General features: G+C 64.4%; 109 protein-coding genes and 2 pseudogenes. 45 read left to right on the forward strand and 66 right to left on the reverse strand.

Features of this window, described 5'->3' with window-relative positions:
- A pseudogene (locus AB0323_RS09925) lies at positions 1 to 330 on the forward strand (hypothetical protein); the annotation flags it as partial.
- Between the two features lie 5 nt (positions 331 to 335).
- On the opposite strand, the gene AB0323_RS09930 reads toward AB0323_RS09925, so the two are convergent.
- Genes AB0323_RS09930 through AB0323_RS09945 form a run of 4 tightly spaced genes read right to left on the reverse strand, consistent with a single transcriptional unit; the run spans position 336 to position 3,555 of the window.
- A complete protein-coding gene (locus AB0323_RS09930) occupies positions 336 to 1,337 on the reverse strand; it encodes a HAMP domain-containing sensor histidine kinase (RefSeq protein WP_366177161.1) in 1,002 nt (333 codons plus the stop codon).
- Positions 1,338 to 1,348: 11 nt separating this feature from the next.
- Complete coding sequence (locus AB0323_RS09935; RefSeq protein WP_366177162.1) at positions 1,349 to 2,023, reverse strand: response regulator transcription factor; 675 nt, start codon at positions 2,021 to 2,023, stop codon at positions 1,349 to 1,351.
- A gap of 27 nt (positions 2,024 to 2,050) precedes the next feature.
- The gene (locus tag AB0323_RS09940) at positions 2,051 to 2,698 is read right to left on the reverse strand and encodes a VTT domain-containing protein (RefSeq protein ID WP_366177163.1); all 648 of its coding nucleotides are present in this window, start codon (positions 2,696 to 2,698) and stop codon (positions 2,051 to 2,053) included.
- A gap of 11 nt (positions 2,699 to 2,709) precedes the next feature.
- Positions 2,710 to 3,555, reverse strand: coding sequence for a phosphatase PAP2 family protein (locus tag AB0323_RS09945; RefSeq protein WP_366177164.1), 846 nt, complete (start codon positions 3,553 to 3,555; stop codon positions 2,710 to 2,712).
- A gap of 108 nt (positions 3,556 to 3,663) precedes the next feature.
- Here AB0323_RS09945 and AB0323_RS09950 point away from each other — a divergent pair, with 108 nt between their 5' ends.
- The 3 genes from AB0323_RS09950 (at position 3,664) to AB0323_RS09960 (ending at position 6,274) form a co-directional block, all read left to right on the forward strand.
- Complete coding sequence (locus AB0323_RS09950; protein WP_366177165.1) at positions 3,664 to 4,449, forward strand: alpha/beta hydrolase; 786 nt, start codon at positions 3,664 to 3,666, stop codon at positions 4,447 to 4,449.
- Between the two features lie 19 nt (positions 4,450 to 4,468).
- Complete coding sequence (locus tag AB0323_RS09955) at positions 4,469 to 5,365, forward strand: hypothetical protein (RefSeq protein WP_366177166.1); 897 nt, start codon at positions 4,469 to 4,471, stop codon at positions 5,363 to 5,365.
- Positions 5,366 to 5,431: 66 nt separating this feature from the next.
- On the forward strand, positions 5,432 to 6,274 hold the full coding sequence (locus AB0323_RS09960) for an IclR family transcriptional regulator (protein WP_366177167.1): 843 nt from the start codon (positions 5,432 to 5,434) through the stop codon (positions 6,272 to 6,274).
- 177 nt (positions 6,275 to 6,451) lie between these two features.
- On the opposite strand, the gene AB0323_RS09965 is transcribed toward AB0323_RS09960, so the two are convergent.
- The gene (locus tag AB0323_RS09965; protein WP_366177168.1) at positions 6,452 to 7,933 is read right to left on the reverse strand and encodes a cytosine permease; all 1,482 of its coding nucleotides are present in this window, start codon (positions 7,931 to 7,933) and stop codon (positions 6,452 to 6,454) included.
- 131 nt (positions 7,934 to 8,064) lie between these two features.
- On the reverse strand, positions 8,065 to 8,829 hold the full coding sequence (locus AB0323_RS09970) for an FCD domain-containing protein (RefSeq protein WP_366177169.1): 765 nt from the start codon (positions 8,827 to 8,829) through the stop codon (positions 8,065 to 8,067).
- Positions 8,830 to 8,922: 93 nt separating this feature from the next.
- Between AB0323_RS09970 and AB0323_RS09975 the strand changes: the two genes are divergently transcribed.
- The 4 genes from AB0323_RS09975 to AB0323_RS09990 all read left to right on the forward strand — a co-directional run bounded on the left by AB0323_RS09975 (position 8,923) and on the right by AB0323_RS09990 (position 13,542).
- Positions 8,923 to 9,801 carry a carbon-nitrogen hydrolase family protein gene (locus AB0323_RS09975; protein ID WP_366177170.1) on the forward strand — a complete coding sequence of 293 codons (879 nt, stop codon included), beginning with the start codon at positions 8,923 to 8,925 and terminating at the stop codon, positions 9,799 to 9,801.
- A gap of 10 nt (positions 9,802 to 9,811) precedes the next feature.
- Positions 9,812 to 11,161, forward strand: coding sequence for an APC family permease (locus AB0323_RS09980; RefSeq protein ID WP_366177171.1), 1,350 nt, complete (start codon positions 9,812 to 9,814; stop codon positions 11,159 to 11,161).
- Positions 11,162 to 11,207: 46 nt separating this feature from the next.
- Entirely contained in the window at positions 11,208 to 12,008 is an 801-nt protein-coding gene (locus tag AB0323_RS09985) for a carbon-nitrogen hydrolase family protein (protein WP_366177172.1), read from the forward strand.
- An 82-nt stretch (positions 12,009 to 12,090) separates the two neighbouring features.
- Positions 12,091 to 13,542 (forward strand): cytosine permease, encoded by a 1,452-nt coding sequence (locus tag AB0323_RS09990; protein ID WP_366177173.1) that lies wholly within the window; start codon positions 12,091 to 12,093, stop codon positions 13,540 to 13,542.
- Between the two features lie 82 nt (positions 13,543 to 13,624).
- On the opposite strand, the gene AB0323_RS09995 is transcribed toward AB0323_RS09990, so the two are convergent.
- Both AB0323_RS09995 and AB0323_RS10000 read right to left on the reverse strand, forming a co-directional pair.
- On the reverse strand, positions 13,625 to 15,211 hold the full coding sequence (locus tag AB0323_RS09995; protein ID WP_366177174.1) for an arylsulfotransferase family protein: 1,587 nt from the start codon (positions 15,209 to 15,211) through the stop codon (positions 13,625 to 13,627).
- 241 nt (positions 15,212 to 15,452) lie between these two features.
- Positions 15,453 to 16,517: an NAD(P)-dependent alcohol dehydrogenase gene (locus AB0323_RS10000; RefSeq protein WP_366177175.1), complete on the reverse strand. Its 1,065-nt coding sequence runs from the start codon at positions 16,515 to 16,517 to the stop codon at positions 15,453 to 15,455.
- Between the two features lie 101 nt (positions 16,518 to 16,618).
- Between AB0323_RS10000 and AB0323_RS10005 the strand changes: the two genes are divergently transcribed.
- From AB0323_RS10005 to AB0323_RS10020, 4 genes are all read left to right on the forward strand, one after another.
- The gene (locus AB0323_RS10005) at positions 16,619 to 17,287 is read left to right on the forward strand and encodes a TetR/AcrR family transcriptional regulator C-terminal domain-containing protein (RefSeq protein WP_366177176.1); all 669 of its coding nucleotides are present in this window, start codon (positions 16,619 to 16,621) and stop codon (positions 17,285 to 17,287) included.
- Positions 17,288 to 17,381: 94 nt separating this feature from the next.
- Positions 17,382 to 18,197 carry an FAD-dependent monooxygenase gene (locus AB0323_RS10010; RefSeq protein ID WP_366177177.1) on the forward strand — a complete coding sequence of 272 codons (816 nt, stop codon included), beginning with the start codon at positions 17,382 to 17,384 and terminating at the stop codon, positions 18,195 to 18,197.
- Positions 18,142 to 18,543, forward strand: a complete 402-nt coding sequence (locus AB0323_RS10015) for an FAD-dependent monooxygenase (RefSeq protein ID WP_366177178.1) — start codon at positions 18,142 to 18,144, stop codon at positions 18,541 to 18,543. Before AB0323_RS10010 ends, AB0323_RS10015 begins: the two co-directional genes overlap by 56 nt.
- A gap of 144 nt (positions 18,544 to 18,687) precedes the next feature.
- Positions 18,688 to 19,917, forward strand: a complete 1,230-nt coding sequence (locus AB0323_RS10020) for a hypothetical protein (RefSeq protein WP_366177179.1) — start codon at positions 18,688 to 18,690, stop codon at positions 19,915 to 19,917.
- Between the two features lie 183 nt (positions 19,918 to 20,100).
- On the opposite strand, the gene AB0323_RS10025 is transcribed toward AB0323_RS10020, so the two are convergent.
- From AB0323_RS10025 to AB0323_RS10100, 16 genes are all read right to left on the reverse strand, one after another.
- On the reverse strand, positions 20,101 to 21,273 hold the full coding sequence (locus AB0323_RS10025) for a flagellar hook protein FlgE (protein ID WP_366177180.1): 1,173 nt from the start codon (positions 21,271 to 21,273) through the stop codon (positions 20,101 to 20,103).
- Positions 21,274 to 21,310: 37 nt separating this feature from the next.
- The gene (locus tag AB0323_RS10030; RefSeq protein ID WP_366177181.1) at positions 21,311 to 21,763 is read right to left on the reverse strand and encodes a flagellar hook capping FlgD N-terminal domain-containing protein; all 453 of its coding nucleotides are present in this window, start codon (positions 21,761 to 21,763) and stop codon (positions 21,311 to 21,313) included.
- Between the two features lie 16 nt (positions 21,764 to 21,779).
- Entirely contained in the window at positions 21,780 to 23,285 is a 1,506-nt protein-coding gene (locus AB0323_RS10035; RefSeq protein WP_366177182.1) for a flagellar hook-length control protein FliK, read from the reverse strand.
- Positions 23,285 to 23,980: a C40 family peptidase gene (locus AB0323_RS10040; RefSeq protein WP_366177183.1), complete on the reverse strand. Its 696-nt coding sequence runs from the start codon at positions 23,978 to 23,980 to the stop codon at positions 23,285 to 23,287. Before AB0323_RS10040 ends, AB0323_RS10035 begins: the two co-directional genes overlap by 1 nt.
- Positions 23,977 to 24,402, reverse strand: a complete 426-nt coding sequence (fliJ, locus tag AB0323_RS10045) for a flagellar export protein FliJ (RefSeq protein ID WP_366177184.1) — start codon at positions 24,400 to 24,402, stop codon at positions 23,977 to 23,979. Before fliJ ends, AB0323_RS10040 begins: the two co-directional genes overlap by 4 nt.
- Positions 24,399 to 25,730 (reverse strand): FliI/YscN family ATPase, encoded by a 1,332-nt coding sequence (locus tag AB0323_RS10050; RefSeq protein ID WP_366177185.1) that lies wholly within the window; start codon positions 25,728 to 25,730, stop codon positions 24,399 to 24,401. The genes fliJ and AB0323_RS10050 overlap by 4 nt, the downstream gene beginning before the upstream one ends.
- Positions 25,727 to 26,341, reverse strand: coding sequence for a FliH/SctL family protein (locus tag AB0323_RS10055; RefSeq protein WP_366177186.1), 615 nt, complete (start codon positions 26,339 to 26,341; stop codon positions 25,727 to 25,729). The genes AB0323_RS10050 and AB0323_RS10055 overlap by 4 nt, the downstream gene beginning before the upstream one ends.
- A complete protein-coding gene (gene fliG, locus AB0323_RS10060; protein ID WP_364540763.1) occupies positions 26,331 to 27,359 on the reverse strand; it encodes a flagellar motor switch protein FliG in 1,029 nt (342 codons plus the stop codon). The genes AB0323_RS10055 and fliG overlap by 11 nt, the downstream gene beginning before the upstream one ends.
- Positions 27,356 to 28,990 (reverse strand): flagellar basal-body MS-ring/collar protein FliF, encoded by a 1,635-nt coding sequence (gene fliF, locus AB0323_RS10065; RefSeq protein WP_366177187.1) that lies wholly within the window; start codon positions 28,988 to 28,990, stop codon positions 27,356 to 27,358. Before fliF ends, fliG begins: the two co-directional genes overlap by 4 nt.
- A complete protein-coding gene (fliE, locus tag AB0323_RS10070) occupies positions 28,990 to 29,331 on the reverse strand; it encodes a flagellar hook-basal body complex protein FliE (RefSeq protein ID WP_366177188.1) in 342 nt (113 codons plus the stop codon). The genes fliF and fliE overlap by 1 nt, the downstream gene beginning before the upstream one ends.
- On the reverse strand, positions 29,331 to 29,723 hold the full coding sequence (locus tag AB0323_RS10075) for a flagellar basal body rod C-terminal domain-containing protein (RefSeq protein ID WP_366177189.1): 393 nt from the start codon (positions 29,721 to 29,723) through the stop codon (positions 29,331 to 29,333). Before AB0323_RS10075 ends, fliE begins: the two co-directional genes overlap by 1 nt.
- On the reverse strand, positions 29,723 to 30,064 hold the full coding sequence (locus tag AB0323_RS10080) for a flagellar basal body protein (protein ID WP_366177190.1): 342 nt from the start codon (positions 30,062 to 30,064) through the stop codon (positions 29,723 to 29,725). Before AB0323_RS10080 ends, AB0323_RS10075 begins: the two co-directional genes overlap by 1 nt.
- Positions 30,065 to 30,198: 134 nt before the next feature.
- A complete protein-coding gene (locus AB0323_RS10085; RefSeq protein WP_366177191.1) occupies positions 30,199 to 30,489 on the reverse strand; it encodes a hypothetical protein in 291 nt (96 codons plus the stop codon).
- The gene (fliS, locus tag AB0323_RS10090) at positions 30,479 to 30,919 is read right to left on the reverse strand and encodes a flagellar export chaperone FliS (RefSeq protein ID WP_366177192.1); all 441 of its coding nucleotides are present in this window, start codon (positions 30,917 to 30,919) and stop codon (positions 30,479 to 30,481) included. Before fliS ends, AB0323_RS10085 begins: the two co-directional genes overlap by 11 nt.
- Positions 30,920 to 30,931: 12 nt before the next feature.
- Entirely contained in the window at positions 30,932 to 32,311 is a 1,380-nt protein-coding gene (fliD, locus tag AB0323_RS10095; RefSeq protein WP_366177193.1) for a flagellar filament capping protein FliD, read from the reverse strand.
- Positions 32,312 to 32,428: 117 nt separating this feature from the next.
- Positions 32,429 to 33,295: a flagellin gene (locus AB0323_RS10100; RefSeq protein ID WP_366177194.1), complete on the reverse strand. Its 867-nt coding sequence runs from the start codon at positions 33,293 to 33,295 to the stop codon at positions 32,429 to 32,431.
- A 300-nt stretch (positions 33,296 to 33,595) separates the two neighbouring features.
- Here AB0323_RS10100 and AB0323_RS10105 point away from each other — a divergent pair, with 300 nt between their 5' ends.
- From AB0323_RS10105 to AB0323_RS10125, 5 genes are all read left to right on the forward strand, one after another.
- Positions 33,596 to 34,096, forward strand: coding sequence for a flagellar protein FlgN (locus tag AB0323_RS10105; protein ID WP_366177195.1), 501 nt, complete (start codon positions 33,596 to 33,598; stop codon positions 34,094 to 34,096).
- Positions 34,097 to 34,168: 72 nt separating this feature from the next.
- On the forward strand, positions 34,169 to 35,590 hold the full coding sequence (flgK, locus tag AB0323_RS10110; protein WP_366177196.1) for a flagellar hook-associated protein FlgK: 1,422 nt from the start codon (positions 34,169 to 34,171) through the stop codon (positions 35,588 to 35,590).
- Positions 35,591 to 35,593: 3 nt separating this feature from the next.
- Positions 35,594 to 36,481, forward strand: a complete 888-nt coding sequence (gene flgL, locus AB0323_RS10115; RefSeq protein ID WP_366177197.1) for a flagellar hook-associated protein FlgL — start codon at positions 35,594 to 35,596, stop codon at positions 36,479 to 36,481.
- Positions 36,478 to 36,864, forward strand: a complete 387-nt coding sequence (locus AB0323_RS10120; RefSeq protein WP_366177198.1) for a flagellar assembly protein FliW — start codon at positions 36,478 to 36,480, stop codon at positions 36,862 to 36,864. The genes flgL and AB0323_RS10120 overlap by 4 nt, the downstream gene beginning before the upstream one ends.
- Before the next feature lie 545 nt (positions 36,865 to 37,409).
- Entirely contained in the window at positions 37,410 to 38,975 is a 1,566-nt protein-coding gene (locus AB0323_RS10125) for an APC family permease (protein WP_364540793.1), read from the forward strand.
- Between the two features lie 63 nt (positions 38,976 to 39,038).
- Here AB0323_RS10125 and AB0323_RS10130 read toward each other — a convergent pair whose 3' ends face one another.
- The 10 genes from AB0323_RS10130 to AB0323_RS10175 form a co-directional block, all read right to left on the reverse strand.
- Positions 39,039 to 39,584 carry a hypothetical protein gene (locus AB0323_RS10130; protein ID WP_366177199.1) on the reverse strand — a complete coding sequence of 182 codons (546 nt, stop codon included), beginning with the start codon at positions 39,582 to 39,584 and terminating at the stop codon, positions 39,039 to 39,041.
- Between the two features lie 439 nt (positions 39,585 to 40,023).
- Entirely contained in the window at positions 40,024 to 40,326 is a 303-nt protein-coding gene (locus AB0323_RS10135; RefSeq protein ID WP_059388261.1) for a DUF4193 domain-containing protein, read from the reverse strand.
- Between the two features lie 143 nt (positions 40,327 to 40,469).
- Positions 40,470 to 40,646, reverse strand: a complete 177-nt coding sequence (locus AB0323_RS10140) for a hypothetical protein (protein WP_366177200.1) — start codon at positions 40,644 to 40,646, stop codon at positions 40,470 to 40,472.
- 56 nt (positions 40,647 to 40,702) lie between these two features.
- The gene (locus AB0323_RS10145; protein WP_366177201.1) at positions 40,703 to 41,554 is read right to left on the reverse strand and encodes a DUF6454 family protein; all 852 of its coding nucleotides are present in this window, start codon (positions 41,552 to 41,554) and stop codon (positions 40,703 to 40,705) included.
- Positions 41,535 to 43,082, reverse strand: coding sequence for an inositol monophosphatase family protein (locus tag AB0323_RS10150; protein ID WP_366177202.1), 1,548 nt, complete (start codon positions 43,080 to 43,082; stop codon positions 41,535 to 41,537). Before AB0323_RS10150 ends, AB0323_RS10145 begins: the two co-directional genes overlap by 20 nt.
- Positions 43,079 to 44,140, reverse strand: coding sequence for an ABC transporter ATP-binding protein (locus tag AB0323_RS10155; protein ID WP_366177203.1), 1,062 nt, complete (start codon positions 44,138 to 44,140; stop codon positions 43,079 to 43,081). The genes AB0323_RS10150 and AB0323_RS10155 overlap by 4 nt, the downstream gene beginning before the upstream one ends.
- 49 nt (positions 44,141 to 44,189) lie before the next feature.
- Positions 44,190 to 45,041: an ABC transporter permease subunit gene (locus AB0323_RS10160; protein ID WP_366177204.1), complete on the reverse strand. Its 852-nt coding sequence runs from the start codon at positions 45,039 to 45,041 to the stop codon at positions 44,190 to 44,192.
- Positions 45,041 to 46,003 carry a sugar ABC transporter permease gene (locus AB0323_RS10165; RefSeq protein WP_366177205.1) on the reverse strand — a complete coding sequence of 321 codons (963 nt, stop codon included), beginning with the start codon at positions 46,001 to 46,003 and terminating at the stop codon, positions 45,041 to 45,043. Before AB0323_RS10165 ends, AB0323_RS10160 begins: the two co-directional genes overlap by 1 nt.
- On the reverse strand, positions 46,000 to 47,160 hold the full coding sequence (locus AB0323_RS10170; protein ID WP_366177206.1) for an extracellular solute-binding protein: 1,161 nt from the start codon (positions 47,158 to 47,160) through the stop codon (positions 46,000 to 46,002). The genes AB0323_RS10165 and AB0323_RS10170 overlap by 4 nt, the downstream gene beginning before the upstream one ends.
- A gap of 164 nt (positions 47,161 to 47,324) precedes the next feature.
- Complete coding sequence (locus tag AB0323_RS10175) at positions 47,325 to 48,143, reverse strand: hypothetical protein (protein WP_366177207.1); 819 nt, start codon at positions 48,141 to 48,143, stop codon at positions 47,325 to 47,327.
- 116 nt (positions 48,144 to 48,259) lie between these two features.
- On the opposite strand from AB0323_RS10175, the gene AB0323_RS10180 reads away from it, so the two are divergent.
- Positions 48,260 to 48,574, forward strand: a complete 315-nt coding sequence (locus AB0323_RS10180; protein ID WP_366177208.1) for a hypothetical protein — start codon at positions 48,260 to 48,262, stop codon at positions 48,572 to 48,574.
- A 26-nt stretch (positions 48,575 to 48,600) separates the two neighbouring features.
- On the opposite strand, the gene AB0323_RS10185 is transcribed toward AB0323_RS10180, so the two are convergent.
- Complete coding sequence (locus AB0323_RS10185; RefSeq protein ID WP_284982098.1) at positions 48,601 to 49,272, reverse strand: response regulator; 672 nt, start codon at positions 49,270 to 49,272, stop codon at positions 48,601 to 48,603.
- Positions 49,269 to 50,897, reverse strand: a complete 1,629-nt coding sequence (locus AB0323_RS10190) for a sensor histidine kinase (protein ID WP_366177209.1) — start codon at positions 50,895 to 50,897, stop codon at positions 49,269 to 49,271. The genes AB0323_RS10185 and AB0323_RS10190 overlap by 4 nt, the downstream gene beginning before the upstream one ends.
- Positions 50,898 to 51,118: 221 nt before the next feature.
- Between AB0323_RS10190 and AB0323_RS10195 the strand changes: the two genes are divergently transcribed.
- Positions 51,119 to 51,733, forward strand: a complete 615-nt coding sequence (locus AB0323_RS10195) for a PepSY domain-containing protein (protein WP_366177210.1) — start codon at positions 51,119 to 51,121, stop codon at positions 51,731 to 51,733.
- Between the two features lie 463 nt (positions 51,734 to 52,196).
- On the opposite strand, the gene AB0323_RS10200 is transcribed toward AB0323_RS10195, so the two are convergent.
- From AB0323_RS10200 to AB0323_RS10220, 5 genes are read right to left on the reverse strand one after another with little or no spacing between them, the layout of a single operon-like run.
- Positions 52,197 to 52,556: a glycoside hydrolase family 66 protein gene (locus AB0323_RS10200; protein ID WP_366177308.1), complete on the reverse strand. Its 360-nt coding sequence runs from the start codon at positions 52,554 to 52,556 to the stop codon at positions 52,197 to 52,199.
- Positions 52,466 to 52,681: a hypothetical protein gene (locus tag AB0323_RS10205; RefSeq protein ID WP_366177211.1), complete on the reverse strand. Its 216-nt coding sequence runs from the start codon at positions 52,679 to 52,681 to the stop codon at positions 52,466 to 52,468. The genes AB0323_RS10200 and AB0323_RS10205 overlap by 91 nt, the downstream gene beginning before the upstream one ends.
- Positions 52,671 to 52,958: a YciI family protein gene (locus AB0323_RS10210; protein WP_366177212.1), complete on the reverse strand. Its 288-nt coding sequence runs from the start codon at positions 52,956 to 52,958 to the stop codon at positions 52,671 to 52,673. Before AB0323_RS10210 ends, AB0323_RS10205 begins: the two co-directional genes overlap by 11 nt.
- 8 nt (positions 52,959 to 52,966) lie before the next feature.
- Positions 52,967 to 53,431, reverse strand: a complete 465-nt coding sequence (locus AB0323_RS10215; protein ID WP_366177213.1) for an SRPBCC domain-containing protein — start codon at positions 53,429 to 53,431, stop codon at positions 52,967 to 52,969.
- Positions 53,428 to 55,092 carry an EAL domain-containing protein gene (locus tag AB0323_RS10220; protein WP_366177214.1) on the reverse strand — a complete coding sequence of 555 codons (1,665 nt, stop codon included), beginning with the start codon at positions 55,090 to 55,092 and terminating at the stop codon, positions 53,428 to 53,430. Before AB0323_RS10220 ends, AB0323_RS10215 begins: the two co-directional genes overlap by 4 nt.
- Positions 55,093 to 55,292: 200 nt before the next feature.
- On the opposite strand from AB0323_RS10220, the gene AB0323_RS10225 reads away from it, so the two are divergent.
- Positions 55,293 to 55,898, forward strand: a complete 606-nt coding sequence (locus AB0323_RS10225; RefSeq protein WP_366177215.1) for a PadR family transcriptional regulator — start codon at positions 55,293 to 55,295, stop codon at positions 55,896 to 55,898.
- A 76-nt stretch (positions 55,899 to 55,974) separates the two neighbouring features.
- Here the strand turns inward: AB0323_RS10225 and AB0323_RS10230 are convergent, their stop codons facing one another.
- A complete protein-coding gene (locus AB0323_RS10230; protein ID WP_366177216.1) occupies positions 55,975 to 56,448 on the reverse strand; it encodes a GNAT family N-acetyltransferase in 474 nt (157 codons plus the stop codon).
- A gap of 105 nt (positions 56,449 to 56,553) precedes the next feature.
- On the opposite strand from AB0323_RS10230, the gene AB0323_RS10235 reads away from it, so the two are divergent.
- The 3 genes from AB0323_RS10235 to AB0323_RS10245 all read left to right on the forward strand — a co-directional run bounded on the left by AB0323_RS10235 (position 56,554) and on the right by AB0323_RS10245 (position 60,098).
- A complete protein-coding gene (locus AB0323_RS10235) occupies positions 56,554 to 57,795 on the forward strand; it encodes an amidohydrolase (RefSeq protein WP_366177217.1) in 1,242 nt (413 codons plus the stop codon).
- Positions 57,792 to 59,192 carry an FAD-dependent oxidoreductase gene (locus tag AB0323_RS10240; protein WP_366177218.1) on the forward strand — a complete coding sequence of 467 codons (1,401 nt, stop codon included), beginning with the start codon at positions 57,792 to 57,794 and terminating at the stop codon, positions 59,190 to 59,192. The genes AB0323_RS10235 and AB0323_RS10240 overlap by 4 nt, the downstream gene beginning before the upstream one ends.
- Positions 59,193 to 59,792: 600 nt before the next feature.
- Entirely contained in the window at positions 59,793 to 60,098 is a 306-nt protein-coding gene (locus AB0323_RS10245; RefSeq protein ID WP_366177219.1) for a hypothetical protein, read from the forward strand.
- Between the two features lie 46 nt (positions 60,099 to 60,144).
- On the opposite strand, the gene AB0323_RS10250 is transcribed toward AB0323_RS10245, so the two are convergent.
- Positions 60,145 to 61,758 (reverse strand): phospholipase D-like domain-containing protein, encoded by a 1,614-nt coding sequence (locus AB0323_RS10250; RefSeq protein WP_366177220.1) that lies wholly within the window; start codon positions 61,756 to 61,758, stop codon positions 60,145 to 60,147.
- 108 nt (positions 61,759 to 61,866) lie between these two features.
- Between AB0323_RS10250 and AB0323_RS10255 the strand changes: the two genes are divergently transcribed.
- Complete coding sequence (locus tag AB0323_RS10255; RefSeq protein WP_366177221.1) at positions 61,867 to 62,724, forward strand: phosphatase PAP2 family protein; 858 nt, start codon at positions 61,867 to 61,869, stop codon at positions 62,722 to 62,724.
- Positions 62,725 to 62,844: 120 nt separating this feature from the next.
- The gene (locus AB0323_RS10260; RefSeq protein WP_366177222.1) at positions 62,845 to 64,905 is read left to right on the forward strand and encodes a phosphocholine-specific phospholipase C; all 2,061 of its coding nucleotides are present in this window, start codon (positions 62,845 to 62,847) and stop codon (positions 64,903 to 64,905) included.
- Here AB0323_RS10260 and AB0323_RS10265 read toward each other — a convergent pair.
- Positions 64,877 to 65,416 (reverse strand): GNAT family N-acetyltransferase, encoded by a 540-nt coding sequence (locus AB0323_RS10265; protein WP_366177223.1) that lies wholly within the window; start codon positions 65,414 to 65,416, stop codon positions 64,877 to 64,879. The genes AB0323_RS10260 and AB0323_RS10265 overlap by 29 nt on opposite strands.
- A 300-nt stretch (positions 65,417 to 65,716) precedes the next feature.
- On the opposite strand from AB0323_RS10265, the gene AB0323_RS10270 reads away from it, so the two are divergent.
- Both AB0323_RS10270 and AB0323_RS10275 read left to right on the forward strand, forming a co-directional pair.
- Entirely contained in the window at positions 65,717 to 66,862 is a 1,146-nt protein-coding gene (locus tag AB0323_RS10270; protein WP_366177224.1) for a hypothetical protein, read from the forward strand.
- Positions 66,863 to 67,184: 322 nt separating this feature from the next.
- Positions 67,185 to 67,502 carry a hypothetical protein gene (locus tag AB0323_RS10275; protein WP_366177225.1) on the forward strand — a complete coding sequence of 106 codons (318 nt, stop codon included), beginning with the start codon at positions 67,185 to 67,187 and terminating at the stop codon, positions 67,500 to 67,502.
- A gap of 192 nt (positions 67,503 to 67,694) precedes the next feature.
- On the opposite strand, the gene AB0323_RS10280 is transcribed toward AB0323_RS10275, so the two are convergent.
- The 7 genes from AB0323_RS10280 to AB0323_RS10310 all read right to left on the reverse strand — a co-directional run bounded on the left by AB0323_RS10280 (position 67,695) and on the right by AB0323_RS10310 (position 74,926).
- Positions 67,695 to 68,750: an SIS domain-containing protein gene (locus tag AB0323_RS10280; RefSeq protein ID WP_366177226.1), complete on the reverse strand. Its 1,056-nt coding sequence runs from the start codon at positions 68,748 to 68,750 to the stop codon at positions 67,695 to 67,697.
- The gene (locus AB0323_RS10285; RefSeq protein WP_366177227.1) at positions 68,747 to 69,526 is read right to left on the reverse strand and encodes an ATP-binding cassette domain-containing protein; all 780 of its coding nucleotides are present in this window, start codon (positions 69,524 to 69,526) and stop codon (positions 68,747 to 68,749) included. Before AB0323_RS10285 ends, AB0323_RS10280 begins: the two co-directional genes overlap by 4 nt.
- Positions 69,523 to 70,749: an alanine racemase gene (locus tag AB0323_RS10290; protein ID WP_366177228.1), complete on the reverse strand. Its 1,227-nt coding sequence runs from the start codon at positions 70,747 to 70,749 to the stop codon at positions 69,523 to 69,525. The genes AB0323_RS10285 and AB0323_RS10290 overlap by 4 nt, the downstream gene beginning before the upstream one ends.
- Before the next feature lie 8 nt (positions 70,750 to 70,757).
- Positions 70,758 to 71,738, reverse strand: coding sequence for an ABC transporter permease (locus AB0323_RS10295; RefSeq protein WP_366177229.1), 981 nt, complete (start codon positions 71,736 to 71,738; stop codon positions 70,758 to 70,760).
- Entirely contained in the window at positions 71,735 to 72,706 is a 972-nt protein-coding gene (locus AB0323_RS10300) for an ROK family protein (RefSeq protein WP_366177230.1), read from the reverse strand. Before AB0323_RS10300 ends, AB0323_RS10295 begins: the two co-directional genes overlap by 4 nt.
- A complete protein-coding gene (locus AB0323_RS10305; RefSeq protein WP_366177231.1) occupies positions 72,703 to 73,713 on the reverse strand; it encodes a hypothetical protein in 1,011 nt (336 codons plus the stop codon). Before AB0323_RS10305 ends, AB0323_RS10300 begins: the two co-directional genes overlap by 4 nt.
- Before the next feature lie 88 nt (positions 73,714 to 73,801).
- Positions 73,802 to 74,926 (reverse strand): substrate-binding domain-containing protein, encoded by a 1,125-nt coding sequence (locus AB0323_RS10310; protein ID WP_366177232.1) that lies wholly within the window; start codon positions 74,924 to 74,926, stop codon positions 73,802 to 73,804.
- A 452-nt stretch (positions 74,927 to 75,378) separates the two neighbouring features.
- Here AB0323_RS10310 and AB0323_RS10315 point away from each other — a divergent pair, with 452 nt between their 5' ends.
- The 10 genes from AB0323_RS10315 to AB0323_RS10360 all read left to right on the forward strand — a co-directional run bounded on the left by AB0323_RS10315 (position 75,379) and on the right by AB0323_RS10360 (position 87,013).
- The gene (locus AB0323_RS10315; RefSeq protein ID WP_366177233.1) at positions 75,379 to 76,557 is read left to right on the forward strand and encodes an ROK family transcriptional regulator; all 1,179 of its coding nucleotides are present in this window, start codon (positions 75,379 to 75,381) and stop codon (positions 76,555 to 76,557) included.
- 613 nt (positions 76,558 to 77,170) lie between these two features.
- Positions 77,171 to 78,487, forward strand: a complete 1,317-nt coding sequence (locus AB0323_RS10320) for a sugar ABC transporter substrate-binding protein (protein ID WP_366177234.1) — start codon at positions 77,171 to 77,173, stop codon at positions 78,485 to 78,487.
- A gap of 38 nt (positions 78,488 to 78,525) precedes the next feature.
- Entirely contained in the window at positions 78,526 to 80,070 is a 1,545-nt protein-coding gene (locus tag AB0323_RS10325) for a sugar ABC transporter ATP-binding protein (protein ID WP_366177235.1), read from the forward strand.
- Positions 80,071 to 80,076: 6 nt separating this feature from the next.
- The gene (locus AB0323_RS10330; RefSeq protein ID WP_366177236.1) at positions 80,077 to 81,096 is read left to right on the forward strand and encodes an ABC transporter permease; all 1,020 of its coding nucleotides are present in this window, start codon (positions 80,077 to 80,079) and stop codon (positions 81,094 to 81,096) included.
- A 53-nt stretch (positions 81,097 to 81,149) separates the two neighbouring features.
- Positions 81,150 to 81,560, forward strand: coding sequence for a heme-binding protein (locus tag AB0323_RS10335; protein ID WP_366177237.1), 411 nt, complete (start codon positions 81,150 to 81,152; stop codon positions 81,558 to 81,560).
- 46 nt (positions 81,561 to 81,606) lie between these two features.
- The gene (locus tag AB0323_RS10340) at positions 81,607 to 82,698 is read left to right on the forward strand and encodes a nitrilase-related carbon-nitrogen hydrolase (RefSeq protein WP_366177238.1); all 1,092 of its coding nucleotides are present in this window, start codon (positions 81,607 to 81,609) and stop codon (positions 82,696 to 82,698) included.
- 85 nt (positions 82,699 to 82,783) lie between these two features.
- The gene (locus tag AB0323_RS10345) at positions 82,784 to 83,794 is read left to right on the forward strand and encodes a Gfo/Idh/MocA family oxidoreductase (protein WP_366177239.1); all 1,011 of its coding nucleotides are present in this window, start codon (positions 82,784 to 82,786) and stop codon (positions 83,792 to 83,794) included.
- On the forward strand, positions 83,791 to 84,843 hold the full coding sequence (locus AB0323_RS10350) for a LacI family DNA-binding transcriptional regulator (protein ID WP_366177240.1): 1,053 nt from the start codon (positions 83,791 to 83,793) through the stop codon (positions 84,841 to 84,843). The genes AB0323_RS10345 and AB0323_RS10350 overlap by 4 nt, the downstream gene beginning before the upstream one ends.
- Before the next feature lie 45 nt (positions 84,844 to 84,888).
- A complete protein-coding gene (locus AB0323_RS10355) occupies positions 84,889 to 85,830 on the forward strand; it encodes an aldo/keto reductase (RefSeq protein ID WP_366177241.1) in 942 nt (313 codons plus the stop codon).
- 193 nt (positions 85,831 to 86,023) lie between these two features.
- Positions 86,024 to 87,013, forward strand: coding sequence for a LacI family DNA-binding transcriptional regulator (locus AB0323_RS10360; RefSeq protein ID WP_366177242.1), 990 nt, complete (start codon positions 86,024 to 86,026; stop codon positions 87,011 to 87,013).
- A 60-nt stretch (positions 87,014 to 87,073) separates the two neighbouring features.
- Here AB0323_RS10360 and AB0323_RS10365 read toward each other — a convergent pair whose 3' ends face one another.
- From AB0323_RS10365 to AB0323_RS10385, 5 genes are all read right to left on the reverse strand, one after another.
- Entirely contained in the window at positions 87,074 to 88,018 is a 945-nt protein-coding gene (locus tag AB0323_RS10365) for an aldose 1-epimerase family protein (RefSeq protein WP_366177243.1), read from the reverse strand.
- Positions 88,019 to 88,037: 19 nt separating this feature from the next.
- A complete protein-coding gene (gene araA / locus AB0323_RS10370; protein ID WP_366177244.1) occupies positions 88,038 to 89,555 on the reverse strand; it encodes an L-arabinose isomerase in 1,518 nt (505 codons plus the stop codon).
- Positions 89,555 to 90,259: an L-ribulose-5-phosphate 4-epimerase gene (locus AB0323_RS10375; protein ID WP_366177245.1), complete on the reverse strand. Its 705-nt coding sequence runs from the start codon at positions 90,257 to 90,259 to the stop codon at positions 89,555 to 89,557. Before AB0323_RS10375 ends, araA begins: the two co-directional genes overlap by 1 nt.
- The gene (locus tag AB0323_RS10380) at positions 90,256 to 91,902 is read right to left on the reverse strand and encodes an FGGY-family carbohydrate kinase (RefSeq protein ID WP_366177246.1); all 1,647 of its coding nucleotides are present in this window, start codon (positions 91,900 to 91,902) and stop codon (positions 90,256 to 90,258) included. The genes AB0323_RS10375 and AB0323_RS10380 overlap by 4 nt, the downstream gene beginning before the upstream one ends.
- Before the next feature lie 78 nt (positions 91,903 to 91,980).
- On the reverse strand, positions 91,981 to 92,673 hold the full coding sequence (locus AB0323_RS10385; protein ID WP_366177309.1) for a substrate-binding domain-containing protein: 693 nt from the start codon (positions 92,671 to 92,673) through the stop codon (positions 91,981 to 91,983).
- A 1-nt stretch (position 92,674) separates the two neighbouring features.
- On the opposite strand from AB0323_RS10385, the gene AB0323_RS10390 reads away from it, so the two are divergent.
- A complete protein-coding gene (locus AB0323_RS10390; RefSeq protein WP_366177312.1) occupies positions 92,675 to 92,911 on the forward strand; it encodes a hypothetical protein in 237 nt (78 codons plus the stop codon).
- Here AB0323_RS10390 and AB0323_RS10395 read toward each other — a convergent pair.
- The 5 genes and pseudogenes from AB0323_RS10395 to AB0323_RS10415 form a co-directional block, all read right to left on the reverse strand.
- A pseudogene (locus AB0323_RS10395) lies at positions 92,872 to 93,009 on the reverse strand (LacI family DNA-binding transcriptional regulator); the annotation flags it as partial. The gene AB0323_RS10390 and the pseudogene AB0323_RS10395 overlap by 40 nt on opposite strands.
- A 207-nt stretch (positions 93,010 to 93,216) precedes the next feature.
- A complete protein-coding gene (locus tag AB0323_RS10400) occupies positions 93,217 to 94,443 on the reverse strand; it encodes a dipeptidase (protein WP_366177247.1) in 1,227 nt (408 codons plus the stop codon).
- A complete protein-coding gene (locus AB0323_RS10405; RefSeq protein WP_366177248.1) occupies positions 94,407 to 95,510 on the reverse strand; it encodes a DUF917 domain-containing protein in 1,104 nt (367 codons plus the stop codon). Before AB0323_RS10405 ends, AB0323_RS10400 begins: the two co-directional genes overlap by 37 nt.
- 44 nt (positions 95,511 to 95,554) lie before the next feature.
- On the reverse strand, positions 95,555 to 97,102 hold the full coding sequence (locus AB0323_RS10410) for a hydantoinase/oxoprolinase family protein (protein ID WP_364541356.1): 1,548 nt from the start codon (positions 97,100 to 97,102) through the stop codon (positions 95,555 to 95,557).
- Positions 97,099 to 98,454, reverse strand: coding sequence for a cytosine permease (locus AB0323_RS10415; RefSeq protein ID WP_364541353.1), 1,356 nt, complete (start codon positions 98,452 to 98,454; stop codon positions 97,099 to 97,101). Before AB0323_RS10415 ends, AB0323_RS10410 begins: the two co-directional genes overlap by 4 nt.
- Before the next feature lie 177 nt (positions 98,455 to 98,631).
- Between AB0323_RS10415 and AB0323_RS10420 the strand changes: the two genes are divergently transcribed.
- Together AB0323_RS10420 and AB0323_RS10425 are read left to right on the forward strand one after the other, a co-directional pair.
- On the forward strand, positions 98,632 to 99,723 hold the full coding sequence (locus AB0323_RS10420; RefSeq protein WP_366177249.1) for a DUF917 domain-containing protein: 1,092 nt from the start codon (positions 98,632 to 98,634) through the stop codon (positions 99,721 to 99,723).
- Positions 99,720 to 101,306, forward strand: coding sequence for a helix-turn-helix domain-containing protein (locus tag AB0323_RS10425; protein ID WP_366177250.1), 1,587 nt, complete (start codon positions 99,720 to 99,722; stop codon positions 101,304 to 101,306). Before AB0323_RS10420 ends, AB0323_RS10425 begins: the two co-directional genes overlap by 4 nt.
- A gap of 139 nt (positions 101,307 to 101,445) precedes the next feature.
- Here the strand turns inward: AB0323_RS10425 and dctA are convergent, their stop codons facing one another.
- Both dctA and AB0323_RS10435 read right to left on the reverse strand, forming a co-directional pair.
- Positions 101,446 to 102,756 carry a C4-dicarboxylate transporter DctA gene (gene dctA / locus AB0323_RS10430; RefSeq protein WP_366177251.1) on the reverse strand — a complete coding sequence of 437 codons (1,311 nt, stop codon included), beginning with the start codon at positions 102,754 to 102,756 and terminating at the stop codon, positions 101,446 to 101,448.
- 57 nt (positions 102,757 to 102,813) lie between these two features.
- Positions 102,814 to 103,953, reverse strand: a complete 1,140-nt coding sequence (locus AB0323_RS10435) for a PrpF domain-containing protein (protein ID WP_366177252.1) — start codon at positions 103,951 to 103,953, stop codon at positions 102,814 to 102,816.
- Positions 103,954 to 104,078: 125 nt separating this feature from the next.
- Between AB0323_RS10435 and AB0323_RS10440 the strand changes: the two genes are divergently transcribed.
- Positions 104,079 to 104,987: a LysR family transcriptional regulator gene (locus tag AB0323_RS10440; protein WP_366177253.1), complete on the forward strand. Its 909-nt coding sequence runs from the start codon at positions 104,079 to 104,081 to the stop codon at positions 104,985 to 104,987.
- A gap of 156 nt (positions 104,988 to 105,143) precedes the next feature.
- On the opposite strand, the gene AB0323_RS10445 is transcribed toward AB0323_RS10440, so the two are convergent.
- Together AB0323_RS10445 and AB0323_RS10450 are read right to left on the reverse strand one after the other, a co-directional pair.
- Positions 105,144 to 105,692 carry a hypothetical protein gene (locus tag AB0323_RS10445; protein ID WP_366177254.1) on the reverse strand — a complete coding sequence of 183 codons (549 nt, stop codon included), beginning with the start codon at positions 105,690 to 105,692 and terminating at the stop codon, positions 105,144 to 105,146.
- Positions 105,677 to 106,114, reverse strand: coding sequence for a hypothetical protein (locus AB0323_RS10450; protein ID WP_366177255.1), 438 nt, complete (start codon positions 106,112 to 106,114; stop codon positions 105,677 to 105,679). The genes AB0323_RS10445 and AB0323_RS10450 overlap by 16 nt, the downstream gene beginning before the upstream one ends.
- 121 nt (positions 106,115 to 106,235) lie before the next feature.
- Between AB0323_RS10450 and AB0323_RS10455 the strand changes: the two genes are divergently transcribed.
- From AB0323_RS10455 to AB0323_RS10470, 4 genes are all read left to right on the forward strand, one after another.
- Entirely contained in the window at positions 106,236 to 107,231 is a 996-nt protein-coding gene (locus AB0323_RS10455; protein ID WP_366177256.1) for a helix-turn-helix domain-containing protein, read from the forward strand.
- A gap of 128 nt (positions 107,232 to 107,359) precedes the next feature.
- Positions 107,360 to 108,040 carry a haloacid dehalogenase type II gene (locus tag AB0323_RS10460; protein WP_366177257.1) on the forward strand — a complete coding sequence of 227 codons (681 nt, stop codon included), beginning with the start codon at positions 107,360 to 107,362 and terminating at the stop codon, positions 108,038 to 108,040.
- Between the two features lie 665 nt (positions 108,041 to 108,705).
- Entirely contained in the window at positions 108,706 to 108,978 is a 273-nt protein-coding gene (locus AB0323_RS10465; RefSeq protein ID WP_366177258.1) for a four-carbon acid sugar kinase family protein, read from the forward strand.
- A complete protein-coding gene (locus tag AB0323_RS10470; protein ID WP_366177310.1) occupies positions 108,975 to 109,658 on the forward strand; it encodes a four-carbon acid sugar kinase family protein in 684 nt (227 codons plus the stop codon). Before AB0323_RS10465 ends, AB0323_RS10470 begins: the two co-directional genes overlap by 4 nt.
- A 418-nt stretch (positions 109,659 to 110,076) precedes the next feature.
- On the opposite strand, the gene AB0323_RS10475 is transcribed toward AB0323_RS10470, so the two are convergent.
- Positions 110,077 to 110,780: S-layer homology domain-containing protein (locus AB0323_RS10475; RefSeq protein WP_366177259.1), on the reverse strand; the 704-nt coding region annotated here is incomplete at its 5' end.

The raw sequence follows: 110,780 nt of genomic DNA on the forward strand, positions 1-110,780 counted from the left end.
GACGGCGGCACCACCAGCCTGGCCAACGGGGCAGGCCTGTGCGAAGCCTGCAACCACACCAAAGAACTCCCCGGCTGGACAGCACAAACCCGGACCGCACAAACCGGCACGGCACAAACAAGCCCCGGGACACGGCACGTCCTGGACATCCGCACCCCCACCGGACACCACTACCAATCAACAGCCCCACCCCTCCCCGGAACCAGGCCGACAAGAAGCACGGACCCGCCCGACATCGCGCCGCCACATTCCAAACGCCACCGGCGGCGACTGCGACACCATGCCAAGGCCCTCAAGTACGCCCACGCCACCGAACTGCAGGCCGCCTAAGAAAGCTATGCCGGGCGAGGTGCCGTGCCGGTCGGGGCGAGTGGCAGCGTGATCCTCATGACCGTTCCCCGCGGACCGCTGCGCTCAACCTCCACAGTGCCGCGGGCGCCCGTGATGATTTCACGGACCAACGCCAAGCCGATTCCGAAGCTGCGCTGGCCCGGTACACCGTCCGGAGTGTGGGTCCTCACGAAGCGGTCAAAGATCCGGGCCTGGTCAACTCCCTTGATCCCGGCCCCGGAATCCGAGACGGTGACCACCGCGCGGTTGCCGAGCACCGCCGTCGTAATCCCCACTTGGCCGCCAGCAGGGGTGTGCGCCAGCGCGTTGTCGGCCAGGGCAAGGAGTGCCCGGCGGAAGCCATTGCTGTCAATGCGCGCCAAGGGGCGGTCCTTTTCCATCAGGGTGACGCGGACGTTTTTCTCCCCCGCGAGCTGTTGCAAGCTCTCGACGACGGCGCCCGCCACCTTGGCGAGATCGCTTGGCTCTGCCGATACATCCGGAGGCGAGCCGGTGGCTGCCACAAGCAATTCGTTGACGATGCCGGTGAGGGTCGCGGTGTCGTTGCGGATGCGGGCGAGAGCTTCCCCGGTTTTTGAATCCGCGGGGGCATCGCGCTGGGCCAGCTGGACACGTGCATCCAGGATGGCCAGTGGTGTGCGCAACTCGTGGCTTGCATCCTGCACGAACCGTCGCTGTAATGCGAGCGCTTCTCCCAGGGGCCTGATGGCACTCCGTGCGCTGAGCCAGCCGATGGCCCCGGCAAGGAGTATCCCCGCAATGCCGGCAACGATCATGGCCTTCAGGAGGTCCTTTGTGTCCAGGTACGCATAGACGGAGTCGGTTTCGCCTGGTCCGGGCAGCGTTGGATGCTGTGCTTGGTTGAAGAGGTAGATCGCGGCGGCCGCCAGCAGGCAAAGAACCAAAACCGCGCATGCCGCGCTGATCCGCACTGCGATCTTCAGGGACGCTTTGCGGAGCGTCGCCTGGTCCGGATTCTCAGTCATGGGAATTGTTCTCAATCATGGGGGTCGCCGATCTGGTATCCGAGGCCGTGGACCGTCCGGATCACTGTTTTGGAGATCTTACGGCGCAAGTGGTGGACGTAGGTGTCGATCACGCCCGGCTGGTCCGTGGGATGGAACAGTGCGTTGATGAGGTCTTCACGGGTAAAGACACGTTCGGGTTCGCCAGCCAAGGTTTCGAGGAGCCCGGCTTCCTTGGCCGTCAGGGTGACCACGGAACCGTACACGGAGCGCATGGAACGGGCACCGGCGTCGAGCTCCCAATCCCCGATTCCCAGAGTCCGGGGCGGCCGGGCGTACGTCCTCGTCAAGGCTCGCAAACGGGCGGCCAGTTCCATGGCGTCGAACGGTTTGCTCATGTAGTCGTTCGCCCCCGCATCAAGGCCCTGGATCTTCTCATCGGTGGCACCGAGCGCCGTCAGGATGAGGATCGGGGTGCCAATCCCTTTGGCCCGAAGGGCTTTGATCAGTGCGATACCGTCCATGACCGGCAGCCCCCGGTCAATGACCATCGCATCCCAACTCCGGGTCAATGCGAGGTGGAGGCCCTCGCTCCCATTGACGGCCAGGTGAACGGCAAAGTCGGGCTCCAGGAGCTCGCTGATAAGCGGCCCCAGGGCGGCGTCGTCTTCGACCACGAGGAGGGACGGCCGGTCAGCTGTTGTCATGCGGTCTATTGTTCCGTGAAACGCCGGTTACTCCTCAGCACGCCCACTCGCGGCGCCCACCTTGGCCTTGCGTTTTTTGAGGAACTCGACTCCCCATGGCAAGACGGAGATCAAAACCATGATCACGGCGATGGCGTCAATGTTCTTGGCCACGAACTCATAGTGCCCCAGCCAGGAGCCCAGGAGGGTCACGGAGGTTGCCCAAATGACGGCACCGGCGACGTTCCACAGGGTGAAGGATTTGTAGTTGTAGCGGGCGATGCCTGCGCTCAGCGGGGCAAATGTCCGCACAATGGGGACAAAACGGGCCAGGACGATCGCAGGGCCGCCCCGGCGCTTGAAGAATTCCTCGGCTGTGTCCAGGTGCGCGGTCTTCAGGACCCGGGCATCATCCTTGAACCAGCGCCGTCCGAACCTGCGCCCGAGCATGTAGCCGATCTGGTCTCCGGCGATGGCGGCGGCGGATACGACCGCGATCAACACCGGCAATTCGAGCTGCAGTTGCTGGTGAAGCAGGCCGGTAGTGAACAACAAAGAGTCACCGGGCAGGAAAGGGAAAAGGAGACCGGATTCGATGAAGACGATCAACGCCACTACGCCCAGCGCCGCGGGACCCAAGCCCTGAAGGAGGGTGGTGGGATCAAGGAATGCGGGCATGGCAGAAAGTACGTGCATGGGGGTCCTCCTCAGGATCCGTGTGCTTGGGTCGTTGTTGCGCCCGACGAGGCTGCTTCTGGAGCAACACCAAAAGGCAGCCGCCCGATCACTCGCGGTGCGTACCGGTTCCAGAGCCCGGCCAAGGCGATGACTACGGCGCTGGTGGCCAGGAATGACGCCACAACGTCGCTGGGGTAGTGGACTCCGATGTAGATCCGGGACCACGCCACCACTATGGCCAGGACGGCGCCGGCCCACGCGGTGATGACGCCCCATCGGGTGCCCCGGACCAGGAAGTACAAGGCGAAGGCGAGCGCTACGGCGAAGGCGGTATGGCCGCTGGGAAAGCTGTTGGAACCCGTTTCCGGAGCCAGGGGGTCGAAAAGAAGCGCAGGGCTGGGCCGGTGACGGGCAACGATGAGTTTGAAGACCTCGCTGGCAGCCCAGCCCGAACATGCGAAGAGCACAAACATGACCGCCCGCACGAAGGACTTACGAACCAGGAAAACGAACAAGCCGATCACCAGGACAATGCACACTCCCGCTACGGGGGCGAAAAGGAAGTTCAGTGCCATGGCCACGGTGGTCAATGCGCCCACGTGATGGCGGCTGAGTTCCTGGTCAACGCCCAATTCGTTGGCGGTAAGGCCGGTTATCGACTGCACGCCGAAGCCAAGGGCAAGGACTGCCGCGGCGAGAACCATGCCCCACAGAAGCCAGTACCGGGGCTGCGGAAGCAACGGCACACCGTGAGGGCCGACGGCGGAAGCGCGGCCTTTCGTGGAATCGTTCTGCTTGGCGTCTGATGGCATGCGGCTCTCCGGTTCGGGGGTGACGGCCGTTGTGCGGCCTGCTTCCACTCTCGCGCGCGGCATTTAAGAAGCTCTTAAGAACTCCTGGCCCGCCCCCTTCTCCCCTTGACCCGTCGGTGGCCGAGCGCCAGAGTTTAGGAACCTACTGTCCGCCACATCGAAGGATCTGGGATGTCCGAATTTGCGATCTCGAAAGACGGTACCCGCATCGGGTATGACCAATACGGCGAGGGACCTGCCGTAATTCTGGTTGGCGGTGCAATGCAATTCAGGGGATTCGACGCCAACACGGTGGAAATGGCCAAGCTCCTGGCCGCCAAGGGTTTCAAGGTGCTGAACTACGACAGGCGCGGCCGTGGGGAAAGCGCCGAGGCTCCGTCATTCACCCTTAAGGACAACATCGACGATCTGGCCACGCTCATCGATATGGCGGGCGGCCAAGCTGCGCTCTTCGGAAGCTCTTCCGGTGGCTCGATTTCCCTGGCTGCGGCGGCAGCAGGCTTGCCCGTCACGAAGCTGGCCCTCTGGGAGACTCCCCTGAGCGATGAACTCGGCACCGGCGGGGCAGAATTCTTCGCCGGGCTCCAGGAACGGATCGCATCCGGCGACAAGGCGAGCACCATCGAGTACTACATGAAGGACATGCCGCCCGAGTGGCTCGCCGGGGCCAAGAACAGTCCAGGATGGCCCATCATGCTCGAGTTGGGTCCCAGCCTTTCCGCTGATGCCGAATCCCTCGCATGGACTCAGTCCGCGCCACGCGCCCAGCTGTGGTCCGGAATCACCCAGCCCACCCTTGCGATCGTCGGCGAGCAAACCATCCCGATCATGCCGAAAGCGGCCGACTCCATCGTGGCCAACATCCCGAGTGCCCGCAAAGCCACCATTCCGGGCGCCAACCACGGCTGGGAACCTGGAGTGATGGCTGACGCACTCGCCGGGTTCCTGGCCGATTAGCACAGCGCGGGCGTCCACGATGGATCTGGCCGCGATCGCCGCCGAACTCTACACACTGGTTCCCTCGGCGTTCACAGCGGCCCGCACTGCGCGGGCAACGGAAGCCAAGTCCGCAGGGGAAGCGGAACTGGCGAAACAGCTCGCACAGTTGCCCAAGCCTTCGACGGCGGCGTGGGCAGTCAACATGCTCGTCCGGCACGGCACCAAGGAATTCGCGGGTGTCCTGGAACTCGGGGCATCGCTCGGGGTAGCCCAGGAGCAGCAGGACCACGACCGTCTCCGCACGCTCGGCCAGCAGCGCCCGCGCGTCCTGGGGGCCGCCGTCGAGCAGGCCCGGGCAGTGGCGGAAGGCCTGGGCGTCAAAATCAGTGGCGCCGCCGCGATGGAGATCGAGGCGACGCTGCGGGCCGCCATGACGGATCCCGGCGCTGCCGCGGCGCTCCGCAGCGGACAGCTGGTGCGCTCGTTGTCCACGAACGGATTGGAACCCGTGGACCTCTCCGGCGCGGTGGCGGTTGCGGGCGCAATTCCCGCGGTGGATACCACCGAAAAAGGGTCCGACGACGGCGGGCGGCAGCGCGGGCGGGCAGACTCCCAGCGCGGCCGCGCTGACTCGGAGCGCGAACGCGAGAAGGCACAGGCTGCGCTCGTGGAGGCTGAGCGCAGTGCGGACAAGGCTGACCTAGAACTCGCCCAGGCCGAGCGCGAAAAGTCGGAGGGCGTGCGCCGGAGCGAGCAACTCGCCGTCGAAGTCAAAGCTGCCAAAGACAAGCTGGCTGCGCTGCAGCAGGAGCTTGCCGCCACGGAGTGGGCGATCACCCTGGCCGAGCGGAACCACAAACAGGCAGCGCGGACGGCCGCCCGGGAACGCCGGACCGCGGAATCAGCGCGGGCCCGGTTGGAGGGGTTGCCTTAGGCGGGTTCGTTAGTTCGTCCTACAAACGTCCGGTATACCGGACAATCCGGGGCGTATTCTAGGACAATGTACAGTCAATCCGTGCGGCCCAAGGCGCCGGCCGCGGCGCAGGTGCTGGCGGTTCTCAGGTTCGTCGCCGGCCAGGCTGGCCCGGTCAGCGCGTCGATCATTGCGCGCGATGTTGGCTTGCCCCGGTCAACCACGTATCAACTCATTGCCTCGCTGATCGATGACGGCTTCCTGGTTCATCTTCCCGAAGAGCGCAAGTATGCCTTGGGAGTGACCGCCCACGAGTTGGGGACAGGGTATTCGCGGCAAGCTCCAATCCAGCGGATTGCCCGGTTCCCCTTGTCCCGGCTTGTCGCCCGGACCCGCCGGACTGCCCATCTTGCCGTGATGCACGGGCGCGACGTCGTTTACGTGATCGAGGAGCGTGCGCCGCGGCAAAGCCCCTTGGTCACCGACACCGGGGTGCGGCTTCCGGCCCACCTGACAGCCAGCGGCAGGGCGATGATGGCCCAGATGGACCCCGCCCAGGTGGCTGCTCTTTTCCCGGGACCGGAGGCCTTCGCGGAACGCCACAGCAAAGGCCCGCAATCGTTGCCCGCGTTGCAGGATCTCCTGGCGCGGGCACGGTCGCTCGGATATGCGTGGGAGCAGGACGAGGTCACGGAGGGATTTTCCTCTGTGGCAGTCGCAGTCCTTGACCGGCAGCGCTACCCGGTGGCCAGTGTGACGCTGACGGTGTCGAACCGGGCGTTTCCCGGCGGAGGCACTCGGCACCGCGCCAAGGACGCCGAGACCGCCGAAGAAAGGGCGGTCCGCATCGAGGACGTCGCCCGGGAGTGGATTCCGGAAGTGTCCAGGTGTGCCCGGGAAATTTCCCGCAGGCTCGGCACCCAGGCCTGATCCCGACGTCGTTCCCGCCGTGCCGCCGCGACGCTCGCTCACAAATAAGGTCAGATGCCGCGACGCTCGCTCACCTATACGCACAAAAGCAGGAACGCTCGCTCACCTCAAGTGAGCGAGCGTCCGCCGGAAACGCCCCAAAGGTGAGCGAGCGTCTGGGGGAAACGAGGGCAGGGCCTAAACTGCCGCGGTGTTCGACACCGGGCCGGCCAGCGGAGCTGCCGCCTCCGTGCCGGGTTCCGTCGGGTAGACCATCTCAGCCGGAGCGTTCGAGTTCCTCTTTGCCAGCGGGTAGAACACGATTGCCGTGACCACGAGGCCTACGAGCCAGGAGATATCGGCCCCGCCCAGAAGATCCGTCATCGGTCCCGTGTAGAGGGTCTGCGCCAGGAACGGGATCTGTACGACGATGCCGATCGCGTAGCTGATCAGCGCAGTCTTGTTCCAACGCCCGTAGCGCCCGTTCAGGTCATACAGGGCCGGAATGTCTACCTTTTCCTTGGAAACCAGGTAGTAGTCCACCAGGTTAATGGAGCTCCAGGGGATGAATACCATCAGCAGGAGAAGGACGAAGTTCTTGAAGTTGGCGATGAAATCGGGAGAAGCGAGGACAGCGATGAGTACCGAGAGTCCGATAAAGCCGATCACATAGGCGAACCGGGTCCATGACGCTACCGCGGACTTGCGGGTGAACGCTGTGACCGAGGTAAGCATGGTCATGTAGCCGCCATAAGCGTTCAGCGTGTTGACGGTCAGTTTTCCGGTCACGATGACCAGGTAGATGACCACCGCGATCAGTCCGCCGCCGCTCAGGTTCCCGAGGAAAGCGACTTGGCCGTCCAGGAACCGTGCGCCCTTGGGCAATGCGAGGGCAGCGAAGAGTGCGCCCAGGGTCATGGACCATTGGGAACCAATCACCGTGCCGAAGTACGCCGACATGAACGTCTTTCGTGTCGGGGTGTTCGAAGGGAGGTACCGGGAGTAGTCCGCCACGTACGGACCGTACGTCAGCTGCCATCCGGCGCCAAGCGAAATGGCGAGCAGGAAGGTAGGGAACTCGAAACCGCCGCCTCCCAAGAGTGCGCCGACGTCCTGGCTGATCAGCATCCTGATGCCCAGGTACGTGAAGCCGAGGATACCGACGACGGTCGCAATGCGGCCCAGCATGTGGATGTACTTGTAACCCAGGGTCGCCACGATGATCGTCAGCATCCCGAAGACGATCATGCCCACGGCCGGGGTGCCCGTGTGGAGGATGAGGCTGATCGCCTGTCCGGAGAGGACAGTACCGGTTGCCGCGAAGCCGAGGTACATGACGACAACCAGCACCAGGGGAATCACGGCCCCGAAAATTCCGAACTGCGCCCGGCTGGAAATCATCTGCGGCAAGCCGAGCTTCGGCCCCTGGGCCGCGTGGAGCGCCATGACAGCGCCACCCAGAAGGTTTCCGACCAGGAGGCCGATGATCGCCCACAGCGCATCCGCGCCGAAGAGCACTGCCAAGGCGCCGTCGACAATGGCGGTAATCTGCATGTTCGCCCCGAACCAGAGCGTGAACTGCTGGCCGGGCGAACCATGGCGCTCATTTTCCGGGACAAAGTCGATGGAACGACGCTCTACGCGCGGCCCACCCGTTCCCGCTTTTCCTGTGGCCTGCATGCCTGATCCTCACTTTGAAAACCGAAGTCCGATGTCCCCAACTGAGAATCAATCAGAGCATGCAAAGTGACAGTGATCACGGAAAGGTGGCCATCTTTAGTCCGATATCCCGGACGAAAGCGCAGGATCTGCTAATTGCCCCTTTTAGCGCCGTCGCCGCCAGCCAGGCCCATGAACATCGTCTTATGCAACACATCCACGTGCCGCCGCGATACCTCCACCGCGCCCAGATCGTCGCCGGCCCGCAGGGCGTTCACCAGAGCGATGTGGTCCCGATTGGACTCGTGGAGAAACTCGATCGGGTACGGGATGAAGTAGGCGTAGAGTGCCGCCAACGCCTCGTTGTAGACGTCGACTGCAGCGCCCAGGCCCGAGGCCGCCGCGACGAGCCGGTGAAACCTCTCGTCGGCTTGGTGATACTCGGACCAATTGCTTGATCCGGCCATTTCCTGGGTAAGCCGCTCCAGCTCGTCAAGTTGCGCTGCCGTGGCATTGACTGCGGCGAAGTGGGTGACCGCGCATTCGAACAGGAGCCGGCGGTCCACCAGCCGGTTCACGGCAAGGGATTCTGCGGGCGACGCAGCGAGCTGCTCGAGCACGTTCCGCGGCGGCTCATCAGCGACAAAGGTTCCGCCGCCGCGTCCGCGACGCCGGACAACGACGCCCTGATCAGCCAAGCTTGCCAGGGCCCTGCGGGCCGTGATCGGGCTGACCGACAGGCCAAGCGCAACGTCTTGCTGGTCGGGCAGCCTCTCCCCCGGCTGGAGCAGCCCCAAGGATATGGCCATGCCGATCCGTAGCCGCACGGCGTCGATTGCGCTCCTGCGGTCGATTCCGAGCAAGGGGGCAGCATCGATGGGTGAGTCGCCGGTGGCATCCTCGAGCTGTCGGGTCATATCCGCTACTTTACGGGGCAAAATCCACCTTCCTTTTATTTGATCATTATGATCTAATATGAGGCGAGTCACAACGACAACGTGGAGAAACAAGTGCAACGCATCCTTCCCCTCATCGCTGCCCAAGCGGCACCCCGGCTGATCGGCGAGCCGATCCAGGCCTTCGCGGCCGAGGTCGCCGCCGCCGTCGCGATCCAACCGCAAAGCAAGCTCGTGGTCTTCCCCGAGCTGCACCTCTTTGGGGACACCTACCCGGATCAGCAGCGCACTGAAGTGTTGCAGGACTCTGCCGAACCGCTGGACGGTCCGCGGGTCGACGAGCTGCGGCAGCTCGCAGCGGACCTGGGTATCTGGCTGGTTCCGGGCAGCGTCTGCGAACGCGGCCCCGAGGGGCAATTGTTCAACACCCAGTTGGTCCTTTCGCCGGAAGGCGACCTTGCCGGCTACTACCGCAAGGTCTTCCCTTGGCGCCCCTTTGAGCCCTACGACCCTGGCGATCGCTTCACGACCGTTGACCTGGAAGGGATCGGCAGGGTGGGCCTGAACATTTGCTACGACGCCTGGTTCCCCGAGGTAACCCGCCAGCTTGCGTGGATGGGCGCCGAAGTCATCCTCAACGTCGTGAAAACCACGACGGCGGACCGCAAGCAAGAACTCGTCCTCGCCAAGGCAAACGCGATTGTGAACCAGGTCTTCATGGTCAGCGTCAATTGCGCGGGCCCCACCGGCAAAGGACTCAGCCTGATCGTCGACCCCGAGGGGAACACCATAGCCGAGGCCGACGACGACGCCCCCACCCTTCTCGCCGCGGAACTGGACCTCTCCGCCGTCGAGCACGTCCGCACGCACGGGACCGAAAACCTCAACCGTCCCTGGTCCCAATTCCGCCCCGGCGAGCCGCCCATCGAGCTGCCCATCTACCAAGGGCGGATCGACCCGACCATGTGGACCCCGCGGTCCTCCAACTCCTAAGGAACCACCGGTGACAACGCAACCGAGCCTCACGCGCGCCCTGAAACTGCCCTCCCTGGTCCTGTTCGGGCTGGCATACCTGACCCCGCTCATCGTCCTGGCGATATTCGGCGTGATCGCCGAAACCACCGGCGGCGCATCGCCGTCGGCCTATCTGGTGGCCATGGTCGCCATGCTCTTCACCGCGCAGAGCTACGGACGGATGGCGGTTGCCTATCCGGTGGCCGGCTCCGCGTACACCTATATCCGGCGCTCCATCGATTCCCGGATCGGATTCCTGGCCGGTTGGGCAGTCCTTCTCGACTACCTGTTCCTCCCGATGGTCATCTGGCTGATCGGAGGCTCCTACCTCACTGCACAATTCCCCGCCATCCCCATCGGGGTCTGGATTGTCGCGTTCATCGCCATCACCACGCTGCTCAACGTGGTCGGAGTCAAAGTGGCCGACAAGGCCAACTACCTGCTGATGGCTTTCCAGCTCCTGGTGATAGTCCTCTTCGTTGCCTTGTCCGTTGGAACCTTGCTCTCAACCGCCGGAGCGAGCGCCCTGGTCAGCACCGCTCCCTTCTTCAACGACACATCGAGCTTCGACAAGATCACCGCCGGAGCCGCCATCGCCGCGTACTCGTTCCTCGGCTTTGACGCCGTGTCCACCCTTACCGAGGAGACCATCGAGCCGAAGAAAACCGTCCCGAAGGCGATCATGCTCGTCGCACTCATCGGCGGCGCGATCTTCGTTGTCGTGTCCTACACAACCCAGCTGATCCATCCCGGCGGAGTGTTCGACGATTCTGCGTCGGCGGCGTCGGACATTGCCCTGAAGATCGGTGGGCAGCTCTTCGGCGCAGTTTTCCTGGCGGGACTCGTGGTGTCCCAGTTTGCTTCCGGGCTCGCGGCACAAGCCAGCGCCTCGCGCCTGTTGTACGCCATGGGCCGGGATTCAGTCCTGCCGAAGAAGGTCTTCGGGGCGCTGAACAAGTCCTTCCACACGCCCGTGTTCAACCTGGTCATCACAGGGGCGGTGGGACTCATCGCCATGTTCCTAGACGTTGCCACCTCGACGTCGTTCATCAACTTCGGTGCCTTTACGGCCTTCACGCTCGTCAACATCTCGGTCATTGCCTACTACTTGCGCCAACGACGCTCGGGGCACCGGCTCAGCGTATTGTTCTACGTGGCCATGCCGGCGGTGGGCGCGATCATCGACGGGTTCCTGCTCTCCCAGCTGGACTCGAATGCGATCACGCTCGGGCTGATCTGGCTCTGCGTCGGCGTCGTGGTGCTGGGCATCATCACCAAGGGGTTCCGGAAGGCACCGCCGGAGATGGTGATGGAGGAAAAGGAAGCCGCCTTGGTGTGACGGCATGTCACAGCTTGCTGCTTGAACACTGAGAAATGAGGACTGCGTGCGCATCACCCTAGCCCAGATCGATTCCGGGACGGACGTCGGCCGTAACCTCGACCTCATCGCGGACTACGGTGCCAGGGCCGCCCGCGAGGGCTCTGACCTCATTGTGTTCCCGGAGTACTCGACGTATGAGAAAAGCCGGGTGGATCAGAGCTTCGTGGACATGGCCGAACCCCTTGACGGCCCGGTGGCCGCAAGGCTCCAGGCGACGGCGGCACGTTACGGGATCGCCGTCGTCGTTGGCCTCCTGGAAAGCTCCGGGGAAGGGGACGCGTCCGGGGAAGGTGACCGGGCCTTCAACACGTTGGTGGCGATCGGTCCGGACGGTTCCCGCCTCGCCAGCTACCGGAAGATCCATCTGTTTGACTGCCAAGGATTCCGCGAATCGGATTACATCAAACCAGCGCCGGAGCCGGTGCCTGTCACCTTTTCCTGCGGCGGCATGACGTTCGGGTTGATGACCTGCTACGACCTGCGCTTCCCGGAGTTGGCGCGCGTCCTGGCCGACGCGGGGGCCGAGGTGCTCCTCGTCTGCTCCTCGTGGGTTCCCGGCACGGCCAAGACCGAGCAATGGGCCACCTTGGCCAAGGCCCGGGCAATCGAGAACGGGGTGTACGTGGCGGCGGTCTCCCAGACTCCACCGGTATCCATCGGCTACAGCATGCTCGTTGACCCCCTGGGAGCTGTCCTGCATAGCCTCGGCACTGAGCCGGCCGCCGCGACGCTTGACATGTCACCGGGTGCCGTCCAGGCAGCCCGGGACCAGTTCCCCACGTGGCGGCACCACCGGCTCGTTTAGGAATCTCGCGGCCTCTTCTAGGCCGCCCAACTCTGTGCTAAACCAAAGTCAAGATGCACCTACGCATCGAAGGAGAAACGCCATGAGCACTACCACCGACAAAGGATCGGGCCGCGGACTGGAGGTCCGGTCGATCGACTACGTTCCATTGAACGAACGGCACGGCAAAGTCTCACACATCGGGCCGTTGTGGTTCGTCAGCAATGCCCAGATCGCCACCCTGGCCGTAGGGTTGATCAGCATCACCACCGGCGGCAACCTGATCTGGTCGCTGCTCGCGATCGCCATCGGAGTGCTCGTCGGCACGCTGTTCATGGCAGCGCACTCCTCCCAGGGCCCCCAACTCGGCCTGCCGCAGATGATCCAGTCCCGGCCGCAATTCGGCTACATCGGCGCCCTGCTCGTTTGGCTGTTCGCCTATCTCCAGTACGCGGGATTCAACATCTTCAACACCATCCTGGCAGGCCAGGCCATCCAGAAATCGGTCAACGTCGGGTCCGAAAGCCTCTGGTTCTGGGTGGTCACGATTATTGCCGTGGTGATCGCCTTGTTCGGCTACGACCTCATCCACGCCTTTGAGCGCTACCTGACGTACCTGACCATCATCATGCTGGCGCTGCTCACCATCGCGGCCGTGAAGCTGACCATACCCGCGGGCGCATACAACCTGGCCGACTTCCACCTGGTGCCGTTCCTGGGCCAGCTGGGCGTCGCGGCCGGCTACCAGATCTCCTGGGCCATCTACGTCTCGGACTACTCCCGCTACCTTCCGCCGTCCAGCGGACGCGGCACCTTCCGGTGGACGTTCTGGGGCAGCGCCCTCGGCGGTATTTGGGTGATGTTCCTGGGCGCCTACATTGGCGCCGCGGCCGGCGAGAACTTCGAAACCATCGGCTCGATCAAGTCCACCGCCGATCAGCTCTTCGGCGGATTCGGTGACATCGCCTTGATTGTCGCCGCCCTGGGTTTGGTGTCCGTGACCGCCCTGAACATGTACGGCGGTTCGCTGACCCTGATATCGTCCATCGACAGCGTGCGGCAGATCAGGCCGACCCTGAGGCTCCGGATCATCACGATCTCCATCACCGCACTCATTTCCGTGGTCCTGGCGAACCTTGCCTCGGCCGATTTCCTGGCCAACTTCAACGACTTCCTGCTGCTGGTGCTGTACTTCTTCATTCCGTGGACGGCGGTCAACCTCACGGACTACTTCATCGTCCGCAAGGGCCATTACGCCATCGCGGAGATCTTCAAGCCGGACGGAATCTACGGACGCTGGGGCTGGCCTGGCATCATCTCCTACCTCGTCGGCTTTGTGGTGATGATTCCCTTCTTCTCGGCGGGTAAGCTCTTCGTCGGGTTCATAGCCCACGCGCTTGACGGCGCCGACATCTCGCTGTTTATCGGGCTCCCCGTCTCCGCTGGGCTGTATTGGCTCATGACCCGGCGCATCGACGTCGAGGCAGAGACCCGCATGGCCAAGGAAGAAGCCGAGGCCTTGGAGGCAGCCGCGCACGAACACATATTGCCGTAGCTCGGCCGGGAGGCGGCCGGGAGGCGGCCGGGAGGCGGCCGTAGCTCGGCCGGAACTCGGCCGGGAAGCGAAGAGCCCGGAATCAGGCAGTGGCGATGACCGCGGACGTCGCCAAAACGTTGCCGGACTTGTCCAAAGCCTCGACGGCGGCCCTCGGCGCGGTGGCCACCGCCATCGACGTTTCAAAGCCCCGGCGCGGAACCGTCACGGCTTCGGCCATGGACCCGGGACCGGTTCCCGTGAGGAACCTCCACTTGGCAACCTCGGTTGCGCCGTTCCAGCTCGTGTAGAGCTGCATCGTGGACCCGTTGCCGGGCACCGCCGCCAAGTCCGGGACGGTGTCCGGCCGGCCTGTCCACGGCGAGCGGTAGGTGCGGTAGGAGGCGTCGCCCAGTCCGGTCGCTTCGAACACCGCTTTCCCGTCGGGAGTGAATTCGGTGGCGGCGGGGTCCGCTCCCCAGCCCACCAGAACGTGCCCGTTATCAAGGAACTGGACGTTCCCTTCGGCATCGCCCCGGTGGCCGCCCCTGCTGAACTCCTGCTTGACGACGGCGGTGCGCGCCTTTTCGTCGACGGCGAGGAGCAGCCCGCGCGACGTCCCTGTGGTGCCTTGGTTGTAATGGTTGTCGAACATGCTGATGATGCCGTTGGGCCGGCGTCGAACGTCGTGCTGCCAAGCGAAGACAGACTCCGGCGTCATCGAGAAATCGCTGCGCTTCCCGCCCAGACGCCAACGGATCTTCCCGTCGGAACGGCCGATCAAATAGGCGGTGTGCGTGTGGCGGGACGAGACAAGGAGTGCATCCCCGCTCTCGTCCACGGAATTGAGGTGGAACGGATCGAACGCTTTCGTCGCGTCCGAGCCGTCGGCCTTGGGGTTGTCGGACGGGCGCACATAGGACTCCGTGACGTCGATGTGGTCCGAGGCCGTCCAGTCGAAGAGGACCTTGCCAGAACGGATGCCGATTTCCTGGACGTGGCAATCAAACATGTAGCCCTGCGCAGGTCCGCCCACCGACGTCAGGTCATGCCGAATGGTCGGGTAGGAGATCATCAACGCCGTCCCGGCGGGGGTGATGGTGAACTCGTGCAGGTCCGCTTGCAGTCCGTTGCCTGTGTTGACTTCGGCCACGGTGCGGTAGTGGACATCCTTGACGACGCCCTTTCCTGCACCGTGTCCCCCGGTTCCGATTCCAGTCCAATAAGTCAAAACCGTTTGGCCTTCGAAGGCTTGTACCCGAAGGTCCGTCACCCCGGAACCTGTCGGCTCCATCCATACCGGTTCACCGTGGTTGTCCATGATCAGCCCGTTGGTGCCGTGGCCCATCGGACCCACGAACAGCAGGCCTGCCCCGGTAGGACCGGTAGCCCAGCTGGCAACGCGCGCAGCGGTCAAAGCGGTGGAAACGAAGCTACGGATCGCAGGGGCGGAAGCCGTACTGCCCGCCGACGGCGAGGGTGACGCCGTCGGCGTCGGTGTAGCCGCGCTGACCGGGGCCGTGCCTCCGGGCAATACGCCTGTCCTCGCGATGCCGAGTCCCGCGAGCAATCCCGCGCCTGCCATCCCGGCCCCGCTAAGGAAGCCGCGCCGGCTCAACCTCAAGTGGGACTCACGGTCTTCCCGCGAGGCTGCCCGATCACCACTCCCGGACTCCGTATTCTGTTCCACCCCCTCAGGATAGAACCGGACACAGTGCGGAAACCGGACAGAAGCTGCAAGTTCGCTGTAAGAGGGCGGGGCGGGAACTCGGTGATTGGTGCGGGCTGTCCCGGCGTCACGCAGAGCAGGTTTTTGATGCCTTGAGCTGGCCGCTAGCCCGGGATTCCGGGGTTTGAGTGGAGTCGTTGGGCCAAGAAGTCGCCTGGCGTGACGCGGGGCCGATCACAACCAGTCCCCGCGTGGGCCTGTTTCAGCTGCCGAGGACGCCTTGGATGGTGATCGCGATTTTCCCCCGCACTTTGCCGGCGTCGAAATACCGCATGGCATCGGGAACCTGCTCCAGCGGATAGCTGCGGTCGACAGTCGGGATGAGGGTTCCGGCGCCGATGAGCCCGGCAAGGTATTCGAGGTCTGCAACGCCTTGCGTCGCCATGACCATCGTCAGCCGCTGGCTGATGAACGGGGACAGCGCACGGGCCCGGAATTGCCTGTCGATACTACCCGTCCAAGAGCCGCCTTCTTCGCCGCCGGTGATAACGGCCGTGCCGGTAGGGGTGAGTGCCCGGCGGAGGCGTGCGAGGGTGGGGTTCCCTGCGATATCCAGGATCAGATCGTAGTGTTCCGTGCCGTCGGCGAAGTCCTGCACGGTGTAGTCGAGCACGTGGTCGGCGCCGAGCGAACGCACCAGGTCCAGTTTGGCTGTACTGCAAACGCCTGTGACGTCGGCCCCGGCTGCTTTGGCGAGCTGCACCGCGTAACTGCCTACTCCTCCCGAGGCGCCAAGGATCAACACCTTGTGTCCCGGCACTATCTGGCCCCCTGCGCGCAGAGCCTGGAGCGCAGTGCAAGCGGAAACGGGGACCACCGAGGCCTGTTCGAAACTGATGTTCGCCGGTTTGAGCGCGAGCTGGCTTTCGCGGGCCGTCGCGTACTCAGCGAAAGAGCCCTTCCCGACGCCGAAGACGTGGTCCCCGACGACGAACCGGGTCGCCGCCGCTCCGACCGCCATGACCGTACCGGCCAGGTCCAGCCCGGGGACGGGGTTTTTCGGGGCTCGGATGCCAAAGGCCAGGCGCAGCGCGTAGGGCAGGCCCCGGGTTACATGCCAGGTCCCGCGGTCCAAGCCTGCCGCATGGACCCGAACCAGCACCTCGTTTTCGGCAATCTTCGGCGTGGGGATCTGCGCCATGTGCAGGACCTCGGCTGATCCGTAGGCCTCCTGCACGATGGCCCGCATCGTGACCGCCGCATGCGGCTGCGCCGCGGGCGAGCCGCCCGAATTCGGAGTCTCCGCAGCATGCTGGGCAGAGGTCATGGCCGTTCCTTTCCACACAATTGGGTGCGCAAACTTTTCGTACGCTGTACTAAAAAGATTATCGTACAATGTACCAAATAGCTAGAGCCCAAGGAGTCACAATGCCGGACACCGCACAGCCCCTCCCCGAGCGGCGCCTTCCGCTGAGCCGCGAAAGGGTGCTCGGCTGCGCTGTGGATCTCGCCGACGAGTCCGGAATCGCAGCGCTGACCATCCGCTCGCTCGCCCAGAGCATGGGAACCAAGCCCATGTCGCTCTATTACTACGTGGCCAATAAGGATGAAATTCTGGACGGCATCGTGGACATGGTCTTCAATGAAATCAAATCACCCTCTCCGGCGGGCGACTGGCGGGAGGAAATGTACCGGCGGGCACACGCAGTGCGCAGCGCGCTCAAACGCCATCCGTGGGCGGTCGGTCTGTTGGAGAGCCGTTCTTCCCCAGGCGAAGCGAACCTGCGCCATCACGAAGCGACGCTGGCGACTTTGAGGGCTGCAGGCTTTTCCGTTCAGATGACAGCCCATGCCTACGCCCTGCTCGACAGTTACATCTACGGATTCGCGCTACAGGAAGCCGCCCTGCCGTTTGACGGCCGGGATACCGCATCGGAAATTACGGCGCCCATCGTTGAACGCTTTTCGACCGGTCAATACCCCCACATGATCGAGATTGCCACCGAACACGTCCTCAAGCCCGGCTACGACTTCGGGGACGAATTCGACTTCGGGCTAAACCTCATCCTTGACGGCCTCAGCCGGTCGATGAGATGAGCTAGAGATGCCTGGCGAAACCGCCCCCGGTTCCAACCCCGGCCCACCATCTTGGGAAACCCGTTGTTGCGTGGTCGGTGGTGGGCCAGCCGGCATGATGCTCGGCTACCTGCTCGCCCGCGCCGGCGTCGAGGTGACCGTGCTGGAGAAGCACGCCGACTTCTTCCGTGACTTCCGGGGCGACACCATCCATCCGGCGACCACGGACGTACTGGCCGAACTGGGTTTGCTGGAAGAGTTCCTGCGATTGCCGCACACAGAGATACCAGAACTGCGCCTCGGCGTTGACGGACAGACCTCCGGGCTGGTGGACTTCCGGCACCTGCCCACCCGGTGCAAGTTCATGGCGTTCATGCCGCAGTGGGACTTCTTGAACTTCCTGGCCGCCCAGGCCAAGCCATACCCCGCTTTCAGACTGGAAATGAGCACCGAGGCAACCGGCCTGCTCCGACACGGCGGCCAAGTTACCGGCGTGCGGGCGCGCACGGCCCAAGGCGATGTGGAGATCCGCGCGGATCTCACCGTCGCGTGTGATGGCCGGTTCTCTGTTATCCGGGACCACGCGGACCTTCCGCTCAGGGAGTTCCCGATGCCGATCGACGCGCTGTGGTTCCGCGTGCCACGCAGCGAGGATGCGCCGCCGACGCTGGGCTACCTCGGCGGCGGACAGATCGTCCTCGCGATCGACCGCGGCGACTACTGGCAGTGCGGCACGATCATCGGGAAAAGGAACACTCCCGCAGATTCAGGCCACGGGCCTGCCCGCCTTCCGGGATCGGGTGGCACATGCCGCTCCGTTCCTGGCCGCCGGACTCTCCGAGCTGACCGACTGGGACCAAATCAAGCTGCTCTCGGTGCGCTCCAATCGGCTCCGCCGCTGGTTCCAGCCCGGCCTGTTATGTATCGGTGACGCCGCGCACGCCATGTCACCGGCCGGAGCCGCCGGGGTGAATTACGCGATCGCCGATGCCATCGCCACGGCCAATCACCTCGCAGTACCGCTGCTAAGGGGCGCCATCGCCGTCGCGGACCTCCAACGCCTGCAACGACGACGCGAACCCGCGGTACGTCTTGCACAGGCCTTGCAACGACAGCAGACCCGCCAGCTCGCACGCCTCGCCCAAACAAGTCCCCCGATCCACCTCATGCGGCTCATCAGTCACATGCCACCGGTCAAACGCCTACTGGGCCGCGTCGTCGGCCTCGGCTTCCGTCGCGAACACATCCGCAGCCCTCATCACGTCAACCGGCGGTAACCAAACGGTGGAACTCCCCGGTGGCGCATGAGACCGAGGTGGCGAATGTGACGTGGGTGACAATTGTGATGTTTGGTGCGAAGCTTGTCACGCCGAGTTGACAATCCTGTCAAGTCGGATCTTATTGATCCTCGTGGAGGTTTCGTGAAGAAGATCCTTAGCGTTTCCGCAGCGTTGTTGCTATTGGTGAGTGCGGTCTCCGCCACAGCGCCGGCGGCAGTTGCCCAACCATCTCCGTCCGCCAATTGGCATGCGGAGAAGGTCTGCGCCGATGTCCCAGCCGGCAATGCGTCGTGCTTTGCGCTTAAGTACGTCGATGATTCAACGGCCCCGGCCAAGGCCCTGCCGCAGGGAGGACAAGCCAAGCCCGCTTCGAGCACCCCGCCCGCCACCGGCAAGACCCCTGCGGACATCCAGAGCGCCTACAACATCACGGGCCTCATGTCCGGCGGCCGAACCGTCGCCGTCGTGGATGCCTATGGCTATCCGAACCTCGAACGCGATCTCGGCATTTACCGCTCACAGTTCGGTCTTCCGGCATGCACGGTCAGCAACGGCTGCCTCACCATCAAGGACCAAAACGGCGGCAACAAGCTTCCCAGGTTCAATTCCGGATGGGCCGACGAAACAGCGCTCGACGTCGACGCCGTCTCGGCAGCGTGCCCGGACTGCAAGATCCTGGTGGTACAGGCGACAACAGCCAGCCTCAGCGATCTTGGTACAGCCGTGGCAACGGCCGCCAAACAGCCCGGCGTCGCCGCGATCTCCAACAGCTATGGCGGCGGGGATTCCGCAGACTCCAGCTACGGCGCGTACTACAACCACCCGGGCATTGCCGTAACAGCATCAACCGGTGATAACGGGTATACCGGCTCGTCCTACCCGGCTTCCTCGAGTTACGTCACCGCGGTGGGAGGCACATCGTTGGTCAAGAACACCAGCACGCGCGGATGGGGCGAGTCTGCCTGGTCCGGCTCGGGATCCGGATGCTCAAGTGTCAATGCCGCATTGCCGGCAGCAGCCACATTCGGCACGGGATGCGGCAAGCGCGCCTCTGCGGACGTCGCCGCCGTCGCAGATCCGCAGACCGGATTGGCAGTCTATGCGCCGAGCAGCAGTACTGCCTCATCATGGGCCCAATATGGAGGCACGAGCTTGTCCTCACCCCTGATCGCGGCCATGTATGCGCTTTCCGGAAACTCCGGCAGCTCCACGGCGCTGGCCAACTCCATCCCGTACACAAACTCCGGGAAATTCAACGACGTCGCCTCGGGTTCGACGGGCACTTGCTCCACGAGCCAATGGTGCCTCTCCGGCACCGGATGGGACGGACCGACGGGCGTCGGCACTCCGAACGGGGTCTCCGGACTCTAAGTTATGCAGCAATGACTGAAGGGTGGCCGGCGTCGAGGACGGCCACCCTTCAACTCTGAATGGGTAGCGTCACGCCACGCACATTTTCAGCCTCCCCAACGAACCGCAAGCCCGGGATTCCGGGGTTGGGGAGGAGTCGGGGCGACAAAAAGGTGCGTGGCGTGACGCAGCCCCGCCCTAGCGTTAGTGCTTCAGGTTCGTCAGCTCCTGCAGAACCTCGTCCGACGTCGTGATGATGCGGGCGTTCGCCTGGAAGCCGCGCTGGGCCACGATGAGGTTGGTGAATTCCTGGGAGAGGTCCACGTTGGACATCTCCAGGGCCCCGGCAGTCAAGGTTCCGAGTCCCGCGTCGCCCGGTGCGCCCAACTGGGCCGCGCCCGAGTTGGCAGTGGCCACGTATGTCGAGCTACCTGCTTTCTCAAGGCCACCGGGGTTGGTGAAGCGCGCAAGGGCCACGCGCGCCAGAACCTGCTTGGCACCGTTGCTGAACGAACCGATGAGTGAGCCGTCCCCGCCGAGGGTGAAGGACTCCAGCTTGCCTGCTTCGGATCCGTTCTGGCTGCCGACCGTGAGCGTGCTCATGGCGGCGAAGCCGGTAACAGTGGACATGTCCACCGTGATGCCGCCGACGGTCATGGCTCCGCCCGAGGTCAGCGCGCCATTCGCGAAAATGAGCGTCGAGTGGCCTGTGGCGCCGTTGGCATCTGCCCCGGCCACATCCCAGCCGCCCGCAGAGCGGCTGAAGGTCAGAGTCAGGCTGCGGGAGGCGCCGTCGGCGTCGTAGACCTTGACCTGGCGCTCGACGCTTGTCCCAACGGCCGCGTCGGACGGGAGGTTCCCGTCAAGCGAGGCCTTGGTGGTGGCAACGGCGGCCGACGTCGTGTTGGGCGAGAGGGCGATCGGGCCAACGGGACCTCCCGGGTACACCGCGCCGTTGGCCGCCGACCAGCCCTGCAGGATGCCGCCGTCGGGGCTCACGAGACGGCCGGCCGCGTCCATGTCGAAGGCACCGGCGCGGGTGTAGAGCTGCTGGCCGGCCTTGCTGGTGATGAAGAACCCGTCGCCGGAGATCATCATGTCAGTAGCTCGCCCGGTGTTCTGCGATGAACCCTGGCTGAAGTTGGTGCTGACTCCCGCCACGCGCACGCCGAGGCCGATCTGGGCGGGGTTGGTGCCGCCGGTTTCGGCCTGCGGGGCGCCGGCGCCCTGGGTCATCTGCGAGAGTGTGTCCTGGAACTGGGTCGAGGAAGCCTTGAAGCCGGCTGTGTTCACGTTGGCGATGTTGTTTCCCGTGACGTCCAGCATGGCCTGGTGGGCACGGAGGCCGGAGATTCCGGAGTACAGCGAACGAAGCATGGTGTTGCCTTTCTTCGGGTGGTTCGGGAGTGGAGCGTCAGGCGGTGGGCGTAGTACTTGCGGGCGATGGCGCAGCCGTCATCCCGCTGATCGAATCGAGCGGAACGTTCACTCCGCCGACCGCCACCGTGGGGGTTCCGGCCGCAAAGGAAACCGAGCTCGCGACGCCGGAGCCCTTCGTCCCGTCCGCGAGCGCGTAGCTGACGTTGTGGCCGATGACCTGCGCCGCGGCACTGCGCATCTGGAGCGAAAAGCTCTCCTTGGCGTCGGCGGTGAGCTCCGTCATTTTCTCCATCATGGACAGCTGGACGGTCTGGCTCATCATCTGGTTGGTGTCCATCGGGGCGCTCGGGTCCTGGTTTTTCAGTTGTGTCACCAGCAAGTTCATGAACATGCTCGAATCCATGGTCTGCGCGGGCTTGGGCGCGGTGGTGCCAGCGGTGGTGCCAGGCTGGACTCCGCTGCTTGCCGCAATGGCTTGGATGGTCACTATTGGTTCTCCTTCATCAGACGAGAATGTCCAGGCTGCTGGTACTGCTTCGGGGAAGTACGACGGCGGTCCGCGGCAGGCGGACCGGCTCGCCGTCGCTGCCCCGCGGGAACGCGAGGCTTTCCGTCGGGCGCCGGTCCCGGGGGTCCGAGCCGCCCGCACCGGCATCGGCCGGAGCGTTGTGTTCGGACAGGTCGAGGCTGGCGCCGAAGCCTGATTCGCTGAGGTCCCGCCGCAGTTCCGGCAGAATGCTGCGCACTGCCTCACGGCCGGCTTCCCCGGGGGCGAACAATTCGATCCGCACCCCCGCGCCTTCAATATGCGCCCGGACAGTCAGCGGACCGAGGTCTTCCGGCGACAGCTTCAAGGTCATCACGTGCGCGCCGGGCGCCGCCGATGCAAGCGAGAACAGCGGTCCAGACACTTGGGGAAGCAGTTTCGCCGGGTCTGCCTGGAGTGTTGGTGTTGCCATGCCCGGAGGGGCCGCCGAAGGGGCTTGCTGGAGTGGCGACGCTGGCGGCACCTGCACCGGAACTCCGGCCTGAATCCCCGCGGGAAGCCCGGGTGCCGCGGCGATGGGGGCGTCCTGCCCGAGGATCCGCTGCGGGTCCTGCTGCGGGTCCTGTCGCGTCGCGGGTTTCCCGTTGGAAAGTACGACGGCGGTGCCGGACTCGCGGGACCGGGCTGCGATCGGGATGACCCCGGGTTCGAGGACGGCCGGCTGCGGGTTGGTGGTCAGAGCGGCGGCCGGCTGCGGGCCAGTGGGCTGCGGCTTGGTGGTCAGGGCGGCGGCCGGCTGGAGGCCGGTGGGCTGCGGGTTGGCGGTCAGAGCGGCGGCCAGTGGACTGGTGGGCACGGCTGCGGCCGACTGCGGGCTGCTGGGCAGTGGACTGCTGGTCAGGGCGGCGGCCGGCTGCAGGCCGGTGGGCAGAGCGGCGGCCGGCTGCGGGCTATCGGCAAGCGGGCTGCTCGGAATAGGACCAGGCTGGGATGAGCTTTGACCAGGGCTCCCGATCGGCAGCGCTTCCGGGACAGCACCGCCTACCCGCGTTCCAGCCGGCGTCGACTGAGTGCTGCCCGCAGGCATAACCGGCACAGCAACGCCGGACCCGCTTGCCTGCGGCGCGGCCGATCCCGTAGCGACTCCGGCCATCGCGAGTCCGCCCGCAACAGCAGCCACCGTACCGGCGGCGTCCACCGCTCCCATCGCACCGGGCAGACCCGTCGCCCCGGCCGCATCAGGCAGACCAGTCGCACCCGTTGCATCAACTTGGTCCTTGGCGACCTTCGATGCTTCCGGCTTGTCGCCGTGGGCGACCGCCCCGGGACCGTCGGCGGCAGGCGTTCCCTGCTCACCGCCGTCGGGCGCCTGCCGTGCGGTCCCGTGGGAGGTCTTCGAGTCGGACGCCAGCACGCCGTTCATTACGGCCTCAAAACCGGCGGCGGCGCCAGGCTGCGGCACAGGCGAGGAGCCGGGAGCGGCAGGACGGGGTGGGGCCGCACCGGCGGCGGACAACAGCATCACGAGCCTCCTGCGGGAACAATCCGGCGGATTGCCGTCAGGTTGGACTGCTGTTCCCACGCATCGCGGATCTGGATGGTCTGTCCGGGAACGGGCGCGTCGATCGCTTTGCCGTTGCCGAGGTAGATGGAGATGTGTTCGCCGCCGAAACTGACAAGCAGGTCGCCGGGCTTGGCCTGGGCCAAGGACGCCACGGGGGTGCCTTGACGCATCTGGTCGCTGACGACGCGCGGCAGCTCGACACCAAGATCCTTGAAGACGCGCTGCACGAAGCCGGAGCAATCCATGCCCACGGCCGGGTTGGTGCCTCCCCAGACGTAGGGCACGCCCACGTATTTCTTGGCGTCGGCCACCACGGCGTCGCCCGTGACAGTGCCGGTGGCTGTGCCAGTGCCGGCACCCGAAAGCGCGCCTTTGCCCGCAATACCGCTGAGGCCCGCAATGCCGGAGAGGGCGCCCGTGCCATCGAGCCCCAAAGAAGAAGCAAGTTGGCTCACGTCAGGCGTCGTCGAGCCTCCGACGGCGGTACTCAACGCTTGCGCGAAGGTCGCCGCGTCCGTGGAGGAGGCCGTGCCCGCGGAAGGCCCCGTCGTCCCGGCGGTCGCGGCCGATGCCTGCGGGCGGACGCCTTGGCTTAATTGCTGCAACATCGACTCGATGCCCTGGATGCGCCCGATGGCCTCGGTCATGCTCATGAGGTGGCCTTTCGATGCCACGCGGAGGACGCGATCTCGTCCAGGACCCCTTGCTCGGCGCGCAGCGCGAAAGCCTCGAAGGCGGCTCCATGGCGGGTTTCGAGCTTCTCGAGCCCAACGGCGCGACGCTTGGCTTCGGTGTATTCCGCGCGGGCCTCTGCGGCTTCGGCCTCCGCACTGGCAGCCAAGGCGTCAAGCTCGGCCAACATGCTTTGCGCGGAAGCGCGGGAGGCCGCGATGGCCAGGAGCGACGCGGAGCTTCCGGCAGCTCCGGCGGACTCGGCGAGTTCCTCCCGGGCCGCAGCCCGGCGCGATCGCAAGGATGCGGTCCGCGAGTTGGCGCGGGCCAGTCCGCTGGCGGCGGCGTCCTGCTGTGTCTGGCGCAGGCGCAACAGCCCGGCCAGGGAGAATTGACGGTTCACGCGGCTCCTTCGAGGCTTGCTGAAAGGCGGAAGAGTTCCGGCCAGGACTCGCTGTACGGGGTGGATTCGTCCATGCTTTGCCGCAGGAATCCGTTGATGGCGGCTTCGTGGTCCAGTGCCGCGTCGACCAGGGGATTGCTGCCGCGGTGGTAGGCGCCGACGTCGATCAGGTCCTGGGCGCTGCGCCGCGCGGCGAGGACCCTGCGCAAGGATGCCGCAAGCGCCGTGCGATCGGCGGAATTGACCTTGGAGGCCACGCGGGACACCGAGCCAAGCACGTCCACCGAGGGAAAGTGCCCCGTGACGGCGAGCTTCCGGTCCAGGACGACGTGCCCATCGAGGATCGAGCGGGCGGCGTCGGCGATCGGTTCGTTGTGGTCGTCGCCGTCCACCAGCACCGTGTAGATACCGGTCACGGATCCGGTTTCGGCGGTCCCGGCGCGTTCCAGGAGCCGGGCCAGTACGGAAAAGGTCGACGGCGGGTAGCCGCGGGTGGCGGGTGGCTCACCGGCGGACAGGCCTATTTCGCGTTGGGCCATGGCCACGCGGGTGAGCGAATCCATCATGAGCACCACGTCCTGCCCGGCTTCGCGGAACGATTCGGCAATCCGGGTGGCGGTGACGGCGGCGCGAAGACGCATGAGGGCAGGCTCATCGGACGTGGCAACAACCACCACGGAGCGGGAAAGGCCTTCGGGGCCGAGGTCGTCTTCGAGGAACTCGCGCACTTCACGCCCGCGCTCCCCCACCAAGGCGATCACGGATACTTCGGCGTCGGTGCCGCGGGCGATCATGGACAGAAGCGAGGACTTTCCGACCCCCGAGCCTGCGAACAGCCCCATGCGCTGGCCGCGGCCCAGCGTGGCCATGGTGTCCAGGACGCGGACGCCCGTCTGGAGCGGGGTGTCCACCCTGGCGCGGTGCATGGCCGACGGCGCTTCGTTGTCCAGGGGGACCATGGGGCTGGCGGGCAAGGGGCCTTTGCCGTCGATCGGACGTCCGAGCGCATCCAATACCCGTCCGAAGAGGCCGCGGCCGGTAGGGACCAGGATGGGAGCGCCCTTGGACCGTGCCGGGTCTCCCGCGGCCACTCCGGTCAACCGTCCCAGCGGCATGCATCGCACGGCGCCACTGACCGAGGCAACCACTTCGGCGTCGAGCCCGGGTGCCTCGCCTACGGTCACCAGATCCCCCACCGCGCAGTCCAACCCGGCGACCTCCAGGCCAAGGCCGAGCACGGACGTCACGGTACCCACGCGCTGCGGTGCCGCGGCTGCGAGGGCTGCGCGGAAACGGCCTGCGTGCGGCCGGTATGCGGTAGTGCTCATGCGTCGTTCCCGAGCAGGGCTGCCTTGGCCCTGTCCACAGCGGTGCTGAGCCGGGCGTCGAGCCAACCTTGCGGATATTCCGCGATCGCGTCACCGGGGTCCAATGCGGGATCGGCCTTGAGTTCGACGCCGGCCACGCTCCCGACGTCGACGGCGGCCAGCGCGGCAAGGTCCGCGGGGTGGAGGCGGACAGTGGTTACAGTTTGCCCGTCGGAGACCGTTGCCAGGGCTCGGGCCAACGCGGCGCGGGCGGTGTTCGCGCCGTCGTTGAGTTCGTAGCCCAGGATGGCTTCGGCAAGCTCCATCGCGCTGGCTGCCAACACGTCCTGTGCTTCCTCCAGCACAGCGCCGTGGCGCTGCTGGAACGCGGCAGCAGCCGCTTCGAGCACGCGGAGGGCTTGCGCCACAGCCAGGTGCCCGGCGTCGAGCATTGCGCGGTGTTCGGCGTGAAACTGTTCGCGGAGGCGCAGCTGTTCCGCGGCCGCGGCCCGGGTGCCGGCCGCGTAGCCTGCCGCGTGCCCCTGGGTGTATCCCCGGTCTTCCATGCGTGTCCTCGCGGCCGGCTGGATGTCCGGGAAGACCACCCTCTGGAGCTCAGCCTCAGTAGACATAATCGTCTTCTTCGCCGCGCCGGACCACGATGGCGCCTTCGGCTTCCAACTCACGGATGGAACGGACGATCTCTGCCCGGGCTTCTTCGACCTGGGAGGCGCGCACCGGCCCGGCAGAAGCCATTTCGGCTTCCAGGATTTCGAGGTTGCGGCCGGACACGTTGGTGCGTACGGCCTCAAGCACTGCGGCAGGGGCACCCTTCATCGCGACAGCGAGCACTTCGGCATTGACGCCGCGCAGGATCTGCTGGATGTCGCGCCGTTCCAATTTCACGATGTCCACGAAGGTCAGCATCCGGGCGCGCACTTCCGTGGCCAGCTCCGGATCGAGGGACTCCAAGCCCTCCAGCACGGAGCGTTCGGTGTTGACGTCGGAGCGGTTGATGATGTCAACGAGGGGCTGGATCCCGCCGACAATTTCGCTCGATTTCCTTTGCGACATGACGGCCCCGGCGCGAACCTTGAGGGTCTCGGCCACGATGCCCACGGCTTCCGGTGAAGCCATTCCCATTGTGGCGATGCAACGGGCCACCTCACTGCGCTGCACGTCGCCCAGGCCCGCCATGACCGCGGAAGCCTTGCCCGGCCGCAAGTGCGCCAGGATCAAGGCAATGGTCTGCGGCATCTCGCTGTCGATGAGGGCCAGGAGCTGGCCGGAATCCATCATTTCCAGGAATTCGAAGGATTTCCCGGCCATGGTGGACGCGAGACGGTCCATGAAACCGGCGGCTTTGTCCGCACCGAAGGATGCTTCCAGGAGCCCGACGGCGAATTCCTGGCCGCCGCGGGCCGTGCGGCGTCCGCTGACGGCAAGGTCGTGGAATTCGGTCATGACGTGGTCTGCCACGGATGCCGAAACGCGGCGCAAGCGCACGATCTCGGCCGCGATGTCCTCGGCCTCGGACTCGGAGAACTGGGTCATCACGGAAGCCGCGCTCCCAGGGCTCATCTGCATCAGCACCACGGCCACCTTCTGGGCACCGGTCAAGCCGCTTACGTCCAACTCCCCGGCCCTCATACCGATTGCCTTTCATCCATGAGCCCACGCAGGTAATCGGCGGTCCGGGCCGGGTTCTCGGCAACCATTGCCTCAATCTGGGCCCGCCGCCGCTCGCCGTCGAGGGCCTCGGCGCCTGCTATCGGCAAGCCGGAGATCGGCACCGCCGGAACGGGATGCGCTGGCGGCAGTTCGATCGCCGTCGTGGCGGGCGGTCCTTCGAGCGCCGGGGTGGAGACTGCTTGGGGCAGCATCTCGTAGTCAAGCCGTTCGCCAAGGTCAACCGGTTCGCGGCGCTGCCGGCGCCGCAGGAGGATCAGCACAAGCACAATCAGTGCTACCACTGCCAGCAGGATGCTGCCGGCCAGGATGAGCGTATTCATCAAGTCCGACTGTTGCTTGGCGTCGGCTTGTGCTTTGGCCGCACCCAATGCCTGGGCTGCCGCGTCTGCTGCCGAGGTACTGAAGGGCAGTACTTCGACAGTCACTACGTCGCCGCGGGTGGGATCTACGCCGGCCGCGGAAGTGACGAGTGCCTTGACCGAGTTGACGTTGAGCCCGGCCGCCGCCGACTGGTTGATGGCGACGGAGATGGTCTGGCGTTTCACGGCGCCTTGCGGAATCGTGCGGTCTTCCGTGACCTTGTTGACGGCGTTGTTCTTGGTGGTGTCGCTGGAGTCGAAGGTTCCATTGCCGTTGGTTCCGCCCGGCACGGCAATGTTGTCCGGACCAAGGACGCCGGAGGCGGCGCCGCCCGTGCCCGTGTACTTCTCGGTCTTGGTGGTCTCGCTGAGCGGAGCGGCATCTTTGGCTGTGGAGAACGTCTCGCTGCGCTGTTGCGCGGACTCGGCGGTCACGTCGGCGGCGACGGCGACCGTGGCGTTGCCCGGTCCCACTACCCTGTCCAGCACGGCCTTCACCGAATCGGACGTGCGCTGTTGGTAGTCGGCGGCTTGCTTGGACGAGGAACCGGTGGCTCCCCCTCCCACCGTGGAGAGGACGTTGCCTTGGGAATCCACCACGGTCACGTTCGTTGGCTTCAGGTTTTCGATCGCGGCGGACGTCAAGTGCACGATCGCCTGGACCTTGTCGGCGGACAGGGTGGTGCCGGGCCGCGTTTCCACGAACACGGATGCCGTGGCGTCCGGGGCCTTGTCCACGAAGACTGTCTTGGCCGGTATGGCCAACTGCACGGCGGCTGTCTTCACGCCGTCCATGGCCTGGATGGTGGTGGCGAGTTCGCCCTCGAGCGCTCGCTTGTACGTCACCGACTGCTGGAACTCGGAAGAGGTCACCCCCAGCTTGTCGAGCAGGGAATAGCCGGTGGCCGCGGCCGCCGGAAGGCCCGCGGCGGCCGCTTTCAGCCGTTCATCGTTGACCTTGTCATCGGGAACCAGGATGGTGGAGCCGCCGTTGCTGAGCTCGTACGGGACGTTGTCCTTGCGCAGCTGCTCCACGATCCCGTTGGCGTCCGTGTCCTTCAATCCGGAGAACAGCGGCGAGTAGGACGGCTTGCCCAACCATGCTGACAGGGCCACCCCGCCGAGCACCAGGACGGCGATGCCGATGATGGCGATCGTGCGCTGCCCGGCGGTGAACCCCTTGAATCCATCGCCCATCTTGCGGAAGAAGGCGGCAATCTGAGGCGGCATCAGGCCTGCATCCTCATAATCTCGTTGAACGCGTCAACGCCCTTGTTCCGTACCGTGGAGACAAACTCCATGGTGATCTGGGCGCGGGTGGCAGCGATCGTCGCCTTGTGGATGTCGTCAAGGTTGCCCGTCACGGCCGATACTGCCAGTTGGTTCGACGTCGATTGCAAGGACTGGAGGTTGTCCACGGCACCTGTCAGCGCCGTCGCAAAGCCGTTGCTTCCCGCTGCCCCGGCGGTTCCGCCTACGTTCTCAGTGCTGCCCAGGTAGCCGGTGCCGGTGACGCCCTGCACGGAAAGCCCCCCGCGGCCTTGAATTGCGCCGATCGGGTCCAAAGCCATCAGGATTTTCCTATCTCAAGCGCTGCCTGGTAAGTCTCACGGGCCCGGTCCACCACTTGAGCGTTGGCCTGGTAGCCGCGTTGCGCCACAATCAGGGCACCCATCTGTTCGGCGAGGTCGATGTCCGGGTAACGGACATAGCCTTGGGCGTCGGCAAGCGGATGGTCAGGTTGGTACACGAGCCTGCCGGTTGCGCTGCCTTGGGGGGTGCTCTTGACGTACACGCCGTTTCCGTTGCCGCCCTCGGCGGCTTCGATGTAGCGGGCTTGGAACGCCTTGCCGCTGGTGCGCGTGACGGTATTAATGTTGGCCAGGTTGTCGGAAACAGCGTCGAGCCATTTGCGGTGGACGGTCAGTGCGGAGCCGGCAATCCCGATCGCGTCGAAAGTCATCAGCTGGTCCTCATGGCCGTGCGGAGTGCCGTGAATTGCTCGCCGATGGCGCGGGAGGCGAACTGGTAGCGCAAGACGGTGTCCACATTCGAGAGGGTTTCGGTGTCCAGGTTCACGTTGTTGCCGTTGAGCTGGGTAGGTTCCTGGGAGGTAGTGACGGTAGCCGCGGCCTGCCCGTCTCCGGCGCTCACCGAGGCCGCAAGTGCGTCTTCGAACTGGACCCTTTGGGCGTGGTAGTTCGGCGTGTTGATATTGGCGATGTTGTTGGCGATGGTGCGCTGGCGCAATGAGAGCCCGTCCAAGGCGCTACCAAGGGCAACAGAAGTCACTGACTCGAACACGACGGCCTGCCTTCGCGAATAGTATGAAGAGGCCGATCCGTGGCCGTGCATCGAGCAATCCCTGCTCAACTTCCACCATCGGCACGTGTCGGTGATTCGTTAGCCGATTAGTGGAATGTTTTCAGTACTTCTCTTCAGCCTTGGACGTCGAGGAACAGCGGGCGCACTGAATTTTGGCTGACCGGGACGGCACTGAGGGCGTCCAAGTGTGCGAGCGCGTCGTTGCGTACCTTGCCGAGCATGGCCATGGACTCCAGCTGCGCGTCAAGGATGCGGCGGGCCTTTTCCACCAGTTCTTCAGGAAGTGGTCCGGCCACCGCGGGAGGACTCCATGACCCGGGCTCGCCGCCGGAGACGGCCTGGGCGAGATCTGTTTCGAGCCGGTCCAGGATCCTGGACCATTCCTGAACCGAATCAGCCGACACCGAGCGTGCCATTCGGCCGCGCAGCCGCGGATGCCGTGGCTTGGACCGGCAGCTGCGAAGCGGCGTCGTGCCAGCCTTGCCGGAGGGGTTCCAGGAGGGCGATGCATTCCTTGGTCCGGTTGACGTCACGGTAGATGTTCGCGCCGATCATGGCTTCCATGGCGTACTGGTAGATGCTCAGCAGCCCCGATGCCCCGTCCCAGACATCGGTCTTCAGGGTAGAGGACAGCTCAGTGACGATCGACTGCGCATGCAGCAGGTTCTCGCTGGCGACACCCCAGTTGGCATTCTCCTGGGCGAATTGGGCGCGGTTCAGGTCCAGGAGAAGCCGGTCATAGAGCATCGTGAGGAGCCTGGCAGGCGGGGCGGACAGGACGGCGTCGTCGTTGTACCGGGATAGCTGGCTGGCGCGCAGGGCCGTGGAGGTCATGCTTTACGCTCCTTACTTCGTCGAGCTCGGGAGGCCGGCAATCTGGCCGGTGAGCCATGTTTGCTGGGCGTTGAGTTGGCCAAGGGCGGTTTCCATGGCATTGAACGTGCTTTGCAAGGTCTGCCGTCTGGCGGCCAAGCGCTGGTCCCAGTCGGAGATCTGGCTGCCCAGGTCGGCAACTTCGGATTGTTGCCCCTTGATCAGGGCGGTTACCGAACCGCTGAACGGATCCGTAGCGCTGGTTGCCGCGTCGGACACGCGGGAGGCAATGGTCTGGAGCGCTGCCTGTGTCCCGGACGGATCCGAGGCCAAGGCCGATTGGAGCTTGGCCGCGTCAAAGGTGAAGTTTCCATCCTTCGTGACGTTGATTCCGTATTCGGCGGGAGACTTCCCGTTTACCGGCATCGACATCGCGGAGAAGACTTGGTCGTTGACCGCGAGGACACTGCTGTTGCCACTGAAGATGCCGCCTTTGGCTGCGGTGGCGCCGCTGGCGGTGGTCGTCTGGCTCACCGCACTGTATATGGACACGAAGCCGAGGACGTCATTGACCGCGTTCACCAAGTCCCCGGCCTTTTTAGTGATCCCTGCGGAGTCGCTGGCAACGTTCACCGTCACCGGTCCGGCAGTGACGGCGGAGGCCGTGACTGACACGCCGGGAAGCAAATCGGTGAAGGTGTTGGTTCCGGACGTGATTGTCTGCGCCGCCGGGGTGCCCGCATACAGAGTGGCCTTGGCGTCCTGTGCTGTCTTGACGACGGCGGCGGCGGGGTCGGCCATCAGGTCGGTCGCGGTCCCCGCGCTCACCTGCGCCGCTGTGCCCTGGTAAACGCTGAATCCTCCAGCGGCGCCTGAAGTGGACGCGGTCAGTTGAAGGCGATAGGTTCCGTTGCCTGCCGGGACCTTCACGGCCCGGGCCGGGTCGGACGCCGCGTTGATCGCCGTCACGACGTCGTCAAGGGAGGTGGATGCCGGAGTGACCTCGGTCTGTTTTCCCGTGGAGTCGACGAGCGTCAGGTGTGCGGGTGCACCCGTCCCGTCGGTGGGCCAGTTGCTCATGGCGGCGGTGACGTCCACTTGGCTCTGGGCCAGCTGGGTGACGGTGACATCGATTGAGCCCGCGGTCGCGGACGTGCTCGCCGTCGCACTGAGTGACGTCGCGCTCGTGGTGGCGCTAAACAAGTTCAAGGCGTTCACGGCCGAGTCGCCGCTCGCGAGATCCTTCAGCGATGACAATTTCGAGTTGAGCGACTGAAGGGTCGAAATCATCGTCTGGTCCGATGCAAGCTTCGTCTTCAGTTGTGTCTGCGGCTGCGCTTCCACCGCCATGAGCGAATCAATGATGGAGGTGGTGTTCAAGCCGCTGGCGAGGCCGTCGATCGAGCTTCCCACGTCTGGTCCTTCCGGATGCATTGGTTTGGTCGGTGGAGTCCGGACGCGAATGACGGCCAGGGGTGTGTTCCCGTCCTGGCCGCCGTTCGCTGGTTACCGGTCAGCTACCGGAAGGTCCTAGCGCAGGAGCGAGAGAACGCCCTGGCCCGACTGGTTGGCCTGCGCCAGCATTGCGGTGCCGGCCTGGGACATGATGTTGGCCTTGGTGTACTTGACCATTTCCTGAGCCATGTCGGTGTCCGTGATGCGGGACTGGGCTGCCTGCAGGTTCTCGCCGGAGACCTGGAGGGTCTTCGTGGCGTGCTCCAGGCGGTTCTGGGTTGCACCCAGATCGGCGCGCTGAGCGGAGACCGCCGCGATGGCCGTGTCGATCTTGCCGATCGTGAGCTGCGCGTTGGCGCTCGTGTCCACGAGGAAGCCGCCAGCGGAAGCCGGGTCGGACAGGCCAGTGGCACCCGTTCCGACTGCAGTTGCCACGTCCCCGAGCTTGATCGAGATCGTGTCATTGGCAGTGCCGCCGGTGCCGACCTGGATTTTCAGGGCTGCGCCGGAGTTACCGCCAGCACCCTTGAGCAGATCGATGCCATTGAACTGGGTGGACTGCGTGAGGCGGTCCAGTTCCTTGCCGAGTGCGTCGCCTTCGCCCTTGATCGCTGTACGCGAAGCGGTGTTGTTGGTGTCGTTCGAGCCCTGGACAGCGAGGTCACGCATGCGCTGGAGGATCGAGTGGACTTCAGTCAGTGCACCTTCAGTGGTCTGGATGACCGAGATGCCGTCCTGGGCGTTACGGGCGGCGACTGCCGAACCGCTGACCTGGGACTTCAGGCCCTCCGAAATTGCCAAGCCTGCTGCGTCGTCAGCTGCACGGTTGATGCGCAAGCCGCTGGAGAGCTTCTCCATCGACTTGGACACGTCGTTCTGCGTGCGGTTGAGGTTGCCGTAGGCGTTGTTCGCCGTCAGGTTTGTGTTGATTGCCATGCCCATGATGTATTCCTCCGTGATTGGGTCTGCTGTTACTCCCAGGCCGTCCGTGGCCTGTCACTTCTGGTTATCGGAACGACGGCCCCCTTTGGTTAGCAAAAACCCGCAGGAAAAATTGCCACGGGCCACAAGATCCACCGCGCGTCATTTGACTGGACAAAGCGCATAGATCATGCATAAACGACGCCTAACGCGTGAGCCGCGGCAGCCGATAGTTGTTTTCAACGCGGCGAAGGCACAAGGGAAGTGCTTTCCCACGGCAACGCACCCGAGAAACCAACCCGGAACTGGAGTTGACCCGACATGGCCATCCATGAACTCTCGGCCCTGCTGTGGCGAGAACGTGAGCTACTGGATCTGTTGACATTCAAGCTCGAGGAAGAGCAACTGCTCCTGACGGCGGGCAAATCCCGTTGGTTGCCGCATGGCACCCGGGAAGTGGAACAGGTCCTGGGACACCTGTCGAAGGCCGGGCTTGCAAGGGCGGTGGAAGTGGCGGCGGTGGCCGAGCAATGGGGCTTGCCTGCCGAGTCTTCACTGGGCGAGCTGGCCTCGTCCGCCCCTGAAGAAGCCTGGGCTGATGTCCTGTCCTCGCACCTGAACGCGATGCAGCAGCAGACCGCCATCATCAAGGAACTGCGTGATTCAAACGAGCAGTTCCTTCGCGCTGCCGTACGTTCCACCCAGGAAACGATGGCGGATCTGAAGCCGGCGGCCGGGACCTACGACTCCCACGGGCGAACAGGTTCCCAGGGCAGGACCGCAGACTCAACCCCGTCCCGCCTTTTCGACCAGCAATTCTGACCGAAACTCATCAAACGCAGACGGCAACCAAAGTCCGGACCACCAAGGCCCGGATTACCAAAGGACACAGCAGTGAGCACATTCGGCGGACTCAATACGGCCTACCTGGGCCTCACCGCGGCGCAGCAAGGCATCAACGTTGCCGGACAGAACATCGCCAACGCCGGCACTGACGGGTACACCAGGCAACGGATCGAACAATCGGCCGTCGGCGCACCCGCGCGCACGGGCCCCTTCGCAGCGGGCGCCCAGGCCGGCCAAGGAGTGTCGGTGGACGGGATCGCCCGCCTGGGCAACAGTTTCCTCGATGCCGGGGTGCGCTCCGGCGCGGCCCAGGCCGGTTACGCCGGGTACCGCTCCACCGAACTCCAGCAACTTGAAGGCTCCCTGAACGAACCCGGGCCCGCCGGAATATCGACGGCGCTCCAGACTTTCTGGTCCTCATGGCAGGGCGTCTCCAACAATCCGGGGGAAGCAGCCCCTGCCGGCGTGCTGCTGCAAGCCGGTACCAGCCTCGCCAATACCGTGTCCGCTGGCTATAAGGCGCTGGATTCACAGTGGACGCGGATTCGCGGAGAGGCCCAAACTACCGTCGCCACGCTGAATGATGCCGCGGCCCGGGTGGCCAGTTTCAACGCAACCATCCGTTCCGTCACGGCCTCCGGCGGCTCCGCCAATGAGATCATCGACGCCCGCAACAAGGTGAGTGAAAGCATCGCTTCCCTGGCTGGTGGAATCGTCCGGGACAACCCCGACGGCACGGTGGATGTCTTCGTCGGCGGCAACGCCATCGTCTCCGGTACCTCGCACCGCGACCTCACCTTGAGCGGCCAGGCGAGTATGGGCGGACCGGGCTACGCGGTGCAGTTGGAATGGGCCGATCGCCCTGGCGTGGCTGTCCCCCTCGACGGCGGAAAGCTCGCCGGCGCCGTATCCCTCCTTGCTCCGGCCGCGGCTGGCGGCGCGGGAGGCGCCATCTCCGAGGCCGCCGCTTCCTACAACGCCTTCGCCGCCAAACTCATGAACGACGTCAATGCCGTGCATCGCACCGGGCAGTCCGCCACAGGCGCCTCAAACCTCGAATTCTTCGCAACCACGCCCGGTGCCCCGGCAGCCCTGTCCCTCAGCGTTGTCCCGACGAGCGCTGCGGGAATCGCGACCGGCAATCCCGGCTCGGGTGCCCTCGACGGCAAAATCGCGGACGCTGTTGCCCAAATCGGCACCGGGCAAGGATCCCCTGACGCCTTGTGGTCCGGGATCGTCACAGGAATCGGCACCGCGTCCCAGTCGGCACAGCAGCACCAGCAGCTCGCCGACGCGGCGAGCGCTGCCGCCGTCGGGCAGCGTTCCTCCGGCGCGTCCGTCAGCCTCGACGAGGAGAACATCAGCCTCCTGAGCAACCAGCACGCTTACCAAGCGGCTGCCCGGGCCATGACGGCCGTGGATGAAGCCCTCGACGTCCTGATCAACCACACCGGATTGGTGGGAAGGTAAGCCATGCTGAACCGTGTCACGAACCAAACGATGGCCGCGGCCGCGCAACTGAACCTGCAGGCCGGGCAGGCGAAGCTCGCCGCACTGCAGGACAAGGCCAGCAACCTCAAGAACATCACCAGGCCCTCGGACGATCCCGCGGCCACGGCGAACCTGCTCGCCACCAAGAGCCAGCTCAGCGCCGCCGGACAGTATTCGAACAACATCAACGACGGCAATGGCTGGCTGACAACCGCGGACGCGGCCCTCGGCCAAGCCACCAACATCCTCAACCGGGTCCGAGACCTCACAGTCCAGGCCGCCAACGGTTCCCTGAACAGCACCGCCAAGGAGGCGATCGCCGTCGAAATCGAAGGCCTCAACAAAGACCTTCTCGCCCAGGCGAACACCCAGTACCTGGGCCGCAACGTCTTCGCTGGAAGTTCCGATTCCGCCGGCGCGTTCAGCAGCGCCACGCCGCCCGTGTACAACGGAGCACAGGGCGGCACCGTAGAGCGGCGGATTGACGCAACGCAGACAGTGCGGGTGGACGCGGACGGCGGTGCGATCTTCGGTGACGGCGCCGGCTCCGTTTTCGCTTTGGTGAGCAACGTCGTCGCCGATATCCGCTCCGGTGCGGATGTCAGCGGCCGTTTGGCCGCGATCGGTGACAAGATCAAGTCGGTCGTCAACGGACGCGCGGACGTCGGTGCCAGGCAGACCAAGCTCATGCGCGCCCAGGACTCGGTCGATGGACTGAAGGCATCACTCGCCGCACAGCGTTCCGGAATTGAAGACGCAGACATCGGAAAGGTCGTCATGGACTTGAAGCTGCAGGAAACCAACTACCAGGTTGCCCTCGCGGTCACCGCCAAGTCGCTCCAGCCCACGCTTATGGATTTCCTCAAATGAGCACGGCACAGGATTCGCGGGAGCTCAGCTTCACCGCGCCCATGCCGGGGCTTGAAGCCTCCGACGGCTTCGCTTTGCGGGGAATCGACGGAGCCCCCGGGCTCTACGCGATGGAGTCGGTCAGCCCGCGCATCCGGATGTTCCTGGCCGAGGCCGCAGTTTACGTTCCGGGCTACGCCCCGGCCATCCCCCGCGCAACACTGGAGGATCTGGGCCTGGACCGGGCCGAGTTCGCAACCACCCTGGTAGTGGTCAACCCGACCCCGGAGAGGACCACGGTCAATCTCGCGGCCCCCATCGTGCTGAACCCGGAAACCGGACGTTGCACGCAGCTTCTCCTCGACAGCAAGGAATACCCCCTCCGGGCCGAGCTGAGCGCCTAGGCAGCAGCCGCTCCCCTTTTGTTAAGACCCCGACTGTTAAGACCCCGACGCCCGCTCACCTTTGGGCCGTTTCCGGCAAACGCTCGCTCACTTTTGGACCGTTTCCGGCGGACGCTCGCTCAGATGATCTGAGCGAGCGTCGTCACATTTGGCCGCATATGTGAGCGAGCGTCCCTTCTCAAGGCCCGGGATCCCGGCTCTTTCGACCGGGTTGGACTTCCACGACGCCCGCTCACCTTTAGGCCCATTTCGGCGAACGCTCGCTCACTTATGGGCCGTTTCCGGCAAACGCTCGCTCAGATGATCCACCCCGAACCAAAATTGTTTGGCCAAACCACTTGCGTCAAGGCTTCTCCGCGTCCATACTAAATGAACGTCATTCATTTAGTGACTCCCGTCTCACCGGAGAACAGCCATCATGATCTACACCACCTACCCGGGCGTCCCAACCTCCCCCGCCCGCCATCAGCTTCGATGACCCCACAGACGGCTTTCACTGCATCACCCAGCAACAACCTTCGGCCCATCTAGAAAGAGCCAAGCACATGACTCAAATAACCCGCCCAAGCGCAAGGAAAACCGTGGAGGCCCACGATCCCGCCGGCACCGAACACGGCATCAGCGGCAAAGGACTCAAGACGGGGCAGCTGGGGCTCCTCGCCGTCGTCGTCCTTGGTATTTCCTCCGTGGCACCCGCGTACAGCCTGACTAGCTCACTGGGCCCGGCGGTCAACGCGGTGGGACTGCAACTGCCTGCGATCTTCATCGTCGCCTTCATCCCGATGATCCTCGTGGCATTCGCCTACCGGGAGCTCAACGCAGACTCTCCCGACAGCGGCACCACCTTCACCTGGGCCACGAAGGCCTTCGGCCCGTTCATCGGATGGATGGGCGGCTGGGGGCTGCTGGCCGCGAACATCATCGTCCTTTCCAACCTGGCAGGCGTCGCGGTGGACTTCTTCTACCTTTTCCTCGCCCAGGTTTTCGGCAATCCCGATCTTGCCGACCTCACCACCAACAAGGCCTTGAACATCGCCACATGCCTGGTCTTCGTGGCGCTGGCTGTCTGGGTCAGCTACCGGGGCCTCCACGCCACCAAGCTCGTGCAGTACGCCATGGTGGGATTCCAGGTAGTGGTCTTGGGGGTGTTTATCGTCATGGCCCTCACCCACGCTTCCTCCGGCGACACCCCCACGGCCATCGCCTTCAGCTGGGACTGGTTCGACCCGACGAAAATCAGCAGCTTCGAACAGTTCGCTGCCGGCATGTCTTTGGCGGTCTTCGTCTACTGGGGCTGGGACGTCTGCTTGACGGTCAACGAAGAGACCAAGGGCGGCAAGGGCACCGCCGGCAAGGCCGGAACCACGACGGCGATCGCCGTCCTGGGACTCTACGTCGCAGTGATCGTTGCAACGATGATGGTCGCAGGCGTTGGTGGCGACGGCATCGGCCTCAACAACCCGGACAACCAGTCCAATATCTTCGCCGCGTTGGCTTCCCCCGTGATGGGTCCCTTGGCCATCCTGATGTCTTTGGCCGTACTCGCAGGCACAGCGTCGTCCCTGCAGTCCACCATGGCCTCCCCCGCCCGAAGCCTGCTCGCCATGGGTCACTACGGCGCCCTTCCGCAGAAGTTCTCCACCGTGAGCAAGCGCTTCGGCTCCCCCGGCTATGCAACCATCATGGCCGGCGCTATCTCCGGCGGGTTCTACGCCATCATGAAGGTGGTCAGCGAGAACGTCCTCAACGACACCATCCTGGCCCTGGGCTTGATGATCTGCTTCTACTACGGAATGACCGCTTTTGCCTGCGCCTGGTACTTCCGGCACAGCGTATTCAGCAGCGTTCGAAACTTCTTCATGCGCCTGCTCTTCCCGGTGATCGGCGGCGTCGTGCTGACCCTCGTCTTCATCCAGACGGCAGTGGACAGCTGGTCTCCGGACTTCGGCAGCGGTTCCGAGATCTTCGGCGTCGGCCTCGTGTTCATCATCGGCGTGGGCATTCTGGCCCTCGGAGCAGTGGTCATGGTGATCATGGCCCGCGTCCGCCCCGGCTTCTTCCGCGGCGAGACCCTCCGCAAGGACACTCCGGCACTCGTGGTACCGGAGTAAAACTCAACATGGCAGAAGCCCTGTTCCGGAATCATCCGGGGCAGGGCTTCTGTGTTGGTTGCTTCACCACATGTGGGCGACGTCGATCACCAGCCGCGATCCCGTTCCCGGACCAGCCAACGTGAAGACCCTGAAGGGAAGCCGGGCGCGAACACCGAGGCCAAGGCTCGTGTATCCCTCGAAGCTGCCCGCGTAAGCCACCTGCCGGAAGGTCTTGTAGTCCGAGACGTTGGTCAGCTCGTTCTTGTCGGCCGGGTTGTACGTGGCATTGCCGCCGGAGTTGTAGGCGGGGGCGTTCACGGTGACTTGGAGGAATGCGTTGCCCCTCAGGTCGACTGGAAGTCCCGAGCCGTCGTGCAGCACCTGTGGAACGTAGCGGATTGAATAGCCGGCAACAGCACCGTTCAGGTCGACCACCAGGCGGTCATAGCAGCTTTGCTGGCCCGTCCTGACATTCACCACTTGCGCCTGGGTCAGCGCCGGGTTGGACTTCGCCAACGATCCCCACACGATCCCGCAATACGGCTCTGCGGACGCCTCCCCTGGAGCCACGAGGCCGAGCCCGGCAGCCACCACCAAAGCCGCCAACCACGCATGAAACTTTCTCATCTGGGCCCACTCCCCTTGAATACCTGAGCGATGCGATAACTCAAGCGTAGGAGCGTCGTGGCCCTTTCAGGACCTTCGTATCCGCTTCGGCGCCCAACTGTTAGTGAACCTCCCAGAGGGTCACGAAGACGTCATCCTGCCCCCCTGGTTTCCGCGATTTTACAGGGTTTCAGGGCCGTTTCGCGCCTCCGTTCGTTATCACGGATAACGACGCCGGAGCGGCGGCTTCTGCGGGTTGCGCGGTGCGGGTGAAGGGGCCGGTGGCCTGCGTCACGCACGGCAGCTTTTTAGGGGTCTGCAGCCTGCCAAACCCCTGGATTCCGGGACTCCCGCGGGCATGATGTGCCAAAAGTCTGCTGGGCGTGACATACAAAAGCCCCGCCCGGCTGGTTTGGTCTTGATCGATTCCAGTCGGGCGGGGCTGCTTTGCGTGCGGGTTTTAGCCTTCGCAGTCGCGGCAGTACTTGAGGCCGTTCTTTTCCAGCGCGATCTGCGACCGGTGACGGACCAGGAAGCACGATGAACACGTAAATTCATCGGACTGCTCCGGGACAACGATGACGGTCAGTTCTTCGCCGGACAGATCGGCGCCCGGAAGGTCAATGCCCTCGGCTGTGTCGTTCTCGTCGATGTCGATGACAGCAGTCTGGGCACCGGAGCCGCGCGACGCCTGAAGGGCCTCGAGCGATTCGGCGGGAGACTCTTCTTCGGTCTTGCGTGGGGCGTCGTAATCGGTAGCCATTGTTGTGGTTCACTTTCGTTGCTGCATAGCGCCATTTCAGGCACCTCAGTGAAGCAGTTTAGGGCATAGTACACGCCATCAACGAATAGTGTGTTCAACAAGACATTTGGCCACTCGAAAACCCCGGAATCCCGGGGTTTTAACTACTCCGTAGCGCGGATTTTCCGTGCCTGGGCGTCGGCAATGGCCACACCGCTGAGGGCCGGGAGCCAGCCGTACCGGGTGGCTTCTGTGGCTCCGGAAGCCCCCAGCTCGGCGGCGTCGTAGAAGTAGGCAGCTTCGATCCAGGCGCTCACCTTGGACATGATGGATACGATCATGCGGCCACGCTATCGAGGCCCCGTTCAAGACCCGTTTCCGGTCTGTCACGGCTGTGTTAAATGACCCTGTAGCTCAGTATCCGCGTGCCGCCGTCGTCGTCGCCGTCATCCGGCGCCGCGTAAATCAACAGCCCGGATTCATCGGTGGTGACGGTGACTGGGTTCCGTGTGATGACGTGGCCGGCGGCGCTGAACACGCTGATGGGCACATCCCAAGCGATCCTTTGCCGTAGCGGTTCCACCAGGGCCAGTCCCCCGAGTTCAAGGGCAGCGCCATCGGTCCGCGGCAGCAGGGAAATCCCGCTGCACAGCAGGAGGCCCGGCCCCAGGAGCTGGGCATCCTGGTAGTCGACGAAGTGGCCGGGGTTCTCCCACTGATCCATCAGGCAGCCTTCCGTATCCCAGGTGAAGAGCTGCCGGGAACCCCAGCTTCCGCCGAACACCAGGTCCAGTCCTGGGTCGCGGAGGATCCAACCGATGTGGTCGTCCACGCGGAACCGCTCTCGGACCTCGAATGTGTCCGGATCGATCGTATAGACGATGCTTCTGCTCGCGGCGCGGTACTCAGCGACGGAAACCCACACGTGGTCGCCGTCGAAATCGATACCGCCCGGGTGGTAGACGCTGCCCTCGCCCACCGGAATATCGCGAAGCAGCCCTCCATCTGGCCCGAGGACGAAGACGTGCCCGCTCCCCCGCCCGGGAGTTCGCAGCGCCGGATCCGCCGCTGGGCACGGCCCTTCGAGGATCTCAACGGACGACAAGAACGTCAGTCCCTTGGCGAAGGCCATGCCCTGCGGGTGGTGCGTCGGAAAGTCGAGGGGGATCTCCTTAACCAGTTCGAAGCGGCTCCCCCGGTCAAGGGCGGAAATAGCGTCGGCGCGGAGCTCATTTGCCGGCGTCGGCATGTGCTTTGCTCCACAGTTCGTAAAGTTCGGCGGAGTATTCCGGACGGGCCGCAAGCACCCCGCCCTGTTCCGGGAACGTGTCGATCTCGCCTTCGGAATTGAGGACGATGCCTCCGGCCTCTTGAACAACGAGCGTCGCAGCCAAGTGGTCGATCGGGCTGAAGCTGCCGATGATTGCCCCCGCACCACGTCCGGCAGCTACGCCCACCACCGTCATGGTGGCCGAACCCATGATCCGCATGATGCTGTGCCGTTCGCCGAGCGCGGCGAGCAGTTCAAGCATTCCGGGCCACGGCAAGTGCCCCGCGAGTTCGGTCGCCACCACCGTTCCGGCCAGGGCCGCCGTCGGGACTCCCGCACGGGCAAGCGAAAGCGGCTTTCCGTTCAGCCAGGCACCATGACCGGCCCACCCCTCGAAAATCTCGCCACGCCAAGGATCTGCGACGACGGCCACCGCGGGTTTGCGGTCCACCGCCAAGGCCAGCGAGAACGCCGTCCAGGGAATGTGGTTCACGTAATTGGTGGTCCCGTCGACGGGATCAAGGTACCAACACGGTGCGCCCGGCACGGCCACGCCGCCCATTTCCTCCCCTACCACCGTGTGGCCGGGAAGGCGGGCGGCAATCACTTCGCGGACGTGGCGCTCGACGGCGACATCGACTTCCGTGACCAGATCAGCAGGGTGCGCCTTGGTCGAGACCTGGCCGCGATCGGCGTCGCGCATGTACCCGACGGCCCATTCGGCCAGTTCCAACGCGACTTTCCGGGACTCAAGTACCTCATCTCCGGCCAGTCCCGCGGGAGCCTGGGCCGAAGCCCATGCCTGCGGGTCTTCGGCGATGGCGCTTTGCAACAGATCCAGTTGGTTGCTCGTGATCGAATCCACGCCAAGTCCCAAGGCCCAGCGCATGGTTTCCAAGTCGTCCACGGTCCAGCACGCAACCTTGGCTCCCGTGGCGTGGATCTGTTCGACCATCTCCTTGCTGAGAACAACGTGCTCGGAATTGACGAACTCGGGACTTAGTTCGGTTAACAGCTCCTCGGGCGGGGCGATCCTTTTGCTCCATGGCAGCCAGATCCGGGCATCCTGGTCGAGGGCGCGGATGGTCCGCATTCCGTCCAGGTTCCCGCACCAGGCCACTTCGACGCCGCTTTCGCGTACGACGGCGGCAGCCGCCTCTGCGGGGCCGTGCTCGTCCATGTCGATGAGCAAGGTTGACCGGCTGCCGCGGAATAGTTCGAGGGCTTCGGAAAGCAGCGGAATTCGTTCCTCGCCCGCGCCCAGCTGCCTGATCCGGTCATAGTCGAGGTCTGCAGCGTCGGCGTCGAGGCTCCAGATCCTGAGCAACGAGGCATCGTGGAGCACGATTACCTGCCCGTCCTTCGTTACCCGGACGTCCACTTCCACGAGGTCCGCACCCGCGTCGATGGCTGAGGCGATGGCGGGCAGGGTGTTCTCCAGGTGTTTGCTGGAGTCTCCCCGATGGGCCGTTGCGCGGGTCCTTTTGGTGTCAATGATGTTGCTCAAAGTGCGGCACCCGCCTCTGCTACGAGGCGTCCGTCCCGGAAGGTCATGGCCTTGCGGATCCCCGCATGGGTCTGCTGGCCTGGCTGCATGAACTCGCCGCTGACAAAGCTGCGGAGCCGGGCGTCGGCCCTGCGCACGTACACTTCCTGGAAATGTCCGCGCGGGACGACCCGCTCGACAGTCGCCGGGACAGCGCCTGCGAAGGGCGCGTCTGCCAGGATGACGTCCTCGGGCCGGATCCCGAGAATGTCCGGGCCCGCGGTGATGAGTCCGTTGTTGAGCGAGCCTTCCAGGCGGTTCATGCTGCCGATGAAGGTGGCCACGAACTCGGTTTCCGGGCGGGCATAGAGCGCTTCCGGAGTACTGTATTGCTCGATCTTGCCCGCATTCATGACGGCGATGCGGTCGGACATGGACATTGCCTCTTCCTGGTCATGGGTGACGATGACCGTGGTGATGCCCAGTTCCTGCTGGATCTTCCGGATGTCTTCGCGCACTTTGACCCGCAGTTTCGCGTCCAGGTTGCTCAAGGGTTCATCGAGGAGCAGGAGCTTCGGCTCCTGGACGAGTGCCCTGGCCAAAGCCACGCGTTGCTGCTCGCCGCCGGAGATGCGCGCGGGCTTGGAATCCTTGTGGTGCAAGAGGCTGACCAACTCCAGGACGGTTTCCACCCTGTCCTTGATCTCGGCCTTGGACATCTTGCGGAGCTTCAGCGGGAAGCCGACGTTCTTGGCCACGGTCATGTGGGGCCACAGTGCGTAGTTCTGGAACACCATGGCGCTGGGGCGGTTCTCCGCGCCGAGGTGGGACACTTCCTGGCCTTCCACCTCAATGGAACCGGAATCCGGTTCCAGGAAGCCGGCAATCATGCGAAGCGTCGTCGTCTTGCCGCAGCCGGAGGGCCCTAGCAGGGACACCAGTTCGCCCTCTTTTACCGAGAGATCGAGGTTGTCGATGATGGTGCGGCCGCCGAGGACCTTGTGGAGGCCGCGTACGGTCAGGCCACCGCCCGACGCCGAGGTCCCCGGCTTCGTGGTGTTGATCGGTGGTTCAGTCAATGGTTCATGGATAGTCATGGGTTCTCTGTCTGACGTTGAGCGCGGGGCGCTATTTGATCTGGAAGCCTTCGGCGAGCTGGCCGCCGAGGATGTGCTTGTGCGCCGCGAGCATGAGGGCAACGGAGGGGATGGCCAGCAGGATCGAAAAGACCGCAGCCACCTGCGTGGGGTAGTTCAGTACCAGGCTGTACATCTGGGTAGGCATCGTCATGAAGGCCGGCGCCCCCACCAAGTACGTTCCTTGCGCTTCGTCGAACGACGCCAGGAAGGACATCACGGCCGCGACGATGATGCCAGGGAGTGCCATGGGGAGGGTCACTGAAGCGAACACGCGCAGTTTGGAGGCTCCGGCGTCGCGGGCTGCTTCCTCCAGGTTCCGCGGGACCGCAGCGAACGCTGCCGCCGGAATCCACGTCATGAAGACCACTGTGCCCAGCACGTGCACCACGAGGATTCCCAAAATGGTGTTCATGAGGTTCAACGCGTAGAAGAGTGCCGCGAGGGTGACGAATAAGCCCATTTTTGGAAAGGCATTGGTCGCGAACAGGCTGATCAGGAAGAAGCGGCGCCCGGGAAAATCAAAGCGGGCGAAGGCGTAGGCTGCCGGCAAACAAATGATCGCGGATACCAGAACCGTCAGCGGAGCGAAGAACAACGAGTTCTGCACTGCGATGCCGAGCGCGCCGTCGTTGACCACCACTTGCCACCAGCGCAGCGTCCAGTCATCGGGAAGGAGATTGGGGAAGGTCCAGTTACCGGCGAACGCGCGGACGCCGAGCCAGAGCAAGGGGCCCAGGATGAAAACGACCATGAGCACGACGAACAGGCCCACCAGCACACGGCGGACAATCGAGTCCAGCGTGAGCGGTCTGCGGGAGCGGGAAGGAGCCGTGGTAGCCATCAGACCTTCCCCTGTTTCTTGGCGGAACGGAAGTTTGCCCACACGTAGAGCGCGGCGATTCCGGAGGCAATCAGGAAGACAGTGAAGGCCATGACCGCCGACTGCTGGGGTTGGTTGAAGGCGGAGAAGTAGTTGGACATGTCCACTCCGAGCATGTTCGGCGAATTGGGCCCGGTGAAGTACGGGACCGTGAACGATCCAACGATTCCAATGGCCGTAAACGTCGTCGCAATGATGATGGGAACTGCCGCCATGGGAACGATTACTGAGACGATCGTGCGCAAGGAGCCGGCACCGGCGTCGCGCGCTGCTTCGATCATGGCGTTCGGCACGGACTGCAGTCCGGAGGAGACCATGAGCACAGCGAAGGGAAGGGACGTCCAGACCGAGCCGATGATGACCGTGACCATGGTGAAGGCCCAGATGGGGAAGTCAAGGCCGAAGAGGGCAAAGACGCTCCGCAGGAAACCCGTGCCGGAGTAGAACGTCAGGGTCGCCCACGAGGCGATGACCACCGGGATGAAGAGCGGCACGATCGCCAGTCCGGAGAGGAGCCTGGCCATTCGACCACCCTTGAGCTTGAGGTAGAGCCCAATGCCCAGGGCCAGGAAGATGACCGTTGCCGTGCTCACCAGCGTCACGATGACCGTGACGAGGAGGTCCCCGAGGAAACGCTTGTTGGTGAACATCTCCTGGTACGCGGCCAGGGTTCCCCACCAGGCGTCTGCCTCGTGCACGTTCTGGCCAATGGTGGCGATGGTGTGGTTCAAGCCGCCGGTCAGGCCGATGCTGAAGCCGAAGGCGAGCACGATCGGGAAGCCGACGAAGAGTGCGATCAGCAGGATCGGCGGGAGGGCCATGAAGAAACCGACGGCCCGCTGGCCCAGGCGCTTGGGCCGCGGGACACCAGCCGGCGGAACTGTTTGTTGCAGTTCCGCCGGCTTTTGAAGCGTGGTTGTCACTGGCCGGGAACCTTCTGGTCCCAGAGGTTGTTCAGGTCCTTGCCCATCTGGTCGAAGTAGCCCTTGCGCAGGTTGTTGGTGTCTGCGTCCTTGAACTTGTCCTTCACATCAGCAGGCAATTTGTCCAGGCTGATGGCAGGGAACCCGGACATTTCCTTGATGATCATGGTTTGCGCGTCCGGCGAGAGGACGAAGTTGGCAAGCTTCAGCGCGGCTTCCTGGCGGGGTGAGGACTTGGGAATGCCGAGGTAGGCGGCGCCGCCGGTGAACGACGGGTTGCTGATTTGGGTGGCCTTTACGGTGGACGGGATCTGGCCGTTGGTCAAGCCGGTGATGAACTGGTCGGACCACACCGGGGCCATGGAGATCTGTCCCTTGGCGAGCAGGTCAAGGGTTTGCTGGTTGCCGTTGGGGTAGACGCCGTTCTGGAAGACGGACGAGTTGAGGTCCTTCAACGTCGCGAAGCCCTGGTCCCAGTACTTCTCGAGGTCCTTCTCGTAGCCCACCGCCATCTTGGCGCGGGCGTCGGCGGGAACGAACTTGTCCAATACGGTGGCAACGAATGCGCCGCCAGACCCTCCCGACTTGGGCGAGTTGTAGGTGAACTTGCCCGGGTTTGCCTTGATCCAGGCGAGCAGATCGTCAAGCGTCTTCGGCGGAGTGGCAACTGTCTTGGTGTCATATGCCAAGAGCACCGCGGAGCCACGGTACGGGATCCCACCCGTGCCGCCGGCCTTGATGACGTCCTGCGGGACATCGTTCAGTGCCGGAATCGTCTGCGAACTCACGGAGGTCAGCAGATTTGCCGCGGAAGCCTTGGAGACGAAGCCGCCATCCACGAGGTCGAAATCAGGTTCCTTGTTCTGCTCCGTGGCGCTGGTCAGTTTCGCCAGGGTCTGGGCATCGTGCTCGCCGTGCAGATCGAGGGTGACCTTCACGTTGTAGCCGGGGTTGGCCTTCTCGAAGGCGGGAACGAGACTCTTTTCCCACAGGTTCTGGACGTTCGTGTCCCCGCTGATAAAGACGGTGATCGTCTTGTCCGGGGATGCGCTGGAGCCATTGTTCTGGGCCGAAGCGGTACTGCTTTGAGCGCAGCCGGTCACAGCGGTGGCTGCAACAACGGCGACGGCGGCCGCTGCTAGGAAGCGGTTGGTCATGGTGTTCCTTCATCTTGAACCGAAAAGTCCCCCAAGGGCAGGAACTACCTTCCAAGGGCAAGGTGAAGGAGTGGGTCATGGCCCATGAATCCGTGGTTAACCGGAAACAGAATTCACGCAAATATGTCAGGACATGCGAACATCAGCAGTAGCAATGGATTGCGCTACTTGTGGGCTCGATTCCGGTTAATCGTCAGGAGCGTGACCAGGACGGCTATCGCCGCGGCCAGGGCCAGGCTGACGGGGCCGGTGCCCCAGTCGAGTCCCCCTCGATCGGGGGAAACGGCGGTCCAGTCGGAGAAGGACGCCCCCAATGGCCGGGTCACGATGTAGGCGAACCAGAAGGCCGGGATCGCCGCCAGCAGGCGACGCCAGTGGGCCAGTGCGGGGACAGCGATGACAACCGCGAACATGATGCCTGAGGCAAGGTAGCCCAGGCCCAGCGTGTAGGCGGTCAGGTCCCCGGTAGCCGTGCCAAGTGCGAAGGTTGTCAGCACCGCAGCCCAATAGAAGAACTCCCGACGCCGGGTAGTGATGCTGTGGATGGAGAGGGTCTTCTCGCTCCGGTGCCAGAGCAGGAAGACGACGGCGAGCGCCACGGTGAAGAAAAGAGACGACGCCAGGTAGGGGACGCCAAGTCCGACGTGGACGGCATCGGCGGCCATGGTCCCGAACACACTGACCATCGCAACAGCGGTCCAGTACACCCAGGGGATGTACCGGCGGACCCGGAACTGCAAGACCAAAGAGATCACCAATGCCGCGAACCCGAGGCCCAAAGCGATCTCGGGTTCGAAACGGTGTACAAGAAAATCGGACGTAGTTTCGCCCATCCCTGTTGTAAGGATCTTCACCACCCAGAACAGGACGGTCACCTCAGGTACTTTCGAGGCGGCGGCTCGGGAAACGGCATTCTGCGGTTGCTCGCCGACAACTGCGGTGTCCTTGAGCCGCGGGCTAGCGGTGAGTTCTTCGGGCATCATGGCCCCCATTGTTCAGGGCTTTCCCGAGCGTTTCCCGAATATGACACTCGCACGATGCTGCCTGACATGGCAGCCAACCCTCAAACAGCCGGCCCGATTCGCGGGATAATGGAACTATGGCCGATCAGGATCTGGATCCTTGGGATGAGTTCGACAGGCTCAAACCCGCGGGACACGATCGTGTCCAGGGCTATCCGGGCGGGGAACCCTTGGGTTTTGGCTTCCAGACGGGCGTGCGGAGCGCAAGAGTGGCCTTCGGTTTCGCCGTCTACACACTGGTCCTTGGAACCGTGCTCGTCCTTGTCGGGATCATTGACTTCATCGGCACGGGCGAGTTGCTGTGGCTGGGATTGATGGTGCTCACTGAGGCCGCTTTCATCTACGGCTTCATCCAGCTGGCGCACCAAGCGCGCAACCGCCGATCAAGCTAGGGGCCCGCCATCGAAGCGGCCGGTCCTCAGCCCTTGCGCGGCAAGTACGTGTTCACGGGGCGCCCCGTCGAACCGTAGGCCAAATGCAGGTCAACGAGTCCCTTGCGCTCGAGTTCGCTGAGATAGCGCTGGGCGGTGGGGCGGCTGATGCCGACGCTGCCCGCAATCTCCGATGCGCCCAAGGGTTCCGTGGAGTGAACCACCATATCGAGGACTTTTTGCATGGTGGGCGGCAGGCGCCGGGGTCCTTTGGCAGGCGGAGCCGTCCGGCGCAGGCTGAAGAGCTGGTCCACGGTCGCCTGGTCGGCCACGGTCCGGGACTCGGCTTCCTGCCGCCAGCGCCGATAGGCCTCGAGCTGGGTTTGCAGCTGTTCGAAGCCAAACGGTTTGACGAGGTAGTACACCGCTCCACCGCGCATGGCGGCCCGCACGGTCTCGAGGTCCCGGGCGGCGGTGATCATGACGGCGTCGAGCTTTTCGCCGGCTCCCTGAAGGGACCTCAACAGGCTGATTCCGTCTTCATCGGGAAGGTAGACATCGAGGAGAAGCAGGTCCGGTTTGAGCCGCTGCACGGCTTCCCTGGCCTCCGCCGCGGTGTGGGCCTCACCGACGCATTCGTATCCCTCGATTTTGGCCACGCGGCTGGCATGGATGCGCGCTACGCGGAAGTCGTCGTCGACCACCAAGGTCCGGATCATTCGATTGATTTTCCTGTCATGACCGGGGCGTCGGATTCCATGTGCGGTTCCGGCAACCAGATTTCAAAGCGTCCCCCGGGGCCCGGGAAAACATCCATGGTGCCCCCTGCACGGTGAACGATCCTGCTCACGAGCGCAAGGCCTATCCCCCGCCGCATTCCCGGCCGCGGTTCCTTGGTGGTGAACCCGTCAGCAGTGATCGTGCCCACCAATTCTGCAGGAACGCCGGGCCCGTTGTCGGTCACGCAGATGAAGATGCCGGAGGAATCGTCCAGCTGGATGGTCACCTCACGGGGCGCCGGTTGCTCGGCCAGGATCTCGACGGCGTTGTCCAGGAGGTTTCCGACGATCGTCAGCAGCGCTTGGGTTTCGAGGAACGGTTGGCGCAGCTGCGAGTCGTCCGTCACCGAGATTTGGACATCCTGCTCGGCAGCCACGGTGATTTTCGCGAGCAGCAGGGCCGCGAGCTCCGGCGGCTCGATCCGCGAGCGCAAGCCTTCGCCAAGCGAGCGCGAGGTGTCCGAAATCCGCGATACGAAATTCCGTGCCTGGTCCACATCTCCGAGTTCCAGTAGTCCGTCCACCACGTGGAGACGGTTCGCGTACTCATGCTCCTGCGCGCGCAAGGCCTCCATCAGGCCTTCGACGGAGCGAAGGTCGCGCACCAAGCCCTCAACCTCGGTGCGGTCGCGCAGTGTGACCACCGAACCGATGCTCCTTCCGGCCAAAGCAACGGACATCCGGTTCACCACCAGCAAGGCGTCCTCGGTGATGACGATCTGGTCGGTACCGCTGATCTGGCCGGTCAGCAGGGAACGAAGCCGCCCGGGCGGCAGGAGATCCTCGATCTTCTCTCCCAGCACGTTTTCTTCCAGATGGAGCAGGGAGCGCGCCTCGGAGTTGATGACGGTGACCCGGCCGTCGTCGTCGAAACCTATCATCGCCTCGCGGATGCCGTGCAGCAGGGCTTCGCGCTCCTGCAGGAGGGACGCAATCTCCACCGGTTCGAGATCGAAGGTGACCCGCTTGATTCTGCGCGCCAGGAGCGCCGAACCCATGGCGCTGATCACGAGCACAACAGCTGAATAGCCGGCAATCAGCAACACCTGTTTAGCGAGCTCGCTGCTTTCCGTCGTCTCCAGGATTCCCACCGAAACCTGCCCGACGACGGTCCCGTCCGCCGCGCGCACCGGCGCCTTGGCGTTGACTGAGTCACCGAGGCTGCCCTTGTCGATGCCGACATGGGTCTGCCCGTCCAGGACCGCAACGGGTTCTTCCAGGGTCTGTCCGATGAGGTTCGGATTCGGATGGGAGTACCGGACACCTTTCCGGTCGGAGACGACGACGTAGTCCGGCTGTGCCTGGGACTGGACTTTGCTCGCAATCGCCTGAATCGCGTGCGTTGGGTCTCCGTTCCCCAGCGACGTCACGATTTCCGGCATTTGCGCAACCGTCGTGGCAATACCCAGGGCCCGGAGCCGGTATTGGTCTTCAAGGGTCTGGTTGCTGATCTGGGTGTAGAGAAGCGCACCCAAAGTGACCGTCACAAAGAGGATGCAGAGCAACCACACCAGGATCTGGGAGGCAAGGGGCCGCGCCTTCCAGCGCGCGCCGAAAAATCGCAAGCCACGCAACTCTGGATGCACCGCCAACCTCTTCCTACTCCCTAAGTAGCTTATGTGACAAAGTTCACGGCCACTACGTTCCTCCGAGCTTCCGGATCCTGTGAGCCACGCAAAATATCACAGTTCAGGCACAGCATAGGTGTACAGGGGCCAAAGCCTGGGGTTCGAGGATTGGATACAGCTTCGAACCCCTCGGAGTTGAACCTCTAAGGAGCAACATCGTGAATAGAGTCCGGAAAATCGCAGTGGGCGCGGCCCTGATAGGCGCGGTCGCAGGCGGCGGAGCCCTCACTGCCATGGCCCTGCCGGCCAATGCCGCAACCAGTGACACCTCGACTGCCAGCCCATCCGCCCCTGCCACGAATGGCGGTACGCACGGAAACGAAACGGCCCTGACCGGTGACACCGCAAGCAAGGTCAAGGCCGCGGTACTGGCCGCCAACTCCGGCGCCACAGTGGAGAACATGACAACCGAGGACGACGGCAGCGCCGCCTACGAAGCCCACATCACCAAGTCGGACGGCACGCACGCCACGGTCAAACTCGACGCAGGCTTCAAGGTCACCGCAACCGAAACCGGCGGCCCGGGCGGAGGGAAGGGCGGCCACGGCAACCACGGAAACGAAACCGACCTCACCGGTGACACCGCAAGCAAGGTCAAAGCCGCCGTACTGGCCGCCAACTCCGGCGCAACGGTGGAGAACATGACCACCGAAGACGACGGCAGCGCCGCCTACGAAGCCCACATCACCAAGTCGGACGGCACGCACGCCACGGTCAAACTCGACGCAAGCTTCAAGGTCACCGCGACGGAAACCGGCGGGCCCGGTCACTAAACCCCAATCCAGTAAGCACTGTGGGCGGATACGGCACCCAGCCGCGTCCGCCCACTTGTGCGATCTCCCCCGGGCCGCGCAGCCCGGTCCGGGCCGCAGTGAGGGTAGGACCGTCAATCCTAGGAAAAGCAGGGAGCGGCGCAGCTGCTGACATCGTCTTCCGGAGCCCCTAGCGTGTTTAACAGAACCTTGAACGACGGCGGTTCCGCCTTGGGTATTCGGGTTTTTTCCAGCCGCTAACTGATTTACAGTCCAGGGCTCCACGTTTTAGATGAGAAGAAGATGACTATGGATTTTTCGTTGATGATGGCTTGTGCAGTTGTCGGCATCGTGAACAATGACAGCCGCAGTGCCTTGCCGGGGGCACCGGTTGTTCCGGCGCCCCCGGCAAGGAGCCTGCGGCTGGCTCGGCTCCGGGGTTGGCTCGCAACCGCATTGCACCGGGTAGCTTGGGGAATTGAGCCTAAGGTGCCGGCGTCGGTGGAACCTTAGCGGGTTCCTCCGTCACGTAGACGAGCTGCCAGAAGTGCGGCGCAGGAAGAATCGCCGTCGCATAGTCTCCTTCGAGTTCCACTTGAACCTCAACCAATCTCGACCTGCCATCGGGGTCGGCGTACCGAATGCGTGGCACTGTACCCCGCGTCCGCCGGACACGCAGCCGTCCGTCGCCCGTCGATTGCGGTAGAGCCCGCGGCGCATCCCATTCGGTGTCCGACTGCCCCAGCAAGTTGATCAGATGGATGGCGAAGCCGCCCGGAACCCTGGTAACCCGGCGCCAGACAGCCCCTGGCTCAGGCCGATCTCCACCAGGAAGTCGTACCAGCGGGCCAGAAGGCTCGATGTCTCCTGGTTAACGCGGTGGTTGCGGACGTTGACGACACTCACTGGGCCCGCGGAGCAGCCATCGGCGCCATGCAGCAGCCGGCCCCCGGGGAAGTCAAGCATCATCCTGCGGACTGAACATGACTGCATTCCATTCCCGGATCTCGCTGGGTACGGCCAGTCCTTCCAGAACGAAAGGATCGCCAGCGATGAACTGCTCCGCCCTTTCCTTGCTGGTGAAGATGCCCATCGAACCGTTCACGGCAGGGTTGTTGAAAGTCCCGATGCCGATGAGGCCGCCTTCGGCAGCGAACGCCTGCATATATTCAACATGCCTGGGGTAAACGGCCTGGAGCCCTGGAAGCGCCAACGGATCCGAGCTGTAGAAGACGACGAATTGCATTGTATTCCTTAGCTGTCGGGTTCGGCGCTCTCGGATTCGGCCAGGGTCTGGCCGAGCCGCGGGAGGACGTGGTTTCGCCATCCGCCGCTCATGATGCGGTGCGATGCGACGTGGGTCGGTTCGTTGGGATCGAACCCGTCGTGGACAAGGAACAGCCGCGTGCCGGTGTCCTCGGCAGTGACTGACCATGTCACGGTGCTGTTGAGGCTGTTTCCTGAGTCCGCGTCCCGCCACGAAATACGCAGGAGCTTCTCCGTTTCCACGTCAAGGACTTCGCTGGCCACCAAGCCGCTGAATCCGACCGCCGGAACGGGAATCCCGCGCATCTGGAACTGGTGCCCGACGATCGCCTGGAAGTCGTTTTCCATCAACCAGCGGGCGATCAGTGTCGGATCCGTCAGCGCTTGCCAAACCTTGGCAGGCGAATACGGCAAGAATTCTTCGACCTCGATGGTCGTAAGTCGTTCACTCATTTGCTGTCCTCAATCTCGTTCATGACCATCCTAAATTCCGAGGGAGCCATCGGCGGAGCGATCAAATACCCTTGGGCGGTGTCGCAGCCGAGGTCCCGCAGAATATTCAATTGCTCCTGGCGTTCCACTCCTTCGGCGGTAACCCGGACCCCCATGGCGTTGAGGGTTTGAATCAGCCCCTGGACAATCGTCGCAGTATGCGGCTCACTATCGATGTCCCTGATGAACGCTTTGTCGATTTTCAGCGTGGTCAGCGGAAGGACCCGAAGCATGGCCAAGGACGAATAGGCGCTCCCGTAATCGTCCAAGGCGACACCAAGGCCCATATCGATCAATTCCCGCAACTGCGATGCAACAGAGGGGACGTCTACTATCGCTGTTCCTTCCGTGATCTCAATTTCCAGCATTCGGGCAGGAATTCCATGGCGGTTCAAGGCAGCCCGGATGTCGGATGGGAGCGTGCCGCCCGCGAACTGGACCGGGGAGACGTTCAAGGCGATGGTCCGGGGCGTGCCGGCGTCAATCCAGGAGCGGGACTGGGCGCAGGCCTGATCCAGGACCCAAGCCCCGATCCTGCGGATCTCTCCGGTATGTTCCGCGACCGGGATGAACTCGTCCGGGGCCACCGGGCCGATTTCCCTATCGTTCCAGCGCAGGAGGGCTTCGACGCCGGCGTCCTCCCCGGTCGCAAGATCCAGGACTGGCTGGTAGTGGAGAGTCAGGGCCGAGTCGTCAACGGCAGAAGAGAGCCGACGCCGGATGTGCGCCTGGCGCGCGAACGGTGCCGGTTCCTGGCAGGGGCCGATACGGCCGATTCGTCGCTTGCCTTCCTGCTTGGCCCGGAGCATCGCGCCGTCGGCGTGCCGGAGCAGTACGTCGGGACCGGCGAGCATGTCCTCCGCGATGATGTCGATTCCCAGGGCCAGGCCGATGGTGGCACTGACATGCAGTTCGCACCCGTCGAGCACGAAAGCGTCTTCCAGGCTGTCCAGGATTCCGTTTGCGACCGCACAAGCGGCGTCCTCATCGACGTCGGTGAGGAGTACAGCGAACTCGTCACCACCCAAGCGAATGAGAGTGCCGCGGTTTCCGACGCTGCGGATCAGGCGCCAGGCGAACTCTGTAAGCACAGCGTCACCGGCGCGGTGGCCATAGGTGTCGTTGACGGATTTGAAGTCGTCAAGGTCGATGAACAGGATCCCGACGCTCGCGCTGATGTCAGGGCAGTGCTCTTCGAGCATCCTCCGGTTGGGCAACCCTGTGAGCGGGTCGTGAAGCGAAGCGTGGCGGAATTGCGCTGAAACGGCCGCAAAGATGTCCGATACCGTGACAATCCTTGGGCCAGTGGCGCCCAGAACCAGAAGATCCTGATACCGCTCGTATTCAGGCCTTTCCAAGACAGCTTGCGCAGCGGACTGCAGATCCAAGTCGGCAGCCATGGACGAGCCTTCGGCGGGCAAGAGCTCCGAAGCCGTCCTTCTCATATTCAGCGCCCGCCCGTAGCCGAGCCTGCCGGTCAACTTGAACTCCAGATGGTCCCGGGTCAATAGCCCGAATGACTCACCCTGTTCAACCACGACCGCCCTGAGACCGCGGTCGCTCCGGAACATGGCATCGATCTCCGTGGCCGAAACGGTACCGGGCACAACGCGGGACGCCACCCCCAGGTCCCCTAAACAAGACAGGAGTGGACGCAAGAGGGAAGGCACGGGGCTGCCGTCGTTCGAACACACGTTCTTCTTCTTACCACCCGGACATGAATTGGCCCTTGTTTAACGACAGTCAGCGATATATCGTTAACTATCGCAGAACAAGCTGCGAGCCTCAGGGCAACCCACAACATTGAAGGGACGATGCCGTTATGAAAGGCATTCACGACAACAGACACACAGATTGCGGTCCGGATATGGAACGCTTCGGACGCGGCCGGAGCCGTCGCGGACCCCACGGACACGGCGGATTCGGGCCAGGCCGCGGTTTCGGACCGGGCTTCGGGCCGGGGTTTGGCCCAGGCTTTGGTCCCGGCGGCCAGCGCCGGGCCAACAAGGGCGACGTTCGTTTCGCTATCCTCTCCCTGCTGGCCGAAGCGCCATCCAACGGATACGGACTCATCAAGACAATCGCCGAGAAGACGTCCGGATCGTGGCGCCCAAGCCCGGGTTCCGTCTATCCGACGCTGCAGCAGCTCGTTGACGAGGAGCTCATTGCACCCGTCGGCGAAGGCCGACGCACCGAATTCACACTCACCGACGCCGGGAAGGCATACGTAGCGGAGCACGCCGAGGAGCTGGAAAATGCGTGGAACATCGATCCAGAAGGATCAGGACCCGCGTTCCACCAGAGCGTGGCAAAGCTCATGGGGGTTATCCACCAATTCCGCTTCGCCGCAACCGACGAACAACGCACGGCCGCCATGGAAAAGATCGACGAAACCCGGCGAGCGCTCTACCACATCCTTGCCGACTAGTACCGCACCTTCCGAAGCCGCGAAGCGGAACAGCCCTGCTGGCGGCTTCGGAAACGTCTGCCTGGGTTCCGTTCTCTCAGAGGCGAAGTTCCATGAAAACGCTGTGTGGATCCAGGGTGTAGCCGGCAAAGGGCGGGCACTCGGCGAATCCGTTGCGGACATACAGGCGCCGTGCGGGCGCGAAATAGTCCTCGGCTCCTGTTTCCAGGAAGATGCGCTCGTAGTTTCGGCGTCGCGCTTCATCCAGGATGTGGTTGAGCACGAGTGTGGCCACGCCGCGCCCCCGCGCACTGGCCGTGGTGCGCATGGACTTGATTTCGCCCTGCTTCCCTGAGCCAGGTGGGGAATCGATGAGTTTGAGCGCGCCACACCCGAGGAGGGCACCATCTTCGCGGGCCGTCCAAAAGGTGATCGAGGGTGCGGACAGCGCCGAATGATCCAGTGCGTGGACGCTTTCGGCGGGCGAGGTGGCGAACATGTCCGCGAGGTGCTCGCTCAGGAGTCGGTGGACATCCGCACGTGCCGGATCATCGGGCTCGACGTGAATCATCGAATCAATTTACACTCCCCTGGTCCGGCTTCCGGGTCTATGCTGGGTTTCGCGGTTGCGCCGGCTCGCCCTGGCCCTCCGAACTGCTACTGAGAGCGGTGGTCCATGAGCGGTTACGAAGCAGTCTTGGCAGGCCTTGAAGCAGAGCTCGGTTGGATCCGGGATACGTACATCGATCTGCATAGGCATCCCGAACTGAGCCTCGAGGAGCACGGGACTTCGAAGCTCGTCGAGGGGAAACTCGCGGCGTTCGGCTACGCCGTAACCCGCATCGGGGGCACCGGCGTCGTCGGTATCCTCGCAAACGGGGACGGCCCGACGGTGCTTGCCCGCGCAGACACCGACGCACTTCCCGTCGTTGAGGCTACCGGACTGCCTTATGCGTCGGCCGTCGACGGGGTCATGCACGCGTGCGGGCACGACCTGCACGCCGCTGCGCTGCTCGGCGCCGCCAAGCTCATGGGCGACGGGCGAAGAGCCTGGTCCGGGACCTACATCGTGCTGTTCCAGCCCGGCGAAGAGATCGGGGCCGGAGCCCAAGCAATGGTCGACGACGGACTCGTCGCCAAAGTGCCGCCGCCCGACGTTGCCTTCGCCCAGCATGTGATGCCGTTCCCGGCGGGGAGAATCGCCACAACAGCGGGCCCGGTCCTCTCAGCCGCAGACTCGCTCAAGATCACCGTGTACGGGAAGGGCGCGCACGGCTCGATGCCGCACATGTCCGTTGACCCGGTGGTGCTGGCCTCCTCGATCGTCCTCAGACTTCAATCCGTCGTCTCGCGGGAGACCAAGCCGGGCGACTTCGCGGTTGTCACGGTGGGGGCGCTCAACGCCGGAGCGACATCGAACATCATCCCCGACCAGGCCACCCTCCTGCTCAACATCCGCACTTACGATGCCCAGGTCCGTGCGTCCGTTCTCGCGGCCATTGAGCGGATAGTCAAGGGCGAGTGCTACGCCGCCGGATCACCGCAAGACCCTGATTTCGAGTACTACGACCAATTCCCCCTCACCAGCAACGACGCGGCCGTGACGGAGAAGGTCCGGGCCGCATTCTCCGCCCACTTCGGGGCGGATTCCGTGCGCAAGGCCACGCCACAGACCGCCTCGGAGGACTTCAGTCGCATCCCGGACTCTTTCAGGGTGCCGTACACTTTCTGGTTCCTGGGCGGTGTGGATCCCGAAACCTACAGCGCCGCCGTCGAACGCGGGACAGTAGCCCAGGACATCGCGGCCAACCACTCCCCGCTCTTCGCGCCGGTGATCGACCCGGCTCTATCCATAGGTGTCCAGACCCACGTGGTCGCCGCACTGTCTTATCTGTCCACGGAAGGCGCAACACCGTGAGCCCCGAGGACGTGGACCTGCTGGTGGTCGGCGGTGGAAAGGCGGGGAAAACCCTGGCGATGGACCTGGCCCGGGCCGGCAGGCACGTTGCAATGATCGAACGTTCGATGATCGGGGGGACGTGCATCAATGTTGCCTGCATCCCCACCAAGACCCTCGTCAACAGCGGCCGGGTACTGGAAACCATCCGCCGGGCCGCCGAATTTGGCATTTCGGGGGCCGAAAACCCGCTCATGGACCTCAAACTGCTACGCGACCGGAAGGAAGACGTCGTGGAGACCATGGTCGCGGGCCAGCTGTCCTCCTTCGTGGGATCGGGAATGGACTTCATTCTCGGCGAGGCGAAGTTCGTCGCTCCCCGGACGGTCGAGGTGATCCTGAACGACGGCGGCGTGCGCACTCTGCGAGGCACCGACGTCGTACTTAATCTCGGCACCGAACCGCTCCTGCCGACCATCGTGGGCCTGCCGGAATCGAAAGTGCAGACCAGTAACACCCTGTTGAAATTGGAATCCCTGCCGGAGAGCATCATTGTCCTTGGCGGCGGATACGTCGGCTGCGAATTCGCGGACCTGCTCAACACCATCGGGGTAAAAGTCACCGTCGTCCACGGCAGCGGGCAACTGCTTCCTCGTGAGGACCCGGACATCGCCGCTGCCATCAAACAGAACTTCACTGACGCCGGTATAACCGTGCGGCTGGGGACCAGGGCACAACGGATCAGCCGCGCCGCAAACGGTACCGTTACCCTGACGCTCTCCTCCGGTGACACAGTCTCCGCCGATGACATCCTGGTGGCGGTGGGACGAAAACCAATGACCGACGGCATCAATCTCGAAGGTATCGGCGTGGAACTTGACCACCATGGATTCATCAGGGTCGATGATCAGCTGCACACCACCGCAGAAGGAGTGTGGGCAGCAGGCGACGCCGCAGGGACGCCCCAGTTCACGCATGCCTCCTATGACGACTACCGCGTGTTGAAGACGAACCTGGCGGCAAGGAACGGCGCTGGCAAGCCACGCAGCACCACCGGCCGGCTGATCCCCTACAGCGTATTCACGACCCCCGAACTTGGCCGTGTTGGACTGAGCGAGAGGCATGCCCGGGACGCAGGATACAACGTCCGCATCGCGAAAATGCCGGTTTCGGCCATTCCCCGGGCCCGGACCGTGGGGCACTTGGAGGGTATCTGGAAGGCCACCATCGATCGCGAGACCAACAGGATCCTGGGCGCCGCCCTGGTGGGCACCGAAGCCAGCGAAGTCATAGCCGTGGTGCAGATGGCAATACTTGCGGGACTGGACTACGCCGCCCTGCGCGATGCGGTCATCACCCATCCGACCATGGCAGAGGGCCTGAACCTACTGTTCACGCCGGCCTTCCTCGAAGACTGAGCAGCCGACGACGGCGGGGCCTCCCGCCGTCGTCGCATGCGTTAAGCGACGCGGTTCAGGAGTACCACTGCCACTCAGGCGGCGCCCAGCCGGAGGGAACCTGATGGTTGTCCTTGGTACCGCATCTCGCACAGCTGTAGCTTGCCGACGGCGGCCGCAACCCGCTGCCATCAGCCGCATAGACAGCAGGAACATACTCATGGAAGGTCAAAGGAAACCCGGGACCGCACTGCCCACAGGCCGGCACCCTGGGCGGCGCTGCGGGAACACAGGGACGATAAGTGGCCATTCGATGTCCAGCACGGGCAACTGTCATGTTTCTCCCTCACGTCTTCATCGGTCGGGAATCGGCGTTGGCCAGATCCCGCGTTCAAAGTTCATGCCCGAACGCCCACATCGTTCACATGAACCCAATGGGGCAGCCAGCGGGTAGTGGGTCAAACCCTATGTCAGGATTCCCCTGAGGGCCATGGGCAAGCCGGAACAGATGGTTCGCAATCAGTTAAGCCGCTAACGGAGATAACTGTTGCCTGCGTCACATCCCCCGTTTAGTGTTTGTTCCGGGCCGCAGCGTCGCGGTTCCTGATCGGAAGAGGACTCATGACCGAAAAAATCCGGCTTCTCGTAAAAATGGACATCGATGGTGCCCAGGTCCGCATCACAGCCCATGGACGGCTAACCTCCCGGAGTCTCCACGCCTTATACGCAGTCGCGAGGCGGGCCAACGCCCTCATGCATGGCCTGGCCCTTGAAATCGACGTCAGCGGGGCCAACGTCGACCCCGCCGCCATGGAAGCGCTCCGCGGCTGCGCGCAATCCCGCCGCCTTCCGGCCCTGATCGATCCTCAACAGTCTGATGTAAACATCTCCGTCCGGTCATCCGCCGACGCCATGATGGCCGCCTGAATCCGCGCCGCGATGAACGCGCTGGGACCGCTTCGACCAGGCTTGCCTAGAACCGGGCAGTGCCGCGCAGCCGGCGGGGACGGCCGTCCGGGTCCACGACGAAGCGGCTGATAGGATCCGCCCAAAGGCGTTGATGGGACGACACGGGTTCCGGGGTGTGGTGTCGCACGTTTCCGGCGGGCCGGGGCGGGCGGCGCCCGGTTTTGTGCCAGTGGTCGAGAGCGTCGGCGCTCGTGTTCCAAAGCTTGAGCCCCGCCGCCGGGTCATGGAGTTGGGGATCGTCCTGGTCCAAGCCCAGGTGCTCTGCCCAGAGTTGGAGCCGGAGCCCGCGGGCCAGCGGCCCGGAAGCGTCGTGGCCGGTGTCAATGCCGGGCAGTTCCCCGTTGTCGGCAGTTGTGTCGAGCACGGCGCAAGTGAGCTCGCTATCGGTGGTCCAGGACCGGCGGTTGAAATTATCCGAGCCGCACGTGAACCAGGTGTCGTCGATGATGCAGATCTTGGCGTGGACATAGATCGGAGTTCCGGAGCTGTTCTCCAGGTCGAACACGCCGACCCTGTCAGGTGCGACCCGCCGCAGCATCCTGAGGGCGCGAAGCTGCCCGAGCCGGCTTGCCGGCCCGACGAGAGGGCCGTCAGAGTCGGGGTAACGGGGCACGACGGCGATCACGTTCAAGTAGGGGTTCCGTTCGAGGGCCGCCGCGATACCGGCTGCGACTTCTGTCGACCAAAGGTACTGGTCCTCGATGTAGATCAGCGAGCGGGCGCGGGCGAAGGCCTTCGCGTAGCCGCGGGCAACGCTGCGTTCCCCTTCTGGAGCGAAAGGGAACGGGGGACGTTTCACCCCGTAAGTGCGCAGTAGCTGCACGGCATGGGGGCCGGCCGCGGGTGGTGGCGGTGCAGCGGCCGGGAGGGGTTCGGGGTGCCGGGGCATGCGGGCCAGGCGTTGCAGCAGCATCCGGTACGGGGTGCGTCGGTCCAGTGGATGGGGATCGTTCCACCGTTCGGCGAACACCGCCAGCACATCCGCGACCACGGGGCCACGCAGTTCGAGCGCGGCATCGTGCCACGGGGGACGTTTCCCGTACCGGGGATCCATGGCCACCGCTTGCGGGTCTCCGGCATGGTCGGCGTCGTCCCGTCGGCTGTGGGAAAGGTCGAGCCCGCCAATGAACGCGACGTCCCGCGATGGATCGTCGCGTCGGCGGATGACGAACATTTTCTGGTGATGGGAGCCGAACAGGCGGACACGCTGATCCAACAGCACCTCTCCGCCGGCGTCGTTGATCTTGCGACTGAGAAGCTCGTTGGGACGGCGGCTCATCGGGGCTGATATCCGCTCTCCATGGGATCTCCAGACGAGGCCCCGCACTTCCACCCCCGCGCGGGCCAACCCCGCGAGCAAGTCCCCGATTGTCGGCCCGTCGGCCAGTAGCCGCTCGTCGGCGTCGCCACGCCAGTCGGTGAACCACACGCGGTCTCCCGCTTGCAAAGCAGTCAATTCCTCATGCAGTCGGGCAAAGTAGCTCGATCCATGAACCAGGGGCCGCACGAGGTTGCCCTCCGACCACGCCGGAGACCCGGCACCGCCCGAGTGCACGTCTGTGGCCAGATTCCCGCGCTCAGCGCGGCTCAGGAACCACGTGCCAGCATCACTGTCCACTCAATGCTCCTTCCTGCGGGCCGAGGTCAATCGTCTGGTGTCCGGTCTTCAACAGCCTAGAAGGTAACCTTACTGATCAAATCCATTCACGACGTGAGGCGGAAGACAATGGGCGTTCACCCCCAAGGCGCGTCGGACGACGAGTCAACCGGAGGCAAAGGCGAACTCATCGACGACCGGTTCGTCGGTGACACTGACTTGGCCCGGTGGAAGACCCCCGCCGGTAGGTGGCTCGCCTCCCGCGCACAACGCCTCAGTGGCCGTCTCGGCCCGTACGGTGCGCTGATCCTGATCCTCGCTGCCGGAGCCGTAGTCGCGTCACTGTTGGCCTTCGCCACCGGCGGGGTGTACGAGGCGGTGACAGAAGCAGATGGCGTGGCCGCCCTGGACCACCCGGTGTTGGAGGCGGCGATGACGTTGCGCGACCCCACGCTGGACGCCGCCGCCACTGCCTACACCGCTCTGGGCGGAGGAATCGGGATGCCGATCCTGGCAGCGATCGCCACCGCCGTACTGGTCCTCCGTCGCCGCTCCTGGACGCCGGCGATCCTCATTGTGACCGCGGCGGCGGGCTCCCTCCTCATGACCATAGCCGGCAAGCAGCTTATAGGCCGGGCCCGGCCCCCGCTCAGTGACGCCGTTCCTCCCTACGAGTATTCCCCCTCGTTTCCCAGCGGACATTCGCTGAATTCGTTCGTGATCGCCGGAATCGTCGCCTACCTGGTCATCCTGCGTTGCCGCTCCCGCAGGGCCCGCGCCTGGACAGTGGCCGCCGCGGCCCTTTTCGCCCTGACCATCGGACTCAGCCGGGTCTTCCTTGGCCACCACTGGCTCACTGATGTCTTGGCGGCCTGGACCCTCGGCGCCGCCTGGCTGGTCCTGGTCATTACCGCCCATCGCCTGTACCTCACCGCCCGAAAGACCGAAAAGCTTGGCCACTCCCGGGGCGAGGCTCAAGGCAGATGAAAGCCGGGGCCGCCGCCCCGCATGTTGTCCAAAGTTTGCTTTTCCGGCACTTGACCTTTGCTTGGCGCTGGAAGAGTCGGGCGGGGGTTTGTCAGCAAAGCCAAGCACTGGGAGTCACTCATGTCAGGTCTCAACCGTCGACGTTTTCTTCAACTATCAGGGGCCAGCGCGGCAAGTGCCGCAATCGCGGAAATGCTCGGCGAGAGCATCGCGCGCGCCGCGACCATTCCGGCCAACCGTGCCACCGGCTCGATCAAAGACGTCGAGCACGTGATCGTCTTCATGCAGGAGAACCGCGCCTTCGATCACTACTTCGGCACGCTCAAGGGCGTACGCGGGTTCGGTGACCCGCATCCGGCCATCCTCCCGAGCGGGAAGGACGCGTTCGCGCAGAACAACGGAACACGGGACATCCTCCCCTACCACCCCACCGCGCCGAATCTCGGCATGCAGTTCATGGAAGACCTCGACCACTCGTGGAAGCTCACCCACGAGGCCTTCAACATGGGCAAATACGACAAGTGGCTTCCCGCCAAATCCGAGGCCACCATGGCGTTCTACGAGCGCGGCGACGTCCCGTTCCATTTCGCCCTCGCGGACGCATTCACGATCTGTGACCAGTACCACTGTTCGCTGCTCGGCCCCACGGATCCCAACCGCTACTACATGTTCACGGGCTGGGACGGCAACGACTACAAGGCCGGCGGCCCCGACCTGTGGAACGCCGAAGTCGGCTACTCGTGGAGCTCGTACCCCGAGGAGCTTGAAAAGGCCGGCGTGAGCTGGAAGGTGTACCAGGACGTCGGCGACGGCCTCACGGCCGCGGGCTACTGGGGCTGGACGGGCGACGCGCACATCGGCAACTACGGCGACAACTCGCTCCTGTACCTCACGCAGTACCAGAACTCGAAGCCCGGCAGCCCGCTCTACGAGAAGGCGCTGACCGGCACGAACGCGAAGGCCGGCGACGACTTGTTCCGGATCTTCCGCGAGGACGTCGCGGGCGGCAAGCTCCCGCAGGTCTCCTACGTCGTGGCCCCCGAGGCGTACACCGAGCACTCGAACTGGCCGCCGAACTTCGGCGCCTGGTACACGGCGAATATCCTCAACATCCTCACGTCCAACCCGGACGTCTGGAGCAAGACGGCCGTGTTCTTCATGTACGACGAGAACGACGGCTTCTTCGACCACGTCGTCCCGCCGCACCCCAACACCCCGCAGATCCCGGGCGCATCCACGGTGTCGACCGAGGGTGAGTGGTACGACGGCCGGATGACGTTCTCCGGCATCGCCGACGTCCCGGGCCACTACGGTCTCGGCGTGCGCGTGCCGATGCTCGTCGTCTCGCCCTGGAGCATGGGCGGGTGGGTCTGCTCGGAAACGTTCGACCACACCTCGATCGTGCGGTTCCTCGAGTCACGCTTCGGTGTGAAGTCCCCCAACATCTCGCCATGGCGCCGCGCAGTATGTGGAGACCTCACCAGCGCGTTCGACTTCTCGGCGAATGCGGGCGCGGCCCCGGCCCTGCCCGATACCTCTGCATTCAAGCCCGCGGACCACAACCGGCACCCGAGCTATGTGCCGACGCCTCCCGCAGTCAACTCGATGCCGGTCCAGGAGAAGGGCACGCGCCCGTCGCGCCCCCTCGGGTACGCACTCGACGTCGCGGTCTCGGTGGCGGGCGGCAAGCTCTCCGCCCACTGGTTGAACGCCGGGGCGCTTGGCGCACACGTGCAGGTCCGCTCAAATCTCCTTCCGGCGGACCCGTACTCGTACACGATCGGCGCGGGCGCGGCCCTCGACGCGTCGTGGGCGCTTGGCGCCGAGTACGACGTGCAGATGCACGGCCCGGCGGGCTGGTACCGCCGTTACGCGGGCACGACGGCGGCCGCGGACATCCGCGCGACCGTCACCCGAGACGGCGCGTCCGGCCACGCGCAGTTCCGGATCGAGAACGCTGGCCCGGCGGCGGCCGCCCTCACGCTCACGGACGCATACGGCGCCGGTTCGCAGGCCCTCCCGCTCAACCCGGGCCAGGCCAAGACCGTGGTGATCCCGCTGCAAGGCGGCTGGTACGACCTCAAGCTCACCGCCGCGTCGGATCCGAAGCTCGTGCGAGTCCTCGCAGGGCGCCTCGACGACGGCCGGGCGCTCACGTCCGACCCCCAGCTGGGCCGATGACGGCCTGTCGCCCGCCGTTCGTCGTCCCGTTGCATGATTCTGCTGCTTGACCCGGAATATGGCGCGCCTCGAAGAGAATGAGCTTAGACCGACCGTCGTCCGCGGTCACTCCGCGAATCTCCGAGAACCGGGCGACCGGCCGGAAGCCGAGAGCCTCGTGCATTCTGATGGATGCGGTGTTGTGTTCGTTTGCGAAGTAGTGAGCGATCGAGGCCCGAGACCAGATCCATTCCAACCTCGCCTGGGTGAGCGCAGAACCGACCCCGCGTCGTCGGAACTCCGGAGCGACCACCACTCCCCCGAGATAGTGGCCTGCGGGCGAGCTGTCTGCGGGATTCGAGTGGAAATGCGTCTTGGCTACGCCGATGACCTCACCTTGCGCGACGGCCACCAAAATGAATCGGTCGCTTCTTGGGGCGATCATGTCGCGGATCCAACGGTTTCTGCCGGCAGCATCACAGACCGCATTCACCTGTGCCAGATCATCGAGAGCACATTCACGAATCTGCATGGCGATAGCGTACTGGGCAGCCCCGCGTTGTGTAGGAGGGTGCTCGTCTCTATGCGGTGGGGTCCGGGTTCGTCCCCCATTTCGACTATCGCTTGGACGGCAGCGGACGCCAGTCCGCGGTCTGCGTAATCGCTGTCCACCCAGAGGTTCCGCGTGGTAGGCCTTCGAGGTCCCGGTTTTGCGATAGTTTGCCGTTAAGACCGGGGATGCATCGTCCGCAGCAGGGGGAAGCCACATGACTTACATCTGTGGACACACCTCCGCTCGGGCTCCAGACGATGTTCCTGCGGAAGTGCACGCATGAAGGCGGGCACTCTCCGGGAGTCGATGATCGAAGCCGCCGGTGAGCGCTGGCTCAGTGCCTCCGACTTAGTCGCCGTCGCAAGGAGAACGGGTGAGCTTTCGGATCATCGACGGGTCAGGGAACTCACCCTCGAAACGATCAAAGAGCTGGTTTCCGAAGGACTATTGGTTCCGGGAGCATTCGGAGCCGGCCGGTACATGCCCTGGACGCTGACAGGCACGGACGCGGCGCGCAAGGTCGAGAGCGAGTGGAACACGAGCGCCATGTCCCGCACATGGTTCACGGCAAAGGCCAACCTGACCTCGTCCGAGCTCGGCAACCTTCCGGGACCTTGGGTCCAGGTCACCACGGAAGCCCGCATAGAGGCCACCACACCGCCAGACCCCGCACCTCCGATGTGGAAAGGCAGCTGGCTTCGCAGGAGGCTCTGGCTCAAACGCGCCGCTGCTGTCCTCGCCATCGCATCGGTCTCAGGCTGGCTGGGATGGGCCGTCATCGCGGGGATCAACCACGCACTCGCCAGCCACACCAAGACCGACGGAACGGTCACGGCACAAACTGATACCTCGGCACGCCGCGATTCCTCGTGCCAGCTGGACGTGGACTACACCGTCAACGGCCGGCAACTGCACAGCGTCGCCAAAGTCAACGCGAACTGCAACACTCTGCCCGGGCCCGGGTTCTGGACGACTGTCGACGTCGACACCGTGAATCCGCAAGACATCTGGATCGACGGCGCCAACGACGCGAACCATCCCAATCCCCTGACCATGGGCATATTTCTGCTAATCCTCCCGACCGCAATCGCCCTCGTACTCAGGAACGAGCTAGGAGACTATGGCGGAATCCGGAAATTACTTGCCTCCGGAGCCCAGTGGCGCCAGGTCGAGGTCACGGTCACACGGAAGACCGCAGGCCGGACCGGCGTCACGATCCGCCTTGAAACGAAGGACCCCGCAGGAAACCGGCGCTCGTTCTATATTTTCTATCGGCTCGTAAGCCCGATCGGCCCCGCAAGTAAAGGCGACAAAATCAGCCTTAGGCTCATCGCGGACGGCAAGCGGCAGGCGCTCATCCGGAGGCCCGACAACGGCCGGATTTGCGTGGCACGCATCAGCAGATCCAGTTGGCCACAAGGCTGAGGGCCACTGGCAATTGGTCGGGCGCTCCATGTGGGGGCCACGACGCTGTGGCGCCCCGGACAACAATAGACGAAATGTGATCCAAGCAACACATCCGCTCCGAAGTCGGCTTCTCGAACCTGTCCAATTTCAACCGGCACTTCCTCAACGACAACGTGGAACCCCCGCACCCTCCGGAATGCCTGGCATGCCCGGGCGGTCGCGGCCGCCCAACAGTGACCGGCCCGCAGCTGGTCTGCACAAAGTCCTACCATCCGATGGATGGCAAGCGTATTCTGGACGGAATTCACGATCAGGAAACGTCAGTCAGGACGGTGCATACGTGAGCCTCAAAGACAAATGGGACCGGCTCGATTCCAAAACCCGGACGTGGCTTCTGGAAAATCCGGGATGCATGACTCTGCCCAGAGCGTTGTCAAGCAAGATCAGCGAGGACGCACACGGGGACTTTGAATGTGATCCGAGCGGTCAGGTTGTGCTTTCTCCGGCCGACCACGATTTCATTCGGGAGAAAGCGGAAGCGGCCGGAACAATTCGCGTCCCGGCCACCGAATACCGGTTCTTCGACACCGCACCTTTGCCCGTAATCAGGGGGACACAGCCCGGCCGGCATACCGCCGAGCCTAATGAGGCTTTGTAAGGACGGCGTTGAGCTTCAGTTAGAGCTCGTGAAGCGCGTCCGGCGGGGCGGGGATGCGCCCCTGTTTCCGCACTAGTTGAGTCCCGCCGATCAACCGGGCCGGTCCGGGCAGGCCACTGACCCGCCCGGACCGTACGCGCGGGGACAAGGCCGATCCGGACCCGCGTTCGGGCCCGGGCCATCGCGCACGGATCAGTGGGTCTTGGTGACTTTGGCAAGACCGACTGGATTGTCTGGGTCCAGTCCGCGGCGTAGTGCCAGTTCCAGCGCCAGTCTCTGCAGCGGGAGAATGTCGACGAGCGGCGACAGTTCGGTCGCCACCGTGGCGCTCGGCACCCGGACCTGGGCGTCCGCGATTGTCCGTCCCCCCAGCTCAGCGACGAGCCCGCCGAGCCGGGTGGCCGCTTCGGCGAAGGAGACGACGGAGTCGCGGCCTGCGTCGCCGCGCGTCAACGCGATGATGCCCGTACCAGGCACGATCTGCCCGAGCGGGCCGTGGGTCGCATCGGCGGCGCTCCAGCCCGAGGCGGCGATCGCATTCGTCTCCATGAGCTTGAGGGCGCCCTCCTTCGCGGTAGCCATCCCGTAGCCTCGGCCGACGATGAGGATGCGTTCGCGACCTTCGAAAGCATCGACCAGCTCGTCGACCGGCTGATCAAGGACTGCGATCGCCTCCTCCACTGTTGCATGGACGCGAGTTCCGATGTCATCCCAATCGAGGCCGGCGACGCGGAACACCACGAGTGCGATGGCCAGGAGCTCCGCTGTGTATGTCTTGGTCGCGGCGACTGAGAGTTCCGGCCCGGCTGCGAGCGGAATATGAACGCGGCCGAGTGCGGCGAGGGCGCTCCGGGAGTCGTTGGTGATCGCGACAACGGGCACGCCCGCTTCGGCAATGGATTCGGCGGTCGCGAGCAGGTCCGGGGACTGGCCCGATTGGGATACGGCGAGGGCGACTGACGAGGGGTAGCGAAGGCTGGTGTCGAACGCGGTCACCGTTGCCGGGGTCGCCAGCATGGCCGGGATGTGAAGAAGGTTGTGGACGAGGTATTGGCCGTACATCGCGGCGTGGTCGCTTGACCCTCGTGCCACAAAGACGAGCAGTTCTGGTTGGGATTCACGGATCAGGTCGGCGGCGGCGTCGATGGCGGGCCGCTGGTCATCGAGCAGGTCGAGCCAGCGGCTGGGCTGCTCGGCGATCTCCGCCCGCATCAGTGCCCCGGGCCCGTCGATGATCGCCGCGCTCACGAGGCGAGCCCTGTGATCATCGAGACCAGCTCATTGTGGGACGTGTCGGCGACACGCCGGGTTCCTACCTGTGTCCCACGGCGGAGGACTGTGACCCGGTCGGCGATGCGGAAGACCTGCTCCATGTTGTGGCTGACGACGAGTACGGCGGCGCCGCGCTCCTTGAGTTTGAGGATCGTCTCCTCGACCTTCGCGGTCTCGGCAACCCCCAAGGCCGCCGTCGGCTCATCCATGAGTACAAGGCTGCTGGCCCAATGGGTAGCGCGCGCGATGGCTATACCCTGCCGTTGGCCGCCCGAAAGGTCGCTGAGTGTCGACTTCGCAGAGGGGATGCGCACATCCAGCTCGTCGACAAGTGCCTGTGTGCGCGTTGCCATCTCCTTCCGATCGAGCGTGCCGAACGGCGCCTTGCGCAGTTCGCGGCCGAGGAACAGGTTCATGTACACCGGCTGGAGGTCGACGAGCGCGAGATCCTGGTAGACGACTTCAACGCCCTTCGTGCGCGCATCGGAGGCGTCACGAAAGACGGTGCGTTCCCCGTTCAACCAGATCTCCCCGTCTGTGGGCTGGTAAAGGCCGGAGATGATCTTGACGAGCGTCGATTTGCCGGCGCCGTTGTCGCCGACCAGGGCGACGATCTCGCCGGGCTCGATCTCAAGGTCGAACCGCTTGATGGCAACGATGCCGCCAAAGTGCTTGCTGATGCCGTCGAGCCGGAGCGGCTTGACCGTTCCGTTGTTGGGTTTCGGCGTGGATGCGGGGTCTGCGATGATCATGCTGTCCTCCTGGGTGCTGCGAGGGTGTCAGAGATGGTGAGGGGTGCTGAGCCGTCGGAAGACCAGATACCGGCGACCGTCGGCGTTCCGGTGGAGAGGCCCGCAATGCCGGCGGTGAGGGCGCGGGTGACGAACACTTGGGGGCGGAACCCGAACAGCACGGTGTCGCCTGGTTGTGCGCGGTGGTCGCCGAGGGGAACGGTGGCGTAATAGTCGATCGCGTCGGCTGCCGGCATGTCCACCCGTAGCTCGGGCGCGGTGACCGCGTCGGTATCCGGCGCCACAAAGAGCGCCGAGGTCGTCGAGCCGCCGAGCACCGGATCCACGTAGAGGCCACCGCCGAAGACGTAGGCGTCGCCGTTCCAGAGGTGGGAGACCTCGGAGACATAGGCGATGGCGGGTTCCTCCACGAGGTCCTGCACCGCGTGGATCGGAGTAGTGCCCGTCAGGCCGTGTCCCGGTTCCACCTGGGTGGCGCCAGCCTCGGCGAGCGTTGCCAGGATGGAGGCGGAGGTCGTTCCTGGGGCGTTCACCTGCACGTCCTGGCGGCCCGCTCGTTCCAGTGCCCGCAAGGCCGTCGTGAGCGTGGCGAGGTTCGGAGTGGAGCGTGCGGCACCTGTTGCGGCGTCGAAGAGCGTTGCAGGGAATGTCGTGATGCCAGCGAACCGAACGCCGCCAATGGCGTCGATCCGGTCGGCAGCGGCCACGACGTCGGTGGCGTCGAACCCGCCCTCGTGTCCGCGATAGAACCGATCGCCCGGGGCCTGGATACGCAACAGGACGTCTTGGACACGGCCTTGCGCCAGCGCGGCCGCGCCGGCCTCGGCTGCCTTCACTTCCGAGAAAACCGTCCAGTAGAACGGTTCGAGTGCGGCGGCCTCCGCGGCGCGATGCCTGGGAATCTGGACCAGGTGCCCCAGATGACCGGTCCGGAGGCCCCCGGTTGCGGCGGCGATCGCGCACTCGAGGTCCACCCCGACCGCTTTGTCGATGCCGCCGGCGGCGATTGCCCGGGAGGCGTCCGGGTTGCGCCCGATCTGTTTCGTCATGGCGAAGGGCGTCAGGGAGAGTCGACTGGCTTCGGCCGAGATGGCGGCCGCGTTTCGCGTCACCGCATCGAGGTCGATCACATAGGTGTTGGCCGGGATCTGACCGTTCTGGTGGAACCGGGCGGCCGCTTGCAGGAGCGCCGGGTTGCGGCGTCGAAGGAGGTCTAGGAACATCGGTGGGCCTAACTGTTCTTCTTGGCGCGGAGCGAGAGGGAGACGGCGATGAGAATGATGATGCCGCGCACGATCAGCTGCTGTGCCACGTTGAGGCCGCCCAGGAGCAGACCGTAGTTGATCATGCTCATGAACAGGCTGCCGACAAGGGCTCCGATGATCGAGCCCTTGCCTCCGGTGAGGGAGGTGCCCCCGACGATGACCGCGGCGAGCACACTCATCAAGTCGGAGCTGCCGAGCGTGTACGTCGCGCCGGCAAGTCGACCCGCGTAGAGGATGCCAGCCAGGGCCGCGGCCATGCCGCTCACGATGAAGACGATCATTTTCACGCGGTTCACTCGGATGCCGCTCACCGCCGCTGCCGAGGATTTGTTGCCCACCGCGAGCACGTGTGCGCCGAACGAGCGCTGACGGAGCACGTGCCACCCGATGGCGACGATCACAACTGTCCACCAGATCAGAATGGGGATCCCGAGAAGCGTTCCGCCGCCGAACAGCCAAACGAAGGCGCTGTTCGTGACCGGAACCGATTGCAGGTTGGTCGCCTGCTGGGCGAGTCCGGCCACCAGGCCCATCGTGGCCAGAGTGACCAGGAAGGATGGCAGACGCACCAGAGTGATAAAGATCCCGTTGACCGCGCCGACCCCAGCGCCGATGGCGAGTCCGGCCAACGCGGCCAACCACCATTGGTGGGTCCCCTGCAGCGTAACGGCCGAGCCGAGGGACGCGAGTGCGACGGTGGAACCGATGGAGAGGTCGATTTCGCCAACGCTCAGGACGAACACCGCGCCGACCGCCATCACTGTGATGGGCGCGGCCTGGGTGATGATGTTGACTAGGGTCGTGGCGTTGAGGAAGCTGCCGGCCTGGGTGATGGCGAAGTAGGCGAAGACGACTACGAAGCCGATGTAGACGACATACTGCCTCCAATCGATGTGCCGGAGGACGGCGCTGCCCGTCCCTGTCTTGACGTGGGTCGTGATGGTCATGATGCTTCTCTTTCCTGTGGCTGGAGGGCCTTGTCGATGGCCAGGCGCACGGCGCCGGCGATGGGGGCGCGGGGGCCGAGCCGGCTGATGACGACCTCAAGGTCGCCTCGGCCGAGGCGCGTCATCCACGCGCGGATGGGCGCGAGGAGTTCGATGCGGGTGCCGATTCCCCCGCCGAGGACGAAGAGTCCCGGGTTCACGACAGCGTCGACCGCGACGAGGGCAAAGGCGATCCACTTCGCCTCCTCGTCGAGCGAGGCGGCCGCACGCGGGTCCCCGCGCCCGGCCCGATCGAAGACCTCGACGGCGTCGGGAGTGGCTTCGGGGGCGGCTGCGTCGGAGGACGCCCCGTACCGACGGCCGATGGCGTCGCCCGCGACCACCTCTTCAAGCGGACCGCGACGGTGGCTGGCGGGGTTGAGCGGGTCGGCACCGAACGGCAAGTATCCGATCTCCCCGGCGCCGCCGCTTGCTCCGGCCCACAGCCGGCGGTCGAGGATGAGACCGACGCCGATGCCGGTGCCGACCGATACGAACGCGAAGCTGTCGTACGCGAGGCCGACGCCTTCGTGCAGTTCGCCGAGAGCCGCGACGTTGACATCGTTCTCCAAGACCACCGGATGCCCGAGCGCCTCCTCGAGCTCGGCTGCCAGGCTGAACCCGTTGAGCTCGCCGAGATTCGGTGCGCGCTCGAATCGGCCCGAGTCGTCGTCGGGAACGCCCGCTCCTCCGACCGCCGTGGCGACGACTGCCGATACATCGGCCCCGACAGCCGAGGCCAGGGCGGCCACCAATGCGGACAACTGCGGAACGAGATCGGGCCCGGCATCCGGAGCGGTGGGTTCGGTCATCTGGAACAGCACCCGACCATCGAGGCCGGCGATGCCGGCGCGCACCTTGGTTCCACCAAGGTCGACACCGACGACGAACCGCGAAACCGGAACGGAGGAATGCTGGAGAACGTTCACAGCACCTCCAGCACGCTTGCGGGGTTGGCAGTGAGGAGCCGTTCGCAGTCCGCGTCCGAGACTCCGCGTGCGCGGAGCTCGGGAACGAAGACAGCGCCGAGGTAGGAGTAGCCGTGGATCCCGTGGGTCTTCGAGTTCATCCAGACTTCGGCTCCGGTGAGGTCTTGGGAGAGCAGGATGCGGTCGGTGTATCCGAGGGAGACCAGCCACGCGACAAGGTCGGCGCGTCCGGCGTCAGACCGGTGGAAGGCGTGCTTGTCGAACTCGCCGTCCGGGCGAGGGTCGGGTGCCGGACCCAGGAAGAAATCCCAGCTCTCCTTGCCGATCGTGTCGATGGCAATGCGGGGCCCGGCGTCCAGGACGCGGCGTACGAATTCGGGGCTCAGCTGGGTGTCCATGTGGCCGATGACCACTCGGTCCAGGTCAACGCCTTCGGACTTAAGTATCTTGAGCTGCTCGAACGCCATGGTGCCGTGGGTGGTGTGGGTCATGATCGCGAGTCCGGTCTCGCGTTGAGCGCGGGCGACGGCGCGGAGGCACTTCTCCTCGTAGGCGGTGATCTCCCCCAGGCTTGTCGCCTGTTCGCCGAAGATGCCTGCATGGATGCCCGAATCGCCAATGCCGTGGACCACATCGCGGATGAGGCGCTCGGCGAGGACGCCGGCGTCGGCGTCCTGCGCCCATTCGGGAGAGTAGGACTCAAGGTAGAACGCGGTTCCGGAGATGATGTGCAGGCCCGTCCTGCGCGAGATCTCGGCGAGCAGTGCAGCGTTGTCGCCGTTGTCGTCCCGACCGACGACACCGTAAGGGCTGAGGTCGACGACGGTCCCGAATCCGAACTCTCGGAGCGAGCCGAGAGCCTCCACCGCCCGATCGACGGCGTCGTCCCGCAGCCCGCCGGTGAGCCAGGGTCCCGGGGTCAGCGAGAGGAGGTGTTCGTGTGGCATGACCCTGCCGAGGTCATCGGTCGAAACCGTACCGAGAACGGTTGTGACTTGCCCTGACATCGATGTCTCCTTCGTGGTGCTTGGTGCTTGGGGTGCGTGGCGAGCGGGGCGGGCGGCGCGGGAGTCGTCCGCCCCGTTCGGTCCGAGGTCAGCCGCCGGTGATGCTCGACGGCGGCTGGGTGCCATAGTCGGACAGCCATCCCTTGTCGAGGTCTGCCTTGGTGACCTTGGTCGGGTCAGAGGCGACCAACGCCGGCGCGGTCTTGCCGAGGACGCCGTATGCTCCGGCCAAGGCGAGGCCCTTGCCGATTCCGAGGGATCCGTTTCCGACCATTCCGGCAACGTTCGTTCCGGAGGCCATCGAGGCCGCAAGGGTGGTGTCCAGGTCGTTCGTGACCACCTGGATGTCGTTCCGCCCGGCCGCCTTGATCGCGGCCACGACGCCCTGCGCGGCCGTCGCCCACGACACGTAGATGCCCTTGATATTCGGGTTCTTCGCGATCATAGCGGCCGCGATCGTCTGGGTGGCCGTCTCATCGGCGAAGCCTTCGGAGTCAACGATCTTCATGTCGGGGTATTCGTAGGCCAGCCAATCCTTGAACGACTTGTCCCTCTGGTTCGTGAACCAGAAGTTGGCGTTGTACGAGATATAGCCCACGTCGCCGGTCTTGCCGAGGGCGTCGCCCAGGATCTCGGCGTTGGCTTGCCCCGCCTTGGCCAGGTTCTCCGTCACGATGGACACAAAGTCTTTGCCGGCCTGGAATCCGGCGGGGGGCGTGGTCATGATGACGAGCTTTGTTCCCGCGGCGACGGCGGGCTTGAACGCCTCGGCGGCGGAGGTCGGGTCGACCGCGATGGTAACGATGATGTTCGGGTGCAGCGCGAGGACTGTCTGTACGTTGTTGGCCTGGGTAGCGGCGTTGAAGTTGGCCTGCGTGCTCGCGACGACGTCGATCCCGAGGTTCTTGAACTCCTCACGCGCGCCCTTCTCGACGGCGGTCACGAAGTCCGAGGACGTGTGCCAGACGAAGGCGGCGGTGTACTTGCCGCCCTTCACCTTCGCCTGCTCGTCACTCGTCAGCGAAAGCTCCGAGAGGGCACCGGGCTTCTCGCCGTTCGGACCTGCGAACTCCAGGCTGGGCTTGGCTGCGGGGCCGGACGAAGCGGCCGTGCCGCCGCCTCCGCCGGAGCAGCCAGCGAGGGCGAGCGTGATCGCAAGTGCGCCGACTGCGGCACGAAAGCCGAACCGTCGGACCGTGGGTGCTGTGCTCATGGGGGTCTACCTTCCGTGACCGGGTGGGATACCAGTTCCGGTGACAGGTAGCGGTGGCGCGTGGCCCTGTCACTTTCGTTTGTGCGTATTTCCATTTTGATTTCAGTGCGCAAGTAAAGTCAACCCCCTCGCTTGTAACGAATAAGTTTCGGAGGTATCACAGACAAAGGTGTAGGGCACCTGCCGCCCTGCACCTGCGTCACGTTCACGACTCTCACCGCAGGCCTAAGCGGCGTCGTCGCCCGACTGCTTGGTCCCGCGAAATCAGGGGCTATCGGCCATAGTCGGCCACGCGGGACGGGGCCAACCGCGCAGCTTTCTACGCTGGAGCATCCCGCCCGGCGAGTGCCATCGCCACATGAACCGGCCAGTAAACGAGCCCCCGACACGGCTGGATCGCCGCGGCGATTTAGGCTAACTTTGAATTCACACTGATTGTAAAAGGAGGCCCGATGGTCCAAGACACTAGAGAGCTGAACCGCAAGGCGGTCTTGACGGCCCTTATGATGTCCCGACCTGCCAGCCGCAAATGGATTGCCGAAGCATCAGGCATCTCCGCAGCGACAGTCACCCGTGCTGTCGACCAGCTGATCGCTGAAGGAATCGTCACCGAGACTGCCGAGATCATCTCCGAATCTCGCGGACGTCGGGCCGTCGAGCTAGACGTGGTGTCCAATCGCAGTTTCGTCATCGGCGTGGACCTCGGAGCGTCCAACGTGCGCCTCGTCGTCGCCGACCTGCTTGCTCGTCCGCTTCTTGCCCTCGAGATCGCGACACCCACTGCGACGACTGCGAGCGAGCTCGCACAGTGGTTGGCCTCCACCGCGCGCGCGTCGGCCGGAGACGTCTGGGACCGAGTCGAACACCTCTGCGTTGGCCTGCCGGGGGCTGTGAGTCAGCAGAAGCGCACGATTTCCAACGCACCCAACCTCGCCCAGATCGAGGTGCCCACATTCCTGGACGACGTCGAGAAGTCCATGGGCAGGCCGGTCGGCTTCGACAACGACGCCAACTACGCGCTCCTCGGTGAACAGCATTTTGGCGCGGCACGTTCCGCGTCCAACGCGGCAATGGTCACGATCGGTTCCGGCCTGGGCGCCGGCCTGGCGATCGATGGCCGAATCCTTCAAGGCGACCACGGACTAATCGGTGAATTCGGGCAGCTGCCCGTCGGGCCCCTTGGGACCCGCCTTGAGCACATGGTCACCGGCGCCGGGATCATCCGCCGTGCAGCCGAGGCGGGCATCGATCTCGCCGGCCCCAACCAGCTCTTCGCAAGCGATGCGGGCCCCGCGCTGAAGGCATTGCGCGCCCATTTCGATCAAGCTCTCCTGATCGTTCTCACGGCCACAACGGTTTCATGCGATCCGCAGACGATCGTCCTCGGCGGCGGCATCGCAAACTCCCTCGCTTCGAACCTCGACCGCTACCAGACGGCTCTAGAGCAGAATCTCCGCGCGTCTCCCCGGCTCGCTGCTGCCGAGTTGGGCGACTTCTCGGGTGCTGTGGGCGCCGTGGTCGCCGCACTGCACAGGGTGTACGCGGATCTTGGCATAGAAGAGGAAGCCTTCGTCAGCCTTCCCGGCGGCGACGCGCTCACGCACGAGCGGGTACAAGCCGCGAGACGCTGACGAGGCCTATCGGGGTGCCGTGAGGGGAACGGCAGCCACAGCGCCTGCGTCAGCATTGGCAGGGGCTAAGATCGCCAAGCCACCGGTAGGCGGCCCAGAACGGCGTTCAACTGCGAGTCACGCGGAATGGGAACGTCGCTACTATCGGCGTTGGCAAATCCAGGGCTTTGCGCGGGTTTTTTTCGTCGCGAGGCCCGGCCCGTACTTGCTGGCCAGCGCGGCGACGTCGCCAACACCAGAAGCTCAAGGCCGCTTCGGGCCGTGTTTGCGCTAATCCAAGATTTCGAGATCCAAGCCAATCTGGCATCGAATCCGTTGGGTACGGTGGATTAGATAGTGCGCTAACAAACTTGGATTCTCCCTAAGCCTGACTGAAAAACTCGCAAAACCCTTGCACGGCGCGAACCCATCACATAGTCTGTGAGTGCGCTAACACGCAGCGCACACACAAATAGGAAATGCTTCCTGATGGGGACAGAACCAAGATAGCGCTAACAAGTAGCTTCGCCCGGTTCGCCCAAGTCCGGCATTGCCGGACACCAGCTGATCGGCCGCACGCCCGTGGCCACCCAGCTCTCAATCGAACGTCAATGACGACCCTGGATGGAGAACCATGGCAAACTCGGCATTCACCCTCACCCGTCGCAGCCTCCTGGCTGGGACCGCAGCCGCGGCTGTGACGCTCTCGCTCGCCGCATGCAACCGCGGTGGAGGACCCGCCCCCGCAGCCTCGTCCTTCCCGGCGGGCGACCCCCGTAGCAAGGGTTGGCACACCGTCAACCAGTACTTCAGCTCGAACAACGCCTTTTTCAACAGCTGGCAGCAGGGGTCAGACGAGGCCGCCCGCGCGCTCGGCATGAAGAACGAGGCGCAGGTGGACAACTCCAGCAACGACAAGGCGCTCACCATCTTCCGCAGCGCGGCAACCCGGAACTTCAATGCGATTACTTCGATGGTCGCGGACCCCGGAATCTCAAAGATGGCGCTCTCGACTGCCCAGGCGAACGGCACGGTCGTGGCCAACGCGTGGAACGTCGCTCCGTGGCTCACGCCCTTCGATATCGGTGACAAGTGGGTTCAGTTCATCGCCCCCAACGACGTCGCCGGCGCGCAGACCGTCGCCAAGGTCCTCTTCGATGCGATGGGAGGGGAAGGCGAGCTGATCCACATCACCGGTGTGCCCGGAAACACAGCCGACATCCTCCGCACGGAGGGCGTCGACCGAGCTCTGAAGAAGTTCCCCGGCGTCAAGCTCGTCGCCCGCGAACCCGGCCAGTTCAACCGCGGCGCCACGGAGCCGGTCATCAGCGCACTCCTCACGGCGCACCCGAACGTCAAGGCAGTCTTCTGCCAGAACGACGACGAGGCCATGGGCGTGCTCGCGGCCCTCTCCGCCCGCGGCCGCAAGGACGTCCTCGTGACGGGCATCGACGGCATCCCGGACATGCTCAGCGCAATCGCGAGCGGCCGCGCCCTGGCGACTTGGGCGCAGCACGGCGGGTTCGCGGCAGGCTGGCTGACAGTCCAGGTGTTCGACGCCCTTGCCGGTGTGAACCTGGATCCCCTCGAGCGGATGATGTGGCTCGGCACCTTCGTGATCAACACCCCGGAGGCGGCCACTGCCTACAAGAAGATGATGTACGGCGGCGGCCCCTTCCCGTTCGACTACGCGAAGATGTCCCGAGCCCTGAACCCCAAGGACTGGGACCCACAGAATTCCTTCGCCCCCATCGACCTCGAAACTTACTACAACCTGCTCCAGCCAAAGCCCGCGGGCTACGAGCTGCCCGCGAAGTACACAGCGGCGGCGTCAGCTGCCCAGGTCGAGGCCGTCGCGAAGTCGTACTCCCAGCGACTCGGCACCGACCCCTTCGCCAGCGTGCGGAAGCTCTGCAAGGGCGACGGCGGCCACGACCTGACCGTCTTCTGACGCCGCCGATTCCGCCCCCGAACTGGAGCACCACACTCATGCAAAGCTCGGATCTGGCACAAGCCAACGCGCCGCTCCTCGAACTGAAGGCGCTCACCAAGGAGTTCGGCCCAGTGCGGGCGTTGGACGGCGTCTCGTTCAGCGTCCGCGCAGGGGAGGTCGTCGGGCTGATCGGCGAGAACGGCGCCGGCAAGTCGACGCTGCTGAACATCGTCAGCGGAACAGAGACCCCGACCTCCGGCAGCGTCGCAGTCCGCGGCCGCGAGATCGCCTTCGCGAACTATCACCAGGCCTCATCGAACGGTGTCTACCGGGTGTTCCAAGAGCTCGCGCTCCTGCCCAACCTCACCGTCTGGGAGAACCTCTTCTTCGGCCACGAAAACCTCCTCACCAAGGGAGGGGTGATCCAGCGGAGCGCGGCGATCCACCGTGCTGAGGCGATCCTCGAGCGGTACGGCCACGGCTGGATCGATGTCCGCCAGCCAGTCGGTTCGCTGCCCTTCGCTCTCCAGCAGGTGATCGAGATCCTCCGGGCGTTCGCGCTCTCCGAGCTCCTCGGCCAGGAACACCCGATCATCCTGCTCGACGAACCGACAGCCGGCCTGGTCTCCGACGAGATCCACTTCCTCGCCGAGACCATCGAGAAGGTCAAGGCCAACAGCGCGATCGTCTTCGTCTCGCACCGCCTCAGCGAGCTCCTCGACTGGAGCGACACGATCGTGGTGATGAAGGACGGCGCGGTCGTCGCCCAGGCAGCGGCCGACGAGCTCACCGAGGACCGCCTCCACCTGCTCATGGTCGGCCGCGCCCGGAACGACCAGTTCTACCGGGAAAACCTCCAACGAGAGCCCGAGGACGAGCTCCTGCTCGAAATCGAGGGACTCGGGGACGGCGAGGCATTCCGGGATGTGTCACTGCAGGTGCGCGCCGGCGAGATCGTGGGCGTCGCCGGCGTCCTCGGTTCCGGGAAGTCGGAGCTGGGCCGTGCCATCTACGGGGAGTGGCCGACCACCGAAGGGGTCCTTCGCCTGAAGGGCAAGGAGCTGCCTCGCTCCTACTCCGCGCGCTATACCTCGAGCCAGCGGGTCGGCTACATCACCCCTGAGCGCAAAGACGACGGACTGCTCGACACCTTCAGCGTGGCCCGGAACATCTCCTTTGCGCGCATCGCCTCCCAGAAGGGGCTGTTCCTCGACCTGGGCCTGGAGGTACGGCAGGCCGAGGAATACGTCAGGAAGCTGTCCATCAAGACCGCCGGCATCGGCGCGCCGATTACCTCGCTGAGCGGAGGGAACCAGCAGAAGGCGCTCATCGCGCGCTGGCTCGCCCGCGGCGTCGACCTGCTCATCCTGGACAATCCGACCCGAGGCGTCGACGCCGGCGCCAAGGAGCAGGTGTACGAGCTCCTCCGCGAAATCGCGTCCACCGGCGTCGGGATCCTGCTCATCAGCGATGACTTGCTCGAGGTCATCGGCCTGTCGAATCGGGTCATCGTGATGCGGGACGGCGCGGTCTCCGATCTCGTGTCCGCGCCCGTCGACGCCAAACCCTCCGAATCCGCCCTAGTCTCCAGAATGGTGTGAGAAGAAATGACTCAGCAGTTGACAACGCCCAAGAAGTCCGGCTCCCACGGGGCGGCGCCCCCCTCGTCGGTCCGCCCCGGCTTCGGTGACTGGGCCCGCAGGAACCGGAGCTTCCTGGCTCCCGTCGGCGCATTGATCGTCATGATCATCGGGTTCACGATCATGTCCCCGCAGTTCCTGACGGTGGGCAACGGGGTCAACATCCTGCTGGACTCGTCGGTGCTCATGATCCTCGCGCTCGCCTCGACGATCATCATCCTGATGGGCAGCATCGATCTCTCCATCGGGTCGACCCTCGCGATCTGCGCATTCACCGGGGCCCTGCTGGCCCAGGAGACCGGGGACAACAACGTCCTGCTCCTGGTGCCGATCGTGGGACTCGTCTGCGGACTGCTCAACGGCCTCGGCGTCGCGTTCCTCGGCCTGCCCTCGTTCCTGGTCACCCTCGGCTCATTCTTCGTCTACAACGGTCTGGCGAACTACTTCTCGGGAGGTCAGCCTGTGACACTGATGCCCGGCGGCCCCGTCGACTGGTTCAGCGGCACGATCGGGGGGGTCCCTGTCATCGCGCTGTGGGCGGTCGTGATCCTAGTCATCGTCCACTTGGTGTTCCGCTACACGCGCGGTGGCCGGTACGTGTACGCGATCGGCGGCAACGAGAAGACCGCCCGCCTGGCAGGCGCCCCCGTCCGCCGGGTCAAGGTATGGGCGTTCGCCGCCGCAGGAACCCTCGCCGGCATCGCCGCGCTCCTGCAGCTCGCAAAGCTCCAGAGCGCGAGCCCGGATATGGGCGCCCCGTACATGCTCCCCGCGATCGCGGCCGTCGTCATGGGCGGCACTCCCCTTACCGGCGGCATCGGCGGGGCGCTCCGGACGGTGATCGGTGTCCTCGTCATCGCGATCCTCTCAAACGGGATGGTTCTGGCTGCGATCGATCCACACCTTCAGGACGTCGTCCAGGGCGTCGTCGTCGTCGGGGCGGTCGCGGTCACGATGCAGCGCCGACGCGCCGCCGTCGTCAAGTAGGGCCGGAAGAAACCCAATCAACGGACCGCGCTACGCGGACCGAAAGGAGAACCATGCTCGGAGAACTGGGCTCGCTGTTCGATCAAGCGGAAAAGCGGGCGGAAGAACTGGAAGTGGCTGCAGTTGTCGCGGCGGTCGACCCTCACGGCAATCTCGTCCTGCTCATGCGGATGGATGGAGCCCCGGAGTTCGCCATCCACATGGCCACCCGAAAGGCGTACACCGCCATCTCGATGGGCACCGAGACCGCGGCCCTGACGCCGTTGGTGCAACCGGGCCAGCCACTGTTCGGCCTCATCGAAGCGAGCGGCGGCCGACTGCTGCCCTTCGGCGGCGGGGCCGCTGTCACCCTCGCAGACGGCTCCTCGCTCGGGATAGGTGTCTCGGGAGGAACCACCGAACAGGACGTCGCCGTCCTGCAATCGATACAAGAACTGGCGCGCACGCCCCAGCCGGCGTCCTGACCCCTCAACCTCCTCAACAAACCACGTATCAAGGAAAAGGAAAGCAATGATCGACCCGTACGTCGTCGTGGCCGTCTCGCCGCGCACATTCAATGCAAAGAACCCGGGCGACGCCCTCGCCAACGTCAAGCGAATCAACGAATTCATCGATACCGCCGTCATGGTGGGCCGGTGGGAAGGATCGCCAGTCAAGCTGGTGGTCCTCCCGGAGATGGCCATCCAGGGGATGATCCCGAACCTTCCCGGCCACCGGGAGACCGAACGGCGCTTCGCGGTCACCATTCCGGGACCCGAGACCGACGAGCTCGCCAAGAAGGCCAAGGAACTCAACTCCTACATCGCGGCGGAACTGTACATGGTCAAGGACGATGACTTCCCTGACCGTCACTTCAACGTCGCCTTCGTGATCGACCCCAAGGGCGAGATCATCCACAAGCGCTACAAGGCCACCAGCGACGCCTACGAGGGCGGCATGCTCGGAAACATGAACCCGCATGACGTGTGGGACGAGTGGGTTGAGAAGAAGGGCAACGGCAACGTCATGGACGCCATCTTCCCGGTGGCCAAGACGGAGATCGGCAACATCGGGTACGCGATCTGCCACGAGGGTGTCTACCCCGAGGTGGCGCGCGGGCTCGCGATGAACGGCGCCGAGATCATCATCCGGGGCACCCTGATCGAGCCAGCGGTCCAGAACGGCATGTGGGAGCTGCAGAACCGCGCCCATGCAATGTTCAACTCGGCGTACGTGGTCGCCCCGAACCTCGGCCCCGAGTACCGGGAGGACGGTGGCGTCCAGGACCTCTTCGGAGGCCAGTCGATGATCGTCGGCCCGCGCGGCCAAATTCTTACCCAGCAGCGGGGGTGGACGGCAGGCGACTCCTTCGTCTGCACCACTATCGACATGGAAGCCCTCCGACGGGCGCGGGTCGCCAACGGGCTCTACAACCAATTCAAGGATCTGCGCACCGAGCAATACCGCGCGATCTACGAGCAGCCTATCTACCCGAAGAACCAGTACCTTGACGCGCCGCCCGCCGAGGGATGGCTCGCCCGGGAGGACGCGACTCGGGCCGCCAACATCGACAAGCTCATCGAGCGAGGCGTGCTGACGCCACCCTCAGGCTACAGAGCCTGAGATGGGCGACTGAGGCGGACGCCGCCGCTCGCGGCGTCCGCCTCAACCCATAAGCCAGCTGACCCAACCAGAGAAAGAAACGCCGATGGAGAGAATGGCAGCGCTGACGGAGAGCGAGAAGATCTTCCGGCTGGCAGTGCTCGGGATGGGGCGATGGGGACGCGTGTGGGCGGACGTCATCAACCGTGCCGACGGAGCCTCCCTGCTCGCGACGGCGGGCGGCCGGCCTTGGGAAGGTGGCGATGAGCGGCCTCCGCGGCACTTCTCCGACTATCGGGACGCCATCGAGGCGATCGACGCCGACGCGGTGGTGGTCACGCTGCCGGCGCACCTTCACCTCGATGCGGTTCGCAGGGCTGCGGCCCGCGGTCTCCACGTACTCTGCGAGAAGCCGGCGGTGCCGAGCCGGAGGGAGCTCCGAGAACTGGAGGACCTTGCCGCGAGCACGCCGACCCTCATCGCCATCGATCAGAACTACCGGCAGCGGCCTTGGGTCGATGCCGTCCGTCGCAGCCTTCCCTTGATCGGGCGCATCGCACACGTGTCGATCGAGTTCGCGCAGCCGGAGTTCCTGGACGGTGGCCGGCGGGACCTCGCTCATCCACTGATCGCCGACATGGCCATCCACCACGTCGACCTTCTGCGCCATCTGACGGGGCAGGACGCGCGCGTCGTCGCTGCGCTGTCCGGGCGCCCGAGGTGGACCCATTACCGGGGAGAGCCGGATTTGAGCGCGGTGCTGGTGCTGGAGGACAAAGCGTCCGTCACCTACTCTGGAACCTGGTCCGCCCGAGGACACACGACGCCATGGGACGGGGACTGGCTCATCCGGGGCGAGAACGGCAGCATAACGGTCGCCGGACTGGAGGTGTCCCTGGATCTCGGCACGGGACCCGAGCTCGTGATTCCCGCCAAAGACGTCGAGAACGATTCAGACTTGGCCCGAGTTCTCCAGCACTTCCGGCGATCGGCAGCGGGGGATGCGGCAGAGGACGTTCCGGCGCCGGACAATGCGCGAAGCCTGGCTCTCGTCTTCGACCTGGCCGATGCCGTTGGGCTCGAGGACCCGTGGCGCTTGGTAGGTGCCGGCGCATGAACGACAACCTCCCGGGCCCCGGGCACCGACCCGTTCGCCAGCACCCTCCGGCCCGCATGATCGACGTCGCTCGCCTCGCGGGCGTGTCCCACCAGACGGTCTCCCGCGTGGTGAACGGGCATTCCAACGTCACCCCCGAGGTACGGGAACGTGTGCACCTGGCGATCGCCCAGCTCCGCTACCGCCGGAACGCCGCCGCTCGCTCCCTCGCTACGAAGCGGTCGATGAATCTGGGAGTGGTCGCCTACGGCCTCGCGAGGCACGGTCCGTCGTTCGCGCTGACGGGAATCGTCGAGACGGCGCGCAACCACGGCTACGCGACCAGCCTGGTCAGTCTGCCAACAGCAGACCGTGCGGGAATCCGGTCCGCGATCGACCACCTCGTCGACGACTCAGTGGACGGCATCATCCTGCTCGCTCCGATTCAGGCCGCCGTAGACATCGCGGAGGGACTGGACCTCGGCACTCCTCTTGTAATGTTCGCCCCGAACGTTCCCGGGCCGAACACATTCGCCGCGGACGAGGCGCTCGGAGCGCGTATCGCCACCCAGCACCTGCTGAGCCTTGGTCACCGGACGGTCGTGCACCTCAGTGGGCCGGGCGACTGGCTCGCCGCCCAGGCGCGAGTACAGGGCTGGCGGTCGGCTCTGACGGCAGCGAATTGCCCCGTCCTCGAGCCAATTCCGACAACCTGGGACGCGCCCTCCGGATACCGGTCAGCCAAGCGGATCCTCCAGCTCGGCGGTGTGACCGCAGTCTTCGCCGCGAATGACCAGACCGCCCTCGGACTGATGCGGGGCCTTGCCGACGCGGGCGTACGGGTGCCCGAGGACATCTCGGTGGTCGGGTTCGACGACTTCCCGGAGGCTGCGTACTTCTCCCCGCCGCTGACCACCGTTCGTGTTGACTTCACGGATATCGGACGCGTCGCGGTCGAGAGACTCCTTGACCGGCTCAACGACCGGGAGTCAGAGGCCACGGGCCCGCTCGACCCCAGGCTGATGCTGCGATCGAGCTCCGCGCCGCCGCCAAAGGCGACGGCCAACTGATGACATACCACCTAACACCAACACCTGAAAGGAATCGGTGCCCTAATGGATTCACGAGAACTGGGAGAGACCGGCTGGTCTGTGCCCGTGCTCTGCACTGGCACGAGTGCGCTGGGCAGCTTCCCCGCCCAATACGGCTACGAGGTGGACGAGCAGACCGCCGTCTCCGCGATCGTGACCTCTGTCGAGCAGGGATTCACCTTCATTGACACATCGAATGAATACGGCGGCGGCGCCAGCGAACTGCGCATCGGCCGTGCCCTCGAACGCCTCGGCGGTGTCCTGGACGGTGTGTTGATCGCCACCAAGGTGGATCCGCTGCCCGGGTCGGACGATTTCTCAGGCGACCGCGTTCGCCGGTCGGTCGAGGAGAGTCGGTCGCGCCTCGGCATGGAAACCCTCCCGCTGGTCTATCTGCACGATCCCGAGAAGATCGGTTTTGATGCCTCGATGGCCCCCGGCGGCCCAGTCGAAGCCCTGCTCGAACTGCAGGCAGCCGGCGTGATCGGGGCGCTCGGGGTCGCGGGCGGCCCGATCGAAATGGAGCTGGAGTTCCTGAGGACCGGAGCGTTCCAGGTCGTCCTCAGCCACAACCGCTACACCCTGGTCGACTCCTCCGCTGCTGTCCTCGTGGAGGAATGCGCAGAGCGCGGCGTGGGCTTCGTCAATGCCGCTCCGTTCGGCGGCGGGATGCTCGTCAAGGGACCAGATCAGGTCCCGACCTACTGCTATGCCCCGGTTAATGACGCTGTCCTGACCCGAGTTCGCGCGATCGAGACGGCCTGCCGCAACCACGACGTGCCCATGGCAGCAGTGGCATTGCAGTTCGCAACTCGCGACGATCGCGTGGCTTCAACCGTGGTCGGCATGTCCCGCCCTCAGCGCTTCGCCGAGATACAGAAGCTGCTCGAGACGCCGGTTCCCGCCGAGCTATGGTCGGCCATCGAGCCGTTGGTACGAGAGGGCCGAGCCGGCGTGCTCGCCTGACCTGCGTCCGGCGCCCCCATCGGTGGCGTCCCGCCGGCGCGGACGGCCTCGAGAACTCGAACCGGCCAGGCCTCCGTGAGATTCGCGTCGCGACTGGGATAATGACAGGATGACCCAAACCCCCGCGTCCTCCGAAAGCCGAACGTCCGACGGGCGCGGGGAGCGGTTAGCTTCAAGGTCCAAGGGGCCGCGGATGGTCGACGTCGCACGCTTGGCCGGGGTGTCACAGCAGACGGTCTCAAGGGTGGTCCGCGGTTCGTCCAATGTGTCCCCGGACATTCGAGAACGGGTCGAGCACGCCATCGCACAGCTTCGGTACCGGAGGAATCCTGCCGCCGCGGCGCTCGCTAGCAATCGGACCATGACGATCGGCGTCATCAGCTTCGAATTGTCGGTGCTGGGCCCGACCGTGGCCTTGTACGGTATCTCCGAGGAGGCCCGGCGGCACGGGTACGCAACGCGCCTAGTCACCTTGGCTTCCCTTGAGAGGGACGTGATCCGCCCGGCTTTCGAATCCCTCACTTCGGACAGCGTCGACGGCGTCATCGTTCTCGCCCCGCTCTTCGAAGCCATCTCGGTTCTCAACGGACTCGAGTTTGACATTCCGGTCGTCACGTTCCAACAGGGCTCCCCACCAAGCCCGAACAGCGTCTCAGTCGACGAAGTTCGGGGCGCTCGCATGGCGGTGCGCCACCTCCTCGATCTGGGGCATGAGACGGTATGGCATGTCCAAGGCCCATCCGGATGGATGGCGACGACAGCTCGTGTCCGCGGCTGGGCAGAGGAGCTCCAGAGTGCAGGGCGTTTCGCTCCAGCGCCACTAACAACATCAGATTGGTCCGCCGCAGAGGGGTATCGGGCCGGCCTCGAGCTCGCCCGAGAGACCGATCTGACCGCGATCTTCGCCGCCAACGACCCGTTCGCCCTCGGAGTCATCAAGGCGCTCGACGATTCAGGACTGAGCGTTCCCGATGATGTGAGCGTCGTCGGGTTCGACAACGTCAAGGAATCCGCCTTTTTCCGGCCAGCGCTCACCACTGTGACGCTTGACTTCGAAGCCATCGGTCACATTGCGGTGACTCGCATCCTGGCCATGATCAAGGACGAGGCCGAGGGGGACATACCCCTGATCGAACCGCACCTCGTGATCAGGGATACGACAGCGCCTCCGCGCAGGCGCTGAATCAACGTTGACACGGCGCTCTACCCTGCATTTCCAACAGCTTCAGCGGTATAACGGGAGTCAGCGCTGGTCGAGGGAGCAGATACGCCAGCGAGCGATGTGCGAGGTTCCGGGCAGAAGCCGGATGAGGTGGCTGCCACTGTTGAAGGCATCGGGTGGGCATGTCATAGGCTCGACAGCCAGGCCCAGGCGGCTTGGCGCCGGAGGCTGCTTGTCAGCCGTGTGGATTTGCAACCATGAACAGCCTCGGTCCCATTCCATTTGCACCCCGGTTCCGTGCACTGGGTCTCGGAGGGCGAGACTGGCCGTGCCGTCCGGTCCGAAGTCGATACCGGTGAAGGCGTGGTCGATCTGGGTGGTCCCGATGAGACGCGCAGTCTGGAAGTCGAACTCGTGCCCGACGGCGTCCCGCTCGCCCACCGGCAGCAGTCGATCGTGGGTGACCTCGAGGAACCGCGCGGCAGGGATCTGGAGCTCCCATGCATCAAGCGGCGATTCCCCCGCCACTAGGTAAGGGTGGGGACAGACCCCGTAAGGGGCGGTGCGATCGCCAACGTTCCGTGCACGCACCTCCCACCGCAGACCTCCCTCACGGTCTGGACCGTCCGCATCGAGGGTGTATGTCGTCTCGAGGATGAGAGCAAACGGGTAGCCCTCACTGGGGTCGAGCTGAAGTACGAGAGTGAGCGAAACGTCGGAAAGGCAAAGGACCGACCACTCGCGATCGAATGCGAGCCCATGCAGAGAGCATTGGCGCTCCGGCTCGTTGATGGGGAGGCGAAGGTATTGGCCTTCGAACCGGTAGAAGCCGTCGGCGATGCGGTTCGGCCACGGTGCAGCGACGATGCCGCGGTAGTCGGGGATCGGGCGCCCGTGCGCGAAGGGGACCACCAGATCGCGTCCCCGGTACGTCAGCCTCCGGAGGGCACCGGCACGCGCAGTGACGACAGCCGCGTAGTCCCCGTGGCGGATCTCGTATGCCCCCGCCTCCTTGTCCGACTCCATCAACCCCTCCTTCGCCTCCTCAGATCCCCTGAGCGAGCCGGTAGTAAGCGGCGTTCCAGTGGAGTTCGCGGGCGAAGCCGCGGGTTGTCGTGTCCTGGTCGATGATGAGGAGTTCGGTGCCGGCCATGCGGGCGTAGTCCTCGAAGGCCTCGATTCCGACGGCGGTGCTCATCACGGTGTGGTGGGCGGCGCCGGCCTCGAGCCAGGCGGTGGCGGAGGTGTTGAAGTCGGGAGCCGGCTTCCAAACCGCGCGTCCGACGGGAAGCTTGGGCAGCGGGGCGGTGGGTTCGACGACGTCGACGGCGTTGGCGACGAGGCGGAACCTGTCGCGCATGTCGGAGAGGGCGACGACGACGGCTGGCCCCGGGTCCGCGGTGAACACGAGTCGGACGGGGTCATCCTTGCCCCCGATCCCGAGGGGGTGGACCTCCAGGGTCGGGCGGGCGGTGGTCAGGGACGGGGAGACTTCAAGCATGTGGGCGCCGAGGATCCGCTCCGCGCCGGGGGTGAGGTCGTAAGTGTAGTCCTCCATGAGGGATGCCCCGCCTGGCAGTCCGGCGCCCATGACGTTGGCGGCCCGGACCAGGATCGCGGTCTTCCAGTCGCCCTCGGCACCGAAGCCGTAGCCGGCGGCCATGAGCCGCTGCACTGCCAGCCCGGGCAGCTGCTTCAAGGCTCCGAGGTCCTCGAAGCTCGTGGTGAACGCCCCGAAGCCGCCGTCTTCGAGGAAGGAGCGCAGTCCGAGCTCGAGCGAGGCCCCGTCGCGGAGAGATTGGTGCCGCTCGGCGCCCTTGCGGAGTTCGGGGGCGACATCGTAGAGGTCCTCGTACTCGGCCACGAGGGCGTCGACGTCGGCCGGGTCGGCGGCCTCGACCGCTGCGCCGAGCTCGTTGACTCCCCAGGTGTTGACCTGGACCCCGAGCCGGATCTCGGCTTCGGTCTTGTCGCCCTCGGTGACGGCGACGTAGCGCATGTTGTCCCCGAAGCGGGCGAGCTTGAGGGACTTGGTGGCGGCCCAGCCGGCCGCGGCGCGGGCCCAGGTGCCGATCCTCTCCGTGACGCGGGGATCGGAGACATGCCCGACGACGGTCTTGCGCGGGACGCCAAGGCGGGACTGGATGTAGCCGAACTCGCGGTCGCCGTGGGCGGCCTGGTTCAGGTTCATGAAGTCGAAGTCGATCTCCCCCCAGGGGAGCTCGACGTTGGCCTGGGTGTGGAAGTGCAGCAGCGGCTTCTGCAGGGCGGACAGGCCTGTGATCCACATCTTCGCCGGGGAGAAAGTGTGCATCCAGGCGATGAGGCCGATGACGCGGTCGTCGGCGTTGGCCTCATGGGCGATCCGGCGGATCGCGTCCGCTTCCGTGAGGACGGGCTTCCAGACGACCTTGACGGGTACGGCCTTGGCGGCGGCGAGCTCGGCGGCGATGCGGCGGGACTGCTCGGCGACCTGGGCGAGGGTCTCGGGGCCGTAGAGGTGCTGGCTGCCGGTGAGGAACCAGACTTCGCAGGCGTCGAGGGCGGTGGTGAGCTTGGGCATCAGGCTAGGGATCCTTCCGGGTTCTGTCCATAGACGTTTTGGTAGCGGTCGAAGAGGGCATCGACCGCGGCCTGGGGGATGGGGACGAGCGGGCCGCCCTGGCGGGCGAGGTGGACGGTGCGGGCGACGTCCTCGGCCATCACAGCGGCCTTGACGGCGTCGCGGGCGTCCCTGCCGATGGCGAACACGCCGTGGTTCTGCATCAGCACGGCCCGGCTGCGGTGCCCGGCCAGGGTCGCCACGACGCCGCGGCCGATGGAGTCGTCGCCGATGATCGCGAACGGGCCCACGGGGATCTCCCCGCCGAATTCGTCCGCCATCGCCGTGATCACGCATGGGATGGGCTCCGCACGCGCAGCCCAGGCGGTCGCGTACGTGGAGTGGGTGTGCACCACTCCCCCGACCTCGGGCATGTGCCGGTACACGTAGGCGTGCGCGGCGGTGTCCGAGGACGGGGACCGCTCCGAGCCCGGCGTGCCGGCAACGACTTCGCCGTCGAGTGTGCACAGGATCATGTTCTCCGGGGCGAGCTCGTCGTAGCCGACCCCGCTGGGCTTGATGACGAACAGGTCTTCCCCCGGCACACGGCCGGAGACGTTGCCGCCGGTCCACACCACCAGCCCGTAGCGGACCAGCTCGGCGTGCAGGGCGGCAACCTGCTCGCGCACGGCCCGGATGGCCGGGTTCTCGGATTCGCGGATCATGCGATGGCTCCTTCCAGGGCGATCGCGCCCTTCAGCGGTATAGCGTCGGCGGCGGCCCGCTCGACCGCCAGACCGGCGCGGTAGCGTTCGAGGTAGGCGGCGAAGCCTGCGACGTCGACGGGATGGGGGTTCGCGGTCTCGAAGCCGAAGCCGCCGAAGACCCGATTGCGGAGATAGGCGCCCAGGGAGGCGTCCGTCCCGTCCGCCACGAGGTAGGCGGCGAGGACCGCGATCCCCCACGCGCCGCCCTCGGAGGCGGTTTCGGAGACAGACACCGGGGCGTCGAGCGCGCCGGCAAGGAACCGCTGCGCGACCCCGGCGGTGCGGAACATGCCCCCGTGGGCGAACATCCGGTCCAGGGCAACCTCCTCCGCTGCGAGCACGCGCATGCCCAGGGCGAGGGTGCCGAAGACGCCGTAGAGCTGGGCGCGGACGAAGTTGCCCAGGGTGAACCGGCTGTCGGGCGTCCTGACTACGAGGGGCCGTCCACGCTCGAGGCCGGTGATCGGCTCCCCGCCGAGGTAGTTGTATGCCAGGATGCCGCCGGCGTCGGGCTCGCCTGCGAGGGCCTCGGAGAACAGCGCCTCGTAGACCGCATCGGGGTCCGCGGGGGCGCCGGCGGCCGCGGCGAAGCGGCCGAAGAGCCCGGCCCAGGCCGCGAGCTCGCTCGCGCCGTTGTTGCAGTGCACCATCGCCACCGGATCCCCCGCCGGGGTGGCGACTACGTCCAGCTCATGGCGGACGCCTGCGAGCGGGCGCTCAAGGACGACCATCGCGAAGATGCTCGTGCCGGCGGAGACGTTCCCCGTCCGCGGCGCGACCGAGTTCGTGGCGACCATCCCCGTCCCGGCGTCCCCCTCCGGCGGGCACAAGGGAATCCCCGGGCGCAGCGCGCCGCTGGGGTCCAGCAGCGCCGCGCCATTCGGGGTGAGCGTCCCCGCGGGCCGGCCGGCGGCCAGGACCTCGGGCAGCAGGTCAACCAGCTGGGGCACCCGCCCCCCGGCGAGCTCGTCGTAGCGGGCGGCCAGCCCGGCGTCGTACGTCTTGGTCTGCGCATCGATCGGGAACATGCCCGAGGCGTCCCCAACGCCCAGGACCTTCCGGCCGGTGAGGCGCCAGTGGACGTAGCCTGCCAGCGTCGTGCAGAAGCGGACCCGGGGCACGTGGGGCTCGGCGTCGATCACCGCCTGGTGCAGATGCGCGATCGACCAGCGCAGCGGGATGTTCACCCCGAACAGCCCGGTCAGTTCCGACGCAGCCGGCCCGGTCGACGTGTTCCGCCAGGTGCGGAACGGCACTAACAGTTCCCCCCCGCCGTCGAACGCCATATAGCCGTGCATCATCGCCGAGACTCCGATCGCGCCAAAGGTCTCCGGGCGGACCCCGTGACGGCGCTCGGTGTCCTCGACCAGGTCCGCGTAAGCGGCCTGCAGGCCCGACCAGACCGACTCGAGCGAGTATGTCCAGCGCCCGTCAGCGAACTCGTTCTCCCACTCGTGGCTGCCCACTGCCAGGACAAGCGAGGGATCATCGACCGCCACCAGGCACGCCTTGATGCGCGTCGATCCGAACTCGATGCCCAGCGCCGTGCGCTCCCCGAGTATCGCGTCGCGGCCGCCAGCGGTCGTCGGCTCTTGCGTCATGTCGCTGTCCCTCATCTGTTTGTGACCGGTCACATTGTTGAGTACAAGTATGCATGGCGAAGGATCAGGCGGCAAGGGTCAGGCGGATTCGCGGACCACGAGCACGGGCGGGACCGGCTCGGCGAACGCGATCTCGCGGCTCTCGATCAGCCCGACGAGGCGCTCGACCGCGCGGCGGCCGAGTTCGGCGAAGTCCTGCCGCACAGTCGTCAGGGGCGGGGCGAAGAACGCGGCCTCGGGGATGTCGTCGAAGCCGACGACGGCGAGGTCCCTCGGCAGGCGCAGGTCGGCCTTCCGGGCCGCGTGCAGGACGCCGAGGGCCATCTGGTCGTTTGAGGAGAAGACCGCTGTGATCCCGGACTTCCCGAGGAACTGCGCGGCGATCTGCGCCCCGGACGCGGCGGTCCAGTCCCCCTCGGCCGAGATGATCCCCTCGACCCCCGCAGCCGTGGTTTCGGCCAGGAATCCCTCGCGGCGCGCCTGTGCCTCGGCCCAGTCCAGCGGGCCGCACACGTGCAGAATCTTCCGGTGCCCCCTCGAGACAAGGTGTCGGACGGCCATACGAGCGCCCTCGGCTTGGTCAACCACCAGCCCACCCCCATCGCCGGCGCCGTGGAGCGCGACCACCGGCACCCCGAACGACACCGTCGCCATCGCCTCCTGCACCCGTTGCTGCGGGGCGATCACCACGATCCCGTCCACCGACTGCTCCACCAGATGGTCCAGCGCAGCCAGGATGTCCTCGCGCTCGGAGGAAGCCGCATGAGCCACCGTGACGAAATACCCAGCTTCCCTGGCGGCGTTCTCCACCGCGTCCAGGCTCGACGCCGGTCCATACAGCGACGACGCCGAGGACGCCAGGGTCCCGATCGTGCGCGAGCGAGCCGTCGTGAGCATCCTGGCCGCCCGATTCGGCCGGAACCGCAGCTCCGCCATCGCTGCCAGCACCCGCTCCCGCGTCTCCGGCCGGATGCTCGGCGAATTATTCAACACCCGCGACACCGTCTGACGCGAAACCCCCGCTACGGCAGCAACCTCACGAACCCCGGGAATGTGTACGGGGGGTGCATCTTCGGCCATGACCACTACTCTAGTAGCCGCCGGCATGGCGAAACCTTCAGGTCAACTTCAAAAAAGGCAGACCCCAGAGACCGCGCGTCCGATGATGCTTCCGGACCAAAGGCCTCTGTGCTCTTGGAACCCGGGAGTCTCGCCCGGATTCTCGGGGGTTTTGCAGGCAACGATGGGTGATGAATTGTCGTTGGTTGCCGGCTGTTTCGCCAGGGGCATGGCCTACGCGGATGGACACTGACATCAGCGTTGGTGGGCGAGTTCTGCATGCTGCCTGGACACAGGGATCAGATCTTGATTCGCTGCCGCCTCCGTATCTTCCAGCACCCGGAGGACATTGCCGAATGCGAGGCTGCGCAGATCAGCAGTGGACCAGCCCCGTTCGGCTAATGCATCCATGACGGTCGGGTAGCTTGATACCCCGGAAATTCCGCGGGGCAGTTGTTCGATGCCATCGAAATCCCCACCAATGCCGAGATGCTGGGGGCCTACTACTTCGCGTGCATGTTCCATGTGTCTGACGATGTCGGCGATGGTGGCCTGCGGAGCCTGGTTCTGCGACGTCCACCGGGCATATTCTGCGGCGGCCGCGGCGTCCTCTTCCACTTGGCCTGCATGGAACCCTGTCCGAAGGCCAAGTCTCTGCCGGAGTTCATCAGAATGTCGCTCATAGTCCGCACAGGCCTCTGAGATGAAGGCAGGAACGAAGGTAAGCATGAGCACACCGTTGTTTCCAGGCAATCTCTCAAGCACGGCATCGGGCACGTTTCTGACGTGGTCGGTGACGCCGCGGCAAGATGAATGGGAGAACATTACAGGGGCGGAGCTCGTATTCAGCGCATCATGCATCGTCTGCTCGGCTACGTGAGATAGATCCACTATCAGCCCGAGACGATTCATTTCGCTGACCACGCTTCTGCCGAAATCGGTGAGCCCATAGTCGACCTGCTCGCCAGTCGCCGAACGCGCCCACGGCGTGTTGTCGTTATGTGTGAGAGTCATGTAGCGGACGCCGACACGTCTCATCATCCGAAGCACGCCAAGCGACTCGTCGATGGAATGCCCTCCTTCGATACCCATCAGCGAGGCGATTTTTCCCTCAGCGGCGGCGGTTCTTACACCAGCGGCAGAGTCCACCAGGCTGAAGGTTTCGGGATTCTTGGAGATGATCCGGTGTACGCAGTCGATCTGTTCGAGTGTCGCCACGACGGCGTCGGCCGGCAGCATGTTGGAGGGGACGAATACTGACCAGAATTGCGCACCGACCCTGCCTTCCCGGAGCCGCGGAATGTCTGTGTGCAAGCGGGGCTGGTGCTGCGACAAGTCGATCTCCTCGACGCGGGAATCGAATTTCTGCCGCAGAGCCCAAGGCAAGTCGTTATGGCCGTCAAAAACCAGGGTGTCGGCCAGCGCGGAACGAGTCTGAGACGATGTCATCGGGCGGCGCCTAATTCCTCTAGGGCAACCCATGGCTCATGGAGTCCGAAAGCCTGGGGGCCAAAGACTTGCAGCGCTTCCGGGGTCCGCATGATGGCAGGAGTCGAGATTCCGTAGACGGCCACCCGCTGTCCGAACCGCAGGGCCTCGGAAGTGATGGGTGTGCCCAGGTCAACGTCAACGATCGTAATAAGATCCGGAACAATGGCGACGACCGCACCATTCTTGTGTGCAATGACGTTCTCGTTCCGGAACTGGATCCGCATCTCGTCGCCGCCATCAAACGACTCCACAGTGGCAAACCCTTGGGTGAACCCGTCCCTGACGAACCTCTCAACGTCAACGATCTTTCCCCGCATGAGCACGGTTCCATGACCGTATATTGTGTCCTTCAGGAAGGCACCGAGTTCTGCCAGCGGATCAAGATGTTTGTCCTTGGCCTTACGTAGAGTCCGGCCGATATTGAGGGCCAGGGTGACGGTGTTGCGGATCGCAGTTCGCTTGACGTCTGCTCCGCTCATTGGATACTCGGCGATGTAGGCCGCGCCCCCCATCTTGATGGTGACCGCGCGGGCGAAAGTCTCCATCCTCTCGTTGTCCTGGCCGGTATCGACGATGCAGGTGTGCCCGTTTTCGTCAGAAACAGCGAGCGGTGATCCGGACACTCCGTAGACTCCGAACGTTTCCATTTGAAGCTCCGGGAAGGCTCGCCCCATTCCGTCTCCGTCCACCACCGGGATATCCGCTTCGGCGGCGACGACCAGAGGAATCATGGAATTCAGTCCACCGCACTCCATGGGGATTGTTGCATCGGCTGTCTTTCCGAGGTGTTTCTCCAAAGCACGGAGCGACCGGACCGCCTCAGTGCCGGCCGGGACTTTCTCGACTACGACAGTCGGAGCGCCCATCATGGCCGTGGAAATGACAAAGTCATCGTCGTCAAGTTCGGTCGGATCGAGGATTTCGATCTTCTTTCCGTTTTTGAGGCATTCCTCGACGAGGAGGCGGCCGATGAGCGGATCTCCGCCGCCGCCTGTACCCAGTATTGCTGCGCCCCGGGCCAAGTCAGGGACGTCGTCTAGTGACAGATAGAAACTCATGTTGTTCTTCCTTCTACTTCCTGCAGTCAGCGTTCCGGGTGGCGCTATTTTGACGCCGGCAGGTCGCCGACCGCTTTGACGCGTACCCGGGACGCGTTTCCTGGCAGATAGGCCAGAGGGAGCTCATCGATCTCCACGATTTGGACAGTGCTGGCTTTGGCTCCGGCAGCTACGGCTTTGCTGATTGCTTCCTCCCTGGCTTGGTCGAGCACTTCTTCGCGCTTTCCTGCAGGGATAGCAAAGATACGGTCGACTTCGCCGCCGACTTGGGCAATGGCGGCGCCGATGGCATTCGCTACTCCGGAGTGCCCCGGACGGGCAACGTCACTGGCGCAGGCCATCTGTTCCGGTACCAGGAACGCACCACCGCCGACGGCGACCACCGGGACGAGGTCGGAACTCGTGCGCATCCTGTCGACCGTCTCCGCGATCCTTCGGTGGATTTCGGCTTTGGCCGCCTTCACCATTGAAGGATCCAGATGGCTGACAAGGCCGGGGTCACCGATCTCCGCATCGCCCGCCGCGACCATGATGTCGGTCGCCGTCAGAGTTTTGCCTCCGAAAACAAATGCCTCCTCCGTGACTCGGTAGCCAACACTGTCCGGCCCGACGGTCACACCATTGTCGATCCTGATGCGGCTGCCGCCGCCGAGGCCTACGGACAACACATCAGGCATACGGAAGTTGGTTCGGATTCCTGCCACCTCAATTTCCGTTGCCGCCTCTCGGGGAAAGCCCGACTGGAGAACTCCGACGTCAGTCGTTGTTCCGCCAACGTCGACCACTATGCAGTCTTTGAGGCCCGAGAGATAGGCGGCGCCGCGCATTGAGTTGGTCGGTCCTGAAGCAAAGGTGGCCACTGGGTATTTACGGGCGAAATCGACATCCATTAATGTGCCGTCGTTCTGGCTCAGGAACAGCGGGGCGTGGATGTTTAGCGCCATCAGGGATTGATCGAGTGAGGAACACACATCTGCTGAAAGCTCCCGAAGGGCGGCATTGATGATAGTTGCATTTTCCCTCTCGAGGAGCCCCACTCTGCCGATTTCGTTGGAAAGGCTGACCGGAAGCTCCGGAAACTCCGCGTTTATGATTTCCGCTGCCCTCTGTTCAAACTCCGAGTTGACTGGGGAAAACACGGACGAGATTGCGAAGCTGCGTGCCCCTTTGGCTACGGCATCCTGGGCTGCCCTGCGTATCTCGTCATGATCGATCGGAGAGATTTCCCGTCCATCGAACTCATGGCCACCGTGGCACATGTAGGGCAAGGCGCGCAGCGCTTCAGTAATCCGTGTCGGCCAGCCGACGAACGGGGGCAGTCCGCCCGTTGCAGGAAGTCCGAGCCGGATTGCCGCCGTCGGCGCCAGCCGCTCGGCTTCGACAAGCGCATTGATGAAATGGGTGGTGCCGATCATGACGGCGTCTATGTCGGCAGGATCAAAGGAGTACGCGCTCTGTAGTCGGCGGAGGGACCCGGTAATCCCCTCTCCGACATCACTCATTGTCGGACTTTTTACACCTGCGAGGACCTCGCTTCCGTCAATGAGTACCGCGTCCGTGTTGGTCCCGCCGACATCGATGCCTATCTTCACTTGTATTCCTCCTGCAGTGCGCGCTGTTCAGTAATCGATCGGCGTGAGAGCGCCATTTCGGATGTGGCCTTGATCAGGCCGAGTTTGCCGGCGATGACGTAGAGAATCAGGGAAGCACCAAGCGAATTCAGGGACCCTACACCCCAAGGCAGGAACGTTCCAATCAGCACGGATGCGGCCCAGACCACCAGCGTCCCAATGACCCACGTTGGCTCTGTTGCCGGCAGCCCGGGGGCAGATGCGGATAGGACGCGTCGCCATTTCTTTACGATGTAATACTCGGCGACCATGATGCCGGCGATGGGGGGAAAAGTGACTCCGAGCAGGATCAGGAAATCCACAAAGTAGTTCAGTATTCCGGCAGCGGCGAGTGCGCTGCCCAAGATCCCGATAAAGATGGTGACGCTCGTGCGGCTCACTCGCTTCTTGAATACCGTCTCAACGAAGTTCACAATGCCCAGGGATGCCGAATACAAGTTCCAGTCATTCATCTTGATCGTGCCGGCAACGATGATGATCGTGCCGACAAACCCGCTGCTGGACGTGACAATTGCGATAATGTCGTTGGTCTTGAGTGCATGGGCAAGGAGAACGCCGGCGATGGCCACCATGAATTCCCCGAGGGTGACGCCGAGCAGCGTCTGCTTGACGACGTCGGAGGGTCTGCGGTTAAAGCGCGTCATATCGGGGGTAATTACCATGCCGACAATGAATCCGCCTGCCACCAGTGTTGTCCCCGCGGCCAGGCTAAGGACCGGTCCAGGGGCCGGCTGGTTAACCAGATCAGCGAGGTTGTGCCTTTGCAGCTCAGAGAGAATCGACCAACCGGCGAGCAGGAGGAACGCGGGGATCGTGATGTAAGCGGTCCAAGCCATGCTCTTGAAGCCGTAAATGACTACCGCCGTCACGACGCCGCCGACGGCAAGGGCCCACGCCCATGCGGGAATAGCGGGCGCCAGATTGGCAAGTCCTCCAGCGGCCACGCCGCTTTGGACACCAAACCATCCGACCAGGCTAAGTGAGATGAACAGGGCGATGATGCTGGATCCATGACGTCCAAAGCCGGTCCACCTAGCGAGAACGGAAGTTGAGAGACCTTCTTTTTGGCCAAGGATTCCCGTCATGATGGCAACCGCCTCAAGGATCACTGATCCAAGGAAGATGGCGAGCAAGGCGGTGGGAAAGTCCATTCCAAATCCCAGGGCTGCCCCCAGAAGGAACTGAGAAAGCGCTGACATCTGGCCGAACCGTTGAACGGCCACCGACCACCAGCTGTAGCGGGCGTGGTCAGGAACACGCTCGAGGGCGTAGTCCTCCTCCCCCGAGTGTTTCTTGTCAATAGTTGTTGCCATCCGTGCTCCTTGGCTATGAGGTACCTACCCGGAAGAGGTTCAGGGATAGGAGGGAATGCAACGAAGCTACGGCCCGTGGCAGTCGGTTATCAATGGTTGCTCTGACTACTAAATGCCCTCATCATGTGCATACTTAACACATTCGTCCCCCACGCGCGCATCCGAAGGAGGCAGCCTATGTCTTGGCTTCTAACGGCCACGGACCTGGAAGCATTGGAGTTTGGCGCGAGAATGCTGGGCTCAGGAGGGGCTGGTGACACTCACGCCGTCTCGCTTTTGACTCGGAGTCTGTTGGAACATTGCGGCGGCGTGACCGTATTTCCGCCAAGTAAAATCCTTCCTGGCGATGTCGTAGTGGCCGTCGGCCTGGCGGGGTCGGCATTGGCCTTCAGCGAAAAACCCAGCGGATCGGAGCCGTACGTAAGAGCTTTTGATGCGGTTGCCCAGAAATTTCCAGGCCGACGAGCACTTGTTTGCGCCTTCGAAATGGCTGGGATCAATGCCTATGCACCGATCCTTGTGGCCGCGGCCCTGGGCATCCCGTTGGTCGACATGGATGGCATGGGGCGAGGACTCTCAGGACTGCATCAGACAACTTTCAACGCGCAGAGTGTCTCGATGACTCCTTGTGCTTTGGTCGACACTTCAGGGAGGTGCGTCGAAATTTCAGGATCAACTGCCGAGGAAGCCGAGCATGCCCTGCGCGTTCTCATGGGATTGTTTGGCGGCTGGGTGGCGTTCGCGGGGTACCCCATGGATGCGTTACACGCGGAGGAAGGCGGCATAAGCCGGACGCTTGGACGAGCGTTGGAGCTTGGACGCCAGTTCCAGCACTCCAAGAAACTAACGCGGTCCGTGAGTGATGCGATATCTCATTTTTGTTCCCACACCGCGGGATGTCTTTTTGTGGGCCGAGGGACTGTTGTGGACGTTCACTGGGAACCAGCCCCGCGTGATTCCGGTGCTGGGGTACAGGCCAAAGGCACGATGATTGTTCGGGCCGCAGGAAGATACCTTCGAATCGAGGCACAGAACGAATTCCTGCTGCTCCTGGACGAAGGCCGGCTGCTTGCTAAGGCCCCCCAGATTATCTGCCTCCTGGACAGCCATACCGGCATTCCCCTCCTCAGCGAGCGTATCCTGCCCGGTTACGGGGTAGACGTCGTTGTCTTTGAGGCCCCCGGCGAATGGAACGAATCTGCTGCGCAGGCCTTGGTCGACATTTCCGGCTACGGGTACACAATCCCTTCCCTTGAAGACTCGCTGTGACAGTCCGGCTGACCCTTCGTGAACTACTGCGGTGTCCGACGCTGCTCGACAGCTCCGTGATCTTGGAACACCCCGATTCGAGCTTCACGTTCATCTGCACTAATGAGATCAGCGCCAGCGGCGCCGCCACGACTGCCTATCTTGATCCACCAGACGAAGTGCAGGTCAGCAATCTCGAAGGCATCTGGATATCCTCTTGGATTCCCTCCTATGCCCTGGAAATTCTGCTTCCGCGGCTGAAGCGAAAGGGCGTGGGCGTAGTGATCCTGATACCAACCACATCTCAGGGCTTCCAACCACTCCCGGAGTTCGGCATTTCTACCTTGGAACTTGCCCGAAAACTGAGAATGAACGTGATTGCACTGCACCAGCCCCAAGCGACTGTGGCCGTGGCCGCATCCCTCAGCAGATTCATGGGATCGGATCTCTGGGCGCGGTCCCTTAATATGACGGCCTTCACCCACGCCGTCCATCAGATGGAGCCAAGCCCCGAGGGCGTCGTTTCTGAACTCAGAAAGTATGTCAACGCGCGGATAGCAGTGATCAATTCACTCGGCCTGCCGCTCGCAGGCGCAGTGGAACGGCCGCTCGCATTCGGCAATATCGAGGCGTCGCCCTTGTTTGACCCCAGCCAAACCCCGAACCTTGTATCCGTTCCCTTGCCCCCGCTTATGGAGGACGACGATCCAGCGCTTTGGATACTCGCGGAATTCCAGCCCGACGCCCCGACCTTCGAGCTGGAGGCTGCACGAGAACTCATGGAATTAGGGGCCCTTTCGTTGCTCAGGTGGCTCAGCCGGCAACGCTTCGCGAGCGAGCAGTTTCAATCCGCAAGATCAGCGATCGTCTCGCAGCTCGCTGCCGCCGGCGGAGCAATTCCGGATCACGTGATCTCTCAAGCTCTGAGCGTCGGCTGGAACTTAAACGGATGGCACACCCTCATAAGCGTTCGTGCCCCACGGAAATCCCTGGCCCACGACATCGGACGAATGCTTCCAGCCGCTTTGACCCGGTATGACTACACAGTGGACTCGTCCGAATACATCGATCATTGGCTTATCTGGGAAACAAGGCAGGACCAACCAACCCGGCGAGACTACAAGGATTTCGTCGCCGCCCTGGATTCCCTACGACCACCGCCAGAAACTGGAATTGTTTTTGGCGTCGCCAGGCCACGCCTTGGACCGGAAGGATTTGCAAGAAGCATCGCGGAGGCCGAAGACTTCGCTCGACAAGCAAGCTCCAGCAAAGGACGCCGGCAGATCGTTGACGCCCAGGAATCCGTCGCCACCCAATTGATCCGCACTACGCTCCACGATCCCGCACTCGTTCGCCAGGCCACGAAGTTTCTAAAACGACTGTCCGAACCAGACGCCGACTATCTGAGGAAAACGCTGAACACCTACCTTCAAAGCGAATCCAACCTCGCGGAAACATCACGCGTCCTTGAAGTCCATCGAAACACTGTGGTCAAGAGGATCGAAAGAATCGAGGAACTCCTGGACGCACCGCTCGAAAATCCTGACACCAAATTCGCCTTGCGCATCGCGCTCAGAATCCTGGAAATTTCCGCCACCGAGTAACCGCATCGTCCCCCGGGAGCACTCATCACACGGGATTCGACCAGCTTCCCCGAGCTCAGTCGGACACGTAACTGAACAAGCCTTGCGGGCCGTTGGCATCGGACCCGGCCCCTGCGCCCGACTTTCGGGCTACCTGCTCTCAGTGGGCCAGGGCTGGTTCCGTGAGCTGGAGTTTTTCCGCCTCGCTGGGCACGAAGCCAGCTTTGAGTTCGGTTTGGAGCTTGTCTGTGTCGAGCGCGTGCTGCCACTTGGCGATGGCGACGCACGAGACGATGTTGGCCACGGTGCTGGTGAGGGCGCGGGCTTCGCTCATGAAGCGGTCGATGCCGACGATGAGGGCCACGCCGGCCACCGGCAGCGTGGGCATGATCGTAAGGGTCGCGACGAGGGCGACGAAGCCGCTGCCTGTGACGCCCGCTGCGCCCTTGGAGGTCAGGAGCATCATTCCGAGCATGAGGAGGATCTGGCCCCAGCTGAGGTGGATGTCGCAGGCCTGGGCGATGAACATCGAGGAGAGCGTGAGGTAAACCGCGGTGCCGGTGAGGTTGAAGGAGTAGCCGGTCGGGACAACGAGGCCGACCACGCCACGGTCGCAGCCGAGGCGTTCAAGCTTGGAGAGCAAGCGCGGAAGGACGGGTTCGCTGGAGGATGTGGCGAGGACGATGAGGAACTCGTCGCGGAAGTAGCGCAGGATCCGCCAGAGGCTGAAGCCGGTGAGCTTCGCGAGGGTGCCGAGGGCGAGGACCACGAAGACGATGCACGCGGTGTAGAAGGCGAGGATCAGCATCCCGAGGTTGCCGATCGAGTGGGCTCCGTACTTGCCGACCGTGAACGCCATGGCGCCGAACGCCCCGATGGGGGCGACCTTCATGAGGTAGCCGAACACGATGAACAGCAGTTTATTGAAGCCGTTGACCACGTTCAGGGCCAGTTGCCCGGGCGCACCGAGCTTGCTGAAGGCGAAGCCGCAAAGCAGCGCGATGACGAGCACGGGCAGGACTTCGCCGTCGGCAAAAGCTCCGACGAAGGTGGTGGGGATAATGCTCAGCAGGAAGTCCACCGGGTTGCTGCTGGGCAGCTGGCTTGTGTACTTCGAGGCGACCGAGGTATCGAGGTGGGCCGGGTTGATGTGCATGCCCACACCCGGCTGGAAAAGGATGACCGCGCCCAGGCCGATGGCCAGGGCCACTCCTGTAAGCACGTAGAACAAGCCCAGCGAACGGATCAGGGTCGGGCCGACCTTCTTGGTGTCGGTCAGGGAGGTGATGCCGCTGACTATGGTGCAGAAGACGATCGGCGCGATCATGAACTTCACGAGCTTCACGAAGCCGTCGCCGAGCGGCTTGAGGGAGGAACCGAGGTCGGGCCACAGCGCGCCGACGAGGATGCCGAGCGCGACGCCGAGGAGTACCTGGACATAGAGGTGTCCGAGAATGGATTTGATCTTCATTGAACAACTTCCTGGGTGAATGCCGCATCTAATGCTGGCAGGGGCGGATTGAAGGGACTAGGCCGTCTGTCCCACAGGCTGCGCGACGTCGATGTCGGCGACGGCGAGATGGCGGGCCGCCCTGTGGAGGACGACCTCGCTGACGAAACCGTTGCCGTCCGTGACGACCTCCGTGGTGATGACACCGGCAGGCGTTCCGATGCGCAGAAGCCGGCGCCCTTGGTGAGCGCTGTCTGCCACGGGCAGCACCGTGGCCACCACCGATCCCGGCAAGGCAGCAGCGAGGGAGACAGCGACGGCGGACGTCAGGCCGATGGCGGGGTGGGGCGCGAGCATGGAGAGCATCCGCACCCGCAGATCGTGGCTGTCCGCCGCGATCCGCGTTCCGTCAGCCGCAACGTAGTCGCCCGGCGCTGCCACGACGCCGACCTTCGGCACAGCATTCTGCGGAGGATCTTCAGGTTTCCTCAACCCCATCATCAGACCCGCCGACGCGCGGGCTGCCACGAGCGTGGGCAGGTGCTCGGACAGATTGCCGGTCATCGACGACAGGTCGATGCCAGCCTCGTCAGCCGGAATCAGCACCGCCGGCGCCCCGGCGTCAACCAGGCTTGCCGTAAGAATAAGCCCGTCAGCAGCGATTTTGTCGGTCACGGTTCCCGTCGGCAGAACCGCGCCCGGCGTCCGCCCCCACGGGGCATGGAACGAGAGGCTGACGGGAACGCCCAGCGCGCTGCTGCCCGGAACACCGGCCAGGCCCGACGTCGGGATGCGGCCGCCCGGGGTCGCGACCGTGCCGCTCAGCACGGCTCCCGTGTTGAGGTTGCGCATGCTGACCCGTGTTGTTCCCGCCCGGGGAGGAACGACACCCGACTGGACTGCGTACAGGGCGATCGCGGTGGCGCAGTTTCCGCAATTGGAACCGAGTTCCACAGTGGGATCACCGATCCCGACCTGGGCAAAGAGGTAGTCGAGGTCCGCCGGTCCCTCGGGGGTGGCGCGGACGACCGCAGCCTTCGACGTCGTTGAGGTGCCGCCGCCGACGCCGTCGAGCTGGCGGGCATCCGCTGCGCCGAAGGCATCGGCCAGCAGGTTGCGGATCTCCTCGCGGCTCCCGGCGTGAGGTGCCACGTCTTCGGCGTTGAAGAGCCAGCACTTGCTCGTGCCGCCCCGGTACCAATGACCGCGGAGTTGCATGGTCTTCTTCCTTCACGTGTCGTGGTCGCGCCTCGCGGCGCTTGCTCCTTCTACGATCCACTCCCCGACAGTTCAGCACAATCACAGGATTCTCCAGGGGCCTTCACTTTTGCTAAACTCAATGTATGGCCGACCTTGACCTGCACCGGCTCCATCTGCTCCGCGAGGTAAGCCGTTCCGGCTCCTTGACGTCCGCCGCGACGGCCCTCTCCTTCACGACGTCAGCCGTCTCCCAGCAGATCGCGAAGCTCGAACACGAAGTGGGGGTCGCCCTGATCGACCGCCATCCACGCGGCGTCGTGCTCACCGATGCAGGTCAGGCCCTCCTGCGATATGCGGACGACATCGACAGGACACTCGAGGCTGCCCGGGCCGAGATGGGCGAGTTCGCCGGGTTGCGGCGAGGCCAATTGCGAATGGGGACGTTCCCCACCGTCGGGGCTTCCCTCATGCCCGACGTCGTGCTCGCCTTCCGCGCGCGCCATCCGGAGGTCGCCGTCACGGTGGTCAGCGCGCGTCGCGACGGCCTGCTCGAACGGCTGCGGCGCAGGGACATCGAGCTCACGCTGCTGTGGGACTACCCATGGGAGCGCATCGAGGACGAGGACCTGAACGTCGTTCGGCTCATGAATGACCCGACCATGCTGCTCGTACCGCGCGCCCACCCTGTCGCGGCGCGTCGCGCCGTGCGGATCGACACGCTGAGAGACCAGGAGTGGATCGTCCGCGACGAACACCCCGTGGCCGACGTCCTCCGACGGGTCTGCCGCGATGCCGGTTTCGAACCGCGCATCGCCTTCGCGGCCAACGACTACCAAGAGACGCAGGGTATGGTCGCCGCGGGCATCGGCATCGCACTGGCCCCGCAGCTCGCCCTGAGTGCGCTCCGTCCAGACATCATCGCCGTTCCGCTCACCGGTTCCCCGACGCGGAGGATCCTCCTTGCCCACCTTGCCAACCGCAGGCTCAGCCCCGCCGGCCAGCAAGCCGGATCCGTATTCCGGTCAACGGCGAAACGTCTGCAAACCCCGTAAGGGCAGTACGCAGCCCCAGTTAGCAGTACCTAATGCTTTAGTTTGCCAAGAACCAACCCGTGTACATACCATTGCCGCCGATTCATATGAGTAAAAGGTGAGCCCCGGCTGGAATCTGCCTTTTTCTGGCCACCAACGGAACCAAGGGCTCTGGACCTACGGTGCGGTTGATGGAGCCACGGCAGCCCGGATGAGGGGTTCGTTCCGTCTCGTGAGCAGCTGCACGAAGATCATGATGGCGGTAATCCACAGGACCGGTACATACGCGGCGAGGATAAGCCATGACCAGTTACTGGCGGTGTCAATCAGATGGCCGCTGATGCCTGCCACCGTTGCGGATACCAGATCGGCGGTCCCAATGATTGCCGTTGCCCAGACGAGGAGCTTGGCCGCAGGTAGCCCCCGACGCAGCGCGGCAATGGTGATCAGCGCCAGAACAGCAGTGGCCAAGTCTCCGAACGCAATCGTCTGCAGCGTACCGATGGTTGCGTTCAGGCCTCCGACAGCGGCAGCGCTGAAGATTTGCAACGCTACGTAGCGGAAAGCATGGAACCACAGCAGCGTTGTCAGCGCCGCGGCGAGAGGTTTCCGGTTGAGGGCGGGCGCGAGGTACCAGAGCGCGATCATGGTGAACGCCACGAGCGTGAGTAGCGAGGCGACGGCGTTGGCAACGAGAAGGTCCATCGGGGTCAGCCCACCAGCCATGCCATGGCGCTCTCTCGGGTCCGGAACCATTGGGTGGGAAACTGGGCCGCCGGCCCATCGAAAACGGGGGCAGCACCGGATTCCGCGGTCGGCCCTGGGTATCCCTCGGGCATCACGAAAGCGAACTTCTGCACGCCGGCGTCGTTATAACGCGGGATAACCCTCGCGTCCCGCCAAGCCATGGCGGACTCCCGGTTTTCAAAACCGTGGCGGAATTCTGCAGCATCGATCAGAATTGCGGATGTGTCGGCGGCCGCTGCTTCAGCCGCGAGCATCATCAGGCCGGTCATCCAATCTTCGTCCGACATGGCAGCGCTCGTTGGCAGCCACGTCAGTTCCAGGATGGGAGTCTCCGGATACCTGGCAATAAATCCAAATCTGTACCGGGCCAATTCTTCGGGGGCGATGATTTCCGTATTCACGCTTTCGACGCTATATCCCGGCCGTCCGCAGCACCAGCGTCCAATCGACAACCGTGGGGCCTAATCGGACGCGCTTTGCCTGCGCCGATCGCGGCGCAGCAGGCAGTGGTTGAATGAAGGAATGGTTCGTGTTGTTGTGATCGCCCCGGCAGAGACAGCGTCAATCACTATGACGGGACTCTTCGATGTCATCGGTAAAGCCGACAGGGCCTTCGGCGCATTGCAGGGCCGCCCGGGCAGGGACACAGTCTTCGACGTCAAGCTCGCGAGCCTGGACGGGAAAGCTGTCCATTACCGGGATAGGGTGACGGTCAAGGTTGACCTCGGCGCTGACGAAGTCACTGCTCCGGATCTCGTGGTTGTCCCAGGCTTGGATGATGACCTGGGCCCTTCGTTCAGTCTTAACGCGGCATGGGCTCCATGGCTGGCACAGTGGCACGCCGCAGGGTCCGTCGTCGCTGCCAGCTGCAGCGGCGCGTACCTAGTGGCAGAAGCCGGGCTGCTCGACGGTCGCACGGCAACGACACACTGGCTCTACGCTGACGACTTCCGCAAACGGTTCCCGGCTGTGCGACTCGCCGTCCAACGCCTGGTCATCGACCACGGCGACGTCATCACCAGCGGAGGGGCAACAACCTTTCTTGACCTTGCCCTCTACCTGGTTGAGCGGTTCGCCGGCAGAGAACGGGCAAACGCGGCCGCCAGAGTCCTGTTGATCGACGGCGCCCGCACCAGCCAGCTGCCCTACGTGACGAACGGAGCAGGGTACCGGGACCATGACGATGATCTAGTCCGCAAGGCACAAAACCTCATCGACAACAAACTGTCAGGATCGCTTCGGGTAGAAGACTTGGCCAGGAAAGTCGGGCTCAGCAGCCGCACGCTCTCACGACGCTTCCACGACGCCCTCGGACAGGGTCCGCAGGCGTACATCCAATACTGCCGCGTGGACACCGCCCGCAGGCTCCTAGAGACTTGCGACTCGCCAATCGAAAACATCCGACGCCAGGTGGGCTACCGAGACCCCGCAGCGTTCCGGCGCGCATTCAAAGAACAAACGGGCCTCGCACCCTCCGAATATCGCGACCGTTACGGCTGGGCCCCCACGCCGGCCTGATACGCTAGGCACCGGTTTCCCACCGGCCCCTGAGTGGATCGGGAAGCTAGTCCAGCCAATGGTTCCCTCTCTCTCCGGATGGCGGCAGACTTGCACCGGAGACCTACACGCGACCACAAGGAGAATCCATGAGCAACGCTGTCTCAGTCGTTGTCTTTGATGTCAACGAAACCCTGTCAGATATGTCGCCCATGGGGGAACGCTTCAGCGAAGTCGGGGCGCCGGCTGAGATGGCGAAACTCTGGTTCGCTACGCTGCTGCGTGACGGCTTCGCGCTGGCGGCCAGCGGAGACAACGGATCATTCGCCACCCTTGGGGCTGGCGCACTCCGTGGACTTCTGAGCGGGGTGGAGCTTGACCGCCCCCTGGATGCGGCGGTCGACCACGTTATGGGCGGCCTAGCCGCCCTGGGGGTACATTCCGATGTCCCTGAGGGGATCAGAGCCCTCGCCGCTGCAGGGTTACGGCTGATTACGCTAAGCAACGGCTCGGCCCGGATCGCCGAGCAATTGTTCAGCGAAGCCGGGATCCTGGACGCTTTTGAGTCGCTGCTTTCGGTCGAAGACGCTCCCGCATGGAAGCCTGCCCGGGCCTCCTATGAATATGCCGCCGCTGCTTCCGGGGCTGACCCTGCCGGGATGCTGCTGGTCGCCGTGCATCCGTGGGATATCCACGGCGCCGCCCGTGCCGGGCTGCGCACGGCGTGGCTGAACAGGACCGGCGGTAGCTACCCGGGCTACTTTCAGGCTCCTGAATTCACAGTTACCGCCCTGACCGACCTTCCCGCCGCCCTGGCAGCAGCGCACTGACGAGGACCGTGGCCGCCGGTTTGAGAGATGAACCGATGCAGGACGCAATTCTGTGTGTATCATGCGAATTTGCAACAATTTCCACAACTTGCCAACCGAGCGGGGTTCTGAGGAATTCGACCGCGACAGGACCACGTCGGTCACGATCCGGCCGCTCCGGTCGCAGCTACTTCCGGGGTGACAATTCACCATTCACCCAGCCCGCTCAATCCGCGGACTTCCCCAAGGCGGATGCGCCTTCATCCACCGACGCAGGGCAAGGGCAACGCGAAAAACTCCTCTGATGCGTAATGCTGGGCATCCCACGAGCATGCAGAACGATAGTCACCGACATGGCCCCCTCGAAGCGGGCATGAACGGGAAGCTCCTCCAGCACTCCCCCGCGGCAGACACTTCAGGCCAAGCAACGAACGTGGACAGCAGGGATCCGGATGGAGGTGTGGCGACTCTACTATCGGAGGGCACGCGGGCCTATAGCGCCGGCCGCAGAGAGGGCACCCTGACGACCCAGAACGACGGCGGCTGGCCTACCTCATGGCGGTGACTTTGAACACCACCGGTCCGTCTATGACCGATAACTTGGATGCTGAAATCAATGGGCGCCTGGCCGCCTTGATGGACTGTGGATGAGCGGCAGTCCTCTGCCTCTGGGTTAGACTTTGGCGGTGGTTTCCCGCTCCAGTGAGGTAAGTTCCAAAGCTAGACCCGGACCGCGAGTCTGCTTTTATGCCGATGACTTTACCGGCGCTTCCGACGCCCTGACGCAGTTCACGCGCTTTGGCCTTTCCTCCGTTCTCCTTTTCAAGTTGCCGTCCGCCGAATTGCTGTCCGATCATGCCTCCCGGTCGGATGTGCTAGGAATCGCGGGCCTGGCACGCACACTCGATAAGGAAGACCTCAGGGACGAGCTAACTCCCATCTTCGAAGTGCCGGACTGAAGCCGCAGTTTGTCCAATACAAGACGAGCTCCACCCTGGACTCATCCGTCTCACTCGGCAGTATCGGAGCGGCCGTGGACACCGGACTTGCCGTTTTCGGGGAAATGCCTGTCCCGGTACTGGCCGCCCAGCCTGGCCTTGGTCGGTATACGGTATTCGCCAATCAATTCGCCTCGACATCTCAAGGGCGGGTTTCGCGGCTGGACCGCCACACTGCGTCTGCCGAGCATGCTGTGACGCCGATGCGGGAATCCGATGTTCGCCGGTTACTAGGCAGCCAGACCCGACGGGACGTGCTGTCCGTAGACTGGCGGTTGGTCAGTGAAGGCGGGAACGGACTGGTCCAGGCTTGGCGTGCCGTTGAGGGGGGCCAGCTCGCCGTGTTTGACTCGTTGAGCGGCGACGATGTTCGGCGGATCGGCGGGCTTCTCGCGGCGGAGCGCGGCAGCGGTATCCAGTTCGGAGTTGGTTCCGGAGGGCTAAGCCTGGCGTTAGCGTCGACGCTGGGAAGCTTGGCCCCAGTCACCCGGCACGCCCCGGTACCGGCGGCTTCACTGCTGGCAGTTTCGGGGAGTGCGTCCGGGCACCCAGGATCGCTGGTTACCAAGTCAACGCTCCATATCCACCATGGAGTAAGTCGGAGGGCAGGGTGCTCACGTCGGCCGGCTTCGTTCGTTTGAATACCCCATGCCCCAGTGAATCACGAGGTTGCCGCGATTTGCCTGAGGACCGCTCAAGCGAAACTCCACACGGATAGCTCCATGACTCACACCATAGGAGGCAGTGAAATCCTTGATCGGTCCGAGTTCGGCGACCCGGTCAGTAGGCTCGTAGGTGGTCTTGGATCAGGCCTCTCAGTGGTCCTCAATGGGTTGACATACTCACTCCTAGTGGGGCCGGAAATAACCGTCCTACCGGAGCCAGATACGGTTGACATATTCATGTGGGACTATCAAGGATCAGTCCGGAAGGCAGCCCGGACTGGGACCACGTGTACGGAGCGCTGGGCGGTGTGGGCGCGCGCATTTTGCCGGCCACGGCGAAGGGCCGGGAGCAGCTTGCGCTGCTCCCGGCCCTTGCGTTGTTCGGGTGTGGCAGTTAGGGGAGGTTGTGGTAGCGGTACATGAACGCTGCCATCGCGTCCCGGTTGACCGTTGAGAGAGGCTGGAACGACTTGGTCCCGTCCGGGTTGGCCCATCCGGTGCTGATGCCCTTGGAAGCCAGCCAGGAAATCTCCTTGTAGAACTGGCTGGACGCCGGGACATCGAAGAACGGGGAAACCGCTTGCGGTGTGTAGATGGGTGAGCCCGCAAAACGGTAAAGGAAGGCCGCCATCGCATCTCTGTTCACCGGTGAGAGGGGCCGGAACGACTTGGTCCCGTCCGGGTTAGCCCATCCGGTGCTGATGCCCTTGGAAGCCAGCCAGGAAATCTCCTTATAGAACTGGCTGGACGCCGGGACATCGGTGAATGCGGAGACCGCCGGCGGCGTGTAAGCCGGTGAGCCCGCAAGTCGGTAAAGGAAGGCCGCCATCGCATCTCTGTTCACCGGTGAGAGTGGCTGGAAGGACTTGGTCCCGTCCGGGTTGCGCCAGCCCGTGCTGATCCCTGCCGAGGACAGCCACGAGATCTCCTTGTAGAACTGGGACGTTGACGGCACATCCGAGAATGAGGCCTGCGGGGTCGGAGTCGGCGTCGGAGTCGAGGTCGGACTCGGCGTCGGAGTCGCGGTCGGACTCGGCGTCGGAGTCGCGGTCGGACTCGGCGTCGGAGTCGCGGTCGGACTCGGCGTCGGAGTCGCGG

The organism is Arthrobacter sp. NPDC080031, from assembly GCF_040702485.1.
GTDB lineage: Bacteria > Actinomycetota > Actinomycetes > Actinomycetales > Micrococcaceae > Arthrobacter.

Excerpts from the sequence above, each read along its gene's own strand:
- AB0323_RS10365 (WP_366177243.1), bottom strand. The coding sequence starts at position 88,018 with ATGGAGTCGGACAAGGAGGCGGGGGCATACGAGATCCGCCACGGGGAC.
- AB0323_RS10295 (WP_366177229.1), bottom strand. The coding sequence starts at position 71,738 with ATGACCATCACGACCCACGTCAAGACAGGGACGGGCAGCGCCGTCCTC.
- flgL (WP_366177197.1), top strand. The coding sequence starts at position 35,594 with ATGCTGAACCGTGTCACGAACCAAACGATGGCCGCGGCCGCGCAACTG.
- AB0323_RS10320 (WP_366177234.1), top strand. The coding sequence starts at position 77,171 with ATGGCAAACTCGGCATTCACCCTCACCCGTCGCAGCCTCCTGGCTGGG.
- AB0323_RS10270 (WP_366177224.1), top strand. The coding sequence starts at position 65,717 with ATGAAGGCGGGCACTCTCCGGGAGTCGATGATCGAAGCCGCCGGTGAG.
- AB0323_RS10290 (WP_366177228.1), bottom strand. The coding sequence starts at position 70,749 with ATGTTCCTAGACCTCCTTCGACGCCGCAACCCGGCGCTCCTGCAAGCG.
- AB0323_RS10440 (WP_366177253.1), top strand. The coding sequence starts at position 104,079 with ATGGCCGACCTTGACCTGCACCGGCTCCATCTGCTCCGCGAGGTAAGC.
- AB0323_RS10445 (WP_366177254.1), bottom strand. The coding sequence starts at position 105,692 with ATGGCTGGTGGGCTGACCCCGATGGACCTTCTCGTTGCCAACGCCGTC.
- AB0323_RS10460 (WP_366177257.1), top strand. The coding sequence starts at position 107,360 with ATGAGCAACGCTGTCTCAGTCGTTGTCTTTGATGTCAACGAAACCCTG.
- AB0323_RS10360 (WP_366177242.1), top strand. The coding sequence starts at position 86,024 with ATGGTCGACGTCGCACGCTTGGCCGGGGTGTCACAGCAGACGGTCTCA.
- AB0323_RS10125 (WP_364540793.1), top strand. The coding sequence starts at position 37,410 with ATGACTCAAATAACCCGCCCAAGCGCAAGGAAAACCGTGGAGGCCCAC.
- AB0323_RS10225 (WP_366177215.1), top strand. The coding sequence starts at position 55,293 with ATGAAAGGCATTCACGACAACAGACACACAGATTGCGGTCCGGATATG.
- AB0323_RS10435 (WP_366177252.1), bottom strand. The coding sequence starts at position 103,953 with ATGCAACTCCGCGGTCATTGGTACCGGGGCGGCACGAGCAAGTGCTGG.
- AB0323_RS10375 (WP_366177245.1), bottom strand. The coding sequence starts at position 90,259 with ATGATCCGCGAATCCGAGAACCCGGCCATCCGGGCCGTGCGCGAGCAG.
- AB0323_RS10025 (WP_366177180.1), bottom strand. The coding sequence starts at position 21,273 with ATGCTTCGTTCGCTGTACTCCGGAATCTCCGGCCTCCGTGCCCACCAG.
- AB0323_RS10325 (WP_366177235.1), top strand. The coding sequence starts at position 78,526 with ATGCAAAGCTCGGATCTGGCACAAGCCAACGCGCCGCTCCTCGAACTG.
- AB0323_RS10330 (WP_366177236.1), top strand. The coding sequence starts at position 80,077 with ATGACTCAGCAGTTGACAACGCCCAAGAAGTCCGGCTCCCACGGGGCG.
- AB0323_RS10255 (WP_366177221.1), top strand. The coding sequence starts at position 61,867 with ATGGGCGTTCACCCCCAAGGCGCGTCGGACGACGAGTCAACCGGAGGC.
- AB0323_RS10105 (WP_366177195.1), top strand. The coding sequence starts at position 33,596 with ATGGCCATCCATGAACTCTCGGCCCTGCTGTGGCGAGAACGTGAGCTA.
- AB0323_RS10055 (WP_366177186.1), bottom strand. The coding sequence starts at position 26,341 with ATGTCTACTGAGGCTGAGCTCCAGAGGGTGGTCTTCCCGGACATCCAG.
- fliS (WP_366177192.1), bottom strand. The coding sequence starts at position 30,919 with ATGACCTCCACGGCCCTGCGCGCCAGCCAGCTATCCCGGTACAACGAC.
- AB0323_RS10140 (WP_366177200.1), bottom strand. The coding sequence starts at position 40,646 with ATGATCGTATCCATCATGTCCAAGGTGAGCGCCTGGATCGAAGCTGCC.
- fliE (WP_366177188.1), bottom strand. The coding sequence starts at position 29,331 with ATGGCTTTGGACCCGATCGGCGCAATTCAAGGCCGCGGGGGGCTTTCC.
- AB0323_RS10345 (WP_366177239.1), top strand. The coding sequence starts at position 82,784 with ATGGAGAGAATGGCAGCGCTGACGGAGAGCGAGAAGATCTTCCGGCTG.
- AB0323_RS09930 (WP_366177161.1), bottom strand. The coding sequence starts at position 1,337 with ATGACTGAGAATCCGGACCAGGCGACGCTCCGCAAAGCGTCCCTGAAG.
- AB0323_RS10120 (WP_366177198.1), top strand. The coding sequence starts at position 36,478 with ATGAGCACGGCACAGGATTCGCGGGAGCTCAGCTTCACCGCGCCCATG.
- AB0323_RS10315 (WP_366177233.1), top strand. The coding sequence starts at position 75,379 with ATGGTCCAAGACACTAGAGAGCTGAACCGCAAGGCGGTCTTGACGGCC.
- AB0323_RS10355 (WP_366177241.1), top strand. The coding sequence starts at position 84,889 with ATGGATTCACGAGAACTGGGAGAGACCGGCTGGTCTGTGCCCGTGCTC.
- AB0323_RS10010 (WP_366177177.1), top strand. The coding sequence starts at position 17,382 with ATGATGCTCGGCTACCTGCTCGCCCGCGCCGGCGTCGAGGTGACCGTG.
- AB0323_RS10210 (WP_366177212.1), bottom strand. The coding sequence starts at position 52,958 with ATGCAATTCGTCGTCTTCTACAGCTCGGATCCGTTGGCGCTTCCAGGG.
- AB0323_RS10405 (WP_366177248.1), bottom strand. The coding sequence starts at position 95,510 with ATGAGTTTCTATCTGTCACTAGACGACGTCCCTGACTTGGCCCGGGGC.
- AB0323_RS10135 (WP_059388261.1), bottom strand. The coding sequence starts at position 40,326 with ATGGCTACCGATTACGACGCCCCACGCAAGACCGAAGAAGAGTCTCCC.
- araA (WP_366177244.1), bottom strand. The coding sequence starts at position 89,555 with ATGCCCAAGCTCACCACCGCCCTCGACGCCTGCGAAGTCTGGTTCCTC.
- AB0323_RS10305 (WP_366177231.1), bottom strand. The coding sequence starts at position 73,713 with ATGTCAGGGCAAGTCACAACCGTTCTCGGTACGGTTTCGACCGATGAC.
- AB0323_RS10040 (WP_366177183.1), bottom strand. The coding sequence starts at position 23,980 with ATGAGCATGACCGAGGCCATCGGGCGCATCCAGGGCATCGAGTCGATG.
- AB0323_RS10265 (WP_366177223.1), bottom strand. The coding sequence starts at position 65,416 with ATGCAGATTCGTGAATGTGCTCTCGATGATCTGGCACAGGTGAATGCG.
- dctA (WP_366177251.1), bottom strand. The coding sequence starts at position 102,756 with ATGAAGATCAAATCCATTCTCGGACACCTCTATGTCCAGGTACTCCTC.
- fliF (WP_366177187.1), bottom strand. The coding sequence starts at position 28,990 with ATGCCGCCTCAGATTGCCGCCTTCTTCCGCAAGATGGGCGATGGATTC.
- AB0323_RS10170 (WP_366177206.1), bottom strand. The coding sequence starts at position 47,160 with ATGACCAACCGCTTCCTAGCAGCGGCCGCCGTCGCCGTTGTTGCAGCC.
- AB0323_RS10215 (WP_366177213.1), bottom strand. The coding sequence starts at position 53,431 with ATGAGTGAACGACTTACGACCATCGAGGTCGAAGAATTCTTGCCGTAT.
- AB0323_RS10230 (WP_366177216.1), bottom strand. The coding sequence starts at position 56,448 with ATGATTCACGTCGAGCCCGATGATCCGGCACGTGCGGATGTCCACCGA.
- AB0323_RS10050 (WP_366177185.1), bottom strand. The coding sequence starts at position 25,730 with ATGAGCACTACCGCATACCGGCCGCACGCAGGCCGTTTCCGCGCAGCC.
- AB0323_RS09955 (WP_366177166.1), top strand. The coding sequence starts at position 4,469 with ATGGATCTGGCCGCGATCGCCGCCGAACTCTACACACTGGTTCCCTCG.
- AB0323_RS10000 (WP_366177175.1), bottom strand. The coding sequence starts at position 16,517 with ATGACCTCTGCCCAGCATGCTGCGGAGACTCCGAATTCGGGCGGCTCG.
- AB0323_RS09950 (WP_366177165.1), top strand. The coding sequence starts at position 3,664 with ATGTCCGAATTTGCGATCTCGAAAGACGGTACCCGCATCGGGTATGAC.
- AB0323_RS10310 (WP_366177232.1), bottom strand. The coding sequence starts at position 74,926 with ATGAGCACAGCACCCACGGTCCGACGGTTCGGCTTTCGTGCCGCAGTC.
- AB0323_RS10415 (WP_364541353.1), bottom strand. The coding sequence starts at position 98,454 with ATGGCAACAACTATTGACAAGAAACACTCGGGGGAGGAGGACTACGCC.
- AB0323_RS09960 (WP_366177167.1), top strand. The coding sequence starts at position 5,432 with ATGTACAGTCAATCCGTGCGGCCCAAGGCGCCGGCCGCGGCGCAGGTG.
- AB0323_RS10350 (WP_366177240.1), top strand. The coding sequence starts at position 83,791 with ATGAACGACAACCTCCCGGGCCCCGGGCACCGACCCGTTCGCCAGCAC.
- AB0323_RS10455 (WP_366177256.1), top strand. The coding sequence starts at position 106,236 with ATGGTTCGTGTTGTTGTGATCGCCCCGGCAGAGACAGCGTCAATCACT.
- AB0323_RS10400 (WP_366177247.1), bottom strand. The coding sequence starts at position 94,443 with ATGGGTTGCCCTAGAGGAATTAGGCGCCGCCCGATGACATCGTCTCAG.
- AB0323_RS09990 (WP_366177173.1), top strand. The coding sequence starts at position 12,091 with ATGAGCACTACCACCGACAAAGGATCGGGCCGCGGACTGGAGGTCCGG.
- AB0323_RS10380 (WP_366177246.1), bottom strand. The coding sequence starts at position 91,902 with ATGACGCAAGAGCCGACGACCGCTGGCGGCCGCGACGCGATACTCGGG.
- AB0323_RS09970 (WP_366177169.1), bottom strand. The coding sequence starts at position 8,829 with ATGACCCGACAGCTCGAGGATGCCACCGGCGACTCACCCATCGATGCT.
- AB0323_RS09965 (WP_366177168.1), bottom strand. The coding sequence starts at position 7,933 with ATGCAGGCCACAGGAAAAGCGGGAACGGGTGGGCCGCGCGTAGAGCGT.
- AB0323_RS10205 (WP_366177211.1), bottom strand. The coding sequence starts at position 52,681 with ATGATGCTTGACTTCCCCGGGGGCCGGCTGCTGCATGGCGCCGATGGC.
- AB0323_RS10005 (WP_366177176.1), top strand. The coding sequence starts at position 16,619 with ATGCCGGACACCGCACAGCCCCTCCCCGAGCGGCGCCTTCCGCTGAGC.
- fliG (WP_364540763.1), bottom strand. The coding sequence starts at position 27,359 with ATGAGGGCCGGGGAGTTGGACGTAAGCGGCTTGACCGGTGCCCAGAAG.
- AB0323_RS10420 (WP_366177249.1), top strand. The coding sequence starts at position 98,632 with ATGTCTTGGCTTCTAACGGCCACGGACCTGGAAGCATTGGAGTTTGGC.
- AB0323_RS10075 (WP_366177189.1), bottom strand. The coding sequence starts at position 29,723 with ATGACTTTCGACGCGATCGGGATTGCCGGCTCCGCACTGACCGTCCAC.
- AB0323_RS09945 (WP_366177164.1), bottom strand. The coding sequence starts at position 3,555 with ATGCCGCGCGCGAGAGTGGAAGCAGGCCGCACAACGGCCGTCACCCCC.
- AB0323_RS10130 (WP_366177199.1), bottom strand. The coding sequence starts at position 39,584 with ATGAGAAAGTTTCATGCGTGGTTGGCGGCTTTGGTGGTGGCTGCCGGG.
- AB0323_RS10340 (WP_366177238.1), top strand. The coding sequence starts at position 81,607 with ATGATCGACCCGTACGTCGTCGTGGCCGTCTCGCCGCGCACATTCAAT.
- AB0323_RS10285 (WP_366177227.1), bottom strand. The coding sequence starts at position 69,526 with ATGATCATCGCAGACCCCGCATCCACGCCGAAACCCAACAACGGAACG.
- AB0323_RS10185 (WP_284982098.1), bottom strand. The coding sequence starts at position 49,272 with ATGATCCGGACCTTGGTGGTCGACGACGACTTCCGCGTAGCGCGCATC.
- AB0323_RS10235 (WP_366177217.1), top strand. The coding sequence starts at position 56,554 with ATGAGCGGTTACGAAGCAGTCTTGGCAGGCCTTGAAGCAGAGCTCGGT.
- AB0323_RS10100 (WP_366177194.1), bottom strand. The coding sequence starts at position 33,295 with ATGGGCATGGCAATCAACACAAACCTGACGGCGAACAACGCCTACGGC.
- AB0323_RS09940 (WP_366177163.1), bottom strand. The coding sequence starts at position 2,698 with ATGCACGTACTTTCTGCCATGCCCGCATTCCTTGATCCCACCACCCTC.
- AB0323_RS10180 (WP_366177208.1), top strand. The coding sequence starts at position 48,260 with ATGGCCGATCAGGATCTGGATCCTTGGGATGAGTTCGACAGGCTCAAA.
- AB0323_RS10160 (WP_366177204.1), bottom strand. The coding sequence starts at position 45,041 with ATGGCTACCACGGCTCCTTCCCGCTCCCGCAGACCGCTCACGCTGGAC.
- AB0323_RS09935 (WP_366177162.1), bottom strand. The coding sequence starts at position 2,023 with ATGACAACAGCTGACCGGCCGTCCCTCCTCGTGGTCGAAGACGACGCC.
- AB0323_RS10145 (WP_366177201.1), bottom strand. The coding sequence starts at position 41,554 with ATGCCGACGCCGGCAAATGAGCTCCGCGCCGACGCTATTTCCGCCCTT.
- AB0323_RS10035 (WP_366177182.1), bottom strand. The coding sequence starts at position 23,285 with ATGCTGTTGTCCGCCGCCGGTGCGGCCCCACCCCGTCCTGCCGCTCCC.
- AB0323_RS10245 (WP_366177219.1), top strand. The coding sequence starts at position 59,793 with ATGACCGAAAAAATCCGGCTTCTCGTAAAAATGGACATCGATGGTGCC.
- AB0323_RS10175 (WP_366177207.1), bottom strand. The coding sequence starts at position 48,143 with ATGATGCCCGAAGAACTCACCGCTAGCCCGCGGCTCAAGGACACCGCA.
- AB0323_RS10260 (WP_366177222.1), top strand. The coding sequence starts at position 62,845 with ATGTCAGGTCTCAACCGTCGACGTTTTCTTCAACTATCAGGGGCCAGC.
- AB0323_RS10335 (WP_366177237.1), top strand. The coding sequence starts at position 81,150 with ATGCTCGGAGAACTGGGCTCGCTGTTCGATCAAGCGGAAAAGCGGGCG.